Below are 105,871 nucleotides of genomic sequence, written 5' to 3' on the forward strand. Positions count from 1 at the left end.
AAAAGGTTAAAGAAGTTGATCTTGATTTAAACTTCGGGCACTCGTTTGACGTACAGCATATTTTTCAATTTAAGGATACTGATTTTTCCAGTGTAGAGCTCCAGATCGCAAACGGCAGCGTAAATATTGTTCCGTGGGAAGACGAGGATATCAGAGCGGAATGCCAGGCGAAGGTATATCGCACTGACAGCCAAGAAGCAGCAAGGGACGCTTTTCTTCAGCATATTGAATGTGAAATCAAAGGAAACAAGTTTTTTATCCGTACAGAAAAGAAAACGATGAAAACCAATGTCACATTGTATATTCCTCAGAAGGAGTATGATAAGATTCGGGTGAAGCTGTTTAACGGACCGATCAGAGGGGAACATTTACATGTAAAAGAGTTCTCGGCGAAAACGACTAATGGCGTGCTGTCGTTCTCGAATTTGACGGCTGAAAAAGCTTCGGCAGAAACGGCGAACGGCCAAATTAAGCTAGCCAATCACAATTGCGGCACAATAGAAGCGGAAACCATTAACGGGCTGATTGATCTGCGCGGAAAAAGCGAATCCATTGATGTTCAAAGCTTTAACGGAAATATCGCGATTACTGTAACAGAATCAGACTGCCGCTCGATTTACACAAAAACGACGACTGGAAATGTGGAGCTGTCGATTCCGGATGATCTTGCGGTGAAGGCTGAGCTGAAAAGCAATCTCGGCTCGCTGTCCCACGAATTAATAGATGTTGACATGCTGAAAGAAAAAAATGATACCATTCAAAAAGAAATGATGTTCACTTCTAATCAAGCACATGATCAAAACATCGCCGTTTTCTCCGAATCATTAACTGGCGCCATCAAATTAAAGTATACACAGAGGTGATCGAATGAATAGATTATATCGTTCAGAAAAAAACAGGAAAATGGCCGGCGTCATCGGCGGCCTGGCGGAGTATTTCAACTGGGATGCGTCACTCCTCAGAGTGATAACCGTCATTTTAGCCGTTATGACAAGCGTTATTCCTGTTCTGCTCATATATATCATTTGGATTTTTATTGTTCCGTCAGAAAGGGATATGAAGTAACATGGTCAAATGGGCAGTCAGCATTTTAGTAAATGCTTTATTATTAATCGTCATTGACGGTTACATTGATTCCATTCATATCAGCAGCATCGGGGCAGCGATTATTGCCAGCCTCATTTTATCAATCTTAAACGTGCTGATTAAACCGCTCTTGATTATCTTTACGCTGCCTGTCACAGTTGTGACGCTGGGTCTCTTTTTGTTTGTGATTAATGCCATCACCTTGATGATGACAGCGTCCATTATGGGTGACAGTTTTCAAATTGACGGCTTCGGATCAGCCATCTTGGCATCTGTTGTCCTGTCGGTGTTCCATTTGCTGATTCAAAAAGGCATTTTAGAACCGCTTCGAAAAAAATAAAAGCTGCCATGCAAATGGCAGCTTTTTTACATAAGATGTTTTTCTTGTTTGATGTCATGTTTCGCCTGATGCATATACGGCAGAAGGCAAAAGCTCAATATGGCAAATGCGATACCCAAAAGGCCAAATGACATGACAGACGGCATCCGTGTCAACAGATAAGCTGATATCATCGGGCCGGCCGCCATACCTGTATATCTGACAAAGTTAAAGATTCCGATCGCGCTCCCCCTGTTATGTTCAAACTCATTGGTGATCATCGTGGAATACAGGGGAGGAATAACCCCCATCGAGACACCGAACAGCGCCAATGTGAGAGCCATGAGAATGATCGAGACGGAATGGGTAAAAGCAAATGAAATGATGCTGACCGCTGCAATTGCATTGCTGTAGACAAACAATGTACTTAGAGGAACTTTTGCCTGTATGTTTTTAAACAGAAAGGTACCAGCGATTGTGCTTAACGCCAGAGGCAAATATAACAGTGCCGCTATTTGTACATCCATATGATAATGTTCCGTCAGCAATATCGGAAGATAGACAATAACCGCAAAATAAATGAAAAAGAGAAAAAAGCTTAAGGTCAGAATGACATTTCCAGCTCTGTTTGTGAAAATGGATTTATAATGAGTAAGCAAACTGCCTGATTTTGCATCTTGCTTTGGTGCGCTAGGAGAATCCTTAGGGAAGAAAATGCTGTTTGTTGCTAATAAAATACCAGAGATCACCGTCAGCATCCAAAAGATCCCTTCGTGTCCGAAAGCCCCGCCGAGAAATCCCCCGAGGACAGGAGCAATAGCCGGGGCGGCCGAAAGCAGCATTTGATACGTACCCATGGCATTTCCGCGATCACTGCCTGTAAATAGCTGGCCGATTGTGGTGGCTGCAATGAGAGGGAGTGCTGCGGAACCGGCTGCCTGTATGATTCTGAAAATAAGAAACAAAGTAAAATCAGTGGTGACGGCACATCCGAAACTGGCTGCCGCCGTTGCCAGTATTCCAGCAAGCAAGACATAACGCGCGCCTTTAAAATCGATGATGGCGCCCAAAATAATTTGCATAATGGCTGTCACAATCATAAAAACTGAAACTGACAGGTTCACGAGGGTTACAGAGACATGGAATGATTCTTTAATAATCGGGATGATGGGTGAATATATATTTTGGCTTAAAGAAGCAAAAAATGCGCTGAAACAAACAATATACAAGGTCAGCATTGCTTTTGATTTCGTTTGAGCCATAAAGAACACACCGCCTTTTTTACTTTACAGGTTTCTCTGAAGTATCATTTGTTTGCTCAGCTTCAAGTCTGGAGGTAAGCTGTTCTAAAAATTTCAATACAGCATTCTGTTCATCTTGCGAGAATGAATCAAGGAATTGGTAAAATGCCAACTCCTTTTTTTTGTGCAGTTTTTCATGCAAATCAAAAATCTGTCTGCCTTTACGGGTTAATTTGAAATAGACTTCTTTTTTGTTATCAGACAGCTGATAGCTATTGATAAATTCCTCTTTGATCAGTTTTGTGCTGATTTTCGTTACGTTCGCTTTGGATAAGTTCATTTTTTTGGCAATTCCCGTATTATTAATCGGTTCATGTTGGCCAATACAGTCAATGACATGGATGCTAGTCATGTTTTTGGGAACATCAATCACATCTTCTTCTGCGGCCTCCTTAAAGAACTGCTGAAGTGAAGTATTCGCTTTTTGTTCATTAAGATGCAGAAGCCGAACGTATATGTCGTATATCATCTGTTTTGTCAGACCGGACATAGGCTACCTTCTTTCTTTGAATGAATGGTTTACCAGGAAATAATAAAAATTGTTTACTAGTGAACAATTTTTATTTTATCTGTACTTGTTTTTGTTGTCAATTGCTGGTGCTTAAGGAAGCTGAAAAATGACAAGTAAATATAGTGTGGAAACCGTGGCATTTACACTTATTTTCAATTTTTTAGGACTGATGATATTGACACATGGCAGAATAAGGGATGGAATGACCGATGTTTACTGATAAACATTAATTATGATAATCGTCTATGAAACGAAAAAAGGTTATTACTGAAAATGATCCGTTGAAGCTTTAAGTGCTGTCTATCAATAATCCATCTCATTTTAAGAGGTAAATGAGATGGAAGCTGTACTGTGCTTATCTCTTTTTAATGCGAACTCTTGTATCGCTTGAAATCATTCATTATGAATGCTGTTATTCATCAATCTGCCTCTCTGATTTTATCGTTAACCGGTTTAACTTCAAGAGTCCGATGTCTTTTTGTTCTTTTTGCACAAAAATTAATTCATAAGCTTCCCTGTTCAGACGCAAAATACGTAAAAGGGAGGTGTCGTGATGAGAAAATACACAGTCATAGCTTCTTTATTATTGTCTTTTCTGTTTGTTCAGTCTGGCGGCCATCATGAAGCGAAGGCCTTGCCCGTTATAAAGCAGGAACCGTTCCAAACGCCTCATTACATACCCTTGCTTGAAAACCCTCCTCAAATTGAAGTGAAGGCTGAAATGAAGGGCAACCTGATCATTCAGGCGCATGTGCGTGACAGTGAGTATCAATCGTTTTCTGCCTTTTTGTTTTATAAACAAAGCAATGAACTGGGCTATAAAATGGTGCCGATGGACCCAACCCCTGGAGCCATCCGCCAGTTTTTGGCGCAAATTCCGAAGAGGTCAATCTGGAATAGCGAGCTCGAGTATTACATTGTGTTCTCGAATGGAAAGCAGCGGGTGGAGTCAGAAACGAAGACACTGAAGCTGGATGGATTTCAGGCTGATCTCGCCCATATCCCGGAGCTGCTGATCACCGAGCTTGCGGTTGATACAAAAAATACCGGGCGTACAGACGGTTATGAATTTATTGAGGTATATAATACAACCGACAGAACAATTGATTTTAAAGACTATCACATCCGCTATCGCTATCCGAAGGAAGGGCCGGACTCCGACCTGATTTGGAGACCTGATCAGCGGGTCGTCATTCCTTCAGGCGAAACCTGTGTATTTTGGCTCAAGCCTGCCGGACATCCTGAATTGACATCGGATGATTTTAACCGGCACTATCAGACACATTTGAGAGAAGGGGAAAATCTGTTGATACTGGAAGGAACAGAGGGCATGGCGAATACCCGGCCACGTGCGGTTGCGATATCGACGAATACAGGGAAGGATATTTCAGTTGCGCACTACCGAAAGCATGCGATGCGCCGCCTGTCGTCTGTGCTTTATAAATATCCTCTCGATGGAACAGCGGAACTGCTCAGCATTTCAATAGCGGAAAAAAATCCGTCGCCAGGCTCGGTTTTACAGGCGCAGGTTCCAGAGCAAAAACGAAAAATGATGCTTGATAAAGAAAAGCCGGTTATAGAAGATTTAACAGACCGCAAGCCTGTCCGCCCGGCTGAAAGCATTGAACTGCGGGCTGACATACGTGACCGCAGTTTAGTGAAAACGGCAGCCTTTTATTATCGGACAGATGAAAACAAACCGTTCAAACGCATTTTCGCTGAAAAAGACCGCAACGATCATTTGTACCATTATATTGTCTACTCACCTGAGCTGATCGGGAAGGATCAGCTTGAGTATTACGTCGTAGCCGGTGACGGGATCAATGAAGCGAAGACGCCTGTCAAAATGATTGATATTAAGCAAACAAGCAAGTCGCACGGTTTGCGGATGAATATAGAAAACAGAGATACACTTTCGGGGACACAGTTTCTCAAAGCGACTACGGATGGGCGGACTGACAGCATTAAGCTGTGGATTGACGGAAAAAAACAACTGACAGAGCCCGCCATGGAAAAAGAAGTATATTTTGCGTTCGATACCCGAAAAACGAACCTTTACTTTAAAAATGCTGTAACGATGGACGGCAAGGTGCTAAAAGTCTTCGATGATACGACAAATAAATACCGTACCTATTCTGTCCCTTTGCCGGAGACGCTGCTTCAAAAAGGGAAGCAGCTGCAGCGTATCACGATACGATCGGGTTCAAAGGTATCTCCGTTTGATACGGCTGAAAACCGTGATGACTTTTTAGTCAAAAATGCCCGATTGGTATTATCGGATGGAACAGTGATCAGGGATGAGCGTATTTCTCCCGAGAAGGAGCTTTTTATTGGGGATAATCAGCGCTCAAATAAAAGCTGGCCGTTTCAATTTCATTTGCCTGACGGACTGTTTACGTCACAGCTGCTGAAGTGGGATACAAAGAAGCTGACTGAAGGAGCCCATCATATTGCAGTAAGCGACGGGAATGAAAACCTGAGTTTTGTAGTGCGGATTGATAATTCAGGGCCGCACATCGAACCGAATGTGACGGACGGACAGACGTATAAAGGAAGCCTGGTTCTGCAGGCAGATATGTTTGATAAATGGAGCAAAATAGAGGAAACAGAGGCATTTTTAGATGGTGACAGCATTACGCTCCCGTATCATACGTCAACTTCTGAGCTGTCTCCGGGCAAACACACGCTGAAAGTCTCAGCAACAGATTTGGCTGGCAATAAAACGGTTATTGAGCGGACATTTAAGACAGAGCGGGAGCATCCGGACCAGCCGGAAATCGTAAATAGCGATGCCGATACGCACAAAGCCAAGCTTTCGGTGCGGGTGAAAGATCCGACGAATGACGCGATGGATGTGTCTTTTTACAGAGGCTTTCAATATACGGCGCAAAACAGAAATAATGTGAAAATTTTCAAGCATGCGTCACTGACTGAACCTCCGAAGAGCTTTGTCCCGGAAAGTGAGACGCCGTTTACTAATGAAGAAATGAATCGGGTGTCAGGAGCTGACGGAAAAACAGTATCAACTGAAGAAAAGGAACTTTTTCCTTATCACCGTTTTGAAGTGACGGTTGACCCCTCTGTTGATGAGAATGATTTAGCTGAAGCCGTTTGGAGAGGAAGCTCTCTGCCGGGGAGAAAAGTGACAATGTACGCTTGGAATTACCGAACAAGCCAGTGGCAGCCGATTGACAGCTTCGTTGCCAAAGATGACAAACAGTTCACGCTAAAGGCGTCTGTCATCGCTTCCGATTATGTGCGGAAATCTAAGATGAATATTATTGTTCAGGACGAAATTCCTCCTGCGAAGGATATGTATACCTTTGTCTGGATGTCAGACACGCAGTATTATACAAAAAGCTATCCGCATATTTTTGATAAGCAGACTGCATGGATCAAAAATACCCAAAGGAAGCTGAATACGAAATACGTGTTTCATACAGGGGATATTGTAGATGATTCCGCGGATATCAGACAGTGGAGAAACGCTGATCAATCAATGCGTGTCCTGGACAACAGCGGAATTCCTTACGGCGTGCTGGCCGGAAACCACGATGTCGGTCATAAGGACGGCTCCTACAGGGCATTTGGCAAATACTTTGGCAGCCACCGTTTCGATAAGAGACTGTATTATGGCGAATCGTACAAAAATAACCGCGGGCATTATGACCTCATATCAAGCAGCGGCAATGATTATATCATGCTGTACATGGGCTGGGGCATCACGGACGAAGACATCGCATGGATGAATCAAGTGCTGAAGAAGCACCCTGACAGGACAGCTGTCTTAGCTTTTCATGAATATTTACTCGTAAGCGGAAACAGAAGCCCGATCGGCGAGAAAATTTTCAAGAAAGTTGTCAAGCCGAACCCGAATGTCGTGATGGTGTTAAGCGGACATTATCACAGCGCGATGAGAAAAACAGACGAGCTGGATGATGACGGAGACGGAAAACCGGATCGTCTCGTACATCAAATGCTTGCTGATTATCAGGGCGGGCCTGAGGGCGGCCAGGGGTATTTGCGTTTGATGCAGTTTGACCAGGCAAACAATGTGGTGCATGTATCCACATACTCTCCGTATTTGGATGATAAAAACTTTTATGATACAGATAGTTACGGCAACAAGGATGAGTTTACGCTTGAGCTTGATCTGAAGCCAAGAATGAAAAGAGTAGAAACCGATTATTTTGAATGCAATGTCTATACAAACGAACAGCTCGGAAAACGCGAGAAAGTGAAAAGCGGGGAAACCGCCGAATTCCTTTGGGAGAATCTAGAGCCGAATTCTGTTTATTATTGGTACACCATTGTGGAAGACAGCTTTAACGGAAAAACGAAATCACCGATCTGGAAGTTCAAGACGAAAAAAGAAACCTATCGTCCAGCGCCAGACCAGTTTGATTTTCGCCGTGTCTCCAATCCTTAAAAAGGGGTTGGAGATTTTTTTATGACAGCCGATCCATGTAATGAACAAAAGTATAACGGTCGCCCCTGTATACAGATTTTACATGCTCAAAAGCAGTTCCGTTCTGCAAATACGTTGTTCGTTTAATCAACAGGACTGGCGCCCCCTCTTGGATGCCGAGCATGCTTGCTTCATCCTGTGTTGCGGCGCTCGGTTCAAGCTCTTGTTTGGCGCGGGAAATCGGCGTGCTGTTGTACCTTTCGATATGCTCGTAAATCGACGACTTGAAATGAGACGGATTTAATTCACCTGCCAGCTCAAATGGGATGTGTGAGGCTTCGATCGCCATAGGAATATCATTCGCTAGCCGAACCCGTGTGATTTTGTGGATGCGGGACGGATGCCCGCATCCTAGTATGGCGGCCAGCTCCTCAGTCGAATCGATAAGCTGATAATCGATGAGCCTGCTGCTCGGCCTCATGCCGCGGCTTTTCATATCTTCGGTAAAGCTTGTAAGCCCTTGGAGCGCTTGCTCCATTTTTAGCTTGCTGACAAAGGTGCCCCGGCCTTTCTGGCGATAGAGAAAACCTTCATTGACCAAATTAGAAAGCGCTTGGCGCACTGTCATCCGGCTGATCCCGAATTGCTCGGCATATTCCCGCTCGGAAGGAAGCAGCATATCCGGCTTCAGCTCTCCGCTCTTTATTTGGGCTTTTAATTGCTCCATAATCTGATAATAAATCGGGATAGGAGATTGTTTATCGATATTCATAGCGAAAATCCTTTCAATGCCTGAATCCCGCGGCTTCTTGATCAATCAAAACCGAAACGTTAGGATGCAGGTGCAAAGCAGACGCAGGGAATTCCTCGCTGACTTGTCCGTCCAGCAGCCTTTTGGCAGCTTCGGCTTTGCTTGTGCCGGAGATAAGCAGAAGAATCTGCTTGCTTGAGAGAATCGTTTGAATCCCCATTGTAACGGCTTTTTTGGGCACACTGTCAATGGAGGAAAAATATCTGGCATTGGCCTGACGGGTTTGTTCATTTAATGCCACGACATGTGTGCGGGACTGGAATGATGTACCTGGTTCATTAAAGCCGATATGCCCGTTCCGGCCGATGCCGAGAAGCTGAATGTCCGCTCCGCCAAGTGATTCAATCAATTGTTCGTAGCGTTTGCACTCGGCTTCCAGGTCACCTGCGTTTCCATCAGGAATAAAATGCCGGCTCGGTTGACTGTCGATATGCTGAAAGAAACGGTCATTCATATAGCGGTGATAGCTGTTTGGGTCATCACCGGAAAGCCCGGCGTATTCATCTAAATTAATCGTGGTGATGTTTTGAAAAGAAAGATTCTCTGTTTGGTGCAGGCGGATCAGCTCGCGGTACGTGCCTTCCGGTGTCCCGCCTGTCGCTAAACCGAGAACGGCATCAGGCTTTTCCCTGACTGTTTCAGCCACAATGCCGGCAGCTTTTTGGCTTAATGCCTCATACGATTGACATTCGATTACTTTCATATATGATCAGCCTCCTTGGATTTAAATGCAATGTTTCCGCGGCAAACGGTGAGAAGCACCTCACATTCACTGCTGACAATTACAAGATCCGCATCTTTTCCCTCTGTTATACTGCCTTTTCGGTCAAAGATGCCAAGCTGTTTGGCCGCGTTTGCTGAAGTTATATTTGCTATATCCGTCCAAGAGCAATTCGTAAACGCGCGCATATGCCGGGCGCCTTCATTCATTTTTAAAATCGAACCGGCAAGCGTCCCGTCCGGAAGAAGAGCTGTTTTCCCCTTTACTGTCACACTTTGTCCGCCGAACTCGTAGACTCCGTCTTTCAGTCCTTTCGCCCGCATCGAATCGGTGATCAAGATAAGCTTGCTGCTGCCTTTTGCTAAAAAAGCAAGCTTTGCCGCTAACGGATGGGAGTGGATACCGTCAGCAATAAGCTCTGTGACATAACCCTCATGGGCGAGGGCTGTTCCGATCACTCCGGGTTCACGATGATGAAACGGACTCATCGCATTGTATAAGTGAGTCATATGGCTGGCGCCTGCTTCAAAGGCTTCCAAAAGTAATGCGGAGTCTGCGTCCGTGTGTCCCATTGACGCGATAATCGACTCATCCTTTAAATAACGGATCAGCTCAAATTGCTGATCCTCCTCCGGCGCAAGCGTGACGATTTTGATCAGTCCGCCTGCCTCCTGCTGCCACTTCTTGAAAAGTGCAAGATCTGAGGGCCTGATCCATTCCTTTGGCTGCGCTCCGGCCCTTTTAGGCGAAACAAAGGGACCCTCCAAATGAATTCCGATCAATTCCGCACCTAAGGAAGAGGATTTCTCCGCAGACATCCAATCTCTCGCATTTACCAGAGCTTGAGAAATTTGGCCGTGCTCCTGTGTGATGGTTGTCGCTAAAAAACTCGTTGTGCCTTCCTCAGGCAGTCTTGAGGACATGGCATCGAGCGCGGAAAAGCTCGCATCCATTGTATCTGCGCCATAGCCGCCGTGAATATGAATATCAATCATCCCCGGAAGCAATACGGCATCCTTTGGGCCTTGAATTTCCTTTGAGTATTGCTCTTTTGGCCGTTCTGTTGAGACAGCGCTGATTTTTCCGTCCTTGACCCCAACATAGCCGTTTTTGATCACTTCATTTTCTATCACGATACTGATTCCGCTGAGAAGAAGACTATCTGCCATAAATGATCCGCCTTTCTGGAATATATGAATACGTTTATTTTACTCCTTTTCAGACTAGTGATCTAGACCAGCTGACACGTTTGCCAGTCTTTTATAAAATCTGTTTTAGGTTCAAGCCCGAAAGTGATAAAATGAAATTATTGTTGAGCAAGCTCGGGTTATCCCGGAACAGGAGGAACATATCGTGGCAAAGGTTCGGACAAAAGATGTAATGGAACAGTTTCATTTGGAATTGATCAGCGGAGAAGAAGGAATTAACCGCCCGATTACGATGAGTGATTTATCAAGACCAGGCATTGAAATTGCCGGATATTTTACATATTACCCCAGGGAGCGCGTACAGCTTCTGGGGAAAACAGAGCTCTCTTTCTTTGAACAGCTGCCGGAAGAGGATAAAAAGCAGCGAATGGACTCTCTATGCACGGATGTAACACCAGCTATTATTCTGTCTAGAGATATGCCTATCCCGCAGGAGCTCATTGACGCTTCCGAGAAAAATGGCGTGCCTGTCCTCAGATCACCTTTGAAAACGACAAGACTGTCAAGCCGATTGACCAACTTCCTAGAAAGCAGACTTGCGCCAACCACAGCCATTCACGGTGTGCTTGTCGACATATATGGCGTAGGGGTGCTGATCACAGGGAAAAGCGGCGTCGGAAAAAGTGAAACCGCGTTGGAGCTTGTGAAAAGAGGCCACCGCCTTGTTGCTGATGATTGTGTTGAAATTCGGCAGGAGGATCAGGATACCCTTGTCGGAAACGCCCCTGAGCTCATTGAGCATCTGCTTGAAATTAGAGGGCTCGGCATTATTAACGTCATGACGCTGTTTGGTGCCGGTGCGGTCCGAAGCAATAAACGAATTACAATTGTGATGAATCTTGAACTCTGGGAGCAGGGCAAGCAATACGACCGTCTTGGACTCGAAGAAGAGACAATGAAAATCATTGATACAGAAATTACAAAACTCACGATTCCTGTCCGTCCGGGACGAAATCTCGCGGTCATTATTGAAGTGGCTGCTATGAACTTCAGATTGAAGCGGATGGGCTTAAACGCCGCTGAGCAATTTACCAACAAGCTGGCGGATGTCATTGAAGACGGTGAACAAGACGAATAGGAGTTGGCAATAAATGAATGAAGCGATAGAACCACTCAATCCGATAGCGTTTCAGCTGGGGCCGTTAGCCGTCCATTGGTACGGAATCATTATCGGCCTCGGTGCTTTGCTGGGGCTTTGGATTGCCATGAGAGAAAGTGAGAAACGAGGACTGCAGAAAGATATTTTTATCGATCTCGTCCTTTTTGCGATCCCAATTGCGATTATTTGCGCACGGATTTATTACGTTGCATTTGAATGGGATTATTATGCCGAACATCCGGGGGAAATCATAAAAATCTGGAAGGGCGGCATCGCGATTCACGGCGGCTTAATCGGTGCCATTTTGACAGGCTATGTCTTTTCGAGAGTGAAAAACATTTCTTTCTGGAAGCTTGCGGATATCGCGGCGCCAAGCATTTTGCTCGGTCAGGCGATCGGCCGCTGGGGAAACTTTGTCAATCAAGAGGCACACGGGGAGGCGGTCAGCAGAGCCTTTTTAGAAAACCTGCACCTGCCTGAGTTTATCATCAATCAAATGTACATCAACGGCCAATATTATCATCCTACTTTTTTATATGAATCACTATGGAGCTTTGTCGGCGTTATGATGTTGCTGCTTTTGCGCAGAGCGAATTTGCGGAGAGGCGAGCTGTTTTTAACCTATATCATTTGGTATTCAATCGGAAGGCTCTTTATTGAAGGAATGCGGACTGACAGCTTAATGCTGACGAGTTCGCTTCGCATCGCTCAGGTGATCTCAATCGTATTGATTGTTTTGGCTGTAGCAGCCATCATCTTCAGACGCGTCAAGGGGTACTCGGCGAAGCGTTACGCAGAGTAGACGGTAACAAAGGGGGATGAGGGATGAAGAAGATTTTTCTGGCCGGTATTGCGGCAGGTCTTCAAACAACATGGACACTCGGCAAAGTCATTTTTCCGGTAACGCTGGTGGTCACTTTGCTTCAGCATACGCCTGTCATGGATTGGCTGGTACGGCTGATTACACCGGTGATGGGCCTGTTCGGGCTTTCCGGTGAAGCGGCGATCCCGCTTGTTCTTGGGAATATGCTGAATCTGTACGCGGGGATTGCCGGGATATTGACACTGGATTTATCCGTGAAGGAAGTTTTTATCTTAGCGGTGATGCTTTCATTCTGTCATAACTTGATTATCGAATCGACAGTCGCAGCAAAGGTCGGGATCAGGATTGGCATCATATTGGCAGTGCGCATTGGTTTGGCAGCTGTTTCTGCAATCGTCATCAATCTCATCTGGCATGGCGGGCAGGAAACGGCGCAGTACGGTTTTATCGCTGCAAAGGGTGATGCGCCTGACGGCTGGCTGTCGATGCTGGCCGAGGCTTTCATGAAAGCCGGTCTTGGCGTTTTGCAGCTGGCGGCAATTGTGATCCCGCTGATGATCATCATTCAATTTATGCGAGACTTAGGCTGGCTGCACACGTTTTCGAAGTGGCTGTCTCCGTTTACGCAGATGCTCGGCATGAATAAAAATACCTCGATGACAATGGTGGCCGGCTTGACAATCGGTCTGGCCTATGGAGCGGGTGTCATGATTAAAGCAGTCGAAGATGACGGCGTTGGCAGGCGCGACATGACACTGGCCTTTATTTTTCTCGTTGCCTGCCATGCCGTCGTTGAAGATACACTTGTCTTTATTCCGCTTGGCATTCCAGTTTGGCCGCTATTGCTGATCCGGGTCACTACGGCTGTGCTGCTGACAATGGCTATATCGTATACGTGGAAAAAATGGAAACCCTCAGCGGTTGGAAAGGAAGCAGTATGACTGATAAACAAGTTACGACAATTCTGTTTGATTTAGACGGGACCCTTATTAATACGAATGAATTAATTATCGCGTCATTTTTGCATACGCTGGAGCATTATTACCCGAGCCGCTATAAACGTGAAGATGTGCTTGCGTTTATCGGCCCGTCTCTTTTTGAAACGTTTTCTTCAATGGATGCTGAGAAAACTGAAGATATGATCAGCATGTACAGAACATACAATCACCAGATGCATGACACACTTGTCACCGAATATGAAACGGTTTATGAAACGCTGGATGAACTAAAAAAAGCAGGCTTTACATTAGGAATTGTGACAACAAAATTAAGAGATACTGTCAATATGGGCCTTAAGCTGACGGGCATCGGCGAATTTTTCGAAACCGTTGTTACACTTGATGACGTCACGATGGCAAAGCCTGATCCCGAGCCTGTTCTGCTGGCGCTGAAACAGCTGGGAAGCGAGCCTGCGGAAGCCATCATGGTCGGCGACAACTATCATGATATTCTGGCGGGGAAAAACGCCGGCACAAAAACAGCCGGGGTCGCTTGGACGATTAAAGGCCCGGAAGCGCTGGCGAAACATGAGCCTGACTATATGCTTGAGAAAATGAGTGATCTATTACAAATCGTTGGAGTGAAGTAATCTGTGAGAAAAACAGACCGGCATCCGGTATCAGGTGCTAACTCACTGTGGCATGTCTATCAAACGGTGCCTTTTTTGAAGGTAGTGAAGAATTTCATGATCATTCAAATCGCGAGATACACACCGTTTATAGGGATGAAAAACTGGCTGTACCGTACATTTTTGCGGATGAAGGTCGGAAAGCAGACATCCTTTGCCCTCATGGTGATGCCCGATATTATGTTTCCGGAAAAGATCTCAGTCGGAACGAATTCAATCATCGGATACAATACGACCATTTTGGCCCATGAGTATTTAATTCAGGAGTATCGAACCGGTAAAGTCCTGATCGGAGACGAAGTGATGATCGGGGCCAACACGACCATTCTGCCAGGCGTAGAAATAGGGAATGGCGCAGTCGTGTCCGCCGGAACGCTTGTCCATAAGGATGTGCCAGCCGGAGCATTTGTCGGCGGAAATCCGATGAAAATCATATACACAAGGGAAGAAATGCAGGAAAGAATAAAAAGCCCGCTGAATAAATAGCGCGGGCTTTTTCTGTATATTAAAATTGGGTATTGTTTTTTTCCGTTACGTGCTGGACGCCGATCCATTTCTTGCCGACGTTGGAGTATCTTGTGTTCGTCATGGTGACAGTGCTCGTTTTACTGTCCGTACGGAAAATCGCTTCATTCATGTTTGTGATGGTGCATCTGTCGATAATGACATCGGTATGGAAGGTCGACCCGCCCAGCTGTCTAATAAACTTTCCGCCGTTATCCGCAGTGAAGTTTTTCACTGTAAACGTGCTGGCTTTATTGATTTGAAAGATTTTATCAGAAGCTTTTTGAGCAGAACCGCCGTCAATGGTTACTTTTCCTTCCTTCTTCACAGTTAACGCGTCCTCACCGACATCTTCCCACGTCACATTCTGAATGTTAACGTTTCCATAAGTGTGCACGCCATCAGCAGCAGGAGCTCCGAGCACTACATTTTTCAGAGTTGCTCCGTCTTCCACATGAAAAACAGGCTTTTGGTTTTCGGATTGGCTTCCGTCACCCAATTCTTTTCCCGCTACAAACCGCTGTCCCTTCCCGTCATATGTTGTGTTTTTTGGCACGATAATTGTTTCATGAACCACTTTGTCAGCTGCAAAAGCAGTTGATGTCTGAAACTGGCTGAAGCCCATAATCAAACTGAACATAAATAGGATAGACACGATTTTTTTCAATGATAAAATCCTCCCCGGATATCTTTAGTTTTGTAAGAGAAGCGTCAGCATCTTGCACCGGCTTCTCTCACATAGATCGGGGCAAGGCTGAATCTGTTTTAATCATAAAAATAGCCAGCCTGAAAGTAAAGACAAATTTGGATGGAAAATGGAAAATGCATCATTGTTACCTGATTTAAACATCAAGCATGAATATTGGCGTATTTGCTCAGGAGAGAGCATAAGAAAAGCTAGTGAAAGCGGGCAGCTTTACTTTTGAACGACGATGGCTTGGCTGCCCATTTGTACCCACGCTTTTTCGAAGCTGGTCCGGTCTGTTTTTCTGTTTTTATAGCCATAAGGGTCATTCACATACACGTAATTTTCATCATAACCCGTGACGGCGACACTGTGTTCGCTGTACGTGATATCGATCGTTCCGTTTGGCGTTTTCCATGTCTGCATGTTGTCAACCGGCGTAAAGTTGGCTGTCGTGATCACCCAAACCGGGTTGCCTTTCTCAAGTTGCTCATAAACAGCAGAGATGCTTTTTCCTGTCAGATCAGAAACGCTGTCCCCCGCATAGGTTTTAGCGAGCTGATAGATCGGGCCGTGATAGACACCTAGCCCCGGGCCGTTCGCCATATCACCGACAAATCCGTCATTCGGATCACCTTTTAATCCACTGCTGTATGTCAAAGGCACTGTTGCGATCTGGTTTGCCAATGTATTCTTTGTCACGTTGTATCCCGCATAGTTCAGCACCATTGCAAGGCTCGTCACCTCACAGCCATTATAGAGCTTTGGGGCATCCATCTGATTGAAAAGCGTGACGTCCATCGGCTCAGCGCTTCCTTTCAGTTTCTTCTCTTTGTTTGCTGCTTTAGATTCATTCTTCGTTGCACCTAAATCAATTTTGAAAAACGAAATATCTATATCTTTTGCATATATTTTGATGCCGAAGAAAATGACAGCAGAAAGTATGGTCAGTACACATAACGTTCGCAGTGTTTTCATCTTTAACTCCTTGTTCTCTATTTGATTTGTATTATAGCATGCCAAACATCAAGAATTTGAGATATGACCTACCTTTCATCATTTATTCATGACTTTTTCATATTTAGGAGGAGGATTTCTGAACGAAAAAGATTCGTGCGAAAGTTAAGCATTGATTTCCATTCTTTCATCTGCTAACATATTATCATATTAGCGAACTAAAGGATTCGGATTTTTCCTTCAAACAATTACGGAGGTGCTCGGGTTGATGTTTATGTTTGAAAAACCGCACGGCATGAGAGATACACTGCCCGGTTTATATGAAACGAAAAAAAAGGTGAGGCAATCGTTAACCGATATGATAGATAAATGGGGCTATCAATTTATGGAAACACCGACGCTGGAGTTTTACGATACGGTTGGTGTGCAGTCAGCAATTGAAGAGCAGCAGCTGTTTAAGCTTCTGGATCAGGATGGAAAGACACTGGTGCTTCGCCCGGATATGACAGGGCCGATCGCAAGGGTGGCGGCATCAAAGCTGCTGAAACATGATCATCCCCTCAGAGTCGGCTATGCGGCAAATGTGTTCAGAGCCCAGGAACGCGAGGGCGGACGTCCTGCCGAGTTTGAACAGGTTGGAGTGGAATTGATCGGTGATGGCACGACAAGTGCGGACGCAGAGGTCATTGCCTTAGTAGTCGGTGCGTTAAAAAATGCCGGCTTGACTTCATTTAAAATTGCAATCGGCCACGCAGGCATTGCAGATGCCCTGTTTGTCGAGGTGCTCGGGAATGTTGAACGAGCGGACGTGCTGCGGAGGTTTTTATATGAAAAGAATTATGTCGGCTACAGAGAGCACGTCAAATCTCTTCCGCTTTCCTCCATTGATAAAAACAGATTGCTTGAGCTTCTCGAATTGCGAGGGAGCATAGAAGTATGCAGACGTGCTGAAGAAATCGTCGATTCAGCGCAAGGTAAAAGTGTGGTTGATGAACTGAAGGCGCTGTGGGAGATTCTTGAGGACTACGGATGTACGGAAAATGTCCGTCTTGATCTGAATATGGTCAGCCATATGAGCTACTACACTGGGATTTTATTTGAAGTGTACGCGAATAATGTCGGCTTTGTGATTGGCAGCGGCGGCCGTTATAACAAGCTTCTGGGACATTTTAATTCACCGGCGCCGGCGACGGGTTTTGGGCTTCGGATTGACCGGATGATTGAAGCGCTCCATATGAAAGACGAACCTTGTGAAATGGATGCTGTCATTTTCAGCAAAGAACAGCGGGTGCAGGCCATCGCTTTTGCAAATGAAGAGCGTTTGAAAGGTAAAAAAGTTGTTCTTCAGGATTTACTGGGGATTGAAAATATTGATCAAATGACAAAATCATTTGCGAATGTCACCTATTTTATCGGTGCCAGAAAGGAAGAGCAAAATGGGTAAGTTACTCACAATGGCAATGCCGAAGGGGCGAATATTTGAAGAAGCAGCAGGGCTGCTGCGGCAGGCGGGATACAAGCTGCCGGAAGAGTTTGAGGATTCCAGAAAGCTGATCATCGACGTGCCGGAGGAAAATCTCCGCTTCATTTTGGCAAAGCCGATGGATGTCACCACATATGTGGAGCACGGTGTGGCAGACGTCGGAATTGCGGGGAAGGATGTCATGCTGGAGGAGGAACGCGATGTATATGAGGTGCTGGATTTGAAAATCAGCAAATGCCATCTGGCGGTTGCCGGACTTCCAGATACAGACTGGAGCGGCGTCGCGCCGAGAATCGCCACAAAGTATCCGAATGTGGCTTCCGGTTATTTTAGGGAGCAGGGAGAGCAAGTCGAGATTATTAAACTGAACGGCTCTATCGAGTTGGCACCTCTTATCGGGCTTGCGGACAGAATAGTCGACATCGTATCTACGGGACAGACGCTCAAAGAAAACGGACTCGTTGAAACAGAGCATATTTGTGATATCACCTCCCGCTTTATCGTCAACCCAGTAAGCTATCGCATGAAGGACGAAGTCATCGACGAAATGGCATCCCGTCTATCTCTTGTTGTGGAAGGAGAAACGGCAAAATGAAAATCAAAACGATCAGCGGCGCGGACCGCCTTTCTCTCAAGCGGTCAATTGATGCCGGAACGGAAGAACAAAGAAAAGCGGTCCGATCCATTATTGAACATGTAAAAGCAAACGGTGATCAGGCCGTTCGTGACTACACGGCCAAGTTTGACGGCATCAAGCTTGACAGCGCATTGGTCACAACAGAAGAAATTGAAGAAGCATACAGCCTGCTGGATCCCCAGCTGCTGCAGGTGATCAGGCAAGCGATCAAAAACATTACTGAATATCACGAAAGGCAGCTTCAGTCTTCCTGGTTTTATCACAGAAAGGATGGCACAATGCTGGGACAGAAAGTGACAGCACTTGATTCTGCCGGCGTTTATGTGCCGGGCGGAACTGCCGCATATCCGTCATCTGTTTTGATGAATGTCATTCCGGCGCTTACAGCGGGCGTGGAAAGAATTGTTCTTGTCACACCTCCGGGAAAAGACGGACGGCTGTCTCCGGGAGTCTTAGCTGCCGCTGCCGAGCTGGGCATTAAAGATATATACAAAATGGGAGGGGCTCAGGCAATTGCGGCGCTGGCGTACGGAACAGAAACCATTGAGCCGGTGGATAAAATCACAGGCCCGGGAAATATTTATGTCGCGCTTGCCAAACGAGAGGTGTTCGGTGATGTCGATATTGATATGATTGCCGGACCGAGTGAAATCGTCGTGCTGGCTGATGAAACAGCTATCCCGCGGGAAATTGCCGCTGACCTGCTGTCACAGGCGGAACACGACATGCTCAGCTCATGTGTGCTTGTCACAGATTCCATGCCGCTGGCTGAGGCCGTTTCAGCCGAGGTGAACGAGCAGCTTAAAACCTTGCCGCGCAGAGATATTGCGGAAGCTTCAGTGAGAGATTATGGATCTATTTATGTGGCTGAAACGATAGATGAAGCGGTCAATACAGTCAATACGCTCGCCCCGGAGCATTTAGAAATCATCACACAGTCTCCCGAAGCTTTGCTTGGCAATATCAAGCACGCAGGTGCGATTTTCTTAGGCCGATACAGCCCTGAACCGGTCGGAGATTATTTTGCCGGACCGAACCATGTGCTCCCCACAAATGGAACAGCCAGATTTTCAAGCCCATTAAACGTCACGGATTTTCAAAAGAAATCGAGCATTATTTCATACAGCCAATCAGCCTTTGAAGAACATGCGGATAGCATTGCGGCCTTTGCCAGACTGGAAGGATTAGAAGCGCATGCGAGATCAATCGAAGCGAGAGAACGGAGGAATTCAAAATGAGAAAAGCGGAGCGCGCCAGAAAAACAAACGAAACGGATATAGAGCTGTCATTCGCAATAGACGGTGAAGGACAAACAGAAATCAAAACAGATGTGCCGTTCATGACGCATATGCTGGATCTGTTCACAAAACACGGGCAATTTGATCTTTCCATTCATGCAAAAGGCGATGTCGATATTGATGATCACCATACAACTGAAGATATCGGCATTTGCTTAGGGCAGGCTTTGCTTGAAGCACTAGGCGATAAAAAAGGAATTAAACGCTACGGATCAGCGTTTGTTCCGATGGATGAGGCGCTTGCTCAGGTGGTGGTTGATTTAAGCAATCGGCCGCACTTGGAAATGCGTGCTGACTTTCCGGCAGCGAAAGTCGGAACTTTCGATACTGAGCTTGTACATGAATTTTTATGGAAGCTGGCGCTTGAAGCACGAATGAACTTGCACGTGATCGTTCATTACGGCACAAATACGCACCATATGATAGAAGCTGTTTTTAAAGCATTAGGACGCGCGCTTGATGAAGCGACAACGATTGACCCGCGTGTCAAAGGGATTCCGTCAACGAAAGGGATGCTGTAAATGATCGGTGTGATAGATTACGGAATGGGCAATTTATACAGCGTCTCAAAGGCGCTGGAGCGTGTCGGCGTGCCATACTTTGTTTCTGGCATGCCAGAGGAGCTGAGGAAAGCCGATGCTTTCATTTTGCCGGGAGTCGGATCATTTGGGGATGCGATGGACAATTTGCGCAACGCCAAACTCGATCAATTCATTCACGATATGGTATCAGAGGGGAGACTGCTTTTTGGGATCTGCCTTGGCATGCAGCTATTGTTTGATGAGAGCGAAGAGCATGGAACCGCTGCAGGCCTCGGTTTGTTAAAGGGAAAAGCGGTCAGGCTGAAGCCGGAAGATCAGGAGGGAAACAAGCTGAAGGTTCCGCATATGGGATGGAACCGCCTTTCCTTTCATAACGAATCTCCGCTGCTGGCAGGAGTGGAGGAAGGCTACGCTTATTTTGTCCATTCCTTTTATATTGACGGAATGGATGACGGCGCGCTTTTGGCAAGCGCCGAGTACGGTGTGCGGGTGCCTGCGGTTGTCGGAAAAGAGAACATCTTCGGCGCCCAATTTCACCCGGAAAAAAGCAGCACGGTCGGAATGTCTATCTTAATCCAATTCACAAAAATGGCAGCAGAACAGAAGGTGAAAAAATGAGTGTTTTTACATTATACCCGGCCATTGATATGAGAAACGGCAAATGCGTACGCCTCGTTCAAGGTGATTACAGCAAGGAAACTGTATACGGTGATTCACCGTTCGACATGGCCTCTTTATTTGCGAGTGAGGGTGCTGAATGGATTCATCTTGTTGATCTTGACGGCGCGAAGGAAGGAAAAAAAGTAAATGACCGTCATGTCATCGAAATTGTACAAAAGCTCAATCTGAAAGTCGAAATCGGCGGCGGCATTCGTTCGGAAAGCGACGTCTACGATTACTTATCGGCAGGAGTCGATCGCGTGATCCTGGGAAGCTCTGCTGTTTCTGATCCGCCGTTTGTAAAAAAAATGCTGAAAGAGTATGGCGAAAGGATAGCCATCGGGCTGGACGCAAGAAACGGCTTTGTTTCAACAGAAGGGTGGCTGGAAACATCAAGTCTTAAGGCGGCTGAACTCGGCAAAGAGCTCGCCAACGAAGGCGCAGAAGTTTTTATTTTTACTGATATCGCGACAGACGGGATGCTGTCAGGCCCCAATATTGAAAGCACAGTAGAACTCGCAAAGGAAACCGGAAAATCAGTCATCGCCTCTGGCGGAGTCAGCTCCGTTGCGGACCTTGAAGCTCTTGCCCGTTATCATGCGAATGGGGTTTCTGGAGCCATTATCGGAAAAGCACTGTATACCAACCAGTTTACACTTGGCGAGGCGCTTGAAAGGATGAAGGGGAAATGATAACAAAACGGATTATCCCATGTCTTGATGTGAAAGAAGGGCGCGTTGTCAAAGGGATTCAATTTCTTGAGCTGAAGGATGCCGGCGACCCTGTCGAGCTGGCGGAAGTATACGATCAGGAAGGTGCGGATGAACTGGTGTTTCTTGATATTTCTGCCTCGCATGAAGGCCGCAAAACGATGGTTGACGTCGTAGAGCAGGTTGCTGCAAAGCTTGCGATTCCGTTTACAGTCGGAGGCGGCATCAATCAGCTTAGCGATATGAAAACGATTCTGCGTGCCGGCGCGGACAAAGTTTCTGTAAACACGGCAGCTGTTCTCCGTCCCGAGCTGATTACCGAAGGCGCGGAGTTTTTCGGCTCTCAATGTATCGTACTCGCCATAGACGCCAAGTACGACGAAGAGTCTGACACGTATAAGGTTTACACGCATGGCGGCAGAAAGAAAACGGATTGGGAAGTTACAGCATGGGCGAAGGAAGCTGTCAAACGCGGAGCCGGAGAAATCCTCCTGACCAGCATGGACTCAGATGGGGAGAAAAAGGGCTTTGACCACAGGCTGACAAAGCTCGTGTCAGAAGCTGTTCCGGTTCCTGTCATCGCCTCAGGGGGAGCTGGAAACGCGCAGCATATGCTCGAGGCTTTTACAAAAGGGGAAGCGGACGCCGCGCTGGCTGCCTCCATTTTTCATTATAAAGAAACATCAATTAAAGAAGTGAAATCATATTTGAAAGAGCACGGGGTGAATGTGAGATGAAACAGGCAGATGAACTGCGTTTTAACGAAGACGGATTAATCCCTGCCATCGTCCAGGACGCGGCAAGCAAAGAAGTGCTGACACTTGCATATATGAACAGGGAATCGTACGAAAAAACACTGGAAACGAAAGAAACGTGGTTTTACAGCCGCTCGCGGCAAGAGCTATGGCACAAGGGAGAAACATCGGGGAATACGCAAGCCGTCAAGGGCATCCGATATGACTGCGACCAAGATGCACTGGTCGTGCTTGTAGAGCCGTCCGGTCCGGCATGCCACACAGGCAGCTACAGCTGTTTTACAAAGGAACAGACAGAAGAACAAACTTCCGGCCGATTTGACATCTTAAGCGAGCTGGAGCGCGTCATCGCAGAACGCCAATCTGAAATGCCTGAAGGAGCTTACACCACTTACCTTTTCGATGAAGGCGTCGATAAGATTTTGAAAAAAGTCGGTGAAGAAGCATCAGAAGTCATCATCGCCGCCAAAAACCGTGATCACGAGGAACTGAAATGGGAAGCGGCAGACCTGCTGTATCATCTCCTTGTCCTGCTCAGAGAACAAGCATTACCGCTGGATGATGTGCTGGAAGTGCTGAGAAAACGCCATTCTGAATAGTAAATGGAAAGAGCCTATGGATAACGGCTCTTTTTTTATTGTAAGAAAAATGTAATGGGTATTTAGTGATGGGATGAGTGTTTCACATTCCGAATGGATAAAAGAAGGTCAAAACCAAGTCTGATTTCCTATTTATCCAAATTCAGCCATGATGTAACATGGAAAAGGATCATATAATCACCCCGCAACCGGGTCAATAGTATTACTTTTGAAAAATAGAATGATCTCACAAAACCCTTGGAGGTTCGTAATGAAAAAAATTATCTTTATTTGCTTCAGCTTATTACTTGCCCTGACAGGAGGATGCAGTATGAACGACAACGAAAAAAACAGCAAAAACAATGAAAATAAAACAGAAGCCGTAAAACCAAAAGACATGGATCCAAAAGACCTTCCGCAAGTTCCTGCGTTTCAGGATGAGAAAACGAGAGAGTACATGGTGTCAACGAAGGAAGAGGAGCCTGGGTACTATTTGCTGGAGTCTAAGCTGAAAGGATTTAGGATGTTGTTTCCGGAGGATGCGGAGTATTCCGACTCTGAAACTTCAAAGACAAACGAGTCTCTATTTTTTGACAGTGTTAATAAAGAAATGAATGTAGTGATGAATGCCTCAGTAAAGTTTTATCAGAATGAATCATTTATAAATGACCCGGAGACTATGCTGGATATAGTTAGCGGTAAAAATGAATACAAAGGTAACTTTGAAAAAATAGAAACAAAAGAAAACGATATTTATTTTGCTTCAAAACAAGAGAACTTTGAGAAAGAAGATAAACCATCCTATATCTATCTTGGTTATATAAAATCAAAAGAACAAGGTTATTTAGGAATGGAGTATTCTTTCATGTTTAGTTGTTCAGCCAATACTCAGACTTGCAACCAAAAGCCAGAAGACTATGAAAAAAAGGTTAAAAAAATACTAAACTCTGTTACCTTCAATTTAAATAAGAAGGAGAAGGAAGATGGGAAGTAAAAATATTTTTGAAGACGAAAATATAAAACTACGTCTTATCAATTTGGAATACAGTTATAAACAAAAATTTGCTTCTTCAGATCCTAAGGTAATACAAAAAGCTAAGGAAGATTTTGAAGCGGATGTCCGAAGAATTTACAAAGAAGAAACTCACCAAGAATTCACACAAAAAATAGAAATTTATACTTCTAAAGATCTGGTCAGCCAAAATAAAGAATCAGGTTATGATGGTACTGCTATTCACGTTACAGATAAAAAGCATGATGTAAATGAACTTCATATTATATCTGAAGGCAGTGCAGATAATAAAGATTGGACTTATAATTTTTTTGGTTTGTTTCTTGGAATGGATGATAGTCAATATAATGCCGCTAAAGAGTTTACTATTGAAGCAAAAAAGAAAGCCGGCAATGACGAAAGTTTAAGAACATTTGCCTTGGGACATTCACTAGCCAATAATAATCAAGTAATGGTGCAATTAATTGATGGAGAATACGATGAAGTTTATGGTGTAAATGGCGCTCAAGTAAGTGTAGATCATTTATTAAAGGCAGATGATCATTTAAGATACACAATGCTTAAAAAGTTTAAAGTAAATACATTTAAAGAGTTAAATTCAATCCCAAAAGACGACCTCAAAAAAGCGATCACCAAATACTATGAAGACAAAGGCGTAACAGCAAACATCACCCAGCGCATCTCAAAAGATGACCCGCTGTACGGAGTCAGCGGCAAGGCAGACTTCATTACATTCGGCGATGTGAAGATGGCAGATACAAACACAAGTGTAGAAGGCATCCGAAACATTATGGATGGGATTCCTGATGAAGACGTGAGAGCGATTCAAGAATTCCTTCAAAAATATAAGGATGACTATGAAAAAGATGGCTTGAATGGTTTTGTAAAGGCTGCAAGCGGGATAGACATAGAATTGATAGAAAAAGTAAAGCATACAGACGGCGTTTTAGCGAAAGCAAGTGTTGTTTATGAAAATTTTGATGATGTTAAGCAAATGTATGGCCGAATTAAAGAGCAGCTGCCAGCCTTTTTAGGTTTTCTTCATACCCTGTTGGGAAACAGCGGGCCTATTGTAGATCAGCTTGCTGAAAATGGTTATATAGATGATACACAGAAAAAAGTCATCAAAAAAGAGTTATCTAATCTTAATGCGAGTATGAGAGGTATAGAATCACGATACGAACATTTCATTGATCATTTAAAGCATGGTCAATTTACGCAAGCTTTAAAAGACGTTGGTGAAATAGTGGAGTATGTAAAATCAATGATTTCTTCTTTTGAAACACTAAACAAAGAAACAAAAGACGCATTAAAACTCATCGTCGACGGCCACAGCATCGTTCAAATGCTGAACGCGTTATCAAAGGAAAAAGGCTTCAGCTATAAAGGCTCCGATATTTACTTTACAGGGAAGGGCGGCTCGGGAGAAACGATTAAAGTCAATATCTCTTCCGCTGTCAGAATCTATCAAAACGGCATGAAGATCGTTGAAGATATGGAAGATGCGATTTCCGCGTACCAAAAAGTATTCCGTCAGGAAATCGATGAAGAGTTTATAGACAAAAAACAGGCAATCATCACGTCGATTCAACATATGGAAGAAAACCCTTCGCAATATGCCTTCGATCTTCAATTCCGGCTTGCGGCCGGTTTCAGTCACACATTCGATAAATTAGAGAAAATATCAGTTCATGAATCGTTCCATACAGGTGCTCTCCCTGCTAATGACGGAATTGTTGCAGAACTAAAAAAACAGACATTGGAAAAAAAGAATTTTATCAAAAATATCCGCGAGAGCATCGAAAAGCTATTTGAAAAAGAAGAAATGATCTCACAGCTATTCGATTTTCAGCCTTAGGAGGAATAGACAGAGTGACTTCCTTATTTTCAGAAAGTGAAACAGAAGTTGTATCAACCACCTATATGTTTCTAACCCATGACGAAATGAAGGGGAAAGCAGGCAGTCTCAATAAACCCATCAACGACATTCTCAGCCTGACTAAAAAATTTGAGACTGCATTAAAAGAAGAAATCAAAGGGCAAAAAGGAATGATTGTCAAAAAAATAAAAGAAGAGCTTGAATCGAAAAGCGAAAAGCAGAAAACTGCACTTCAAACGATAAAAGAAGAGCATACTGCAAAGGTTGACCGGTTCAAAATGATCATTGAAGACCTGAGGCAGCAAGAGGTTACCTTAACGTATCGAAAAAAGAAGCCTGAAAAGGATCTATAATATGAAACGTCTCCTATTCGAGTCATGAATAGGGGATTTTTATTTTCAGTGTACAAGAAAAATATACTGAAAAAGTCTCTCTCCATTGTTATGATTTAGAAAGAGTAAAAATAATCCTATTATATTCCGTTCAACCTTGCTGACCGCGTAAAGGGATTGAAACAGGAGGAAAAATACTATGTCAACACAGCAACCTAAAAGAAAATTCAAAGCCTTTTTTGCATTAGTGAAACAGACAAACCCATCCTATGGAAAGCTCGCTTTTGCGCTGATTCTCAGTATTGTGACAACACTGGTCAGCCTGCTGATTCCTTTATTAACGAAACAGCTTGTCGACGGTTTTTCCATGTCAGCGCTGTCCGGCACGCAAATCGGGCTGATCGCGCTCGTTTTTCTTATTCAGGCCGCTTTAAGCGCCTACGCTACATACGCGCTAAACTATAGCGGGCAAAAAATCATCTCTGGGTTAAGGGATTTATTATGGAAGAAATTAATTAAGCTTCCTGTATCTTATTTCGATACTAACGCTTCCGGTGAAACTGTCAGCCGGGTCACGAATGATACGATGGTGGTAAAAGAGCTGATCACCAGCCATATCAGCGGATTTATAACAGGCATCATTTCGGTCATTGGATCACTCACCATCTTATTCATTATGAACTGGAAGCTGACGCTGCTTGTTTTAGTAGTTGTTCCATTAGCTGCGCTGATTTTAGTGCCGATCGGCCAGAAGATGTTCTCCATTTCTCGGGAAACTCAAGATGAAACCGCACGTTTTACAGGGTTGCTCAATCAAATACTTCCGGAAATCAGGCTTGTGAAGGCTTCAAATGCAGAGGAAGTCGAATACAAACGCGGAAAGCTGGGGATTTCTTCATTATTCCAGCTGGGGGTTCGTGAAGCGAAGGTGCAATCGCTTGTCGGGCCGCTTATTTCTCTCGTATTAATGGCCGCACTCGTGGCTGTTATTGGATACGGCGGTATGCAGGTGTCATCAGGCGAATTGACGGCCGGAGCACTCGTGGCTTTTATTTTATATTTGTTTCAAATCATTATGCCGATGGGCCAGATTACAACGTTCTTCACACAGCTGCAAAAATCAATCGGTGCAACGGAACGGATGATTGAGATTTTGGCAGAGGAAGAGGAAGATACCGTCACAGGAAACCAAATTGACAACGCACATCTGCCTATCCGGCTTGATCAAGTGTCCTTTGGCTATAAGCCTGGGCAGATGATCTTGAAGGATATCAGCGCCGTGATTGAAGCGGGAAAAGTAACAGCAATTGTTGGGCCGAGCGGCGGCGGGAAAACCACGCTGTTTAAGCTGCTTGAACGTTTCTATTCTCCGACTGAAGGGACCATTCGGCTGGGAGACGAGCCGGTGGATACGTATTCGCTCGAATCGTGGCGTCAGCATATCGGCTACGTGTCACAGGAAAGTCCGTTAATGTCGGGAACGATCAGAGACAATATTTGTTATGGGCTGGAACGTGAGGTAACGGATGCCGAAATCGAAAAAGCAGCGGAGATGGCATACGCTCTTAATTTTATACTGGAGCTGCCGAATCAGCTTGATACTGAAGTGGGCGAACGCGGCATTATGCTGTCGGGCGGACAGAGACAAAGAATTGCGATTGCCAGGGCGCTTCTCCGTGATCCGAGCATCCTGATGCTTGATGAAGCTACATCCAGCCTCGACAGCCAATCTGAAAAATCAGTGCAGCAGGCACTTGAGGTGCTGATGGAAGGCCGGACAACAATTGTCATCGCTCACCGCTTATCGACTGTTGTAGATGCTGATCAGCTATTATTTGTTGAAAAAGGGGAAATTACGGGACGCGGCACGCACCATGAATTAATGGCTTCCCATGACCTTTACAGAGATTTTGCTGAACAGCAGCTTAAAATGAATGCGGATTTAGAAAACAAAGCCGGGTAAATTCTGGTCGATTCAGCCAGTAAAAAAAAGAGGAGGGATTTTCCCAATCCTTCCTTTTGAACTATTGAGGGGATTACGATTTATGGTATACTACTGACGGTAATATTGTATAAAACGGAGGGTAGTTGTGGGAAAACACACTTCTGAACATAAAAATCACGCACAAATTGTCCAGCTGCTTCAAGATGGACATTATTTTTTTCATAAAGGTTTGAAAGCGTATAAAGAACGCAATCTGAAGCGGGCAAGCAAACTGATCCAGCGCGCGGTTCATTTGGAGCCGAAGGATTCAGAGATGCTTTCGCAGCTTGCGGTCATTTATTCTGAGATGGGGCAATACCAGGAATCAAACGATTTGCTTGATTATATTTTGGCGAATCTTGAGACGGAAATGCCGGAATGCCATTATTTTAAAGCAAATAACTTTGCCCATCTGGGACTCTTTCAGGAAGCTTATAAAGAAGCTGCCGCTTATTCAGACGCTGATCCGGACGGTGAATTTTCCGAAGAGAATGATAGTCTGCTTGAACTGCTTGATTTAGGAGACGGAGGGCCTGAGGATTCTTTATATGATCAGGATGAATTGCTTATCAAACAGGACCGGGCGAAGTCCTTGCTTGAAAGCGGTCAGCTTGCTGAAGCCGTTGCGGCCCTTGAGGAAATCACACACGAATATCCTGAGCTTTGGTCCGCTTATAATAATCTCGCCCTTGCCCACTTTTATTCCGGCAATGTTGTGAAAGCGAAACAAACAGCTTATCTAGTGCTGAATAATAATGAAGGAAATCTTCACGCATTATGTAATCTTCTCGTTTTCTACTATTATGAAAGAGAAGATGAAAAGGTGGCAGAGCTGAGTGATCAGCTTTCAAATGTATATCCGATGTTATTTGAACAGCGCTATAAACTGGGTGCCACTCTGTCGCTTGTCGGACGGTATGATATCGGGTACAAATGGCTCAGATTACTATATAAAAGCGGTTTTGAAGGAGACGACACATTCTACTACTGGCTCTCGTGCTCTGCTTACTTTACGGGCCATAAAGAATTTGCCGAAACGGTATGGAGAAAAGTTGAATCGCAATATCCAGGAGCAGACCGTCCGGCTCCGTGGATTGAGCGGCGGGAAGTACTTCCTTCGTCAGTAGAACAGCGATTGGCGGCCTATTATATCAGCAGCACCAAGGGTGAAACGGAGCATCTTGAAGCCGTGATACGCTCGAAGCGCATCACCGCTCCTTTTGAAAACCATTTTGTTAAGCTGCTCTTAAACGGAGATTCCGCAGCAGCAGATGTGTCAGAGGATGCGCTTTTCGCTTATCAAACGGTCAAATTGCTCGAAGAAGCAGAACAAGATGAGATGAAAACAGAAGTCATGAGCTGCTGGGTATTCCATGTGATACAGCAAATCCGCGCAGCGGGGCCGCTGAAAAATGTGAGCGGATGGGCTGCGGCTATCTACTATATTTGGAAAGAAGCCCATGGCAAACATGACACCAAAAAAGATACGGCAGCCCAATTTGGCATCTCTCCGGCTACTTTGACGAAATATATGAAATATATTGATGATATTTTAGAATAGTATATTGATTGAGAGTTGATTCGCAGAATCAACTCTCTTTTTATTCTAAGAAGTATATTAAGAAAGTAATATCGACAGGTTTTTTATCAATTTAAGAAAAATGACAAATGATGTGCAACCTGACATCAGTTTGAAACACAAATGTAATAAAATTTATCGCTAATTTGTCGAAACTTGATGGTATAATGATTCTCGTACATAAGGAATTAGTGTTTTTTACATATGATGTGAAATAAACGCTATACACCCAGATTAAGAGATGCACAGAATAATTAACCATAAACAATCATCATTCCTCGTAGAGTATGAGGAACGAAACTTGATGTTCAAAATACAATTCCAAATGAGAACAGGTTCACAGTAAAAGGGAGGATATAAAAAGTGAGAAAGAGTTTATTGACACTTGGTTTGGCTTCCGTCATCGGGACAAGCAGTTTTTTGATCCCATTTACAAGTAAAACTGCATCGGCGGAAACATTAGATGAAAAGAAACAAAAAATCGAAAGCAAGCAATCTGAGGTTGCTTCCAGCATTGAAGCGAAAGAAAAAGAATTAACTGAGCTTCAGGAAAATCAATCAAAGATTGAAAAAGAACTGAAAGACATTAACGCTAAGGCGCTCGATACAAGCAACAAAATCGATGATAAAAAAGAAGAAAACGATAAAACAAAAGAAGAAATCAAAAAACTGAAAAAAGAGATTAAAGAAACAGAAGCACGCATCGAAAAACGCAACGAAATCCTGAAAAAACGCGTTCGTTCTTTACAGGAAAGCGGCGGATCTCAAGGATACATAGATGTACTTTTAGGATCAACGAGCTTTGGTGATTTTATCTCACGTGCAACTGCGGTTTCATCTATTGTTGATGCAGACAAAGATTTAATCAAACAGCAAGAGCAGGATAAAGCGAAGCTTGAAGACTCTGAAGCAGATCTGAATGATAAGCTGAAAGAAGTACAAGCTGCACTGGCTAAATTAGAAACAATGCAAAAAGATCTTGATAAACAGCTTGATGAAAAAGACAAGCTTTTCGACGAAGCAAAGGACAGCCAGAAGAAAACAGCTGACGCGATTTCTGAATTAAAATCAGAAGCAGCTGACCTTGCAAACCAAAAAGCAGATACTGAAGAAGAACAAGCGCGTATCAAAAAACAACAAGAAGCTGCGGCTGCCCTGATCAAAAAGCAGGAAGAAGCACAAAAAGCATCTGATGAAACACAAACAGATGACAGCCAAACGGCTACAACTGAAACAGCAAAAGCAAGCGCATCTGATGATGATTCTTCAGACAACTCTTCTAAAGGTTCATCTAACAGTTCGTCTAACGGCTCATCTTCTAAGAAGAGCAGCAGCTCAAGCAATAACTCAGGCGGCACTGTCATCAGCAACTCAGGCGGAATTGAAGGCGCGATCAGCGTTGGTTCAAGCATTGTCGGACAATCTCCGTACAAGTTTGGCGGCGGACGCTCTCAGTCTGATATCAACAACCGTATTTTTGACTGCTCATCATTCGTTCGCTGGGCTTACGCTTCTGCAGGTGTCAACCTTGGACCTGTCGGCGGAACAACGACTGATACTTTAGTTGGAAGAGGACAAGCTGTAAGCGCGTCAGACATGAAACGCGGAGACTTAGTTTTCTTTGACACATACAAAACAAATGGTCACGTTGGAATCTACTTAGGAAACGGTACGTTCCTTAACGACAATACATCTCATGGTGTATCTGTTGACTCTATGAACAACGTGTACTGGAAAAAAGCATTTAAAGGCGTTGTAAGACGTGTTGTTCAATAATAAATAAGACAAGGGCCTTCTACGGACAGAAGGCTCTTTCTTTATTAATATACATACCCTTTTGAAATACATTTAATCGCGTTTTGAAAAAAATGAGCAAAAAAATGGCGTATCACCATGAGATTTTATAGGATATGGGTAAGGAATACGTTTGATGGGGATTCTTATCATATAAGGAAGAGCCCAACTCGAAAAGACGTTTTAAGGAGTGAATGAGTGTGTCAGAAGAAAAAATATATGACGTGATTATTATCGGCGCAGGTCCCGCTGGGATGACGGCCGCTGTATACACATCTAGAGCAAACTTATCGACATTAATGATCGAAAGAGGAATTCCGGGCGGCCAAATGGCAAACACGGAAGATGTGGAGAACTATCCAGGTTTCGAAAGCATCCTCGGACCTGAGCTTTCCAACAAAATGTTTGAACACGCGAAGAAATTCGGCGCGGAATACGCTTATGGCGATATTAAAGAAATTGTGGACGGCAAAGAGTACAAAGTTGTGAAAGCCGGTTCAAAAGAATATAAAGCACGTGCTGTTATCATTGCCGCAGGTGCAGAGTATAAAAAAATCGGCGTACCTGGCGAAAAAGAATTGGGCGGCCGCGGTGTTTCGTATTGTGCAGTATGTGACGGCGCTTTCTTTAAAGGCAAAGAGCTTGTTGTTGTCGGCGGAGGAGACTCAGCGGTTGAAGAAGGCGTGTACTTAACACGTTTCGCTTCAAAAGTAACGATTGTTCACAGACGTGACAAACTCCGTGCGCAAAGCATTCTCCAAGCGAGAGCGTTTGATAATGAAAAAGTAGATTTCTTATGGAATAAAACCGTGAAGGAAATTCATGAGGAAAACGGCAAAGTCGGCAAAGTGACGCTTGTGGATACGGTAACTGGTGAAGAAAGTGAATTCACAACAGACGGCGTATTCATTTATATCGGTATGCTTCCTCTGTCTAAACCGTTTGAAAACCTTGGCATCACAAATGAAGAAGGCTACATCGAAACCAATGACCGAATGGAAACAAAGGTTGAAGGGATTTTCGCAGCCGGAGACATCCGAGAAAAATCATTGCGCCAAATCGTAACGGCTACAGGTGACGGAAGTATTGCCGCACAAAGCGTCCAGCATTATGTCGAAGAGCTTCAGGAAACGCTGAAAACCTTAAAATAAAAAGGGCTGTCATACGAGTTTCACATAACGTTACTGGGTTTTAATTCCGCTGTAACAGTTGTGTAAAACTTATCGGTTATGATTAATAAAGTAATTGACCCCCTTTTTATAATGAATACACTTTTGGCACGGATTCTCCAGTTATCCGTGTCCTTTTTTTGTCTAAAAATAAAAGACAATTTCCTTTCACAATAAAATCATCTGAACGCGGGAAAGAATATGCTGTAAAATAAAAGAAAAGATTGTCAATGTCTCTTCATTGTGAGAGGCATCTTGAAACGGTATAATAAAGAGACGATGACAGGACGAGAAGGTTAGGTGACGTACTTGCAAAGAGTGACAAATTGTGTTCTCAAGGCGGATGACAACGTTCTTCTTCTTCAAAAGCCAAGACGCGGCTGGTGGGTCGCGCCGGGAGGCAAGATGGAGAGCGGAGAATCAGTCAGGGATTCCGTCATCAGAGAATTCAGAGAAGAGACTGGTATCTATATCATAAATCCCCAGCTAAAAGGCGTTTTTACCTTTATTATTAAAGACGGTGACCACATTGTGTCTGAGTGGATGATGTTTACGTTTGTTGCTGATTCCTATACGGGAGAAAATGTGTCTGAATCAGAAGAAGGCATTTTGCAGTGGCACAATGTGAAGGATATTCAAAACCTGCCTATGGCCCCGGGAGACGGCCATATCCTCGACTTTATGATGAAGGGACAAGGGCTGCTGCACGGCACATTTACGTATACACCGGAGTTTGAGCTGCTCAGTTATCGTTTAGATCCGCAGCACATCAAATAGAAAGACAAGTCAGGGGGGAGAAAGATGAGTGTTAGTGAATCACATGATATTCAGCTTGTCATTATTACCGGTATGTCGGGAGCGGGAAAAACCGTTGCGATTCAAAGCTTTGAGGATCTCGGCTATTTCTGCGTCGATAATCTGCCGCCTTCATTGCTTCCGAAATTTTTAGAGCTGATGAAGGAATCAAATTCGAAAATGAGCAAGGTCGCGCTTGTTATGGATTTGCGCGGCCGTGAATTTTTTGACCGGCTGATTGAGGCGCTGGATGAAATGGCGGAAAATCCGTGGATTACACCGCGAATTTTATTTTTAGACGCGAAGGATTCGATTCTCGTGACAAGATATAAAGAAACGAGACGTTCGCATCCGCTGGCAGTGACTGGTCTTCCGCTCGAAGGCATCGCGCTGGAACGTGAGCTGCTTGAGGAATTAAAAGGCCGCTCTCAAATGATTTATGATACATCAGACATGAAGCCGCGCGATCTGCGCGAGAAAATCGTAAAGCATTTTGCGACAAACCAAGGAGAGACATTTACGGTAAATGTCATGTCATTTGGTTTTAAATACGGTATTCCGATTGATGCCGATCTCGTCTTTGATGTCAGATTTTTGCCGAATCCATATTATATCGAAAGCATGAGGCCGCTGACCGGAAAAGATGAAGAGGTATCCTCTTACGTCATGAAGTGGAATGAAACACAAAAGTTCAATGAAAAATTAATCGATTTACTCAGCTTCATGCTGCCGTCCTACAAAAGAGAAGGAAAGAGCCAGCTCGTCATTGCGATCGGCTGCACAGGGGGCCAGCACCGTTCTGTGACACTTGCCGAGCATTTAGCTGACTATTTCAAAAAGGATTACTATACTCATGTTACTCACCGGGACATTGAAAAGAGAAGCCGGAAATAAGATGGGACAAAAACCGAAAATCGCAATCTTTGGCGGCGGCACGGGCCTTTCTGTATTGCTTCGGGGCTTAAAACATAAACCCGTTGATATTACGGCGATTGTCACAGTTGCTGATGACGGAGGAAGCTCGGGGCGGCTGCGGAACGAACTGCAAATCCCGCCACCAGGAGACATCAGAAATGTACTTGCCGCTTTATCCGATGTGGAGCCGCTAGTTGAAGACCTCTTTCAGCACCGCTTTAATAAAGGGAACGACTTAACGGGGCATTCACTCGGAAATTTAATTTTGGCAGCGATGACGAATATAACCGGTGATTTTTTTCACGCTGTCACAGAAATGAGCAAGGTGCTGAATGTAAGAGGAAAGGTGTTGCCGGCAGCCAATGCCAGTGTTGTTCTGCATGCCGAAATGGAGGACGGCCGCGTGGTCTCAGGCGAGTCCACTATTCCGGAGTACGGCCAGCGAATTAAGCGCGTTTTTCTGACGCCTGAAAACATTGATCCGCTGCCGGAAACGATAGACGTGATCAGGGAAGCGGATCTGATTATTATCGGACCGGGCAGCCTTTATACCAGTATTCTCCCTAATTTACTCGTCCCGAAAATTGGAGAAGAAGTGATCAAGGCGCCGGCGAAAAAAGTGTATATCTGCAACGTGATGACACAGCCCGGAGAAACGCTGCATTATACCGCTGCCGATCATGTGAAAGCGCTCAATCAGCATATGGGCTGCGGCTTTATCGATACCATACTGGTTAACAGTGAAGACATTCCTGACGAAATAAAACGTAAGTACGCAGTAGAATCGGCGCGTCCTGTTGATTTTGATATCGAAGAGCTCAAAGCGATGGGGCTTGAAGTTATCAGAGATCAAATCGTAACACATAAAAATGACGTAATTCGTCACGATACACATAAAGTGGCTTCTCTTCTTGTCGATTTACTGAAAGAATGAAGCCTTGAAATGAGGTGGCTATATGTCATTTGCATCGGAAACAAAAAAAGAATTAACGAACCTGGAAGTGAAGGACTGCTGCATTAAGGCAGAGCTGTCTGCGCTTATCCGAATGAATGGATCTTTATCATTTGCTAACCGCCATCTCGTACTTGATGTTCAAACTGAAAATGCAGCGATTGCCCGCCGCATCTATACATTGCTGAAAAGACAATATGATGTGTCGGTTGAGCTGCTGGTCAGAAAGAAAATGCGGCTGAAAAAGAATAACGTCTATATTGTGCGTTTTTCAGAGAATGCAAAGTTCATCTTAGAGGATTTAAAAATACTCGGCGAGAATTTTGTGTTTGAGCGAAATATTTCAAAAGAGCTTGTCAAAAAGAGATGCTGCAAGCGTTCTTACATGAGAGGGGCATTTTTGGCGGGAGGTTCAGTCAATAACCCGGAAACCTCCTCGTATCATCTGGAAATTTTTTCTCTTTATAAAGAGCATAACGATTCATTATGCGACCTGTTAAATGAGTTTCATTTAAACAGCAAAACGCTCGAACGGAAAAAAGGCTATATCACTTACTTAAAAGAGGCGGAAAAGATTACTGAATTTCTAAACGTGATCGGCGCACATAATTCGCTGCTGCGTTTTGAGGATGTCAGAATCGTCAGAGACATGAGAAATTCGGTTAATCGCCTTGTCAATTGTGAAACAGCCAACTTAAACAAAACCATCGGGGCTTCGCTCAGACAGGTAGAAAATATTAAATACATCGATGAAAGAATCGGCTTGGAGGCGCTTCCTGAAAAACTTCGGGAAATCGCGCAGCTGCGGATTGATTACCAGGAAGTGACGCTGAAAGAGCTGGGGGAAATGGTAGCGAGCGGAAAAATCAGCAAATCAGGGATCAATCACAGGCTGAGAAAACTTGACGAAATCGCAGAACAGCTGCGGACAGGGCAAACCGTCACTTTAAAATAACCGTAAAGAAAAGGGGAGATCTTATGGTTCAGCAGAAAGTGGAAGTTCGATTAAAGACAGGACTGCAGGCGCGTCCTGCTGCTTTGTTTGTACAAGAAGCAAACCGGTTTACGTCAGATGTGTTTCTTGAGAAGGATGGGAAAAAAGTAAATGCGAAAAGCATCATGGGACTGATGAGCCTTGCAGTAAGCACAGGCACAGAAGTCACATTGATTGCCGAGGGAGAAGATGAACAAGAGGCGCTGGAAAAGCTTTCGGCGTATGTTCAAGAGGAAGTTTAGGTGATACAAAATAAATGATTTTCTGAAAGACTGTTTTAAGAAAATCGGCTGGAAGAAGGATCATGTCAGCTTCGACGATCTTCCCCTTTTTCTAAAAGCAATGGCGTACCGATACCCTTTTGAAAACCGGGCAGTTCTTGCAAAAGAGAATTATAAGGTAACCAAAGAGGAGCTTTGGCGCCGTCTGATCAAAGAGCAGCATGGGGGACTATGCTACGACCTGAATGGTTTTCTTTACTATGTCTTACGCGATGCCGGTTTTCATGTGAAGCTCATTCGCGGAACAGTTTATGCAGGAAAGCAAGAAGAGTGGGCATTAGAGGGAACCCATGCTGCTGTATGGCTGTCAGCAGAAAAGGGAGATTACATCGTTGATATTGGTTTTGGCATCAACCTGGCGCTGGAGCCGATACCGCTTTCCGGAGAAACGGTACAATCTCCTGTGGGAGCATTCCGAATCAAGGAAAAAGCGACGGAAATGGGCACCCATCTTCTGTTGATGGACAAAGGAGAAGGCTGGCAAATCGGTTATGCCTTTACCCTTGAAGAGAGGGATCCCGGTGATTTAGATGACATGAAGGACCTGATTCATTCTCATGAAAAATCGCCCTTTAACAAATCACTGCTCGCCTCAAAGTTGACACCGAATGGGCGGATGGTCATGTCAGACCGCCATTTTACGATTCATGAAAACGGCGGAGAAGGCCAAAAAAGTGACATCGCCCCTTCAGAGTTTGAAGAGAAATTAAACACTTATTTTTTGTAATGTGAAAAGCTTGCAGACATACTGCAAGCTTTTTCTTATGAACAAGTATTGATTACTACATCAAATGCATCTTCCGGGATATACAGTTTCTCTTTTTCATATTGATAAGGAATGTGATTCTCTTTAAAGCACTCTTTTTCGTATTCAGTCAGTGAATCTCCAATTTCTATGTATTCCCCGGTATAGTTCGGCTGGCATGCTGAAAGAGTTGACGTAATGGTTACAAGTAGCATGATTATCTTCATAATGACACCTACTTATTAAGAAATTTTTACCTTTTTTCATTCTACCATAACGAATAGAAAAAGACCGATTTACTATCCCCCACATGCTATAATGAATTTTGGAATCTTCTAGAAAAATCACCGTGCTAGACATATAAGGGGGATAAATGTGTATCGGATCTTACTCGTGGAAGATGATGAACGGATTGCTTCATTGCTGGGCGGCCATCTTCAAAAATACGGATATGAAGTCAAAATAGCTGAACAGCTGAATGATATAAAATTTGAATTTGCAGAAATGAAGGCGGATCTTGTGCTGCTTGATATCAACCTGCCTTTTTTTGACGGGTTTTATTGGTGCAGGCAAATCCGTACCATTTCCAATGCTCCGATTATTTTTATCTCGGCGCGGACTGATGAACTGAATCAGGTGATGGCGATTGAGAACGGGGGCGATGACTATATCACAAAGCCGTTTCACTTAGAAGTCGTCATGGCCAAAATCAAAAGCGTACTGCGCCGGACTTATGGTGAGTATTCTCCTTCTTTGTCTCAGGAATCAAGACTGGTGGAGCTTGGCGGTCTAACCATATATCCAGATCAATATGAAGCGGAGTGGAAGAACAGCCGCATCTCGTTTTCACAAAAAGAATTTCAGCTGCTTTCGATTTTCATAAGAGAGCATAAAAAAATTGTTTCGCGTGATGAATTGCTGGAGGCATTATGGGACGACGTCGATTTTGTTGATGATAATACATTAACGGTTAATGTAAACCGGCTGCGGAGAAAGCTGGAGAATGCCGGATTGAAAGACGCCATTGCAACCATCAGGGGCCAGGGCTATGTATTTGAAGTCAATCGGAAGGATGAACGGGAGTGTTAAAGACTTATATCATCGACCGATTAGCCATTATTCTTTTTTCCTTATTAAGCATAGGTACCGCCATGTTTATTGCCTATTTAAGCATTATAGAGAGCGGTGCCGAGCCTTCTTCAGAAAATATGATGTACATATGGGTTCTGCCTGGTGTCCTTTTGGCGGCCGGTTTTACTGCCGATTACATCCGGCAAGTGTCCTTTCTGGCATTTTTGAAAAAACTGGCCGACCAGGCACCCGCTTCGAATGACATAGGGCGGTCGCTTGAAGCCCGCAAGCCAAGAACAAGAGAGCAAGCCCTCTGGACAAAAATGATTAACGCGCTTGGCGATCAATATGCCGGAAAGCTCTCACAATATATTAATAAACAAAAACAGCATTATACATTTACGAATCAATGGATTCACCATATGAAAACACCCGTATCCGTCATTTCCTTAATGATTCAAGAAGGAAAGAACGGGACCGCTTCTTCCTTTCAGACATTTTTAGAGGAGCTGGAAGATGAAAATGAACGGTTTCGCCACGGGCTGGATATGATGCTGCAAACAGCCCGGCTGGAGGAGTTCGCTTTTGATGTAAAACCAGAAACCTTTGATTTGACAGAGCTTGTTCGCTCATTGATCAATCAGGAAAAACGGCAGTTTATTAAACGGCGGCTTTTTCCGAAATTACATGTGCCGTCAAACGCCGTCCAGGTTTCCAGTGATCAAAAGTGGCTCTCCTTTGTTGTGGAGCAAATCCTTTTCAATGCCCTGAAATATTCAAAGCAAGGCGTTGGGGACCATATTACCATCCGGATTGAAACGCAAGGCCATGAAACGCGTTTATCAGTTGCAGATGACGGTATCGGCATTCCGGAGCAGGATCTTCCCCGGATTTTTGATCCGTTTTTTACTGGTGAAAACGGGCGAAGCATGACGCAGGCGACAGGAATGGGCCTATATTTGGCGAAAGAGGTGTGCAGCCAGCTGGGCCATAAACTGTACGCGCAATCAAAAGAGGGAGCGGGCACCGTGATGACAATCGTCTTTTCAAGTGACACTCTGGCGAATGTGACAGCATTGTAAGGTTCGAAAGCGAGATTGAAAGAAAGTTCGATGGGAGGCTGCTGACTTCCTTTTTATAATAAAGAAAAAAGGAGGATCAGAGGCATGAACGTGCTGCAAACAACGAAGCTGTCAAAAACATATTATTCAAATAAAGGAACGATGTCATATCAGGCGCTTAGCGATTTTGACCTCAGTGTAAATAAAGGAGAATTTGTCGGTATCATGGGGCCGTCAGGAAGCGGAAAAACCACGCTCCTGAATTTGCTGGCCACCATTGATAAGCCGACCCAGGGCGAGATGATGATCAACGGCATTCAGCCGAAAACGTTAAAGGATCAAGAGATGGCTCTGTTTCGCAGAAGAGAGCTGGGCTTTGTCTTCCAGGACTTTAATTTGCTTGATACGCTGACGATTCGGGAAAACATCCTGCTTCCGCTCGCGTTGGACAAGGTAAAGCTGAGTGAAATGGAAAACCGCTTAGATGAACTGGCAGATACATTGCAAATCAAACATATTCTGGACCACCGTACATACGAAGTGTCCGGAGGCCAGCAGCAGCGTGCGGCCTGTGCAAGAGCCATTATTCATAATCCGGCTCTGATATTGGCGGATGAACCGACAGGCAACCTTGATTCAAAATCTGCAAAACAGGTCATGAACACGCTGGCTCAGCTAAATGAAGAAAAGGAAGCAACAATACTATTGGTTACGCATGATGCCACAGCGGCAAGCTTCTGTAAACGGATCGTCTTTATTAAAGACGGAAGATTTTTTTCAGAGATCCGCAGGGGAACGAATCAGCAGGTGTTTTATCAAAGTATCCTAGATACCCTGAGTGTGTTGGGAGGCGATTTTCATGAATTTGAGAACCATCGCCCGTAAGAACATTATTGGGAATCTGCAAAGATATGTTGCTTACTTTTTAAGCTGTGTGTTTGCCGTCTCGGTCTTTTTTGTCTTCACATCTTTTATTTTTCACCCGGATGTGACGGAAGACAATGTGTATGGCGGAAGCCTTGTGAAAACGTGTTTGAGCGCGGCTCTTATCGTCATTATCGTGTTTTGTATATTCTTTATTTCTTATTCAAATTCAGCATTTTTACAAGCGAGAAAGAAAGAATTTGGCTTGTTTACGCTGTTCGGGACATCAAAGCAGCAGCTCCGAAAGATGATTTATTATGAGCAGTCGCTGATTTCTCTTGCGGCGATTGCGGCCGGTATCGGCACGGGGCTGTTATTTTCAAAACTGTTTTTTATGGTCATGACATGGATGCTCAGTGTGAAGGTGCCGATCTCGTTTGCGATTGTACCGAAAGCATTTGTGCTGACGGCGGTCGGTTTTCTTATATTGTTTCAAGTCCTGCTTATTTTATCGCTGGGGCAGATTCGCAAGCTCGAAATCATAGATTTGATTAAATCAGCTCAAAAACCTAAAAATTTACCGGCCTATTCAAAATGGCTCACTGTACTGTCTTTGCTTTGTCTGGCTGGCGGTTATTATCTGTCTGCCACAGCCAATGCGATCGACATGATGTTTCGTGTCTTTCCGATTTTGATTTTAGTGTTAATCGGCACGTATTTCTTTTTTACACAAAGCAGTGTCGCGTTTTTCCGCATGCTGTACAGAAAGAAACACAGCTTTTACAAAGGAACCAATATCATTGTGCGTTCCAACATGATATTCAGGCTGAAAGATCACGCACGCATGCTGTTTTTAACCTCTGTGATTACAGCAGTCATTTTAACCGCTACAGGTGTGATCTATATGTTTTATGCTGATTTAGAAAGGCAGGAGGAGCAAAGCATTCCTCAATCTGTTGCCTGGGTGGAAAAAGACGCTTCCCGCTTTCAGGTTATGAAGCCTGAGACGGCTGAGAATACATTGAAAAGAGCAGATGCTGAAATTAAATATAAGGTGAATGCCACAGGTATTCCTGTTACATTTCAATCAGACTTGCCGTATGGAAACAGGAAAGCGGAAGCAGAGGCCTTGCTGATCTCAGAGAAAATCTATAATCAAGTCGCAAAGGAAAAAGGTTTTCCCGTTATTCATTTACAAGAAAATGAAGCGTTTATCAATGTTCCGTTTCAAATGATGGTGAAAGATACGTTCGGGGAAGGGGAAAAAGCAGCGTTTCATATGAAGTCAGGAAAATCACTTTCCTATGTCATGAAAAAGCAGCAAAACAAAGGGATATTGATGTCAGTCGGAGGAGTCAGCCGTTTATTGGTTGTCAGCGAAAAAAGCTTTGACAGCCTGACACAGGAGGTGCCGCTGAAGGATCAGACGAGAGTGGTAGGCTACGAGCTTGAGCATTGGCAGGAGACGGTGGACGTCTCTGAGAAGCTTGAAAACATGGTGCCGAAAGAACATACATCTGATTTTCAAACGCGTGCTCCGAGTTTTCAAGTTGTGAAGCAGGGAGTCGCATTAATGATGTTTATCGGTCTGTTTGTCAGCGTGCTGTTTTTTATCGTTCAAGGAAGCATGCTGTATTTGCGGATGTTTACTGAAATAGAAGATACGAGAGTGCAAGTGTTAGCATTAAAGAGAATGGGGATTACGGACAAAGAGATTCACTCTATCCTTGGAAGACAAATTGGATTTTTGTTCTTCATCCCGTTTATCGCGGGCACGATTCACGCCGGTTTTGCGTATGTGGCGTTAAGCAACATGCTGAATGCTAACTTATTTCTTGAGGCCGTGATTGTCATCTTCATTTATTTTGTGTTCCAGGCTGTTTATTATATCGTCACTCGTCATATTTATAAGCGTGCTGTTCTCCAGCATATGTAATATGAAATCCGGTCTTCATCAGACCGGATTTTTTAATTTACTGAAATTCTCTTGTCAGATTTTTCGGTGTTTCCCCTTTGATAGCTGCGATCATGTTTTCAGCGGCCTGTTTACACATATTGAAGCGCACTTTCGCTGTTGCTGACCCAATATGCGGCAGTAGGGTGACATTGTCGAGCTGCAAGAGCGGGTTGTCTTTTGCGACAGGTTCTTCTTCGTACACGTCTAAACCGGCACCGCGAATCCAGCCTTCTTGAAGAGCGCGGATGAGGGCTTTTTCATCAACCGTCTTTCCCCGGGAAATATTGACGAAAATTGCGGAATCCTTCATCAGTTTAAATTCACGTTCCCCGATCATGTGATACGTTTCGTCAGTCAGCGGAGTAATCAGCAGAACAAAATCTGATTGCTCCAGCAGTGTGTCAAGCTCAGCGTATTTGACGCCGATGCTTTCTTCAGTTTCTTGTTTGCGATGGCGGTTATGATAAAGCACGTCCATATCGAAACCGAATTTGGCGCGTCTGGCCGCTTGCTCGCCGATTCTGCCCATGCCGATAATGCCTAATGTTTGATGATGGACGTCAATGCCGAAAAGGTCTTCTTCTTCAACCGTACCCCATTTACCGGCCCGGACGAAACGGTCCAGTTCAGCAACACGTCTGGCCGATGATAGAATTAAAGAAAAGGCCAGATCGGCCACTGTGTCATCCAGTGTATAAGGCGTATGAGTGCCGACGACGTTTCTTTCTTTCATCGCTTCTATATCAAAATTATCGTAGCCGACGGATTGATTGCTGACGACCTTCAGCTTAGGAGCATGTTCAAGCAGCTCACTGTTGATGGACGGCCCAGATGTTCCAGTAGTTAAAAGCCCTTCAGCATCTTTCATTTTTTCGAATAGCACCTCTTGCGGAAGTGTATCCTCCTGCCATATCTCATAACGGCAATGCTCACTGATCATGTTTTCAATCTCTTCAGGAATCGGTTTGGTGATAAATACAAATGGTTTCAACAAGGCTCCCCCTTTATGGCTGTTGTCTATTTTATTATATCGGAAAGAAATAGAAGTTAGAAATATTGCTGCGTTTGTTGAAATTTCTGGTTCTTTTGAACTTAAAATGATCGCAGTGATTGAAAAAATAGCAGCCTCTGCTTAAATAAGTTTTTTAATTATCTGAATTCGCCTATATTTTTTGTCAGACAAATCACCAAAATATCAGCAGAACCTGGATTATAGGATTCAATAAATATAAATTTTATTATCTTTGAAAGATATAAATTTTTGAGTTTTTATTTTACAGTCCAATTAGATCGTCTTTTGTTGAAAGCCTTTTCGCGGCCTGTTCCTATGCTATAATTCCTTACTGTAAGCTGGGTAAGAAGGCTTGCAAAAACATATGGATGGGAGATGAATTAGAATGGTTTCTTTAACATCAATTTTGGAACACAATCAGCAGTTTGTCAGAGAGAAGAAGTACGAACCCTACAAAACGACAAAATTTCCTTCAAAAAAGCTCGTTATTGTTACCTGTATGGATACAAGACTCACAGAACTTCTTCCGCAAGCAATGGGGCTTAAAAACGGCGACGCTAAGATTGTAAAAAACGCGGGAGCCATCGTTTCTCACCCATTTGGAAGTGTCATGCGCAGCATATTGGTCGCCATTTATGAATTGCAGGCTGAAGAGGTTTGCATTATCGGCCACCATGAATGTGGGATGTCAGGCCTGAATGCGGCCTCGATTCTTGAAAAAGCAAAGGAACGCGGGGTAGAAGCAAGCTGCCTGAGTTTACTTGATAGCGCCGGATTAGATTTGAAAACCTGGCTGACCGGTTTTCACAGTGTGGAAGAAAGCGTTTCCCACAGTGTCAATCTGATCAAGAATCATCCGCTGCTGCCAAAAAAGCTGCCGGTTCACGGGCTTGTGATACACCCGGAGACAGGCAAACTTGATGTCGTGATTAACGGTTATGAAACTGAGTTCATAAAGACTAATTCATAAGGGAGGTTTTAACAAAATATGCGATTCTCTGGGAGATTCAAGGGATACAATTTGCAGAAATTTCAGAATGACCTAATTGCAGGTATCGTAGTAGGAGTCGTGGCAATTCCTTTAGGGATGGCGTTTGCCATTGCCTCGGGAGTCGAGCCTGAATACGGGCTGTATACTGTTGTCGTGGCGGGGATCTGTATTTCTTTGTTCGGGGGATCTAAATATCAAATTGGCGGTCCGACAGGCGCGTTTGTCCCGATTTTATTCGGTATCGTGATGCAGTACGGTCTGGAAAATCTGCTGATAGCGGGGTTTATGGCAGGCGTCATGCTGGTGCTGTTCGGATTGTTTAAGCTCGGCAAAATTATGAAGTACGTGCCGAAGCCAGTTATCGTCGGGTTTACGGCTGGCATCGCCGTGTTAATCTTCACTGAACAAATCGCTAATTTTCTCGGGTTGAAAAACGTAGAAAAACATGAGAACTTTCATCACAACATGTTTGAAATTGCACAGAAGCTCGGCACCTTTAACGGATATGCCATTTTGACAGCAGTCATCGGACTTGTCATTTTGCTTGTATCCGCCAAAGTGATGCCAAAGATACCCGGAGCTTTATTGGCTCTTCTCATTTCTACGCTTGTTGCGGTTGTGTTTTTCCCTGACCGTATGGCAACGATTGGCTCAACCTATGGAGAAATTCCTCGCCATTTGCCGGAATTTCAGTTTCCGGAGCTGACAATAGATAAAATGGTCATGCTGTTTCCGGCAGCGCTTGTCATCGCGCTTCTTGGCGGCCTCGAGTCAATATTATCCGCGATGGTTGCCGATAATATGAAAGGGTCAAAGCACGACAGCAACAAAGAGCTTGTCGGCCAGGGGATTGCGAATATGGCCGCGCCGCTGTTTGGCGGAATCCCGGCTACCGGAGCGATTGCGCGGACGGCAACCAATATTAAAAACGGAGCGGTTTCACCTGTCTCAGGTGTCGTTCACGGCGTTGTGGTTCTTCTTGTACTGCTTGTATTCGCGCCTTATGCTTCCCACGTTCCGCTTGCAAGTATGGCGCCGATATTAATGGTTGTCGCATGGAATATGAGTGAGCGGAAGGAAGTCGCAAATATGCTGAGACTGAAAAACGCCGATTCCTTCATTTTAGCCGCTACCTTTGCCCTGACGGTTTTGTTTGATTTAATCGTCGGTGTGGCGACCGGATTGCTGCTCGCATTTGTGTTCTTCATCAGAAGAATGAGTGAAGCGACCCGTATTCACAATCAGGAGTCTCATCCAGCTCTTGCGAAAGCGGCTAAGAGGGAGCAGGGGACAGATCCTTCTGTCAGCATGTACTCTATAGAAGGACCGCTGTTTTTCGGATCGATTGATTCGCTTGAATCGTCACTGTTAGAGCATGTACAGAAAAAGCCGAAGACCCTCATTTTACTCATGAATAAAGTGCATTACATGGATACGTCCGCAGAAGCGGTGCTTGTGAACATCATGAACAGAATTAAGCGCCACAACGGAAAGCTGATGATCGTAGGGCTGCAGTCTCAGCCTAAAGAGCTCCTGCATAAAACAGGCCTCTTTCACAAAATAGGAAAGCAGCATTTCTTTGATCATCATGATGAAATCACAGGATGAAAAAAACGGCCGACTGCGGCCGTTTTTTTATGCATGCTCAAATCGCTTTGTCAGTTTTTCTTGGTGGGCTTTCATCACGTCTTCTAAAGAAACACCGTACATATCAGCAAGGATGGCGATATTTCCGATGACGTCTCCCATTTCTTCAATCAATTCTTGTTTTTGCTCAGCTCGAGTCGATTCTTTCTCATCCGGCCGGTCTCTGCCGATTTCATACGCTCTGACAGCCCGTGCCAGCTCTCCGGCTTCCTCCATTAAAAATCCGACTCGAATAAACGGTCCGTATTCCGTCCAGCCCCTTTTTTCGTAAAACTCTTTCATCCATTTTTCAGCATCAGCCAGCTGCAACATCATCACTCCTGCATTCTTTATGTATTTCATATTGATATTATCACATGAAGATGGGACAATATATAGTGTGTTTTTTGAATGTTAACACGATATATAGATGCGGAGATGACGAGATGAAAACAATTTGTGTATTTGCGGGCTCAAACCCGGGGGGAAATGAAGCGTATAAAAGAAAAGCGACAGAGCTTGGCGTGTATATGGCAGAGCAGGGAATCGGCCTGGTATACGGGGGCTCTCGTGTAGGGCTGATGGGCGCGATTGCCGATGCGTTAATGGAAAACGGCGGCACCGCAATTGGCGTGATGCCAAGCGGCCTGTTCAGCGGAGAGGTTGTCCATCAAAATCTGACAGAGCTGATTGAAGTCAACGGCATGCATGAACGGAAGGCAAAAATGAGCGAACTGGCTGACGGCTATATCGCCATGCCGGGCGGTTTCGGTACATATGAAGAATTATTTGAAGTGCTTTGCTGGGCGCAGATCGGCATTCATCAAAAGCCGATCGGACTGTATAATGTCAACGGATATTTTGAACCGATGATGAAAATGGTCAAATACAGCATTCAAGAAGGATTTTCTAACGACTCTCATCTTAAACTGATCCACAGCTCTTCACGGCCCGATGAGTTAGTTGAGCAAATGAAGAACTACTCATATCCGATTTTAGAGAAAAAGTGGACAGAAATTTAAAAAAGAGCCCTCCGAAAGGAAGGCTCTTCTCGTTTTACTTTTGCTCTTCAGTGTTGCGAGTCAGAATTTTGTCAATCAGGCCGTATTCAAGCGCTTCTTCAGCAGACTTGAAGTTATCACGGTCTGTGTCGCGTTCGATCACTTCAAGCGGCTGGCCAGTACGTTCAGCAAGCACTTTGTTTAATTTGTCGCGAAGCAAGAGAATACGTTTCGCGGCAATTTCAATTTCTGTCGCTTGACCTTGAGCTCCGCCAAGAGGCTGGTGAATCATAACTTCACTGTTCGGAAGCGCATAGCGTTTGCCTTTTTCTCCGGCAGCAAGCAAGAACGCGCCCATTGACGCAGCCATACCGATACAAATTGTAGATACCTTCGGCTTAATAAACTGCATGGTATCATAGATCGCCATACCGGCTGTGATAGAGCCGCCCGGGCTGTTGATGTAAATAGAAATATCTTTTTCAGGGTCTTCCGCTTCTAAGAATAAAAGCTGTGACACGATGGAGTTCGCAACGTTGTCATCAATCGCAGATCCAAGCATGATGATACGATCCTTTAATAAACGAGAATAAATGTCATACGCTCTTTCCCCGCGGTTCGTTTGTTCAATGACTGTAGGTATTAAATTCATAATGCTCCTCCTTCACCTTTTAGGTAAGTATGTAGTTACATGATACATTTTTGGTCAATAAAGGTCAAACAAAAAGCTGGCTTGACATGCAAACTCTTCTCTTTTTCCCATTTTCCCCAAAAATACAATGGTTCAAACCATCGTATGTGAGCTTCTGAAAGAAGATGATGTGTCTTCTTAAAAAAATAGCCCTTTAAAATAAAGGTTGTTATTTGGGCTGAAATGCCGTATAATGAGTTATGCTGACGTTATCATCACGCAGTGAAAATATGTCAATATGCGCTCGTAGCTCAGTTGGATAGAGCGGTGGTTTCCGGTACCACGTCTGCCGGGGGTTCGAATCCCTCCGAGCGCGTCCAATAGAACAACAGGAAAGACAAGGGTTTGGCATTTGCCGCTCTTGTCTTTTTTGTATGTTTTTAAGTTCGTAGAAAATTTGTCTAAGAATTTATCCAGATCCTACATATGCTGATATCGGAATCAAATTTTATTGGGAGTGAAATATATGGGATCAACACAGTTAACAGGGCGTGTAATCTTCAAAGGGGACCCCGGCTATACACAGGCAGTTAAGAATTGGAACCCTTATGTTGATGTCTATCCTCTTGTCTTTGTTTTTGCACAAGATTCATACGATGTAAGTAATGCTATTAAATGGGCTCGTGAGAATAATGTGCCCTTACGTGTCAGAAGTGGTCGCCATGCTCTAGATAAGAACCTTTCAGTAGTAAGTGGAGGAATTGTTATTGATGTGAGTGACATGAATAAAGTTTTCTTAGATGAAGAAAACGCGATTGCAACCGTTCAAACTGGCATTCATGTTGGCCCGCTTGTAAAAGGATTAGCTCGAGATGGTTTTATGGCTCCGTTTGGAGACAGCCCAACAGTTGGAATCGGAGGAATTACGATGGGCGGTGGATTTGGAGTAGTCTCACGATCGATTGGCCTTATAAGTGATAACCTTCTCGCACTGAAAACGGTAGATGCAAAAGGCAGGATTATTCACGCAGATCAATCTTGCAATGAGGATTTACTATGGGCTTCTAGAGGTGGCGGCGGAGGAAATTTTGGATATAATACCCAATATACTTTCAAAGTTCATCGTGCCCCTAAAACAGCAACTGTCTTCAATATTATTTGGCCATGGGAACAATTGGAGACGGTTTTTAAAGCCTGGCAGAAATGGGCACCGTTTGTAGATGAACGATTAGGATGCTACCTTGAAATTTACAGCAAAATAAATGGTTTGTGTCATGCAGAAGGAATTTTCCTCGGTCCAAAAAATGAATTGATTAAATTATTAAATCCTTTATTAAATGCTGGAACTCCAACACGAGCAGATATCAAAACATTATCCTATCCAGATGCTATAGATTTCTTAGACCCTGACGAACCCATCCCTGGCAGAAATGATCAGAGTGTTAAATTCTCCTCAGCCTGGGGACATGATCTTTGGTCTGACGAACCCATTTCAATCATGAGAAAATTCTTGGAAGAGGCCCCTGGAGCAGACTCCAATTTCTTTTTTATAAATTGGGGGGGTGCGATAAGAAGAGTACCTAAAGACGAAACAGCCTTTTTTTGGCGTCATCCACTGTTTTATACGGAATGGACGGCTAGTTGGCAAAATAAATCACAAGAAGCTTCAAACCTTGCCTCAGTTGAAAGAGTACGTCAGCTGATGCAACCATATGTAGCAGGTTCATATGTTAATGTTCCAGATCAAAACATTGAAAATTTCGGAAAAGAATATTATGGCGCAAACTTTGCAAGGCTTCGTAAAATAAAAGCGAAATATGATCCCGAAAATTTATTTTGTTTTCCACAAAGCATCCCGCCAGCTCGTTAAAAATTAATTCGTTTCGAAAATAAAACCCTCTGAGTTTATAACTTTAATTAAAAAATAGATGGAATCAATAACTCATACTACAAAAGCATTTGAATGGTTTCCGGCACCACGTCTGCCGGGGGGGCGAATCCCTCCGAGCGCGTCCAATAGAACAACAGGAAAGACGAGGGTTTGGCATTTTGCCGCTTTTGTCTTTTTTGTTTTATAAAAATTTCCCGCTGAAACATAAATATTCCTCCTCTTGGGCACGTTATGAGATGTACGATATGAATTTGCAAGGAGGAAGAACATGGGTATTTTAAGCGGAAACCCGCAGGAAGAACCGATGCATTACGGTGAGGTATTCAGTTTGTGGAGTTATGTGATGGCGGGAAATAAAATGATCGGCAATTACCAGATGTTATTGCATCATGTTGGTGATGGCGATTTAAAGAAGCTGCTTCGTGAGTCCATCGAGAAATGCCAAGATGAAATCAAACAGGTCAGCAATATCCTGAAAGAAAATGGCGTGGGGCTTCCGCCCGCTTCTCCTGAACCGCCGGATGCAGATCTTAACGACATTCCGCCGGGCGCGCGGTTTCTCGATCCGGATGTGGCCGCATCTGCAGCGGCGCAAAATGCAGCCGGTCTTGTGACATGCAGCAAAATTATGGGGCAGTCGATTCGCGAAGACATCGCCATGATGTTTGGGCAATTTCATATGACCAAGGCGGCAACAGGGGCAAAATACTTAAGGCTGCTGAAAAACAAAGGCTGGCTCATCCCGCCGCCGCTTCATCTTCATAAACACCAGGAAGATGAGTAAAAGATAAAAGGCATATACAGCTTTCTGTATATGCCTTTTATGATTAAGACGTAAGACGCAGGCCGATGACGCCGGCAAGTATCAGGCAAAGAGAAATCAGCTGAGAAAGCTGAAACCGTTCCTTAAACCAAATCAGGCTGACTGCTGTTACGCCTATGCTGCCTATACCGGTCCAGACGGCATAAGCAACACCGGAAGGCAGGACTTGCATGGCCTGTGAAAGACAGTAAAAAGATAAAGCAAATCCGGCAGTCATCACAATAATCGGCCATTTTTTCTTTGTGCCGTCTATATATTTCATGGCAATGGCAGCTATAATTTCTTCTATACCCGCAATGAATAATAAAAACCACGCCATTATTTTTCACCTCTCGGCTGAGTTTTATTTTCTTTTGTGAAAAGCTTCATTCCTAAAATACCGGCTAGCAGCAGCATCAAAAAGAAGATTTGCGCTGCTGAGAAGGATTCGCCTAAGAAGATCCCGGTCGTGTAGGTTCCGACCGTTCCAATTCCGACAAATACGGTATACGCCGCGGCCATAGGAATTTTTCGATAAGAGCGGATTAACAGTATAAAGCTTATCGCTATTAATAGAAAAACGATAATCCAATCAAAAAGCGAATCCGCATGTTTGAGGGAGGAGGCCCAAACCACTTCTAGAAGCCCTGCTATCAAAACAAGTACCCAATACAACATTAACACCTCTTTTTATGAATGAACGTCAGTCATTTTTAGGCGTTAAAAAATGAGCGGTGTCACCCAGTCATTTTTTAAGCTTTACCTAAGCTCCGTTTTAAGAAGGTAAAAATTTCTTTTTTAGATACTTCAAGGTTTTCATCTTGTTCAAACCCGATATAAAACCGTTCTGCTGTGTTCTCAACCAAATTGATGATGGTTCTTGCCGTCCACTTTGCATTGATGCCTTCGATCACATCTTGGCTGTCGATCGCCTTGTTGATGATGTTCTCAAGCCAGGAATAATAAGGCTGATAAATGGTCTCCCATTTTTCCATGGAATGGTCGATGGCAAGCCCCGAATAGCAGAGGACAATAATATCTTTATGGCGCTCTGTGATATGAAACGTCTCATCAATTAAGGTTTGTAAGACGTTCCAAAAATCTTCCTCGCCATTCAGTCTTCCTTTGATTTGCTCTAGCGTATGAGTGAGAAGGTTTTCCGCAATGGCCGGAATCAGAGCATTTTTGGATGAAAAATATAAATAAAACGTTCCTTGGGCAGTGCCGGCTTTTTTTACGATCTCTGAGATGGAGGCTTTATCGAGTCCCTTTTCAGAAATGACTTCAATCGCCGCCTGCAGAATCTTTTCATATTTTCCTGATGTTTGTTTTGGCATGAGGAACACCTCCTGTAATGACTGACTATCATTCATTTTATCTCGAGTGACGGCGTTTGTAAAGCGAAAAAAGAAGCAAGAGAAACTCCTGCTTCTTTATTTATCATAATCAATCGCGGCTTTCGGGAGCCCGGTATACTTTGCCCAATAGTAAATCGCAAGCGAGCCGATGGCAACCAATATCAGATCGACGGGATTGCTGATAATGCCTAAGCCATGCCCGAAAGAGCCGATATAGGAAAAAATCAGCATCATGACATAAAATCCGACAAGCCACCAGGCTGATTTCAGCTGCTGGGCCAGACTGACGTCTTCTTTAGGCGCGTATTTGCTGAAGCAGAGATAGATCAAAAACATGACGAGCTGTGAGCCGAGAAGCCAGGAAACAGTTGTCCATCCTGACCAGTACACAATAAAAGCTGTGAAAATAAATGAAAGCGGCCCGATGATGCTCATTCCTTTCAAATAAAACGGCCTGTTTAAGTCCTTCGCATTTACTCTCAGTGCGGCTGAACAAATTGGTGCAATCGCATAAGAAAGGATGAGAGCGACAGAACAGACATTGACGAGCGCGTTCCACGAAGGGAAGGGGAGCGTCCAGAAAATCGACATGGCAAATGAAAGCCAGAGTGAAGCACGGGGTGTTCCCGTTTCTTTATTGACCTTCGAAAATATGCCAAATAATGTGCCGTTCCGCGCCCAGGCGTAAACGAGGCGAGACGTCGTGTTCATAAAAATATTCCCGTTTCCTCCCGGAGACAGAATGGCGTCTAAAATGACAAGCGTTGCAAGCCAGCCTAAACCGAGCATGACCGCAATGTCTTTAAACGGCAATGAAAATTCACGGCCGATTGCCGGCCAGCCGTTTTTCAGCGTTTCTGTCGGAATCGCACCGATAAAGGTGATTTGCAAAATCGTGTAAATAATGGTTGAAACGATAATACAGATAATTAAAGCGATCGGGATATTGCGTTTCGGATTTTGTACCTCACCGGCAACAGACACAATAGGGTGCAGCCCGAGATATGCAAACATGACACCCCCGGTCGAAATGGCGGCCTGTATGCCTGTAAAACCAAAAGGTGCAAACCCTTCAACCGACAAGTTTCCCGGCTGAAAATGAAAAAACAGCACAATAATGATCGTGACCGGTACGATATATTTAAAAATAGAAATAATGAAATTGGCCTTTGCAAAGGTTTTAACGCTCCAGTAATTCAGCAGGAAAAACAAGCAGAGCAAGGCAAACTGCAAAATCCAGCCTGCAATGGTCGGTGAGTCAGAGCCCTCTTTGGTCAGGCCCGGAAACCAATAGGCCACATATTGCCGGACGGCTGTGACTTCAATCGAAATCAGGCTTGTGTAAGCGACAATTGTGACAAATGAAATTAAATAGCCGACCAAATGGCCGTGTGAATAGACCGGATACCTGATGATGCCTCCAGTGCGGGGTAAAGCGGCTCCGAGTTCTGCGTACACCAGTCCGATTAACAGAATAATGGCTCCTCCGATAATCCAGGAAAAAGCGCCGGAGGGTCCTGCTTTTGAAGCGACATTACTGACAGCGAACAGCCATGCTGATCCAAAGATAGCTCCCATCCCGATCAGAATCAGATCAAACAGCGACATCGATTTTTGAAAATTTCCTTGTTTAGACATCCGCTTCCTCCTTAGAAACAAGCCTTATATTTCTTACAATGCCCAATATGAAACAGACAATACGCACAGGCTGACTGCTGTTTCGGCTCTCATAAAAAAACAGATGCAGCAAGCGCTGCATCTGTTTTTATTGATGAATCGTATCAAAATGTTTCACTTTTATATTTTTAAAGGAAGCTGAGCCGCCTTCAGAAAAGAGAGTAATGCCTTTATCCTCGGATTTTGGGAACACTTCATTTGAAAAAACGGTTTTCCCGTCACCGACAAACACTTCTATCGTTGTTTTATCAACGAGAATTTTTAAATGCACGTTTTGTTTGCTGGTGTCATAGGGCGCTTTGCTTTCAACGTACATTTTGCTTTTATCCGGCTGGTCTGTGAAAGCTCTGTTGACATACGCATAGCCGCCTTCAGCGAATATGCCGACATCAATATGGCGTTTTTTGTCTGCCGATTCTCTCAGCCGGACGCCAGCGTTTTTCATATCTGTCCAAGAAAGGTCCATATCCAGCTGATACGTATCGCCTGTTACGGACAGGGTTTTGGAGCCGTTGACATTCAGTTCTTTCACTTCGTCAGTGGAAGCCGAAAGCTGCTGCAATGCTTCGACAGGCTGTGAGATGAGACTGTACGCGCCGTCCTGCTGCTGGAGCCGGATTTCCCGCACGATTGAATCTGTGCCGTTAAAGCCATTTTTTCTGGTCGGCGTGTTATTGGCGTAATCCCAATTGTTCATCCAAGCCAGCGCGTAACGCTTATTCAATTGATCTGTGTTTTTCCCGTCCTCAAATGTTACGCCCCCGTACCAGTCAAATCCGTAATCAAGCCATTGGGGTTCGGTTTGATCCGCAGAAAATTCTTTTCCGTCAAAGCCTCCGGTCCAGTAGGCGTACGTATTGGGTTTGCCCCACGGTTTCCCGTTTGCGCTGGCGCCGAGAATCCATTTCGTCGTCCCGTCACTTGCCCGCATCATGTAAAGGTCGGGGCATTCGATAATGCCTGCCTGCTCCGTAAAGAAACCGCTTGTGTACTGCCAGTCCTTTAAATTATCGGATTCGTAAAAGCCGATTTTTGTTCCTTCAGCCATGACCATTACCCATTTATTATGCTGATCATCCCATATGACTTTTGGGTCTCTGAAATCCTTTGTCCCCGGATTGGGCATAATGGGATCGTCAGTGTAGGGCTTAAATGTTTTCCCTTTGTCTGTGCTGTACCATAAATGCTGCTCCTGCTTTTTGTCTTTGGCTGAAGGCTGAGTCACAATTGCGACAAGTGCATTTTTGCCAAAGCCGGCTGTATTTTCTTTATCGATGACGAATGATCCGGTCCAGATGTCGCCGTTTGGATTTGTGTATTTGGGAATTGCCACGCCTTCATCTGTCCAATGCACCAAATCCTCTGATACGGCATGCCGCCATTCCGTGCCATTGCCGTTTGGATAATCACCGTTATACAGATAGTAGTAATGATACTTTCCATCAAAATAGATGGGTTTTTGGGGATCATTTTTCCATTTGTCAGGAGCCGTAAAATGATATGCCGCCCGGTAGTCCGGCTTTTGGACAGATTTTGATTTTTTGGCCGGCTCCTCGTTTGACCATAAGTCAATAAACAAAAGTATTCCTGTAAAGATGAGGAATACGGCTGACCATTTGCATGTTTTTTTATATTTCATTTCGGATTCTCCGCTTTAGATTTTAATAAAGAAATAAAAGAAAATGCCAATAGGGTATCGGCATTTTCTTTTGCGTTTTATTTGTTAACTGTTAGTTGTCCTTGTTCAAGAATGCTGTTTTTCACAACAGATGTCTTTTTGCCTTTGATGTTCAGTAAGAAGCTTGGTGCAAACGTTGCCTGTTTGTCTGCATAGAAGCCTCTGTTTGTCATGTAGCTTGTAATCACGACATTGTTCCCTTTAGCTTGCGGTACGGCAAAGTGTGAGTAAGTAAAGGTCACATCGTTAGGATCTAGATCCATTTTCAGTACAAGGCCGGTTTTGTTCAGCGGCTTGTACGGGCCTGTTAAGGAGTTAGAGACATAACCCAGCATGTAAATATCGTTAGACGTAATGCCGTCGATTGTCATTTTTGATCCTCTAGAGTCAGTGAACAGATACCATTTGCCGTTCATTTTGAAGACATTCGCACGTTCGATTTCGTCAGTTACTGTGTTAGATGTGATCAGCGGCTTCATGACTTTCTTCAGTGTGTAGTCATCGTTAAGCTCAATCATGCCAAGTGCGCCGTTAGCTAATTCTGCAGTGCGTTTTTTATCGCTTTGCAGAAGTTTTTGACTTTCTTGACGGAAGAATGATGAGCTTTTGCCATAATAAGCTTTGTTAAATAAAGATTCTTCGCCTTGGTAGCCGTCTTCAGTTCCTGTGTTCGCTTCAAATACCAGGTATTTGCGGCCATGATCTTCCACATAGTGAGGGTCTCTCAGCGTATGGTTATCGCCTGAACTATAGTTGCCCTCATCAATGAATTGCTGAACATTTTGATATGTTTTTCCGTCGCCGTCAAAAATGGACTTGTGATCTTCTACACCGTTAATCGTAAGAGAACTGTCTGAAGTTGACACGTTAACCTGTGCAGTTGTCAGTGTTTGTTTGCCGTAATGTTTACCGGAAAAGTCAGTGTAGAATAAACGGATTTTGCCGTCAGATGTAAATGTAGCTGATCCTGACCATTCTTGTGTCTGATCTTTTAAGATGGGATCATTTGCATCAAACTTGTCACTGTCTTTAAAGACACGGCCTGCGTTCTTCCAGCTGTCAATGGAAGTCTCGCCAACTTTTTGATAGAACATGTAAATCGATGTGTCATCCGCGTTTTTAGGGTCTCCTGCTAATGCAAAGACAACATGATAGCCATGATAGTTTGCGACTGTGCCGTCAGCGTTTTGTAATGGCCAGCTGTCCCACACGTCCAAACCTTTTGCGGAAGAGATGTTTTTAATCTTCGATTGGTCAAATTCAGGCACCTGATATTTTTCATTCTTTTGCTGTTCAGGGATTTGCAGCATGTCGTGGCGGGTAATATGGGAAATGCCGTACGTTTCTTTATACGGTTTGTGATCTGCTTCTTTCGCAAACGCTTGAGTCGCGCCTCCTGCCAGCAGTGCGGTTGTAAAGGTTAATACTGTTGCTTGTTTGGCAAACTTTTTGATGTTCATCGTTCATGTCTCCTTTTTTATGTACTGTGTTAGCGGTCTGCTTTCTTCCAGCCCTCCTGTTGATAATGGCAAGTCGGTTACGTGCAATAAAAAAAGACCTAAAATATGTAAAGGGGTGACGTCAAAGAATACACTTTGCCCTTAACACATTTTAGGTCTTGCCTGCTTTATCAGTAACAAACCTGCGTAATTTACTTTTCGACATTATTCTATTAGACACTGATTCTTATTTCAACGGGTCTATTTTCCTCTTTTGTTTGATAGAAAATGAAGAAAAAGAATTTAAGAGTACAGGTCTTATGGACTAATCCGGCTGATTATTTCTTTGCATCTTCTACAGGTTATAAAAAGCTTTCGCATGGGCATAAAGTTCCTTTTTATCAGGCCTATCCGAACAACACAAAAGTGATAAAGAAATGTAAATTCATAAATCATTCACAATATGTGACAGTATAAATAAAGCCATTTTAGCTTCATAAGAGAAGGAATGATAATAAAAAAGATTTTAAACGGAGGTCCTATTTCTTCTAGTATATAAGTATTGACTTATATAATCAGTGAATTATACAATGAACGCGGAAGGGAGCTGATGCTTTCATGAAGCATGACTTGACATCTGCTGAAATCAGTCACTGCCTGAAGCTTCTTCATGATCAAACCAGGCTTTTGATCATGAAGCTGCTGGAGGAAAAAACATACTGTGTCTGCCAGTTTGTCGATATGTTTGACATGAGCCAGCCAGCTATCAGCCAGCATTTACGGAAGCTGAAACAGGCCGGATTTGTGAAAGAAGAGAAAAAGGGACAATGGCGGTTTTATTCAATTAATTCGGCTTGTCCTGAATATGGATTGATTCAATCGATTCTCGGTCACATCAGCTCAGATGATGACGTGTTGCAGTCTATTCAGAAAAAAGAAACTCAAGTTTCTTGTAAGTAGGAGGTTCTCGTTTGAGTTCAGCAGTTTTAGCAGCAAGTATCTTTATCCTTACACTTATTTTTGTTATTTGGCAGCCGAAAAATCTGTCTATTGGCTGGTCAGCCTGCGGGGGAGCGGTTTTGGCTTTGCTTGCGGGGGTTGTGAGCGTAAAGGATGTGGCGGACGTTACCGGCATTGTATGGAATGCGACTCTGGCGTTTGTGGCGATCATTCTCATCTCGCTCATTTTAGACCACATTGGCTTTTTCGAATGGGCTGCTTTGCATATGGCGAAGGCGGCCAAAGGCAGCGGTCTTCGTATGTTTATTTATATTTCCGTTTTAGGCGCCGTCGTGGCGGCGTTTTTTGCCAATGACGGTGCGGCGCTTATTTTAACGCCGATTGTGCTTGCGATGGTGCGGGCTTTGCGTTTTGAAGAAAAGCTGGTGTTCCCGTTTATTATCGCGAGCGGGTTTATCGCTGATACAACATCGCTTCCGCTTGTGGTCAGCAATTTGGTGAATATCGTGTCGGCCGATTTCTTTCACGTTGGGTTCATTGAATATGCGGCACGGATGATTGTCCCGAATCTCTTTTCGCTTGCGGCAAGTATACTCGTCTTATACTTATTTTTCAGAAAAGGGATTCCGAAACATTATGATCTCAGTCAGGTGAAGAAACCGGCTGACGCCATTAAAGATATAAACATGTTTCGTATGTCATGGCTTGTGCTGGCCATGTTATTAATCGGTTATTTTGTAAGCGAAATATGGTCCATCCCCGTATCCTTTATCGCCGGTGCGGTGGCTGTTTTCTTTCTTCTTATGGCGAAGAACAGCCCGGCCGTTCATACGAAGCAGGTGGTCAAAGGAGCACCGTGGGCGATTGTGTTTTTTTCCATTGGGATGTATGTCGTCGTGTACGGGTTAAGAAACGCGGGCTTAACAGACCTTTTGTCCAGCCTTATACAGGCAGCCGCAGACCAGGGGCTGTTGGCGGGAACCATGGGAATGGGCTTTATCGCGGCTGTTTTATCATCGGTAATGAATAACATGCCGACCGTCATGATTGACGCTATTGCGATAGCCGGTACGGATACACATGGAATGATGAAAGAAGCCTTAATTTATGCAAATGTCATCGGTTCTGATCTGGGGCCGAAAATCACGCCGATTGGGTCGCTGGCGACGCTGTTATGGCTTCATGTTCTCGCGCAAAAAGGAGTGAAAATCTCTTGGGGGACATACGTGAAAACAGGGGTGATTCTGACTGTTCCGACCCTGCTGATGACGCTTTTCGGCCTGTATATCTGGTTATTGATCATTCACTAAAACATCTGGGAGATGAACAAACATGTCTAAAAAAACCATCTACTTTTTATGCACGGGCAACTCCTGCCGCAGCCAAATGGCTGAAGGCTGGGCGAAACAATATCTAGAAGATGAATGGAATGTATACAGCGCGGGAATCGAAGCGCACGGGCTCAATCCGAATGCTGTAAAAGCGATGAAGGAAGCGGGGATCGACATCTCCGGCCAAACATCAGATATCATCGATCCGGCTATATTAAACAGTGCTGATCTTGTCGTGACGCTTTGCGGAGACGCGGCTGATAAATGCCCGATGACGCCGCCTCACGTCAAGCGCGAGCACTGGGGCTTTGATGACCCTGCAAAAGCGGAGGGGTCGGAAGCGGAAAAATGGGCGTTCTTTCAGCGAGTTCGTGACGAAATCGGCGAGCGGCTCAAGCGCTTTGCGGAAACAGGTAAATAAGCTGGAAAAGCCGGGAGGATGGTCTCCCGGCTTTTTTGTGGCTCTCATCGCGGTGATGATGCTGGCTGTACCCGCAGATAACAGGGGATACCAAACGATATTGCCATTGGTCATTCTCGTAATCGCAATTAAAAATGTGGATTGATCTTATATCTTTTTTATAGTTCTTGTAGTAGAAGCAGTAATCCGTTTTGGAACTAGCAGCTTTCATTTTTGTTTTTGAGTTTAGTCGGGCAGATACCGTTTCAAAGCCTGTAACGATCAATATAATAATGTATTGCGAAAGCAAACAAATGATAGAAGCGAAAGAAAACGTATAAGGAGGAATAAGTCAATGCCGCCACGGCCAACGAAATGGATTAAGAGAAACGATCGACCGGAACCTCTTTTATCACCAAGTGTCATGCAAGGCAGAAATGGAAATACCCCATCCACTCAACAAAACCAGCTCTTCGCACCAATTACATCAGATACGAACCAGCCTATTTCTGCTTTCAGAGCCACCAGCAATGCGAATCTGTCAGTGGCTGCAAATGCAGCTAGCGGAGTCCGATTTCAAAATGTACAATTTGATTTGGCGAATGAATATAACCCCAACACATCTACATTTTCACCGAGAACAGCAGGCGTATATTCTTTAAATGCATCAGTTGAGTTTCAAACGAATGCGATTGTTGACTTCAACTTAGAAGTCGTATTTCTCGTGAATCAAGATGTGGTAGGCGGAAATAGCCAATTTCAAGCAGGAAATCTTCCGGCAGTCGTAGCCATTACGGAAATTCTTCAGTTAAACGCCGGAGATACGGTGACAGTCGCAATGAGAAGTACTGCCGCCGGATTCATTCAAGCGACTCCGAGAACCCGTTTTGCAGCCGCCAGAGTTCCTTCTCCGACTGCGTAAAAAGGAGATTTTGATTCAATGTAAATCTAAAGTTGATTTTTCCTGCTAGAGGATTGATCAGCTTTTTTTATATTTTTAAAATAATTGAAACATTAACAGCTCAGTATCGTACGAAAAAGGGGAGGTGGAGCAATGAAGCAGAAGAAAAGGAAGGAACTTAAGACTTTATTTGAAACATTAGGTGAAAGAAAACATTTCAACGGGGCGGTTTTAGCCGCAGAGGATGGCGACATATTATATCATCACGCTTTCGGTTATGCGGATTTGCCGGGAAAACGGCTTTTGCAAGAAAACTCTTTGTTTGAGCTGGCATCACTATCAAAGCCTTTTACAGCGATGGCAGTTGTTCTATTGGAGGAGAAAGGGATGCTTGGTTATGAGGATACGGTGGAGCGCTGGATTCCCGGATTTCCTTATGAAGGCGTTACGATTCGGCACTTATTGAACCATACATCCGGACTTCCCGATTATACGGAGTGGTTTCTCGCCAATTGGAATAAAAGCGAGATTGCAGTGAATCAGGATGTTGTGGATATGCTGATGAATGAGCAGCCGCCTTGCTATTTTGCTCCGAATGAAGGCTGGCTGTACAGCAATACGGGGTATGTGCTGCTGGCAGTTTTGATTGAGAAGGCATCGGGCATGAGCTATGCGGACTTTTTGAAACAACATATTTTCACCCCGGTCAGCATGGCGAACACGAGACTATATAACAGAAGGCTGCGTCCTGAGCAGATTGAAGGCTATGCGTATGGTTATGTGTATGATGTGCATTCCGGACAGTACGTTCTTCCTGATGATCTGGAGGAAACCAGCTATGTTGTGTATCTGGATGGAATACAGGGAGACGGTACAGTGAATTCTGTCACAAGCGATTTATTTCGGTTTGATCAGGCTTTATATCAGGACAAATTGATCAGCGAGGTTTCTAAGGAAGCCGCGTTTTCTCCTGTACAACTGAACAATGGGGAAACGGTTGACTACGGATTTGGCTGGGTGCTGCAAAACAGCCCTGAAAAAGGACGGATTGTCAGCCATAGCGGAGGCTGGCCCGGCTATTCGACGATGATGATCCGATATATAGACCATCGTAAAACGCTGATCTATTTGAGCAATATGGAACAGGATGCCGAATATGAACAAGCGATTCTGAAGGCGGCGGAGAATATTTTATTTGACCAGCCATATGAAATCCCGGAACGTCCTGCTGATAAAAAGAAAAAAGACATTGATACAGCGATTTACAGCCGCTATGTTGGCAGCTACTCCATTCATGATGGGACAGCTGCGACGGTGACAGCCGAGAACGAGCGGCTTTATCTGCAAATTACCGGACAGATGAGGTTTGAATTATTTCCTTCCTCGGAAACCCGTTTCTTTATGCAATCATTGCCTGTTGAAGTTGAATTTATGTTAGGGGATGGTGCTGCGAAGAGCTTTATCATTTATCAGGACGGAACAGAGGAAGAAGCGGTCCGGACGGATAGAAAGGAATGAATTTGATGATTGGCATATTAGCTGGAATGGGGCCAAAATCGACCTCTCCGTTTTTAAATAAGGTCATTGATTACTGTCAGAAGCTGTATGGCGCTTCACATGATATCGACTACCCGCAGATGATGATTTATTCCTGTCCGACACCCTTTTATGTCGATCGTCCAATCGATCATGATGAAATGAAAAAAGCGATTATTGATGGGGCCGTCAAGCTGGAGAAGACCGGTGCGGACTTTATTTCTCTTCCTTGTAATACGGCGCATGCCTATTTTGAAGACATCCAGCAGGCATTGTCGATTCCTTTGTTACATATCATTGAGGAAACGATGAAGGAGCTTCCGGATTCAGCACAAAAAGTGGCTGTTTTAGGAACAGATTCAACCATACAATCCTGTATTTATCAAAAAGGGTTGAAGGCGGGCGGACATGAGTTTATTCATGAGAAACATTGGCAGCGGGAAGTCAATCAGCTCATCGCCGCGATCAAACAGCCGAATCATGTTCACAAGACTCAAGACATATGGCGGGAGCTATATTTGGAAATCAGTAAAAGAGCGGATCTCATCATTTCGGCTTGCACAGATTTGAACACGGTGTTAGATCATTTTCACGGTGATATCCCGATTATAGATTCCTCTGATTGTCTCGCAAAAAGCACGGTCAGCACGTATCTTGCTTATCAAAACGAACCATTCAACAAGGGCTGTATGTAATCGGCTCTTGTTTTTTTGTGTTCTTATCGTTTGACAGCCTCATGCAATGTTGTTAAAGTAAACATGTAAATAGTTACATGATCTCTTTTGGAGGTCAGGTGGTGCTTATGAAGAATCCAGTTTTAAAGAAATTCGTCTCTCTAGACATGAAGGTTGATCCTCCGATCACCATTGGTGAGACAGGCTTAGGGCTGAGACGTTGGATTCCGATTCGATCGGGAACAATAACCGGGGAAGTGAAGGACGTATTTTGCCGGGCGGAGCTGATTCGCAAATCATTCGCGCTGACGGCAGAACAGATTTATCTGCCAGATATGTCATAGAAACAGCAGATCATGAACTGATTTACATTGAAAACAATGGAATACGGCAAGTCAGCGAGCCGTTCCGAACCCAAGCAGCACCCGGTGAAATGATTGACACCGAGCATGTTTATTTCCGCACGGTGCCGACTTTTGAGACAGGCAGTGAAACCTATCGATGGCTGCATGACCGCTTGTTTATCGGTTCCGCAGAAAGAACCCCTGATTACGTTCGATTAGACATTTATGAAGTAGAGTAAAAGACTAAGGAGAGTGTGAAATATGGAAAACTTTATCGGAAGCCACATGATTTATACTTATGAAAACGGTTGGGAATACGAGATTTATATTAAAAATGACCATACAATTGATTATAGAATTCATAGCGGAATGGTTGCCGGACGCTGGGTTCGGGATCAGGAAGTGAACATTGTCAAACTGACAGAGGGCGTATATAAAGTGTCTTGGACAGAGCCGACAGGCACAGATGTTTCGTTAAACTTTATGCCGAATGAAAAACGCATGCACGGCATTATTTTCTTCCCGAAATGGGTGCATGAACATCCTGAAATTACGGTCTGCTATCAAAATGACCACATTGACCTGATGAAAGAATCACGCGAAAAATATGAAACCTATCCAAAATACGTAGTGCCTGAATTTGCGGAAATTACATTTCTGAAAAATGAGGGAGCCGATAATGAGGAAGTCATTTCTAAAGCGCCTTATGAAGGAATGACAGACGATATTCGCGCAGGAAAACTGTAAAAAAACAAAAACCCGGTAAAGAGAATGACTTCTCTTTACCGGGTTTTTTTTGCTGAGTATGTGGGCACCATCACAATTCCTGCGAAAAACAGTATGATTCCAATCCAGCGAATGGGCTGGTAATAAGCTGTGTCTCGCAAAAAAACGACTGCTGATAAAATGAAGATACATGCTGCCACAACGATGACGGCACCCATGCAGCCCGATTTCCCCATGTGATTCTCCTTATGAGTGTAATAGTTTTTTCCGCTTCTCACCATCAGGATCATGCTCAATAGAAAGTTCGCAATTCAAAATCAAGGTTTCTCGTTTGTTTTCAGTATAAGCCGGCCATTGTACATCCTCGCAGCTTGGATTTCCTGTTTTTGCGAAGGCAAGCCATGCTGATTGTATCGTGTGTGAGAGCTGTTTGACCTCATCCGTAATGTCTGCTTGTACCATTCGTTTCAGTCCGTTTAGATTGCCGAACACAAACGGCAGTTCCAGTGCGTGAAACGCTTTATTGTATGGCGGCTTGTCCGGATGCCAGTCGAATCGGTACATCCAGACAGGTGCGTAACGGGACTGGGCGGAGGCGCAGGCGACGGCCGGGCGCCAAAACAGCAAATCAGTCATGATATGAATTTGGCTTTCGAGAGAGCGCGGATACAGATCGGCCGCTTTCTTTGCCAGCGGCTGACCCAATAGATACTCAAGCGCTTCATCTATCGTTTCCTGAGAGTGAACTTCTGAATCCGGTGTGAAAAATAAATACCCTTCATCACGATTTGTTCCGACTAACAGCGGAATGCCGTCAGCAGCCCCTTGAGCAATGGCTTTCTCAGGCTCAGCAGGCAGTGTTTTCGGATCAAGTGCAGGCTGGAAGAACAGCTGAAAGATATTTTCATTTTCGGTTTTTCGCAGCTGATCGGCGGCTTTAAGCAAATCTTCCGCAGACACAGTATGCAGCCTGTCCAATTGGTGGCGGTCAATTCCAAGGATTCGTAAAAAAGCATGCGCGGTGCTGGCCGCTTTTTCTTCCGTCATGGTTCGGGAAGATCCGCTTTCCAGGATTGCTTTCTGGAACAGGCCTTTTGCAGCAGGCATGGCAAGCAGTGCGGCAATGCTCATACCGCCTGCTGATTCTCCAAACACCGTTACATTTCCCGGATCGCCGCCAAACGCAGAGATATTGTCCCTGACCCATTTCAGAGCCGCGGTTTGGTCAAGCAGTCCAAGGTTGTCGGAATACGCTTCATCAATGGAAGACAAATGTAAAAAGCCGAATGGCCCCAGCCGATAGTTCAGTGTGACGACAATGACATCCCCCTGAGCCGCCAGGTTTGAGCCGTCGTATAAAGGCTCACTGCCTGCGCCGAGATAAAATGCGCCGCCGTGAATCCACACCATGACAGGACGATTTTTGCCCGGAGTGTCAGGTGCAAATACATTTACATACAGGCAATCCTCAGACTGGCGGGGCAGTTCAGGGTATGAATATGACAGTAAATCAGGCGGCTGCGGGCAAACCGGGCCGTACGCAGTTGCGTCCAGTACGCCTTCCCAGGCTGCCGGCGGCTCAGGTGCTTTAAAGCGTAATTGTCCGACGGGCGGCTTTGCGTAGGGGATGCCTTTCCATATGTGGACACCGTTTTTTGAAATGCCTTTCACTGTGCCGTATTGCGTTTTGACCATTGATTCAGACATAGCGTTCTCTCCCTTTTTCCCCCATTATAAACAGATTTGTCCTGATGATGCGAACCTCAGCCCTTATCTGATATTCATTTTCCCATCGTTTTTAAAAAGGTTTTGACTTCTTGAACTGTCAGGCCGATTTCTCTCGCTTCCGCCATCAGCGCTTTCCACTCTTCTATATTCGATTCTGTCAGCTTTCGGTTTCGGTAGGAGGCGGTTTCAGGCTCCTCTTTCTTCAGCTTGTTCGTAAAAGTGAACAATTCTTCCTTTTCCATTCCAGCTTGAACAGCTTGCACAAGATGCACACGCCATTCATCCTCTCCGCCGCTGATTTTTTGATACATCATCGTTTCAGCGTCGAATAATTCTGTTAATTCAACATCCAGGGTTGCTGATACTTTTTTTAAAAATTGAACGGACGGATTCGTATGAACGCCTCTTTCAATCTTACTTAAATAGGATTTTGAAACGCCTGACTCGATAGCCAGCTGATTAATAGAATAGCCTTTTCTTTTGCGGTACAAACGGATAATTCTTCCAATCATAATATGAAATTCTCCTCTATTCCTGTCGTTATTTCGTTCATTATAAGGAATTATCCGTTCTTTATAAAATTTAAAATAATAAGGGAAGCGCAGTAAATAAGAGGAAAATCATGATATTGTTCTCTAAAGAGAACTTATTGGCTTATTTTGCAATTTTTAAATAATAAAGTTTTCTTTTATAATCCAATCATTAACAGAAAGGGGCTTGGGAAGCCAGCCGTGAGAAGGCTGAAGGCTATGAATATATGAATGAGAATATGAGTTTTAAAGAATTATACGCGATTGTCAGACATAGATTCGTGCTGATTCTGCTCATCACAATAGGCGTCACCTTTATTACAGGTGTTGTGCAATTTAAGGTTATTTCACCGACTTATCAGGCGTCGACTCAAGTGCTGATTCATGAATCAGACGGTGAAGAAAACTCGAATCTCAGTGACATCCAGCGAAATCTTCAGTACAGCAGCACGTTCCAATCCATTATAAAAAGCACGGCCTTGATGGAAGAGGTCAAGGCGGAATTGCATCTTTCTGAATCGGCTTCCTCGCTGAAAGGAAAAGTGATGACCAGCAGTGAAAATGAATCAGAAATTATCACCGTTGCTGTTCAGGATCACAATCCGGAGCGAGCGGCTAAGATTGCGAACACGTTAGTCAGCAAGTTTGAAAAAGAAGTAGATGAAAGAATGAATGTTCAAGGCGTACATATTCTATCAGAGGCGAAGGCTTCTGAAAGCTCGATGATCAAGCCGTCCCGAATGAGAAATATGGTCATGGCTTTTGGAGCGGCCGTGATGGGCGGCATTACACTGGCATTTTTTCTGCATTTTCTCGATGATACGTGCAAAAGCGCACGGCAGCTCAGCGAGAAAACCGGATTGCCCTGCTTAGGCTCCGTCCCTGATGTCAAAAAGAAACGGAATCGCAGGGTTGGATAATACATTTCGAGGAGTGAAGTGAGTGGTCTTTAGAAAAAAGAAAGCAAGGCGAGGTTTGGCTCAAATATCCGTTTTACATCATAAATCAATTGTTGCGGAACAATATCGCACCATTCGGACAAACATTGAGTTTTCATCCGTACAGACCAACTTGCGCTCCATTCTCGTCACCTCCTCTGTGCCTGGTGAAGGAAAATCGTTCAGTGCAGCGAATCTTGCGGCAGTCTTTGCGCAGCAGCAGGAAAAGAAAGTGCTGCTGGTGGACGCCGATTTAAGAAAACCGACAATTAACCAGACGTTTCAGGTTGAAAATCTGACCGGGCTGACAAATGTGCTGGTCGGCAATGCTTCTCTAAATGAAACGGTGCAAAAGACACCGATCGATAACTTATATGTGCTGACAAGCGGACCGACGCCGCCGAATCCGGCAGAACTGTTATCCTCGAAAGCAATGGGAGATTTGATATCAGATATCTATGACCAATTCAGTCTGGTGATCTTTGATTCTCCTCCGCTTTTAGCTGTCGCGGACGCTCAAATTTTAGCGAACCAGACAGATGGAAGCGTGCTCGTTGTCTTAAGCGGAAAAACAAAAACCGATACCGTCCTGAAAGCGAAGGACGCACTGGAGCAATCCAATGCAAAGCTGTTAGGCGCTCTCTTAAATAAAAAGAAAATGAAAAAATCTGAACACTATTCCTATTAATTTGTGCTTTTAGGTGATGTCTCCTTACCTGTATCAATGGAGGCACTCGGCTCCGCTGTGGGCAAGCTTGAACAGGCTGCCTTAGATGCTGGTCGTCGCTGGCGGGGCGTGAGGACGGGTTAAATGCCCACTTATTTGATATACATAGGAAATGTTATCGGTTTAGCTGCTGTCGTTTTTTAGATGACGAAAACCGCCGCAGCTAAACCGATAAAAGTATTAGGGGGGAAAAGGTTGAGTTACCGGAGAAGACTGTCAATGATTATCGCGCTGGATACTTATCTCGTTTTGAATTCAGTTATTGCAGGATATCAATTTTTAAAAGATTCTTATCAATTTTATGACTCCGGAGCATTATTGCTTACCGCTGTCAGCTTGCTCCTCAGCTATCATGTATGTGCTATCCTGTTCCGTCAGTATAAACAGGTCTGGACATACACCGGGCTCGGCGAACTGATCGCTCTGCTTAAGGTCATTACGATTTCAGCCGCTGTAACCGGCATCATTCAGTACGCTGTGTATCATACGATGTTTTTCCGGCTGTTAACGGCGTGCTGGGTGCTTCAGCTTCTGTTCATCGGGGGGACCCGCGTTTTATCGAGAATATTAAAAGAAAGCATCAGAAAAAAACGCAGCACGTCGGCCCGCGCACTGATTATCGGAGCGGGATCAGGCGGAACCCTGATGGTCAGGCAGCTGCTGCAGAAAGACGATCCTGACATTACACCTGTCGCTTTTATTGATGACGATCAAACGAAACATAAGCTGGAAATGATGGGGCTGCCCGTCATCGGCGGAAAAGAAAGTATCATGCCTGCGGTGCAAAAGCTCAAAATTAACTATATTATTATTGCGATTCCTTCTCTTCGTACCCATGAACTGCAGGTGCTATATAAAGAATGCGTGCGGACCGGGGTGAACATCAAAATCATGCCTCATTTTGATGAAATGCTGCTTGGAACGCGCACTGCCGGGCAAATCAGAGATGTAAAGGCTGAGGATTTACTCGGCAGAAAGCCGATAACCCTCGACACAAGCGAAATTTCAAACCGCATCAAAGAAAAAACAGTTCTCGTCACAGGAGCGGGCGGTTCAATCGGCTCGGAAATCTGCCGGCAAATCAGCGCGTTCCAGCCTAAGGAAATCGTTCTTCTCGGCCATGGGGAAAACAGCATTCATTCTATTTATTCTGAACTGAATGGACGATTCGGCAAACACATCGTGTTCCACACAGAAATTGCGGATGTGCAGGACCGCGACAAAATGTTTACCTTAATGAAAAAATACGAACCGCACGTCGTCTATCATGCGGCTGCCCATAAGCATGTGCCTTTAATGGAGCACAACCCCGAAGAGGCAGTCAAAAACAACATTATCGGAACAAAAAATGTGGCGGAAGCGGCAGATATGTGCGGGACAGAGACATTTGTGCTCATTTCATCTGATAAAGCGGTGAACCCGGCCAATGTAATGGGGGCAACAAAACGCTTTGCTGAAATGATAATCATGAATCTGGGGAAATTCAGCAGAACAAAATTTGTCGCTGTCCGCTTTGGCAATGTGCTCGGCAGCCGAGGCAGCGTCATTCCGGTTTTTACGAAACAGATTGAAAAAGGCGGTCCCGTTACGGTGACACATCCGGCGATGACCCGTTATTTTATGACCATTCCCGAAGCGTCACGGCTTGTCATCCAAGCTGGAGCGCTGGCGAAAGGACGCCAAATTTTTGTTCTTGATATGGGCGAGCCCGTGAAGATTGTCGATCTCGCCAAAAACCTCATTCATTTATCTGGCTACACGACGGAGCAGATTCCGATTGAGTTCACAGGCATTCGCCCGGGTGAAAAAATGTATGAGGAGCTGCTGAACAAAAATGAAGTTCACGCCGAACAAGTTTTTCCGAAAATCCATATCGGCAAAGCGGTGGACGGCGACTGGCCATTGCTGATGCGCTTTATAGAAGATTTCAATCAGCTGCCGGAAGCCGAGCTCAGAGAGCGGCTGTTTGCGGCAATAGACACATCAAACGAAATGACGGCTGCCGGCGTTCGTTAGGGGGAGTGGAGATGACGAAAAAAATACTATTTTGTGCCACTGTCGATTATCACTTTAAAGCCTTTCATCTTCCTTACTTTAAATGGTTTAAACAATTGGGCTGGGAGGTTCATGTCGCTGCGAGCGGGCAGACGCGGCTGCCGTATGTCGATGAGAAATTCTCCATTCCGATTCGAAGGTCACCCTTTCATCCTCAGAACATTGCCGTTTACAGACAGCTGAAGAAAGTGATCGAAACCAACGAGTACGACATCGTCCATTGCCATACGCCGGTCGGCGGCGTTCTCGCCCGGCTTGCGTCACGGCATGCGAGACGAAACGGAACAAAGGTGCTCTACACCGCTCACGGATTTCATTTTTGCAGCGGAGCGCCGATGAAAAACTGGGTCCTTTATTATCCGGTTGAAAAATGGCTTTCTGCCTATACAGACTGCCTGATCACCATAAATGAAGAAGATTACACACGAGCGAAAGGGCTTCAAAGACCGGGCGGAATGACAGAAAAAATTCACGGCATCGGCGTTAATACAGACAGGTTCCGGCCAGTCAGCCTTGAAGAGCAGCATAGGTTGAGAGAAAAGCACGGCTTCCAAAAAGACGCCTTTATATTGATCTATCCGGCTGAACTGAACCTCAACAAAAATCAGAAGCTGTTAATTGAAGCTGCCGCACTGCTGAAAGATAAGATTCCTGAGCTTCGTCTTGTTTTTGCCGGAGAAGGAGCGATGGAACAAACGTATCGGGCCTTAGCTGAAAAGCTTGGAGCTTCCCGCAATGTTTGCTTTTACGGCTTTTGCCGCGATATTCACGAGCTGATTCAGCTTGCGGATGTATCTGTCGCCTCCAGCATCAGAGAAGGCCTCGGCATGAATGTGCTTGAGGGCATGGCGGCGGATAAGCCGGCGATTGCCACTGATAACCGCGGACACCGGGAAATCATCCGGGACGGAAAAAACGGGTTTCTCATCAAAATTGGCGACAGCGCTGCTTTTGCCGATCGGATTGAACAGCTCTACCTTGAGCCGGAACTGCGGAGAACACTCGGACAGGAAGGACGCCAAACGGCCTTGCGATTCTCGGAAGCGCGAACGGTAGAAGAAATGGCAGAAATTTATTCCGTGTACATGGATATGGATAAAAAGGAGAAAAGCGTATGAATTCAGGACCGAAAGTTTCTGTCATTATGGGCATTTATAATTGTGAACGCACTTTGGCGGAAAGCATTGAATCCATTCTCAGCCAATCCTATAAAAATTGGGAGCTGATTATGTGCGATGATGCGTCAACAGACGGCACGCTCCGTATTGCGAAGCAGTATGCCGCTCATTACAGCGACCGCATCAAGCTGATTCACAATCAAACAAACAAGCGGCTGGCCGCTTCGTTAAATCACTGTCTTTCTTATGCGACAGGCGAGTATATCGCCCGTCAGGACGGAGATGATCTGTCCTTTCCGCGCCGTCTGGAGAAGCAGGTTGCCTTTTTAGAAAAGCATCGGCACTACCAGGTGGTCGGCACCGGCATGCTAGTGTTTGATGAATTTGGCGTAAGGGGCACACGGATGCTGCCTTCTGTTCCTGAGCCGGCCATCATGGCGAAAGGGACGCCGTTTTGCCATGGGACAATCATGATGAGAGCCAGCGCTTACCGTACGCTGAAAGGCTATCGTTCGGTGCGGCGGACAAGACGAATGGAGGATATCGATTTGTGGCTCCGCTTTTTTGGAGAGGGCTTCCGAGGCTATAACCTCCAAGAAGCGCTGTATAAAGTAAGGGAAGACAGCGACGCATTCAAGAGGCGGTCTTTTACCTATTCAATCGACAACGCCATTCTTGTGTACCAGGCATGCAGACGCCTGAAGCTTCCTTTTTCCGCTTACATCTATATCGCAAAACCGCTCATTCGCGCGTTTATGCCTCCTGCTGTGATGAATCGTTACCATAAAAAAAGAGTGATGAATCAGAAGGAAGGGCTTGTGAAGCATGAATAACAGCCAGCAGCGCGTGCTCCATGTTCTCAGCGGCATGAACAGGGGCGGCGCGGAAACCATGGTCATGAATTTATATCGGAAAATGGATAGAAGTAAGGTGCAATTTGATTTTTTAACCTATCGAAATGATCCGTGCGCTTATGATGAAGAAATTTTATCGCTAGGCGGGCGGCTTTTTTATGTCCCGAGTATCGGACAAAGCAATCCCCTCACATTTTTGAAGAATGTAAGAAACACAATAAAAGAAAACGGGCCGTTCAGCGCGGTTCATGCGCACACAGATTTTCAAACCGGCTTTATCGCGCTTGCGGCAAGGCTAGCCGGGGTGCAGGTCAGAGTATGCCATTCCCATAACACCTCGTGGAAGACCGGCTTCAATTGGAAGGACCGCCTGCAGCTGATGGTGTTCAGACGTCTCATTTTGGCTTATGCGACTGAATTGTGCGCTTGCGGAGAGGATGCGGGCCGGTTTTTGTTCGGGCGATCAAATATGGAGCGGAAGCGTGTTCATCTGCTGCCGAACGGAATCGACCTTGATTTGTTCTCTCCCGCCGGGCAGGCGGCCGATGACGAAAAAAAAGCACGCGGCATAGCGTCTGACCGTCTGATCATTGGTCATGTGGCCCGGTTTCATGAAGTGAAAAATCACGCGTTTTTGCTGAAGCTTGCCGTTCACCTGAAAAAACGGGGAGTTCGCTTTCAGATGGTTCTCGCAGGAGACGGACCGCTGCGGGAGCAGATGGAGGAGGAAGCGCGGACGCTGAATCTGCTTTCAGATGTTCTCTTTTTAGGAACTGAAGAACACATTCATGAGCTCATGCGCACCTTTGATGTATTTGTCATGCCGTCGCTGTACGAAGGCTTGCCTGTTGTGCTTGTGGAAGCGCAGGCTTCAGGCCTTCCGTGCATTATTTCCGACACGATCACAGAAAAAGTCGACACGGGCCTCGGACTTGTGAAAAGGGTGAGTCTCTCTAAGTCGATGGACATTTGGGCTGAAACGATTGTAAGAGCGGCCGCCGCAGGCAGGCCGAAGCGGGAGCTCGTGAAAGATACCCTTTCGAAACTTGGCTACGATGCGCGGCGAAATGTGGGTGCATTGATGAATTTATATCAGATTAGCACTGAAAAAGGACAATAAAAATGATTGTGTATGTCGTCAATATGGGAATTGTATATATTTGGTCTTGGTTTGCTAAAATGTGCGGCGGCCGGGATGAGTCACTTGCGACCGGCTATCGTCCGAACAAGCTTCTCATTTGGATTCCGCTTGCTTCACTTGTGCTTGTTTCGGGCCTGCGTTACAGGGTCGGTACAGATTTTCAGACGTATACGCTGCTGTATCAAATGGCAGGAGACTATCAAAATATTTGGCAGATATTCGGTTTCGGCACGGCGAAAACGGCAACAGATCCGGGCTTTACCGCACTGCTATGGCTGATGAATTTTATCACGAAGGACCCGCAAATCATGTATGTGACCGTTGCGGCCGTGACCTATATCTTTATTATCAAGACGCTGGCAGACTACGGAAGACCGTTCGAGCTGAGTGTCTTTTTATTTTTAGGAACCTTTCATTATTACGCATCCTTTAACGGAATCAGACAATACATGGTGGCAGCCGCTTTGTTTTGGGCGATTCGCTATATCATCAATGGAAACTGGAAGCGTTATTTTCTGATTGTGCTGGTCAGTTCGCTCTTTCACTCCTCGGCGCTGGTGATGATTCCGGTCTATTTTATTGTCAGAAGAAAAGCCTGGTCACCGGCAATATTCGGTCTCTCAGCTTTATTTCTCGGCATGACCTTTTTATATCAGAAATTTATTTCGGTATTTGTCGTTGTCCTTGAAAACAGCTCATACAGCCATTATGAAAAGTGGCTGATGACAAATACAAACGGAATGAATGTGGTCAAAATCGCTGTTTTGGTCCTGCCGCTGTTTTTGGCCTTTTGTTACAGGGAGCGCCTCCGAAAGCTGTGGCCGCAAATCGATATTGTCGTCAATTTGTGCCTTCTCGGGTTTTTATTCGGGCTCTTGGCCACAAAGGACGTGATCTTTGCCAGGTTTAATATTTACTTCGGACTGTATCAAATGATCCTAGTCCCTTATTTTGTCAGGATATTTGATGAGAAATCGAATGCGTTGATCTATATCGCCATTGTGGTTTGTTATTTTTTATACAGTTATTTGCTTATGCCGGTTGATTCTTCCGTTCTGCCGTACAGAACGATTTTTTCCCGGTAATTTATGCAAGAGGAGCCGGTCATTATGGAAACACCTGCGGTTAGTCTGTTAGTCGCTGTTTATAATACAGAAACCTATATCAGAAACTGCCTTGAATCTTTAAAGAACCAGACATTGGACAATATTGAAATCATCATCGTCAATGACGGTTCGGCAGACGCCAGCCCGGACATCGCTGAGGAATATGCAGAAAAGGATAAACGATTCAGAGTCATTCACCAGGAAAACCAAGGGCTCGGTGCGGTCCGGAACAAAGGGATCGAAGCGGCCCGCGGCGAATTTGTGGCTTTTATTGATTCAGACGATTGGATCGAGCCTGATTATTGCTTGCAAATGGTTCAGGCAGCTTCGGAGGGAACCGATCTGGTCATTTGCAACTATGCCGCGGAGTTTGAGGATACTGAAAAAACAGTTGTCTCAGACATTGCGGAAACCTATCAGGATCAGCCGAAGGAGTCCTATATCAAGGCGTTATTCGAAGGGAAGGTCAGGGGATTTTCATGGAATAAACTGTACCGAAGAAGCATGATTGACGCACACCGGCTTTCGTTCCCGCTCAGAGGTGAGCTGGAGCATGTCGAGGATCAGTTTTTCAGCTTCAGGGCACATTTTTTCGCCCGCTCGGTTTCCTATGTAAAAGCGCCTCTCTACCATTATCGAATTCACCTTTCCTCCATCGTGCAGGGTTATCAGAAAAAACTGTTTGAATCAGGACTAGCGCTGTATCAGGCGAACGCAGGGTTCTTACAGGAGAACAACAAGCTGGAGGAGTACCGAAAGGAGCTTGATTTCTTTATCGTTCTCCATGGGACCATCTGTCTCTTGAACGAATGGAAAACAAGCGCCAGCCGGCGTCTTTTGGAAAGGCTCAAAACGGTCGGCGTGATTTGCGCTGATCCGGTGTTTCAAGTCAGTCTGTCGAAAACGGGGACAGCGCCTTTTGACGCAAAACGGTCATGCCTGCTGCTGATGGCGAAATACAGAATGATTCCGCTCGTTGCCATGGCGTCCGCCGCGTATCAGCGAGTGATCGAGTACAAAATGAAAATCAGAGGGTGAAGACATGTCGTTACATTCATTGAAAATCAATCTTGCAGAATGGCTGCTGCTAAAGGTCAAGTACCCGTCCCAATTTTGGCTGGGTGCGGCCGATCAGCCGGTAAAAGCTGCCGCACATAAGAAGAAAATCATACTGACCCTGCTGCCTTCCCATGACAATTTGGGGGATCATGCTATTGCTTATGCCAGCAAAGTGTTTCTTGAGCAGGAATACTCCGATTTTGAAATCATTGAGGTCGATATGAAGGACATATACAAATCAGCAAAAGCGCTGATTCGCTCCCGCCACCCGGAAGATATGGTCTTTATCATCGGCGGCGGAAACATGGGGGATTTATACCGGTATGAAGAGTGGACGCGCCGCTTTATCATTAAAACGTTTCATGATTATCAAATCGTCCAGCTACCGGCAACCGTTCATTTTTCTGATACGAAAAAGGGACGAAAAGAGCTGAAACGGGCGCAGAAAATTTATAACGCGCACCCCGGTTTATTGCTGATGGCGCGTGATGAAACTACGTATCAATTTATGAAGCGGCATTTTAAAGAAAAAAAGATCCTGAAGCAGCCTGATATGGTGCTGTATTTAGATAGAAGCAGCACCCCTGCGGAACGCGAAGGGGTGTATATGTGTTTGCGCGAGGATCAGGAAAGCGTGCTTCAGGAGGATCAGAGAAACCGCGTGAAGACCGCTCTTTTTAATGAATTTGGCGAGATCAAAGCTTTTACGACAACGATCGGGCGCCGGGTCAGCCGCGGTACACGGGAACAGGAGCTGGAAGCGCTTTGGTCTAAGCTGCAAAGTGCTGAAGCCGTTGTCACAGACAGGCTGCACGGCATGATTTTTTGTGCGCTGACAGGAACGCCGTGTGTAGTGATCCGGTCTTTTGATCACAAAGTAATGGAAGGCTACCAATGGCTGAAAGATATTCCATCCATGAAGCTGATTGAACAGCCGGAGCCGGAAATTGTGACAGCCGCAGTGAAAGAGCTGCTGACAAAAGAAACAAACCGTGCCGGCTTTCCGCGGGAGATGTATTTTAAAGGGCTGCGGGATAAAATCAGCGGTGAAGCACAATGACACCGCTCGTCAGCATTATTGTCCCGATGTATAACGTTGAACCATTCATTGAAGAATGCATCAATTCACTGCTTGCCCAAACGCTGTCCGATATAGAAATCATCCTTGTTAATGATGGAACACCCGATCGATCTGGTGAGATGGCAGCGGCATACGCGAAACGGGATGCAAGAGTTCAAGTCATTCATAAAAAAAATGGCGGCTTGAGTTCGGCTCGAAACGCGGGAATCAAAGCGGCGCGCGGCACGTATATCGGGTTTGTAGACGGAGACGATTATGTCTCTCCCGCCATGTTTCAAAGGCTTGCAGAAGAAGCGGAGCAGCACCGGCTCGATATCGCTGGCTGCGGATTTTATAAACAGTCCGAAGACAGGCGGGTATACGTGCCGCCGCAGCTCGAAACAGGCCGTATGCTGACAAAAGCGGATATAGCTGAACAGCTCCAACGTGCCCACGAAACGAGATTTATCTGGTATGTATGGCGATATGTGTATCGCCGTGAGCTTTTGGAGAGGGCGAACCTGTGGTTTGATGAAGACATCCGTTTTGCTGAAGATTCACCCTTTAATTTATCTGCTTTTTATGAAGCCGAGCGGGTAAAAATGCTGGATGAAGGCTTGTACATATACCGTGAAAATCCGAACAGCCTGACGGAACTCCCTTATAAGCCTGCGATGGATGAAAATATCCAAAAACAATATCAAGCCAAACTCGCATTCTACAATCAGTGCGGCTTAGCGGATGTGTGCAAAGAGGATTTAGATGTGTACATTTGCAAGCACCAGCTTCCGATGCTTCTGGCAAACGCCTGTGCCTCATCGCAGCCGCCGAAAGACATCAAAAAACAGATCAGACAGATTTTATCCTATGACATGGTTCGGCAGGCTGTCAGACACACACCGTTCCAGCATGAGAAATTAGGCAGAGGCGAGCGATTGGTCTTAGGACTGTGCAAATGGCGGCTGATCTTTCTCATCAAGCTGTTTTTTGAGACACGCGGAACCATGAAAGGCAGTGCGAAGCAGGCATGAAATTCACCATTAACTTCAGCGCCAATCTCACAGCTTTTCTTCTGTCCGTATTCCTGTCTGTCTGGATGACGCCTTTTATTGTCAAAACGCTCGGTGTCGAGGCTTTTGGCTTTGTGAATTTAACGCAAAATGTGATTAATTATTTTTCCATTATCACGGTGGCGCTCAGCTCCGTGGTTGTGCGTTTTTTTTCTGTCGCAGCCCACAGGGGAGAGCAGGAAAAAGCAAATGCGTATATCAGCAATTATTTGGCTGCATCTGTTTTGATTTCATTGCTGCTTCTGCTGCCTCTTGTGAGTGCGGCTTTTTTTATTGACCGCGTTATGAATGTCCCTCAGGATCTATTGGCTGATGTTCGGCTGTCGATTTTAATTGGGAGTCTGCTGTTTCTTTTAACATTTTTGATGGCGGGGTTTGGGGCGGCGCCGTTTTATGCCAACCGGCTGTATATCACCAGTTCGATTCAGGCGGTGCAAATGCTCATCCGCGTGCTGTGTGTGCTGGCGCTGTTTGCCTGCTTTACGCCAAAAATCTGGCAGATTCAGCTTGCCGCTTTAGCCGGTGCCGTCATAGCGTCTATTCTGTCTTTCTGCTTTTTCAGAAAACTGATTCCATGGTTTTCATTTAGGCTGAAAGACTTGTCATTCCGCATAAGCAAGGAACTGTTTCAGGCAGGAACCTGGAACTCAGTCAATCAGATCGGCGTGCTGCTTTTTTTGCAGATCGACCTATTAACCGCCAACTTGGTGCTGGGTGCATCTGAAGCGGGAAAATACGCGGCGATTATCCAGTTTCCGCTGCTGCTGCGCAGTTTGGCAGGAACAGTCGCATCTCTATTTGCGCCTGTCATTACTTCTTATTATTCAAAAGGCGATATGGACGGCTTGGTCAAGTACGCCAATCAGGCAGTGAGACTGAACGGGCTTTTGCTTGCGCTTCCGGCTGCATTATTGGGAGGTTTGGCCGGGCCTTTTCTGACGATCTGGCTTGGACCGTCCTTTTCCTCTGTAGCGCCGCTTTTATATATTCACGCCGGATATTTGGCGGTCAGTCTTGCCTTTATGCCGCTGTTTTATATATGGACCGCCTTTAATCAACAAAAAACACCGGCGCTCGTCACCCTGCTGTTAGGCGCAGTGAATGTTGTGCTGGCGGTCACATTAAGCGGGCCGGCGCATCTGGGGCTTTACGGCATTACGCTGGCCGGGGCGATTTCGCTTGTGCTGAAAAATGTCATCTTTACGCCGCTTTATGTATCACGCATTACCGGCTACAAAAAGCATGTGTTCTTTACAGGCATGTTCGGTCCGGTCCTTGCCGCTTTATTTGCCTGGGCGGTTTGTGAGGCCATCCAGTTATGTATCACCATTGAAAGCTGGACATCACTGATTGCCGCAGGTGCAGCCGTCAGCTGCTGCTACGCGGTTTTCGCTTTTATGTTTGTTTGTACGAAAGAGGAACGACAGCTGGTGCTGAGACGGTTTAGAAAAACGAAAGGAGCTGTAAATATTTGATCCTGAAACGTCTTTTTGATCTGACGGCCGCTATTTTTTTATTGTGCTGCACGGGTGTCATTATTCTATTCACTATCGCCGTAGTCAGGCTGAAAATAGGATCGCCTGTCTTTTTTAAACAAGTACGGCCCGGCCTGCATGGGAAGCCGTTCACCCTTTATAAATTCAGAACGATGACGGACGAACGGGACAGTGAGGGAAACCTGCTGCCGGATGCAGTCAGGCTTACGAAAACAGGCAGGCTGATCAGAAAGCTGAGCATTGATGAGCTGCCGCAGCTTCTGAATGTTTTGAAGGGGGACCTCAGCCTCGTCGGTCCCCGGCCGCTGCTGATGGACTATCTGCCGCTTTATACGAAACAGCAGGCACGGCGCCATGAGGTAAAACCCGGGATTACAGGCTGGGCGCAGGTCAACGGCAGAAACACGATTTCCTGGGAAAAGAAATTTGAACTGGATGTTTGGTACGTTGACAACCGTTCATTCTTGCTCGATTTGAAAATTTTATGTCTGACGGTACGCAAAGTTCTTGTTTCAGAAGGTATTCAGCAAACCAATCATGTGACCGCAGAACGCTTCACAGGAAGCGGAGATGTGTCCTCATGAGAAACGTGGCCATTGTGGGAGACGGCGGTCACGGAAAGGTGATCAGAGAACTCATAAGCGCCCGTTCAGACACGCGCTTAGCTGCGGTGCTGGACGATAAATTCAGCACATTTGCTGCCAGGAAAGAGCTGTACACAGGCCCCCCGGCAGCAATTCCTGAATTGCGCAGGCTGATCCCTGACGTCATGTTTGTGATTGCAATTGGAAACAACAGCGTCAGAAAACAGCTGGCGGAGCGGCTGGGGTTATACAAAGAAGATCTCATCACATTAATCCACCCGTCAGCCATCATCAGCAAATCGGCTGTCATCGGGGAAGGAACGGTTATTATGGCCGGTGCGATTATTCAGGCGGATGTTCAGATCGGCGCCCATTGTATCATCAATACGGGCGCGATTGCAGAGCACGACAATCAGATCGGCGATTTCGTACATCTTTCTCCGCGCGCCACGCTTTCTGGTGGTATTGCGGTTCAAGAAGGGGCTCATGTGGGCACCGGGGCCTCCGTCATTCCGCAGGTTACTATCGGCTCTTGGAGCATTGTCGGCGCAGGTTCCGCGGTGATCCGCTCCATCCCTGACGGGGTAACGGCAGCCGGCACCCCGGCGCGCGTGATTTCCTCTATTCAAACCTAAAGCAAAGGATGGTTACATGCATAAAAAAATCTACTTATCCGCCCCTCATATGAGCGGCAGGGAGCAGCACTATATTTCAGAAGCCTTTCGCTCAAACTGGATTGCGCCGCTTGGGCCGCTTGTGAATACATTTGAAGAAAAATTGGCTGAACGAGTCGGCGCCAAAGGGGCGGCTGCTGTCAGCTCAGGCACCGCCGCGATTCATTTGGCGCTACGTTTGCTGGATGTAAAAGAGGGAGACATCGTGTTTTGTCCGTCCTTTACATTTGTGGCAACGGCAAACCCGATTTTATATGAAAAAGCGGTGCCTGTTTTTATAGATTCTGAGCCGGATACGTGGAATATGTCTCCGAAAGCACTTGAAAGAGCACTGGAGGAAGCAAAACGAAATGGAAATCCGCCCAAAGCGGTCATTGCCGTCAACCTGTACGGACAAAGCGCGAAAATGGATGAGATTGTAAGCCTGTGCGGCTTATACGGAGTGCCGGTCATTGAGGATGCGGCTGAATCCCTCGGTTCGGTCTATAAAGGGAAGCAGAGCGGGACATTCGGCCGTTTCGGCATTTATTCATTTAATGGAAACAAAATCATTACCACTTCAGGAGGCGGGATGCTTGTGTCAGACGATGAAGCCGCCATTGAAAAAGCAAGATTTCTCGCTTCACAGGCCCGCGATCCTGCTGTTCATTATCAGCACAGTGAAATCGGGCACAACTACAGATTGAGCAATATCCTTGCCGGAGTCGGGATTGCCCAGCTTGAGGTGCTGGATGAGCGGGTGGAGAAAAGACGGGAGATTTTTACGAGGTATGAAAATGCGCTTGGCAGCCTAGATGGCGTTTGCTTTATGCCGGAATACTCAGAAGGCGTGTCCAACCGCTGGCTTACTGCACTCACGCTCGATAACGGGCTGATACCATATGACGTGGTTCAGCATCTTGCTGAAGAACAGATTGAAGCGAGACCGCTTTGGAAGCCGTTGCATACCCAGCCTCTGTTTACATCATCTGCATTTTATTCCCATACAGATTCTGAAAGTGTGTGCGAAAACTTATTCAGGCGAGGGATCTGCCTCCCATCCGGAACAAATATGACCGAAGAAGATCAAGACCGAGTAATCGATGTGTTGTTACACTTATTCCAAACAACAGAGGTGAAGAGATGGACAGCAAGCATTCAATGATCAGCCTGAAGAAAAAACTGGCCGGGCTGCTCGAAATGATTCCGAAGCAATCCGAAATCATTTACGCCGACTATCCTCTATACGGAAATGTAGGGGATCTATTTATTATGAAAGGAACGGAAGCCTTTTTTGACGAAAATGACATTCGGGTCAGAAACCGCTGGAATCCAGACAATTTCCCAATCGGGCGTAAGCTTGATCCGAATCTGATCATCGTCTGTCAGGGAGGCGGCAACTTCGGGGATTTATATCCGTACTATCAAGGATTTAGAGAGAAAATCGTTCAAACCTATCCAAACCACAAAATCGTCATTCTGCCGCAATCCATCTATTTTCAACATGAAGACAACTTAAAACGGACGGCTGACATTTTCTCTGCCCATTCAAATCTGCATATCATCACAAGGGAAAAAGCCTCCTATGCAACGGCACAGGCGTACTTTCAAAACAATCATATCAAGCTATTGCCTGATATGGCCCACCAGCTGTTTCCCATCATTCCGACACAGCAGCCGACCGGCCAAAAGCTGAGATTTATCAGAACAGATCATGAAGCAAATGATGAGCTTCAAAGACATGCGCAAGCGGAAAGCTATGACTGGCGTACAGTGCTGTCAGCTTCAGACCGCCGGACAATCGCTTTTCTCCAAACGCTGAACGTCCTGAACAAAAAAGCGGGCAATCCTCTGCCCATCGCATTTATATGGAGAAAATACTCGGATTACATCGTCACCAAAGCCATTCGCTTTTTCAGCCGTTACCAATCGGTGGAAACGTCAAGACTGCACGGCCATATTTTGTCCTCTCTTCTTCAAAAAGAAAACACGGTCATTGATAACTCCTACGGAAAAAACGCCAATTACTATCATACTTGGACGGAGGGAGTGCCAAACACTCAAATCATTCGGGACGCCTCAAAGAAAGAAAACCTTCCTGCTCACATGTGAGCAGGAAGGTTTATTTTGATTCTCCGCGTTTTACTTTGTTGTAGGCTTCATCTAAATGCTGAATCCGCTTCAGGACAACGGCGTTTTTTGTCAGCTGATCCTGCACAAGTGTTGAAACGACAGAACGGTAGTAGCTGTTCATTGCGTGGATCTTATCCTCAGACGGGTTCATTTCAATATGCTGCTTTAAGTTTTCAATAAAATACGGTACAGAAAAAAGTTCAGACATTTCTTTGGCAGCTCCTTTTTCATAAATGTATACGGTGTCATCCCAATCATGTACAATGAAGAAAGGGGAGTGAGCAAGATGGATATGAAACTTCAGCAAGTACAAGTACTAAAGCCTCAACTGACACAGGAGCTCAGGCAGGCCATTACGCTGCTTGGCTATCATTCGGCGGAACTGGCCGAATACATTGATGAGCTCTCACTGGAAAACCCTCTTATTGAACGAAAGGAAACAGACACACCGCCACTATCTTACCATAAAACAAACAAAAACAGGATCAGCAGGCAGGAGGCGGGCCTTCAATTAAGCAATCCGCAAAAAACACTGCAGGATGTCCTCAAACAGCAGTCGCTGGATATGAATCTGTCAAACACTGAAAAAAAGATTTTTAATTATCTGATACATTCGCTTGATTCAAACGGATATCTGGAGGAAGATGTGGAGGAGGCAGCCCGGCGCCTGTCTGTTTCGGCAGAGGAAGCGGAAGCGGTTCTGAGAAAACTACAGTCGCTTGAACCAGCGGGAATCGGAGCAAGATCTCTTCAAGAGTGTATTCTGCTGCAATTACAGCGTCTCCCGAACAGAAATGAACAGGCAGAACTGCTTGTTTCAGAACACTTTGATGTATTTGCACAAAAAAACTGGAAAGCGCTTTCAAAAGAAACTGGAATCCCGCTTCACGCGATTCAGGATATTTCTGATAAAATTGCTGCGCTTCACCCAAGACCCGGCCTTCTGTTTGCCAGTCCGGAGCAGGATATGTATATTGAACCTGACATTTTCATCATCGTTAAAAACGGCCAGATCACAGCGGAACTGAACAGCCGCTCGTTCCCGGAGATTGAGCTGCATCCGCAGTACAGGCCGCTTCTATCGTCGGGCGCCTGTCAGGATACGGTTTCCTATTTATCTGCGAAATATCAGGAGTGGCGCTGGCTGAGCCGCGCGCTGAGGCAGCGGAAGCAGACGATCACCAGAATTGTAAATGAGCTGACCGCACGTCAAAAAGATTTTTTCCTAAAAGGGCGGAGCGCTATGAAGCCGCTGACACTGAGAGAGGTGGCGGATTGTCTGGGCCTGCATGAATCAACCATCAGCCGGGCCATTAAAGGGAAAACGATACAAACGCCTTACGGATTGGTTGAGATGAAGATGTTCTTCTCAGGAAAAGCAGAGGCCTCTGGAGATGGCGATACATCCAACTATGCGGTCAAAACGCATCTTCAAGCATTGATTCAGCAAGAGGATAAAACAAAACCCCTCTCAGATCAAAAGCTTGCCGACCTGTTATATGAACAGCACCGCATTCAAATCTCCAGACGCACAGTGGCGAAATACCGCGATCAATTGAACATTCCGTCATCGGCGGCCAGAAAACGGTACAAATAAAATCCTCCCTGTAAGGGAGGATTTTTTTACGGAATCATCCAGCTGAAAAACTGGTGCTGCAAAAAGGTGATGATACAGACGAGCAGCAGCAAAAACAAGCTGTGCTTGATCGTAAAGCGGAAAAGATCCGACTCCTTCCCGGCGAGTCCGACTGCCGCACACGCGACCGCGATTGACTGCGGGGAAATCATTTTGCCGGTGACGCCGCCTGATGAATTGGCCGCGACCGATAGGACAGGGTCCATTCCGACCGATAAGGCCGTTACTTTCTGCAGGTTTCCAAACAGCAGGTTAGCCGACGTATCCGAGCCGGTAATAAAGACGCCGAGCCAGCCGAGAACCGGCGAAAAGAAGGTAAACATCGAGCCTGTCAGCGCCAGCGTCATGCCGAGCGTCGTGCTCATTCCCGAGGAGTTGGTGACATATGCAAAACCAACGACCGAGGCGATCGTCAAAATCGGAAACTTCAATTCCTGCAGTGTTTCGCTAAAAACAGCCCCCCATTCTTTCCACGCAATGGACGTGATGAATTTTGACAGCACTGCGGCAATTAAAATCGCGGTGCCTGCCGAACCGAGCACCTCAAGCTTATAAACCGCTTCAATCGGAGTGCCGTCAGCATTGACGATCTGATTGTTCAAAAAAGGCACCCCAGGAGCAAAAGTCAGCTTTTCTCCAATCACATTCAGCCATTTTAAGACAATGGCTGTGCCTTCGTAATGCCCTGTCAGCGCGGATTTGACCGAAGGAATGCCCCAAACAGAAATCATCACCGTCAGCAGCAGAAACGGCGACCAGGCCTTAAAAATCTGCCCGCCGGTGTAAGCCGGTGCATCAGGGTGCAGTTTTGCCGTTTCAATTGCGGCGGCCGATTCCTGCTCCCCCGCAAACCGGAATGTCTTCTTCGGCTTCCACCATTTCAAAAACACAGCTAGCGCAGCCATCGACACTAGCGCCGACAAAACATCCGGCAGCTCCGGCCCTAAAAAGTTGGAGCTGAGATACTGAACAGCGGCAAAGGAAACACCGGAAACAAGAATCGCCGGCCATACCTCAAAGGCTTTCCTGAATCCGCTCATAATGATAATTAAATAAAGAGGAATAAATACAGATAAAAACGGCAGCTGCCGCCCGACCATTTGAGAAATCTCCATCGCCGGAATCCCTGTCGGCCCTTCTACAGCTGTAATCGGAATCCCAATCGCCCCGAAGGCTACTGGCGCCGTATTGGCAATCAAACAGATCCCCGCCGCATAAAGAGGGTTAAAACCGAGGCCGACAAGCAGTGCGGCCGAAATCGCGACCGGCGCCCCAAATCCCGCCGCCCCTTCTAAAAAAGCCCCGAATGAGAAAGCGATCAGCAGCGCCTGAAGCCGGCGATCATCGGTAATGGAGAGAACAGAGCTGCGAATAATATCAAACTGTCCCGTTTTTACAGTGATTTTATACAAAAAAACAGACGTCACAATTATCCAGCCGATTGGCAGAATGCCGTATACGGCTCCTTGTGTAGCGGACATCAGCGCTTTTTCCGCCGGCATCCCGTAAATCAATACAGCAATCAGCAGCGCGATTCCCAAGGTGGACAATCCCGCTGTATACCCCTTCATTCGTTTAATGGCGAGTGCCCAGAAAAAGAAAATAATCGGTACAAGTGCGGCAAGCGCAGATAAAAGCAAATTTCCCCCTATAGGCGTATATGCCTGTGTCCATTGCATCCCAAACCCCTCCTTCAAACATAACTGGCTATGTGTAAGCGGTTTCCAAAGATGATATGATCATCTGATGACTAGATAATAAGACCAGTTACCTAGCATTATATTTTGAAAAAAATCAAAGTACAAGACTTTTTGACGAAATTGTCTAAATCTTTTGGCGGCGCCCAAAAGGGAGTATAATAGATCGTAAACAGCCAGACCTACAAGTTGCGGGGTGAATTGCATTGAAATATAAACAGATTAAAACAAAAAAGATATATGAAGAAGTCGCGGATGCATTATTAGATATGATCAAAACCGGCCAACTGAAGCCGGGGGATAAACTTGACTCCGTTCAGGCGCTTTCCGAAAGCTTTCAAGTCAGCCGTTCAGCGGTGCGCGAAGCGCTTTCCGCATTAAAAGCGATGGGGCTTGTCGAAATGAAACAGGGAGAAGGCACCTACCTGAAGGAGTTTGAACCTGATCAAATTTCTCAGCCTCTGTCAGCCGCACTTTTAATGAAAAAAGAAGATGTCAAACAGCTGCTCGAGGTCAGAAAGCTGCTTGAAATCGGCGTGGCTTCATTAGCTGCCGAAAAACGGACAGAAGAGAATCTCCAAAGCATTCATGCGGCGTTAAAGGAAATGGGGGAGATTGAAGCAGACGGGGAGCTAGGCGAAAAAGCAGACTTCGCCTTTCATTTGGCACTCGCTGACGCTTCACAAAACGATCTGCTTAAACATCTGATGAATCACGTATCATCATTGCTGCTGGAAACGATGAGAGAAACGCGGAAAATCTGGCTGTTTTCCAAGAAGACCTCGGTACAGCGGCTTTATGAGGAGCATGAACGGATTTATAATGCCGTGGCTGCCCAAGACGGAGCACAGGCGGAAGAAGCGATGCTGGCACACTTGACGAATGTGGAAGATGTCCTTTCGGGATATTTTGAGGAAAACGTGCAATAACCGACTCATTTCCCGGGCAATTCTGCTGGTGCGTACAAACAACCAAGACTGAGCTTTAATGGTTCAGTCTTATTTACATTGTGCGGCTGACACAGCTTGACATTTACGAAAAAGGAAGTAAAATATTTTACTAAAACGACCACTGGCATGTTTGGGAATGGAGGCAGATATAATGGCGACAATAAAAGATATCGCACAAGCCGCGGGATTTTCGATTTCAACCGTTTCCCGTGTTTTAAATAACGATGAGAGCCTTTCTGTACCGGACGAGACGCGTGAAAAGATATATGAAGCCGCAGAGAAACTTAATTATCGCAAGAAAACTGTAAGGCCGCTGGTGAAACACATTGCTTTTTTATATTGGCTGACAGATCAAGAGGAGCTGGAAGATGTCTATTTCAAAACAATGAGATTAGAAGTAGAGAAATTGGCGAAAACCTTCAATGTCGACATGACGACCTATAAAATAACGGACGGTATTGAATGCATTCCGGCTCATACAGAAGGTTTTATTGCCGTGGGCACCTTTTCTGATAAAGAATTAACATTTCTCAGAAATCTGACGGAGAACGGTGTTTTTATTGACTCTTCACCTGATCCCGACCATTTTGATTCAGTAAGGCCGGACTTAGCGCAAATGACGAAGAGAACGGTAAACATCCTAGTTGAAAAAGGGCATAAGAATATCGGATTTATTGGCGGCACGTACAAAAATCCGAACACGAATCAAGATGAAATGGATATTCGTGAAAAAACGTTCCGATCCTATATGCAGGAAAAAGGGATGCTGGACGAGCGCTATATATTATGCCGCCGCGGCTTCTCCGTCGAAAATGGCTACCGCCTGATGACTAAAGCGATTGAAGCATTGGGTGATCAGCTTCCGACCGCCTTTTTTATCGCGGCAGACCCGATTGCGGTCGGCTGTCTGCAAGCCCTGAATGAAAAAGGAATCGCGATACCAAACAGAGTGAGCGTCGTGAGCATCAATAACATCAGCTTTGCCAAGTACGTCTCTCCGCCGCTGACGACCTTTCATATTGATATCAAGGAACTATGTAAAAACGCTGTGGAATTATTGCTTGAGCAAGTGCTGGAAAAGCGGAAAACGGTTAAAACGTTATATATGGGAGCTGAATTAATCGTCAGAAAGAGCATGAATTAAATCGTATTTCAAAATGGCTTAGTATTCTAAGTCATTTTTTGTTTGGTAAAAAAATTTACTTTTAAGAGTAAATAGTTTGTTTGCACATTTTCTCAGTCATGCTATATTGTTTTTTGAAGCGCTTTCATCTAATACGGAAGGGTGACAATTGATGAAAATGGTAAAAAAGTACGCCGGTGTCATGCTCTGCGCGGCTGTCAGTTTATCTTTAGCCGCCTGCGGACCGCAGGAAAGCAGCAGCGAAAAAACAAGCTCAAAGGGCTCGGAGCTTGTCGTGTGGGAGGATAAAGAAAAAAGCATCGGCATTAAAGACGCTGTTGCCGAATTTGAAAAAGAGCATGATGTGAAGGTCAAAGTTGTTGAAAAACCTTATGCCCAGCAGATTGAAGATTTGCGTATGGACGGCCCGGCCGGCACAGGGCCTGACGTGTTAACCATGCCCGGTGACCAGATCGGAACGGCTGTCACAGAGGGATTAATCAAAGAATTAAACGTTGAAAAGGATGTTCAATCGCTCTACACAGACGCATCCATTCAGTCTCAAAAGGTGGACCAGAAGCTTTATGGCCTGCCTAAAGCCGTCGAAACAACAGTGCTTTTTTATAACAAAGATCTCATCTCAGAGGACGAATTGCCGCAAACGCTGGAAGAGTGGTACGACTACTCTAAAAAAACGGCTGATGGCAGCAAGTTTGGATTTTTAGCCTTATTTGATCAAATCTATTACGCGCAAAGTGTTATGGGCGGGTACGGCGGATATATCTTTGGAAAGGATAAGGATGGAAACGATGATCCGTCTGATCTTGGAATCAATAATGAAGGCGCTGTCAAAGGTGCTGAGCTGATTCAGAGGTTTTATCAAGACGGCTTATTCCCGGCTGGCATTGTCGGAGAGCAGGGAATCAATGTACTCGAATCACTGTTTACAGAAGGAAAGGCTGCTGCGATTATCTCAGGCCCGTGGAATGTAGAAGCCTTTTCGAAAGCGGGAATTGATTATGGCATCACCAAGCTTCCGAAGCTGGAAAACGGCAAAAACATGAGCTCCTTTATCGGCGTCAAAAGCTACAATGTCAGCGCATTTTCAAAACATGCAGAGCTGGCGCAAGAGTTAGCTGTTTTTCTGGCAAATGAAAAGAATTCCAAAAAACGATATGAACAAACGAAAGAAGTTCCGGCCGTTCAATCATTAGCGAGTGACACGGCTATTATGAAAAGCGAAGCGGCACGGGCGGTTACCGAACAATCCCGCTTCTCAGAGCAGACGCCGAATATACCGGAAATGAACGAAATATGGACCCCGGCTGATTCGGCATTACAAACGATTGCAACAGGAAAAGCGGACCCGAAAAAAGCCTTAGATCAGGCTGCCGAAATGGCCAAAGGGCAGATGAAGGCAAAGCATAGCGGAACATAAAGAGAAAAGTAGATTTGTATTGTAAGAGAGGTGAAGACGGTGCAGCATCGTAAAGTCGCTTTGTTATTGTCAATCATTCCGGGCCTTGGTCAATTCTACAACAAACAATGGATCAAAGGCCTCCTGTTTCTCCTCTTGGGCGCATCGTTTTTTGCGGTATTTGGAGATTTGCTGAATATGGGGCTTTGGGGAATCTTCACGCTGGGAACAGAGGTGCCGCGGGATAACTCGGTGTTTCTGCTGGCGGAAGGCATTATCGCTGTCATTGTGACATGCTTTGGACTTGCGGTATATTATGTGAATTTGCGAGACGCTTATCAAAGCGGAAAACGCCGTGATGAAAAGAGGCCCTTGAGCTCTCTCAAGGAACAATATCAAAATATCATCGCACAGGGCTATCCATATGTGGTCAGCGGACCATCTCTGTTTATTTTAATTTTCGCGGTGATCTTTCCCATCTTATTCAGCTTTGCCTTAGCTTTTACAAACTATGATTTATATCATTCTCCTCCTGCTAAATTAGTAGATTGGGTTGGTTTTCAAACCTTCACTGATATTTTTACTGTCGATATTTGGCGCTCGACCTTTTTTGATGTGCTGGCTTGGACGGTGGTGTGGACGCTTTGTGCTTCCACTCTGCAAGTCAGTCTGGGGATATGGCTGGCGATCATTGTGAATCAGAAAGACATCCGGTTTAAACGGTTTTTCCGGACTATTTTGATTTTGCCATGGGCTGTTCCCGGATTTGTCACGATTTTAATTTTTGCAGGTTTGTTTAACGATAGTTTCGGCGCAATGAATCATGACATCTTGGCTTTCTTTGGCATTGATCCGCTTCCGTGGATGACAGATGCGAATTGGTCGAGGCTGGCGCTGATCCTCATGCAAGGCTGGCTTGGTTTTCCGTATATCTTCCTTGTTTCAACGGGTGTTTTGCAATCGATTCCTGAGGATCTTTATGAAGCGGCGACAATCGATGGTGCTTCCATCTTCTCAAAACTGAGGTACATCACGCTCCCGATGGTGTTCATTGCGATGGCTCCGATTATCATTACGCAGTTCACATTTAATTTTAATAACTTCAATATTATTTATCTTTTCAATGGAGGCGGTCCGGCTGTTTCCGGATCAACAGCCGGCGGAACAGATATTCTCGTATCGTGGATTTATAAATTGACGATGCAGTCCAGCCAATATTCCCTTGCGGCTGCTTTAACCATTTTATTGTCTGTGTTTGTGATTGCCATTGCATTGTGGCAATTCAGACAGACGAAGTCTTTTAAAGAGGAGGGCTGAGACATGCTGGCAGATATGAAGGTCAGAAAATTTATGCGGCTCCTTTTCTCTTACTTGTTTTTAGCCTGCATGGCGGTCATCATTGTGTATCCTCTCCTTTGGACGGCAGGCGCCAGCTTTAATCCCGGCAACAGTTTAATCAGTACATCCCTCATTCCGAAGAATCCGACGTTCGACCACTACAAAGAATTATTTGCGGGCAAAGAAAGCCTTCAATATGTGCAGTGGTATATTAACTCGATAAAAATCAGCCTGTTTACGATGGCTGGCTCACTGATCTGTGTGACGTTTACGGCCTATGCGTTTGCCCGCTTTCGGTTTAAAGGGAGGAAATACGCATTAACGCTCTTTTTATTGCTGCAAATGATACCTCAGTTTTCTGCATTGATCGCCTTGTTTGTGCTGGCTCAAATGTTAGGAATGATCAACAGCCATTGGCTGCTGATCCTGCTTTATATCGGCGGCCTGATCCCGATGAATACGTACTTGATGAAAGGATATATGGATTCTATCCCGATTGATTTAGACGAAAGCGCAAAGATTGACGGGGCAAGCAGCACGAGGATCTTTTTGCAGATCATCCTGCCTTTATCAAAACCGATGGCGGCAGTGGTTGCGATGAATGGATTTACCGGCCCGCTCGGAGATTTTGTTTTGTCATCAACGATATTGAGAACGCCTGAATCATATACATTGCCCGTAGGCTTATTCAATTTAGTCAATGATGTCATGGGAGCAAGCTATACGACATTTGCGGCGGGTGCCTTGCTCATCAGCATACCTGTTGCCGTCATCTTTATCATGCTGCAAAAGAATTTTGTGTCCGGATTAACCGCAGGCGGAACGAAAGGATAAGAGAATAAGGGGGAGAACATCATGTCAAAGCTTGAAAAAAAGCACGTTACAAAAGCGAAGTTTATGCTCCACGGAGGAGACTACAACCCTGACCAATGGCTGGATCGGCCGGATATTTTAGCCGACGATATAAAGCTGATGAAGCTTTCTCATACCAATACATTTTCTGTCGGCATTTTTGCATGGAGTGCGCTTGAGCCGGAGGAAGGTGTATATCAATTTGAATGGCTTGATGATGTTTTTGACCGTATCCACAGTATCGGCGGCCGTGTCATTTTAGCAACGCCGAGCGGAGCGCGTCCTGCCTGGCTGTCGCAAACCTACCCTGAAGTGCTGCGGGTCAATGCCTACAGAGTGAAACAGCTGCACGGCGGACGGCATAACCACTGCCTGACGTCCAAGGTCTATCGTGAAAAAACGCGGCACATCAACCGTTTATTAGCAGAAAGATACCGCGGACATCCGGCGCTTTTCATGTGGCATATTTCCAACGAATATGGAGGAGAATGCCACTGTGACCAATGTCAGCAAGCTTTCAGAGAGTGGCTGAAAACGAAATATGACAATAGTCTCAAGGTATTGAATAACGCGTGGTGGACGCCGTTTTGGAGTCATACATTTAATGACTGGTCACAAATTGAAAGCCCTTCCCCGATTGGAGAAAATGGCTTGCACGGCCTGAACTTAGACTGGCGCCGGTTTGTCACGGATCAAACCATTTCCTTTTATGAAAGTGAAATCGTACCGCTGAAAGAGCTGACGCCGGACATTCCGATAACAACGAATTTTATGGGTGATACACCAGATTTAATTCCTTATCAGGGTCTCGACTACAGCAAATTTGCAAAGCATGTGGATGTCATCAGCTGGGACGCTTATCCTGTGTGGCACAATGATTGGGAAAGCACAGCAGATTTGGCGATGAAGGTCGGCTTTATCAATGATCTGTACAGAAGCCTCAAACAGCAGCCCTTTCTATTAATGGAGTGTACGCCTAGCGCTGTCAATTGGCATAACGTCAATAAAGCAAAGCGCCCGGGCATGAATCTGCTTTCATCTATGCAAATGATTGCCCACGGATCAGACAGCGTCCTCTATTTCCAATTTCGAAAATCACGAGGATCATCGGAAAAACTGCATGGGGCGATTGTGGATCATGACAACAGCACAAAGAACCGCGTCTTTCAAGAAGTGGCAAAAGTCGGGGAGACATTGGAACAGCTGTCTGAAGTCGTTGGAACGAAGAGACCGTCTGAAGCTGCTATTTTGTATGATTGGGAAAATAATTGGGCGCTTGAGGACGCTCAGGGATTTGCAAAAGCGACAAAGCGTTATCCGCAAACACTGCAGCAGCATTACCGCACATTCTGGGAACAGGATATCCCGGTCGACGTCATTACAAAAGAACAAGATTTTTCAGCGTATAAGCTGCTGATCGTCCCCATGCTGTATGTAATCAATGAAGAAACCATTTCGCGATTAAAGAAGTTTACGGCTAACGGCGGAACCTTGGTGATGACGTATATCAGCGGAATCGTCAACGAACATGACTTAACGTACACAGGCGGCTGGCACCCAGACTTGCAAACGATATTTGGAATTGAGCCGCTCGAAACAGATACGCTGTATCCGAAAGATCGAAATGCCGTCAGCTACCGCAATCAAACGTATGAAATGAAAGATTATGCAACGGTGATCGAATTGAAAGCCGCAACGGCAGAGGGTGTGTATCAGGATGACTTTTATGCGCATACCCCTGCGGTTACAAGCCATCAATATGAACAAGGAAAAGCGTATTTTATCGGCGCGCGTTTAGAGGATCAATTTCACCGGGATTTTTATCAAAGTTTGATAAAAGAACTGTCTTTGTCTCCGGTTTTTCCGGTTAAGCATGGTAAAGGCGTCTCCGTACAGGCGAGACAGGATCAGCACAATGACTATATCTTCATCATGAATTTTACGGAACAACAGCAGCTGGTTTCGTTTGATAAGCGTGTGAAGGATATCGTTACTGGTGAAATGCTTTCAGGAGACCTGATCTTGGAAAAATATGAAGTGAGAATTGTCGTGAACTCACATTAAGGTGTGCCTCCGCTCTATATGGGCGGGGTGTTTTTTGAAATCGCTTACGTGAGAGGGTGGAAATATGAAAAGCAGTATCATCATGCTGTTAGTCGCTGTTATCGTCTGGAGCGGGATCGGAAGTTCATCGGGATATGCCGCCACAGAGGGGGAGAAATATGTGTCAGAGCTTCAGGCAAATGACCTTTTTGTTAAAAAGGTAGCGGGCATGAACAAGGACTTTATCAAAGGAGTTGACGTGTCGAGCATTATTGCTTTAGAAAACAGCGGTGTAACCTTTTTCAATGCAAGCGGGAAACGTCAGGACATCTTTACAACCTTAAAGCAAGCAGGTGTCAACTATGTCCGCGTCCGCATTTGGAATGACCCGTATAACGCTTATGGCAATGGTTATGGGGGAGGCAATAATGATGTTCAAAAAGCCATCCAAATCGGAAAAAGAGCAACCGCGAACGGGATGAAGCTGCTGGCAGATTTTCATTATTCCGATTTCTGGGCAGATCCTGCAAAACAAAAGGTGCCAAAGGCTTGGGCGAACTTAAGCTTCGAAGCTAAGAAAGCGAAGCTCTATGAATTTACAAAACAAAGTCTGCAAGCCATGGTCAAGGAAGGCATTGATATCGGTATGGTACAGGTCGGAAACGAAACAACAGGAGCATTTGCCGGTGAAACGGATTGGAAGAAGATGAGTCAATTATTCAATGAAGGAAGCCGGGCAGTCAGGGAAACAAATCGTGACATATTGGTCGCGCTGCATTTCACCAACCCAGAAACGTCAGGACGATATTCATATATTGCTGAAACCCTCAACAAAAACAAAGTCGATTATGATGTATTTGCCAGCTCATATTATCCATTCTGGCACGGTACGTTACACAATTTGTCCTCCGTGCTGAAAGCTGTTGCGGATACGTACGGCAAAAAAGTCATGGTGGCGGAAACGTCATACACCTATACGGCTGAAGACGGAGACGGACATGAAAACACAGCGCCTAAAAGCGGTCAGACGCTGCCATACCCGATTTCAGTGCAAGGCCAGGCAAATGCCCTAAGAGATGTGATGGACGCAGTGGCAAAGACAGGAACAGCCGGATTGGGCGTTTTTTATTGGGAGCCTGCGTGGATTCCGGTCGGCCCGAAGACGCAATTGGAGAAAAATAAAACGATATGGGAAACATATGGTTCCGGATGGGCCGCCAGCTATGCAGCCGAATACGATCCTAAAGACGCAGGTAAGTGGTATGGAGGAAGTGCAGTGGATAATCAAGCTTTGTTTGATTTCAACGGACATCCGCTGCCATCCTTACAGGTATTCAAATACGCGGAAACAGGCCATATCCCGAAAAAATAATGAAAATCCATGAGGTGTAACAACGCATTGTTATCTCTCATGGATTCTTTTATTTTACATCTACTAAAATAAAACACTCATCATCGTTTTTGGGCTCAGCTTGAAGAGATGAGAGGATTTTGTTTTTCAGCTCAGCTATAGGCAAATCAGGATGGTCCTTTATTAAACGGTGTAAATAACATGATGCCGTCGGATCCGTCACACCGTCTGTATACAGAAGCAGCCTTCCGCCGCATGTATAGTCAAGGGTGCTTGACTGAAACACCGCTTCTTCAAACATCCCAATCGGCGGTGCGGTTGCGTCCAGCGTTGATTGGGTTCCCTCGGCATCCTGCCATAATGCGGGCGGATGGCCCGCGTTGACATAATCAATTCTTTGCCGGTCTGTATCAATGATGAGGCAAATAGCGGTACAGTAATGCCTTGCTTCCTCGTCGTTTTGAAACAAACTGTGAAGATGGTAGTCTAGTTCCTTCATGACTTTGTCGGGACTGATCCCTTGTGTCATTAATCGCTGAAATAAAGGATGGAGGGACATTGTAACTAATGCAGATGAAATGCCGTGTCCCATCACATCAAGGAGGATCAAGCCGTAGCGGTGCTCATCGATTTGATAAAATCCATATAAGTCGCCTGATAAGTCACTGGATGCTTTATAATACGAATCAATCTGAATGTGATCATTCAAGATCGGCTCGGTCAATGAATTTTCTTGAATCTTTCTGGCGAGTTCAAGCTCTCTTTTTGTATTCAATCTGAATTGCTGATTTTGCTTATTGATCGCAAGAAGCTCTTCTTGTTTCACCTTCAGCGTCTGCAAAGCAATTTCCAACTCTGCATTTGCTTTCTGTTTGGCGAGCAGTGCTTCCTCGGCCGCGTTTCTGGCAATCAGCAGCTCATTTTCATATTCGTTTCGCTTCCGCATCGGAATGACAACGCATTCTGTTACAGCAGCCTCCTGATCCGTCCTCTGAACAGCGTTTACAAGGACAGGGATTTCTTCCCCATTGTTTGTTTCCAGGGAGATGTACATTTCCTCAATGTGTTGCTCCAGCTGCAAAAGCGGAACAAAATAAAGCTGATAAAAAAGCTTTGCGGGAACGGTTAAAAGAGCATTGATATGCTGACCGATCACCTGTTCCGATTCATAATCAAGAATCTTAAGCAAGGTGTGATTGACAGCTAAAATGGTACCCTCTTCTGATAAAGTAAGGAAACCGCATGGTGCATGATTCAATTGTTGATCCATTCAGAGGGTCACCTCTATCCCTTTCGTTCCTAAATCACGTATGCGTTCAAATAATCGCTGATCAGCTGTATCGTCTCTTCGGGATGGCTCATATGCGGGCAGTGCCCTTGAGCCTTCATCTGTTTCAGTGTGCTGTAAGGGAGATGCCTATGCATATACTCACCTACTGCCGACGGTGCAATGACATCATTCGAACATTGCAGAATAAGTGAAGGCACGGTCACCTTTGGAAGATCCCTTCGATGATCTGAAAAAAACGCTGCCTTCGCGAATTGCCGTGCAATGATAGGATCAGTAGAACAAAAACGGCTTTCCAGCTCTTCCTTAATTTCTGGCCGATCCGGCTGATTCAATACGGTTGCCGCAAAAACGGTTGCCCAGCCTATGTAGTTTTTCTCCATCATCTCTATTAACCCAAGGAGCTGCTCTTCCTCAAAACCCCCGTAATACTCAGGCGGATCATTTAAATAGCAAGGAGAAGGCCCCACCATAATCAGTTGTGAAAAAAGCTCGGGACGTCGTAATGATGCAAGCATGCCAATCACAGCCCCGACAGAATGCCCCATAAAAACGGCTTTTGACAGATCTAACGCTTCACAAACATCCAGAACATCCTGGGCATAGCCGTCAAGTGTGCGGTAACGATCCATATCATATGCGTGCAAATCAGAATTTCCCGCACCTACGTAATCAAATAGAATCAGCTGGTATTCGTCTTCAAAGGCAGGAGCCACGGCATTCCACACGCTCTGATCACACCCGAAGCCAGGTGCAAATACGATGGATGCTGCACCGTTCCCCCTCACCTTCACATGATTCCTAGTCAAAATAGCTTGATCCATAGTCGGCTCCTTTCAGCTAAAACGACATGAAGATTAATATGTATATCATACCACTTCAAGGCGTGAATTGCGGGCTTTCTATGAAAGTAAATAGGCGTCTTGCAGAAAGAGGACATGCGGCATGGAGAGCTGGATTGATTGGAAGATGTAGCGGAAGGATTGCCTAGGTGCCGGATATAATATAAAGCGGTAATATCATCTGAATGACACAAATGACATTTGTCATCTCAAATCATGACACCCCTTACTAAAATCATCTGATCCGGTATTTTACAATCAATGTAAGCAATCAGGAGGTGCTCATAAAATGAATGAGGTTGTGTCAGTAAGAAATGTCACAAAACATTTTCAGCAAAAAACAGCAGTGAAGAACATTCATTTCAGCATAGGAAAAGGAGAGATCGTGGCCATCCTTGGCCCGAATGGCGCAGGGAAGACAACAGCGATCTCTATGATGCTGGGATTGCTGAAGCCAAGTGAGGGTGAAATCAAATTATTTAACCGTCAGCCTGATGAAAAACAGGTGCGTGAAAAAATCGGTACCATGCTGCAGGAAGTAAGTGTCATGCCGGGATTAAAGGTCTGCGAAACCCTCGAGCTTATCCGCAGTTATTATCCCCATCCATTATCCATGAAAGAGCTTGTCTCGCTGACAGCACTCACAAAAGAAGATTTGAAAACACCGGCAGAGAAATTATCCGGCGGACAAAAACGCCGTCTGAGCTTTGCTTTGGCACTTGCCGGCAATCCGGAGTTACTTGTATTTGATGAACCGACTGTCGGAATGGACACGACATCAAGACACCAGTTTTGGAAGACAGTGAACAGCCTGGCGGATCAAGGCAAGACCATTATTTTTTCAACTCATTATTTACAGGAAGCAGATGATGCCGCGCAGCGCATTTTGTTTTTTGCTGAAGGACGGCTTGCCGCAGACGAAACGCCGAAGCAAATCAGAGCAAGGATTCAGAAGCAGTCTGTTTCCTTTAAGGTTTCATCGGATGAATCATTGGAAAAGCTTTATCGGCATCCGGAAGTAGAACGAGTGACTCAAAAGCATCAGCGAATCAGCATTCAAACGTCAAATACTGATAAAGTGTTAGCGCTCATCTTTCAAGAAAACATCAATGCACATGATATTCGAATCGATCAAGGAACGCTTGATGAGGCATTTCGACAGCTTGCTGACGGGAACAGGGAGGCGATGTGAGATGAACATGCTGCGGAAACAGTGCATAGCTGAAATGAAAAGGGTGCTCAGGAATAAATACTTTGTGTTTTGGTCGCTTGTTATGCCGATTGCCTTTTACTATCTCTTTACAAACGTAGTAAATACCAATGTCGCTGACAAGGGCGCCTGGAATGCCCATTATTTAATGTCTATGACAACCTTCAGCGTAATGGGTTCGTCTATGATGACGCTTGGAATCCGTTTGGTACAAGAACGGGCACAAGGCTGGTCAGTTTTTATCCGCATCACGCCTCTGCCGGATCATATTTATTTGGCGGCTCAGATGATCGGGCAAAGTGTCATTCATCTTTTATCTATTACTGTCATCTTTCTTGCCGGCGCCATCATAAACGGCATTGACTTGTCACCGTTTGAATGGGTCATGAGCGGGCTTTGGATTTTAATTGGGGCATTTCCGTTTTTAGCGTTAGGGACTTTAATCGGTCTCATGAGAAAAGTAGAAACGGCAGCCGGGGTCAGTAATGTGCTTTACATGCTGCTGGCGATAAGCGGGGGCATGTGGATGCCGATCGAGGTCATGCCGGACATATTGAAAAACATAGGTCAATGGCTCCCGTCTTATCATTTTGGGAGCGGAGCGTGGGCTCTTGTTCAAGGCGAGCTTCCAACCTGGAAAAATATTCTGATGTTAATCGCTTATTTAGTGATCTTCATGCTACTATTTAAGTATATAAGAAGAAAACAAGAAGCGGTGTAATACATGAAACTCATAAATTCCATATTTCCAAAGCAATTCGGTTTTTTCCCTTATATCTTTTTGGTGTATACCATTATGCCGTTTCTTTCTTTATTGAGAGAATCAGGCAGCAAACAAGTGCTGGGATATGGCATGCTGCTCCTATTTGTTGTGACATATCGTCAATTGTTCGTCAGTGCGGACAGACCTTCATTTACGTATTGGTTATGCGCGCAAATGGCCATTATTTTTATTTATAGTTTGTTTTATCATATCAGCTATATTTATTTAGGCTTTTTCCCGGCAAACTTTGTGGGCTATTACCGTGAGAAAACGAAGTTCAACCGTGCTTTCTTTGGTCTTGTCTTCATGCTGATATTTCCTTGCGTGTATCATTTTCTGGCGGATTCGGCCTCGATCAGGGAGCTGTTTTCTGTTCTTCCGTTTCTGGTCATTATGCTGATTTCTCCCTTCGGAATTCGTTCCATGTTTCGAAGAATAGAGCTTGAAAAGAAGCTTGACCAAGCCAACGAACATATAAAGGAACTCACCAAAAGGGAGGAACGTGTTCGGATAGCCCGCGATCTTCATGATACACTCGGCCATACCCTCTCGCTCCTCACGTTAAAAAGCCAGCTGATTCAGCGGCTGGCGGCAGCCGATGCAGAACGGACCAAGCTTGAAGCGAAAGAAATGGAAACAAGCTCGCGTGCGGCACTCAAACAAGTTCGTGAGCTTGTAGCGGATATGAGAACGGTCACCATGACGGAGGAGCTAGCCAACATTCGGCACATTTTAAGGGCGGGTAATATTACCTTTCAATACGAAGGGACCGAAGATTTTTCAGACATATCCCCCGTCACTCAAAATATTGTCAGTATGTGTATGCGGGAGGCAGTGACAAATATCATCAAGCACAGCAAAGCGACCCATTGTGCAGTCACCATTTCTCAATATGCCGACAAAATGACCGTTCTTATACGGGATGACGGAACAGGAGCGGTGAAGGAGAAGATGTTTGGGAATGGATTGCGGGGAATGGAAGAGCGGCTGATGTTTATTGACGGAGAGATGACTCTTTCAGACCATAACGGAACGGTGTTGACACTGACGATTCCGCTCATTAGAAAAGCAGAATGATAGGAGGACGAAATAGATGATTCGTCTGTTTATTGCTGAGGATCAGCGAATGCTTTTAGGCGCTCTGGGATCCTTGCTTGACCTGGAAGAGGATATGAAGGTCATCGGACAAGCGTTAAATGGAGAAGAGGCGCTGAAAGCCATTCTCAGGCTGGAGCCGGATGTCTGCATCATGGACATTGAAATGCCGGTTCACAGCGGGCTGGAGGTTGCAGAGGAGCTAATGAAAAAAGGCTGTAAAAGCAAGGTCATTATTCTGACAACCTTTGCCCGTCCAGGATATTTTGAACGCGCCGTCAAAGCGGGCGTACACGGATATCTCTTGAAGGATGGGGAAATTGACGATCTGGCAGATGCCATACGAAAGTGTGTAAAGGGAAAACGGATGTTCAGCCCGGAATTAACCTTTAACATGATTCGTGATGAAAATCCGCTGACTGTAAGAGAACAAGAAATACTGCGGCTGGCTGCTTTAGGCAAGACAACAAAAGACATCACACTTGAACTCTATTTATCTCAAGGCACAGTCCGAAACTATATTTCAGAAATCATCCAAAAACTGAATGCGAAAAACCGGACAGAAGCCGCTAGTATTGCTGAGGAGAAAGGATGGATTTAATGAGGAACCTGGTTAATCATACATAACCAGGTTCCTTTTATTTACATGGTTATTTTTCGGTTATCTATTTGTCCGTCCGCAAAGCTTGTACTATACACCAAGGTTACGGGATATGTCAGGTTCAGCCTTCATCGGTGCTTTTTTGTTTGAAACCCTTTTGCGCTAATGAGGGGAGGCGCGGGTTGGATCGTCCTTCTCAGTGCTCTTTCGTTCCTTTATCTCTTTGTGAAAACATATAAGACATACGCAGGAACATTAAAAAGCAATATCAGCCCTTTTGAACGCTCTGTCCTATGTACAGGCATTTTTTTATTGCTGAAATCATTAGAAAATGCTTTCAATTTTGTGTCCAAATAGTGTACGATATTGGTAAAAGCTTTAACTTCAGGTCATCAGATGACCAGATCATATATTGGGGATGAGAGAGGGGTTCATCATGAAAGTCTCACTTTTTGTCACTTGTCTTGTTGATATGTTTCAAACAAACGTAGGAAAAGCAACGGTAGAGCTGCTTGAGCGGCTCGGATGTGAGGTTGATTTTCCGGAGGGGCAGATCTGCTGCGGCCAGCCGGCTTACAACAGCGGTTACGTCAATGACGCCAAAAAAGCAATGAAACGAATGATTGAAACGTTTCAGGAGTCAGATTATGTCGTCAGTCCATCCGGTTCCTGCACCACAATGTTCAGGGAGTATCCGCACCTGTTTAAAGATGATCCGAAATGGGCGGATAAAGCGCAGAAGCTGGCGGATAAAACGTATGAATTAACAGATTTTATCGTCAACGTCCTTGGGGTAGAGGATGTCGGCGCGACCCTTCATAAAAAAGCGACCTTACATACGTCATGCCATATGACGAGGCTGCTCGGCGTATCTGAGGAGCCGATGAAACTGCTGAGCCATGTGAAGGGGCTTGAATTCACGTCACTTCCGGGGAAACACAACTGCTGCGGATTCGGAGGAACGTTCTCTGTTAAAATGGCGCAGATTTCTGAGCAGATGGTTGATGAGAAAGTCGCATGTGTGGAGGAAACGGGAGCAGAGGTGCTCATCGGCGCTGACTGCGGCTGTTTGATGAATATCGGGGGACGGCTCGGCCGAAAAGACAAGAATGTCAAAGTGATGCACATCGCCGAAGTGCTCAACAGCAGATAACACTGGATACAGAGGGGGAAAAGGATCATGGCGATGAAAATCGGTACTGACGCTTTTAAAGAGCGGGTATCACAGGGGATCGATAATGAATTTATGAGAGGCGCTGTTTCGGGTGCGCAGGAGCGTCTGCGGACGAGACGGCTGGAAGCAGCCGAAGAGCTGGGAAACTGGGAAGAATGGCGTTCGTTATCTGAGGAGATCAGACAGCATGTCCTTGAAAATCTTGATTTTTATTTGGAGCAGCTTGCATCCAATGTATCAAGCAGAGGGGGACACGTTTATTTTGCTGAGACAGCTGAAGAAGCATCCTCTTATATCCGCAGCGTGATTCAAAAGAAAAACGGCAAAAAAATCGTAAAGTCTAAATCTATGGTGACAGAAGAAATCAATCTGAATGAAGTGCTGGAGGAGGAAGGCTGTGAAGTCGTCGAAACCGACCTCGGCGAATATATTTTGCAGATTGATGATCATGACCCGCCGTCACATATTGTGGCACCGGCTCTTCATAAAAATAAAGAGCAGATTCGCGATGTGTTTAAGGAAAGACTGGACTATAAACACACAGAAAAACCGGAAGAGCTCGTTATGCATGCGCGCGGCATCCTCCGGAAAAAATTTCTGGAAGCCGATATCGGCATTACCGGCTGCAACTTTGCCATTGCCGACACGGGTTCAGTCAGCCTTGTAACCAATGAAGGAAACGGTCGGCTTGTCACGACATTGCCGAAAACACAAATCACTGTCATGGGAATGGAGCGCATTGTCCCGTCATTTTCCGAATTTGAAGTGCTTGTCGGCATGCTGACAAGAAGCGCTGTCGGACAGCGGCTGACGAGTTATATCACGGCCTTAACCGGCCCCAAACTGGAAGACGAAATCGACGGCCCGGAGGAATTCCATCTTGTCATTGTTGACAATGGCCGGTCCAATATTCTCGGCACCGAATTTCAGTCTGTGCTGCAATGTATCCGCTGTGCTGCCTGTATCAATGTCTGCCCTGTGTACCGCCATGTCGGCGGACACTCATACGGCTCGATTTACTCGGGGCCGATCGGGGCCGTTTTATCGCCGCTGCTCGGCGGTTATGACGATTATAAGGAGCTGCCGTACGCGTCTACACTGTGCGCGGCTTGTTCAGAAGCCTGCCCGGTCAAAATCCCGCTTCATGAGCTGCTTCTCAAGCATCGTCAGAACATCGTCGAAAAAGAAGGCAGAGCGCCGATCAGTGAAAAGCTTGCGATGAAAGCATTCGGTCTTGGGTCTTCCTCTTTGTCGCTTTATAAAATGGGCTCAAAATGGGCCCCGGCCGCCATGACGCCTTTTACAGAGGACGACAAAATTTCGAAAGGACCCGGCCCGCTTAAAGGCTGGACGCAAATCCGCGACTTCCCGGCACCGCATAAATCAAGATTCAGAGACTGGTTTACAGATAGAGAAACAAGTGAACGCACGAAGGAGGAGCAGTGATGACGAAGGGAACCATTCAGAATCAAGAGAGCTTTTTAAACCGGATCGCGTCACGCCTTGGCCGAGACAGAAGAACGGGTGGCGTGGCCGTCCCTGAGTGGGCGCATCAGCCGCAATATAAAACATTTGAAGGGTATTCGGCCGATGACTTAGTCACGGTGCTCAAAAACCATTGTGTCAAAATCCATACTGAGCTGATTGAGACGGATTCAATCGGTCTGTACGATGCCTTGCGCGAACAAGTCAGCCGATTTTCCGGAGGGCCTGTCATCATTCCGAAGGACCCCCGGTTTGAGGCTTACGGTTTAAAAAGCCTGCTCACCAAAGACTGGCCTGGTGAAGGAACGCAAGTCTGGGAATGGGATGCTGACCAAGGTGAAGAAAATATCAAAAAAGCGGAGCAAGCCAATGTGGGGATTACATTCAGTGAAATCACACTGGCCGAGTCGGGTACGGTTGTCCTTTATTCTTCAAAAGACACCGGCCGCTCTGTCAGTCTTCTGCCGACAACCTATATTGCCATTGTGCCGAAATCAAGCATAGTGCCGAGAATGACACAAGCCAGTGATATCATCCGGCAAAATATAGCTGACGGCATCACGGTTCCCTCATGCATTAACTACATTACAGGACCGAGCAACTCCGCCGACATCGAAATGGATTTGGTGGTCGGTGTTCACGGTCCGGTTAAAGCGGCTTATATTCTCGTATCTGACCGCTGATCTGAAAAAGCCCGGCAACTTATGCCGGGCTTTCTGCTTGAAAAAACTTCATTTTCCAAAAATTTGGCCGATGAGAAGAATATGACGTGAAAAAGGAGGGAACGAAATGAAAAAATGGCTGATCATAGCTGTTTCACTAGCGATTGCGATCGTTCTGTTTATGTATACAAAAACAGAAGCAAAGGCGGCCGGTATGACATTAGGCTATACTACCGGGGATACGGCATCATACCATTCTCTTACGAAGTACCATAAATATATCAGCTCCATTGCCACTGATACGTTTGCGTTTGATAAAAACGGACGTGTGATTGGCGATGTCCCGGGCAAGCAGCTTACATACGCGAAAAAAAATAAAATCAAAACGTGGGCCGTCATTTCCAATTATAATGACGCTATTTATGATTTTGACGGAAACTTAGCGAATCAGGTCATGACTGACAAAACAGCGAGAAAACGATTCACAGACCAGCTCATTTCTTTGGCAAAAAAGCACCACTATTACGGAGTCAATATTGATTTTGAGGCAGTTAATCCGAAAGACCGTTCTGCATACTCAAGCTTCATTCAATATGTCTCACAAGCTCTGAAAAAGAAACATATCAAAACAATGGTCTCCGTTCCGGCCAAAAGCGCCGATGATAAAAACGATGACTGGAGCTGGCCGTATGATTATGCGAAAATCGGGAAATATGCCGACTATGTGCAAGTCATGACTTACGACGAACACGGCATTTGGGGCGAACCGGGCTCAGTGGCAAGCACAAGCTGGATCAAGCGATCGCTGCAGTTTTCTGTCAAAAAAATCAAAGCAAACAAAGTGATCATGGGGGTCCCTGCGTACGGCTATGATTGGGATCTGAAAGACGGAAGCAGCAGCTCTGCGAAGGAATGGAATGACATCAAGTCCCTCATTAAGAAGCAGAAAGCAAAGCCGGCATTTAATAAAAAAACAGGTTCTATGACGTTTTCTTACACTGACAAAAAGAAACATAAACATGTCGTTTGGTATGAAAATGAAAAAACAATCGAAACAAAAAGCCGTCTGGCGAAACAATATAAAATAGCCGGTGTCTCTGTCTATGCTTTAGGACACGAATCGGAATCCTTCTGGAAGGCCATTCAGAAAGGGACAAAATAACAATTTCTTTTTTCTCGCAAGTTATTGACAGAGAAAACAGAAGCACGTATATTATGTTAATATATTCAGATCATAAAATTTAAGTTTTTCAGAAAACTAAAACACATAGATTGGGAGCAGTAAAAGAAAGGTATCAGTACAGAGAGCTGCGGGATGGTGCGACGCAGCCTGATTCTTCTTTGAACTCGCCCGGGAGTGGTAGGACGAAACGGAATAGATTGAATATTCCCTATGTTTTAACGGCTAACCTTCGTTACAGGGTCAAAAAGCTGGATTCTTCTAGGAAGGATCAACAAGAGTGGTACCGCGGTCAGCCGAAGGCTCGTCGTCTCTTTATCTATTCGTATAGATAAGAGACGGCGGGCTTTTTTTGTTTTTGAAGACGAGAAGGAGAGGAAAAAGAGGATGAAAAAGGACAATCAGACGTTAAAACGCACGATGACGTCCCGCCATATTATGATGATGGCGCTGGGCGGTGCAATCGGAGCAGGTTTATTTAAAGGAAGCAGTTCGGCAATCGATGTGGCAGGGCCATCGGTCATTATCGCATACCTGCTCGGCGGCATTATTTTGCTGTTTATAATGCAGGGGCTCGCAGAAATGGCTGTGCGCAACCGAAACGCGAGAACTTTCCGTGATCTTGTGCAGCAGGTGTTAGGAAATTACGCTGCATATTTCTTGGACTGGATCTACTGGAAAATGTGGGTGCTTAACATTGCGGCTGAGGCTGTTGTAGCTGCGATCTTTATTCAATATTGGCTGCCGGGCTGCCCGATCTGGGTGCTGGCATTAGCAATTTCTCTTGTTGTTACGATTGTGAACTTGCTTTCTGTAAAAATCTTCGCCGAAACTGAGTATTGGCTGGCTATGATCAAGATTACCGTTATTGTTATCTTTATTTTATTAGGATTGCTGCTCTTATTTGTATCATTCGGTGATCATACAGCGGCCGGGTTTTCGAATCTGACAGAGCACGGCGGATTTTTCCCGCACGGAGGCACCGGGCTGATCACAGCCATGCTTGTCGTCATCTATTCCTATGGCGGAACAGAAATTATCGGTGTGACGCTGGCTGAGACAAAAAATCCGGAACAGGTTGTCCCGAAAGCAGTCCGCAGCACATTAACACGGATTGTCGCATTCTACCTGCTTCCGTTTTTCATCATTGTCAGTCTGATCCCGTGGAATCAAGTGAATTCAGTTCCTGAAAGTCCTTTTGTGATGGTCTTTAAAATGGTAGGCATTCCGGGGGCGGACCATATCATGAATGCAGTCATCCTGCTTGCCATCATTTCCTCTATGAATTCAGGTTTATACGGATCGTCCCGCATTTTGTATACACAGGCAACTGACGGAAGACTGCCGCGGATCTTTTCTAAGCTTTCATCGAAAAACGTCCCGATGTTTGCGATACTGATGTGCACTTCTTCTTTATATATTGGCGTATTGATTTCTCTGTTCGCCGGAAGCCAGACATTTAATTACTTAATGGGGTCACTGGGATATACAGTCTTATTTATTTGGCTGATCATCGGATTGGCCCATTTGAAATCAAGAAAACATCAAACAGAAACACCGGCTTATTATGTCAAATGGTTCCCGTACACCACATGGTTTGCGATTCTGGCATTACTCGCCATTTTGATCGGGGTCATCATGACAACGTCAATTGTCATTACCATCATTACTGCGTCGATCTACCTTTTGATTACGATTGCGTATTTGGTCAAAGGACGCAAGCACCAGTAAATAAAAAACTCTTGTCATTAGGGACTGACCCCATAAGATGAGACAAATAAAAAACACCTTCAAGTTTGAAAACGGATGATTGTTAGCCGAAATTAG

General features: G+C 45.2%; 104 protein-coding genes, 1 tRNA gene, 2 pseudogenes and 1 other annotated feature (1 of these 108 running past the window's edge). Of the genes and pseudogenes, 82 read left to right on the forward strand and 25 right to left on the reverse strand.

From position 1 onward, the window contains the following. The 3 genes in view from MTN95_RS13695 to MTN95_RS13705 are tightly spaced (at most 4 nt apart) and all read left to right on the forward strand, a layout consistent with a single transcriptional unit that may run on beyond the window. Positions 1-863: the 3' portion of a DUF4097 family beta strand repeat-containing protein gene (locus MTN95_RS13695; protein WP_248338558.1), read on the forward strand. The gene continues 235 nt to the left of window position 1, outside the view; the window shows 863 of its 1,098 coding nt (coding positions 236-1,098); its start codon lies off the left edge, out of view; it ends in the stop codon at positions 861-863. A 4-nt stretch (positions 864-867) separates the two neighbouring features. Continuing rightward, positions 868-1,065: a PspC domain-containing protein gene (locus MTN95_RS13700; protein WP_024122997.1), complete on the forward strand. Its 198-nt coding sequence runs from the start codon at positions 868-870 to the stop codon at positions 1,063-1,065. A 1-nt stretch (position 1,066) separates the two neighbouring features. Continuing rightward, positions 1,067-1,426: a phage holin family protein gene (locus tag MTN95_RS13705; protein WP_010332033.1), complete on the forward strand. Its 360-nt coding sequence runs from the start codon at positions 1,067-1,069 to the stop codon at positions 1,424-1,426. 26 nt (positions 1,427-1,452) lie between these two features. On the opposite strand, the gene MTN95_RS13710 is transcribed toward MTN95_RS13705, so the two are convergent. Next, a complete protein-coding gene (locus MTN95_RS13710) occupies positions 1,453-2,667 on the reverse strand; it encodes an MFS transporter (protein ID WP_248338560.1) in 1,215 nt (404 codons plus the stop codon). A gap of 19 nt (positions 2,668-2,686) precedes the next feature. Beyond that, positions 2,687-3,196 carry a MarR family transcriptional regulator gene (locus MTN95_RS13715; protein ID WP_248338562.1) on the reverse strand — a complete coding sequence of 170 codons (510 nt, stop codon included), beginning with the start codon at positions 3,194-3,196 and terminating at the stop codon, positions 2,687-2,689. Positions 3,197-3,770: 574 nt separating this feature from the next. Here MTN95_RS13715 and MTN95_RS13720 point away from each other — a divergent pair. Beyond that, on the forward strand, positions 3,771-7,646 hold the full coding sequence (locus MTN95_RS13720) for a lamin tail domain-containing metallophosphoesterase family protein (protein ID WP_248338564.1): 3,876 nt from the start codon (positions 3,771-3,773) through the stop codon (positions 7,644-7,646). Positions 7,647-7,665: 19 nt separating this feature from the next. On the opposite strand, the gene MTN95_RS13725 is transcribed toward MTN95_RS13720, so the two are convergent. Genes MTN95_RS13725 through nagA form a run of 3 tightly spaced genes read right to left on the reverse strand, consistent with a single transcriptional unit; the run spans position 7,666 to position 10,326 of the window. Further along, entirely contained in the window at positions 7,666-8,397 is a 732-nt protein-coding gene (locus MTN95_RS13725) for a GntR family transcriptional regulator (protein WP_105953998.1), read from the reverse strand. A 13-nt stretch (positions 8,398-8,410) separates the two neighbouring features. Beyond that, on the reverse strand, positions 8,411-9,139 hold the full coding sequence (gene nagB / locus MTN95_RS13730; RefSeq protein WP_105953997.1) for a glucosamine-6-phosphate deaminase: 729 nt from the start codon (positions 9,137-9,139) through the stop codon (positions 8,411-8,413). Then, entirely contained in the window at positions 9,136-10,326 is a 1,191-nt protein-coding gene (gene nagA / locus MTN95_RS13735; protein ID WP_248338566.1) for an N-acetylglucosamine-6-phosphate deacetylase, read from the reverse strand. Before nagA ends, nagB begins: the two co-directional genes overlap by 4 nt. A gap of 184 nt (positions 10,327-10,510) precedes the next feature. On the opposite strand from nagA, the gene hprK reads away from it, so the two are divergent. Genes hprK through MTN95_RS13760 form a run of 5 tightly spaced genes read left to right on the forward strand, consistent with a single transcriptional unit; the run spans position 10,511 to position 14,400 of the window. Continuing rightward, complete coding sequence (gene hprK / locus MTN95_RS13740; RefSeq protein ID WP_010332023.1) at positions 10,511-11,443, forward strand: HPr(Ser) kinase/phosphatase; 933 nt, start codon at positions 10,511-10,513, stop codon at positions 11,441-11,443. A gap of 13 nt (positions 11,444-11,456) precedes the next feature. After that, complete coding sequence (lgt, locus tag MTN95_RS13745) at positions 11,457-12,266, forward strand: prolipoprotein diacylglyceryl transferase (RefSeq protein WP_105953995.1); 810 nt, start codon at positions 11,457-11,459, stop codon at positions 12,264-12,266. Positions 12,267-12,289: 23 nt separating this feature from the next. Next, complete coding sequence (locus tag MTN95_RS13750; RefSeq protein ID WP_105953994.1) at positions 12,290-13,228, forward strand: nucleoside recognition domain-containing protein; 939 nt, start codon at positions 12,290-12,292, stop codon at positions 13,226-13,228. After that, positions 13,225-13,875 carry a pyrophosphatase PpaX gene (ppaX, locus tag MTN95_RS13755; protein WP_024122986.1) on the forward strand — a complete coding sequence of 217 codons (651 nt, stop codon included), beginning with the start codon at positions 13,225-13,227 and terminating at the stop codon, positions 13,873-13,875. The genes MTN95_RS13750 and ppaX overlap by 4 nt, the downstream gene beginning before the upstream one ends. Before the next feature lie 3 nt (positions 13,876-13,878). Beyond that, positions 13,879-14,400, forward strand: a complete 522-nt coding sequence (locus MTN95_RS13760; RefSeq protein WP_069486864.1) for an acyltransferase — start codon at positions 13,879-13,881, stop codon at positions 14,398-14,400. 19 nt (positions 14,401-14,419) lie between these two features. Here MTN95_RS13760 and MTN95_RS13765 read toward each other — a convergent pair whose 3' ends face one another. Beyond that, on the reverse strand, positions 14,420-15,085 hold the full coding sequence (locus tag MTN95_RS13765; RefSeq protein WP_248338568.1) for a pectate lyase: 666 nt from the start codon (positions 15,083-15,085) through the stop codon (positions 14,420-14,422). A gap of 249 nt (positions 15,086-15,334) precedes the next feature. Then, a complete protein-coding gene (locus MTN95_RS13770; protein WP_248338570.1) occupies positions 15,335-16,081 on the reverse strand; it encodes a C39 family peptidase in 747 nt (248 codons plus the stop codon). Positions 16,082-16,328: 247 nt separating this feature from the next. Here MTN95_RS13770 and MTN95_RS13775 point away from each other — a divergent pair, with 247 nt between their 5' ends. The 21 genes from MTN95_RS13775 (at position 16,329) to MTN95_RS13875 (ending at position 37,136) form a co-directional block, all read left to right on the forward strand. After that, positions 16,329-17,504: an ATP phosphoribosyltransferase regulatory subunit gene (locus MTN95_RS13775; protein WP_024122984.1), complete on the forward strand. Its 1,176-nt coding sequence runs from the start codon at positions 16,329-16,331 to the stop codon at positions 17,502-17,504. After that, positions 17,497-18,138 carry an ATP phosphoribosyltransferase gene (hisG, locus tag MTN95_RS13780; protein ID WP_227598876.1) on the forward strand — a complete coding sequence of 214 codons (642 nt, stop codon included), beginning with the start codon at positions 17,497-17,499 and terminating at the stop codon, positions 18,136-18,138. Before MTN95_RS13775 ends, hisG begins: the two co-directional genes overlap by 8 nt. After that, positions 18,135-19,418, forward strand: a complete 1,284-nt coding sequence (hisD, locus tag MTN95_RS13785) for a histidinol dehydrogenase (protein WP_202852903.1) — start codon at positions 18,135-18,137, stop codon at positions 19,416-19,418. The genes hisG and hisD overlap by 4 nt, the downstream gene beginning before the upstream one ends. Beyond that, positions 19,415-19,999, forward strand: coding sequence for an imidazoleglycerol-phosphate dehydratase HisB (gene hisB / locus MTN95_RS13790; RefSeq protein WP_227598872.1), 585 nt, complete (start codon positions 19,415-19,417; stop codon positions 19,997-19,999). The genes hisD and hisB overlap by 4 nt, the downstream gene beginning before the upstream one ends. Next, the gene (hisH, locus tag MTN95_RS13795; RefSeq protein WP_202852905.1) at positions 20,000-20,638 is read left to right on the forward strand and encodes an imidazole glycerol phosphate synthase subunit HisH; all 639 of its coding nucleotides are present in this window, start codon (positions 20,000-20,002) and stop codon (positions 20,636-20,638) included. Further along, positions 20,635-21,372, forward strand: coding sequence for a 1-(5-phosphoribosyl)-5-[(5-phosphoribosylamino)methylideneamino]imidazole-4-carboxamide isomerase (gene hisA, locus MTN95_RS13800; RefSeq protein ID WP_024122979.1), 738 nt, complete (start codon positions 20,635-20,637; stop codon positions 21,370-21,372). Before hisH ends, hisA begins: the two co-directional genes overlap by 4 nt. Then, positions 21,369-22,127: an imidazole glycerol phosphate synthase subunit HisF gene (gene hisF, locus MTN95_RS13805; protein WP_044159350.1), complete on the forward strand. Its 759-nt coding sequence runs from the start codon at positions 21,369-21,371 to the stop codon at positions 22,125-22,127. Before hisA ends, hisF begins: the two co-directional genes overlap by 4 nt. Then, entirely contained in the window at positions 22,124-22,744 is a 621-nt protein-coding gene (gene hisIE / locus MTN95_RS13810; RefSeq protein ID WP_248338572.1) for a bifunctional phosphoribosyl-AMP cyclohydrolase/phosphoribosyl-ATP diphosphatase HisIE, read from the forward strand. Before hisF ends, hisIE begins: the two co-directional genes overlap by 4 nt. Before the next feature lie 250 nt (positions 22,745-22,994). Next, on the forward strand, positions 22,995-23,717 hold the full coding sequence (locus MTN95_RS13815; protein ID WP_105953986.1) for a lipoprotein YvcA: 723 nt from the start codon (positions 22,995-22,997) through the stop codon (positions 23,715-23,717). Continuing rightward, on the forward strand, positions 23,707-25,593 hold the full coding sequence (locus MTN95_RS13820) for a DUF6792 domain-containing protein (protein WP_248338574.1): 1,887 nt from the start codon (positions 23,707-23,709) through the stop codon (positions 25,591-25,593). Before MTN95_RS13815 ends, MTN95_RS13820 begins: the two co-directional genes overlap by 11 nt. A 14-nt stretch (positions 25,594-25,607) precedes the next feature. Beyond that, entirely contained in the window at positions 25,608-25,967 is a 360-nt protein-coding gene (locus tag MTN95_RS13825) for a hypothetical protein (RefSeq protein WP_105990921.1), read from the forward strand. Between the two features lie 178 nt (positions 25,968-26,145). Beyond that, positions 26,146-27,909 (forward strand): ABC transporter ATP-binding protein, encoded by a 1,764-nt coding sequence (locus MTN95_RS13830; protein WP_101859894.1) that lies wholly within the window; start codon positions 26,146-26,148, stop codon positions 27,907-27,909. Positions 27,910-28,036: 127 nt separating this feature from the next. Further along, entirely contained in the window at positions 28,037-29,491 is a 1,455-nt protein-coding gene (locus tag MTN95_RS13835) for a tetratricopeptide repeat protein (protein WP_248338577.1), read from the forward strand. A gap of 381 nt (positions 29,492-29,872) precedes the next feature. Further along, a complete protein-coding gene (gene cwlO, locus MTN95_RS13840; RefSeq protein WP_248338579.1) occupies positions 29,873-31,285 on the forward strand; it encodes a peptidoglycan DL-endopeptidase CwlO in 1,413 nt (470 codons plus the stop codon). A gap of 218 nt (positions 31,286-31,503) precedes the next feature. Beyond that, the gene (trxB, locus tag MTN95_RS13845; protein ID WP_044159317.1) at positions 31,504-32,454 is read left to right on the forward strand and encodes a thioredoxin-disulfide reductase; all 951 of its coding nucleotides are present in this window, start codon (positions 31,504-31,506) and stop codon (positions 32,452-32,454) included. 318 nt (positions 32,455-32,772) lie between these two features. Further along, complete coding sequence (locus MTN95_RS13850) at positions 32,773-33,249, forward strand: 8-oxo-dGTP diphosphatase (RefSeq protein WP_105953983.1); 477 nt, start codon at positions 32,773-32,775, stop codon at positions 33,247-33,249. A gap of 24 nt (positions 33,250-33,273) precedes the next feature. Further along, positions 33,274-34,161, forward strand: a complete 888-nt coding sequence (gene rapZ, locus MTN95_RS13855; RefSeq protein WP_105953982.1) for an RNase adapter RapZ — start codon at positions 33,274-33,276, stop codon at positions 34,159-34,161. Position 34,162: 1 nt separating this feature from the next. Beyond that, positions 34,163-35,116, forward strand: coding sequence for a gluconeogenesis morphogenetic factor (gene mgfK / locus MTN95_RS13860; RefSeq protein ID WP_105954130.1), 954 nt, complete (start codon positions 34,163-34,165; stop codon positions 35,114-35,116). A gap of 22 nt (positions 35,117-35,138) precedes the next feature. After that, a complete protein-coding gene (whiA, locus tag MTN95_RS13865) occupies positions 35,139-36,089 on the forward strand; it encodes a DNA-binding protein WhiA (protein WP_024122966.1) in 951 nt (316 codons plus the stop codon). A gap of 23 nt (positions 36,090-36,112) precedes the next feature. Further along, positions 36,113-36,370, forward strand: a complete 258-nt coding sequence (locus MTN95_RS13870; RefSeq protein ID WP_024122965.1) for an HPr family phosphocarrier protein — start codon at positions 36,113-36,115, stop codon at positions 36,368-36,370. Between the two features lie 10 nt (positions 36,371-36,380). Further along, positions 36,381-37,136 carry an arylamine N-acetyltransferase family protein gene (locus tag MTN95_RS13875; protein WP_024122964.1) on the forward strand — a complete coding sequence of 252 codons (756 nt, stop codon included), beginning with the start codon at positions 36,381-36,383 and terminating at the stop codon, positions 37,134-37,136. Positions 37,137-37,171: 35 nt separating this feature from the next. Here the strand turns inward: MTN95_RS13875 and MTN95_RS13880 are convergent, their stop codons facing one another. After that, the gene (locus tag MTN95_RS13880) at positions 37,172-37,381 is read right to left on the reverse strand and encodes a hypothetical protein (RefSeq protein ID WP_105953981.1); all 210 of its coding nucleotides are present in this window, start codon (positions 37,379-37,381) and stop codon (positions 37,172-37,174) included. Between the two features lie 148 nt (positions 37,382-37,529). On the opposite strand from MTN95_RS13880, the gene MTN95_RS13885 reads away from it, so the two are divergent. The 4 genes from MTN95_RS13885 (at position 37,530) to MTN95_RS13900 (ending at position 42,086) form a co-directional block, all read left to right on the forward strand. Next, on the forward strand, positions 37,530-38,243 hold the full coding sequence (locus tag MTN95_RS13885) for a response regulator transcription factor (RefSeq protein WP_105990924.1): 714 nt from the start codon (positions 37,530-37,532) through the stop codon (positions 38,241-38,243). Then, positions 38,237-39,307 (forward strand): HAMP domain-containing histidine kinase, encoded by a 1,071-nt coding sequence (locus MTN95_RS13890; RefSeq protein ID WP_248338581.1) that lies wholly within the window; start codon positions 38,237-38,239, stop codon positions 39,305-39,307. The genes MTN95_RS13885 and MTN95_RS13890 overlap by 7 nt, the downstream gene beginning before the upstream one ends. Before the next feature lie 84 nt (positions 39,308-39,391). Further along, complete coding sequence (gene psdA, locus MTN95_RS13895; protein ID WP_024122961.1) at positions 39,392-40,171, forward strand: lantibiotic ABC transporter ATP-binding protein PsdA; 780 nt, start codon at positions 39,392-39,394, stop codon at positions 40,169-40,171. Next, a complete protein-coding gene (locus tag MTN95_RS13900) occupies positions 40,146-42,086 on the forward strand; it encodes an FtsX-like permease family protein (protein WP_248338583.1) in 1,941 nt (646 codons plus the stop codon). Before psdA ends, MTN95_RS13900 begins: the two co-directional genes overlap by 26 nt. Positions 42,087-42,123: 37 nt before the next feature. Here MTN95_RS13900 and MTN95_RS13905 read toward each other — a convergent pair whose 3' ends face one another. Then, positions 42,124-43,101, reverse strand: coding sequence for a 2-hydroxyacid dehydrogenase (locus MTN95_RS13905; protein WP_248338584.1), 978 nt, complete (start codon positions 43,099-43,101; stop codon positions 42,124-42,126). Here MTN95_RS13905 and MTN95_RS13910 point away from each other — a divergent pair. The 3 genes from MTN95_RS13910 to MTN95_RS13920 all read left to right on the forward strand — a co-directional run bounded on the left by MTN95_RS13910 (position 43,076) and on the right by MTN95_RS13920 (position 45,718). Then, positions 43,076-43,243, forward strand: coding sequence for a hypothetical protein (locus MTN95_RS13910; RefSeq protein WP_181185720.1), 168 nt, complete (start codon positions 43,076-43,078; stop codon positions 43,241-43,243). The two genes, MTN95_RS13905 and MTN95_RS13910, sit on opposite strands and share 26 nt — an antisense overlap. A gap of 261 nt (positions 43,244-43,504) precedes the next feature. Beyond that, positions 43,505-44,089 (forward strand): beta-class carbonic anhydrase, encoded by a 585-nt coding sequence (locus tag MTN95_RS13915; protein ID WP_095712951.1) that lies wholly within the window; start codon positions 43,505-43,507, stop codon positions 44,087-44,089. 18 nt (positions 44,090-44,107) lie between these two features. Continuing rightward, positions 44,108-45,718 (forward strand): SulP family inorganic anion transporter, encoded by a 1,611-nt coding sequence (locus MTN95_RS13920; RefSeq protein ID WP_248338586.1) that lies wholly within the window; start codon positions 44,108-44,110, stop codon positions 45,716-45,718. Between the two features lie 27 nt (positions 45,719-45,745). Here the strand turns inward: MTN95_RS13920 and MTN95_RS13925 are convergent, their stop codons facing one another. Continuing rightward, positions 45,746-46,066: a MazG nucleotide pyrophosphohydrolase domain-containing protein gene (locus MTN95_RS13925; protein ID WP_003219846.1), complete on the reverse strand. Its 321-nt coding sequence runs from the start codon at positions 46,064-46,066 to the stop codon at positions 45,746-45,748. Positions 46,067-46,182: 116 nt separating this feature from the next. Between MTN95_RS13925 and MTN95_RS13930 the strand changes: the two genes are divergently transcribed. Beyond that, positions 46,183-46,758 carry an LOG family protein gene (locus tag MTN95_RS13930; protein WP_024122955.1) on the forward strand — a complete coding sequence of 192 codons (576 nt, stop codon included), beginning with the start codon at positions 46,183-46,185 and terminating at the stop codon, positions 46,756-46,758. A gap of 34 nt (positions 46,759-46,792) precedes the next feature. On the opposite strand, the gene clpP is transcribed toward MTN95_RS13930, so the two are convergent. Next, entirely contained in the window at positions 46,793-47,389 is a 597-nt protein-coding gene (clpP, locus tag MTN95_RS13935) for an ATP-dependent Clp endopeptidase proteolytic subunit ClpP (RefSeq protein ID WP_003219849.1), read from the reverse strand. Between the two features lie 279 nt (positions 47,390-47,668). On the opposite strand from clpP, the gene MTN95_RS13940 reads away from it, so the two are divergent. Further along, positions 47,669-47,744, forward strand: a tRNA-Arg gene (locus MTN95_RS13940). 150 nt (positions 47,745-47,894) lie between these two features. After that, entirely contained in the window at positions 47,895-49,238 is a 1,344-nt protein-coding gene (locus MTN95_RS13945; RefSeq protein WP_227598859.1) for an FAD-binding oxidoreductase, read from the forward strand. Positions 49,239-49,315: 77 nt separating this feature from the next. On the opposite strand, the gene MTN95_RS13950 is transcribed toward MTN95_RS13945, so the two are convergent. Continuing rightward, the gene (locus MTN95_RS13950) at positions 49,316-49,465 is read right to left on the reverse strand and encodes a hypothetical protein (protein WP_181185662.1); all 150 of its coding nucleotides are present in this window, start codon (positions 49,463-49,465) and stop codon (positions 49,316-49,318) included. Positions 49,466-49,527: 62 nt separating this feature from the next. Between MTN95_RS13950 and MTN95_RS13955 the strand changes: the two genes are divergently transcribed. Continuing rightward, positions 49,528-50,043, forward strand: a complete 516-nt coding sequence (locus tag MTN95_RS13955) for a DUF3231 family protein (protein WP_105990929.1) — start codon at positions 49,528-49,530, stop codon at positions 50,041-50,043. Positions 50,044-50,086: 43 nt separating this feature from the next. Here the strand turns inward: MTN95_RS13955 and MTN95_RS13960 are convergent, their stop codons facing one another. From MTN95_RS13960 to sacB, 6 genes are all read right to left on the reverse strand, one after another. Beyond that, the gene (locus MTN95_RS13960) at positions 50,087-50,401 is read right to left on the reverse strand and encodes a DMT family transporter (protein ID WP_024122952.1); all 315 of its coding nucleotides are present in this window, start codon (positions 50,399-50,401) and stop codon (positions 50,087-50,089) included. Continuing rightward, positions 50,401-50,736 (reverse strand): DMT family transporter, encoded by a 336-nt coding sequence (locus tag MTN95_RS13965; protein ID WP_044160350.1) that lies wholly within the window; start codon positions 50,734-50,736, stop codon positions 50,401-50,403. The genes MTN95_RS13960 and MTN95_RS13965 overlap by 1 nt, the downstream gene beginning before the upstream one ends. 77 nt (positions 50,737-50,813) lie before the next feature. Then, positions 50,814-51,398 carry a TetR/AcrR family transcriptional regulator gene (locus MTN95_RS13970; protein WP_248338588.1) on the reverse strand — a complete coding sequence of 195 codons (585 nt, stop codon included), beginning with the start codon at positions 51,396-51,398 and terminating at the stop codon, positions 50,814-50,816. Positions 51,399-51,494: 96 nt separating this feature from the next. Further along, a complete protein-coding gene (aspP, locus tag MTN95_RS13975) occupies positions 51,495-53,057 on the reverse strand; it encodes an aspartate/proton symporter AspP (RefSeq protein ID WP_024122949.1) in 1,563 nt (520 codons plus the stop codon). Positions 53,058-53,184: 127 nt separating this feature from the next. Then, positions 53,185-54,735, reverse strand: a complete 1,551-nt coding sequence (locus tag MTN95_RS13980) for a glycoside hydrolase family 32 protein (RefSeq protein ID WP_227598858.1) — start codon at positions 54,733-54,735, stop codon at positions 53,185-53,187. Positions 54,736-54,812: 77 nt separating this feature from the next. After that, positions 54,813-56,234, reverse strand: a complete 1,422-nt coding sequence (gene sacB, locus MTN95_RS13985) for a levansucrase (protein ID WP_024122947.1) — start codon at positions 56,232-56,234, stop codon at positions 54,813-54,815. 597 nt (positions 56,235-56,831) lie between these two features. Here sacB and MTN95_RS13990 point away from each other — a divergent pair. The 9 genes and pseudogenes from MTN95_RS13990 (at position 56,832) to padC (ending at position 63,106) form a co-directional block, all read left to right on the forward strand. Continuing rightward, positions 56,832-57,173 carry an ArsR/SmtB family transcription factor gene (locus tag MTN95_RS13990; protein ID WP_227598856.1) on the forward strand — a complete coding sequence of 114 codons (342 nt, stop codon included), beginning with the start codon at positions 56,832-56,834 and terminating at the stop codon, positions 57,171-57,173. Between the two features lie 11 nt (positions 57,174-57,184). Next, positions 57,185-58,483, forward strand: coding sequence for an arsenic transporter (locus MTN95_RS13995; protein ID WP_248338590.1), 1,299 nt, complete (start codon positions 57,185-57,187; stop codon positions 58,481-58,483). A 22-nt stretch (positions 58,484-58,505) separates the two neighbouring features. After that, a complete protein-coding gene (gene arsC, locus MTN95_RS14000) occupies positions 58,506-58,925 on the forward strand; it encodes an arsenate reductase (thioredoxin) (RefSeq protein WP_105953968.1) in 420 nt (139 codons plus the stop codon). Then, on the forward strand, positions 58,906-59,070 hold the full coding sequence (locus MTN95_RS14005) for a hypothetical protein (RefSeq protein WP_202852948.1): 165 nt from the start codon (positions 58,906-58,908) through the stop codon (positions 59,068-59,070). Before arsC ends, MTN95_RS14005 begins: the two co-directional genes overlap by 20 nt. Positions 59,071-59,259: 189 nt before the next feature. Further along, positions 59,260-59,826, forward strand: coding sequence for a C1q-like domain-containing protein (locus MTN95_RS14010; protein ID WP_105953967.1), 567 nt, complete (start codon positions 59,260-59,262; stop codon positions 59,824-59,826). 132 nt (positions 59,827-59,958) lie between these two features. Further along, entirely contained in the window at positions 59,959-61,323 is a 1,365-nt protein-coding gene (locus MTN95_RS14015; protein WP_248338592.1) for a serine hydrolase, read from the forward strand. 5 nt (positions 61,324-61,328) lie between these two features. Beyond that, entirely contained in the window at positions 61,329-62,036 is a 708-nt protein-coding gene (locus MTN95_RS14020; RefSeq protein ID WP_248338595.1) for an aspartate/glutamate racemase family protein, read from the forward strand. Positions 62,037-62,143: 107 nt separating this feature from the next. Beyond that, a pseudogene (locus MTN95_RS14025) lies at positions 62,144-62,598 on the forward strand (DUF3237 domain-containing protein). Between the two features lie 22 nt (positions 62,599-62,620). Continuing rightward, complete coding sequence (padC, locus tag MTN95_RS14030; RefSeq protein ID WP_003235304.1) at positions 62,621-63,106, forward strand: phenolic acid decarboxylase; 486 nt, start codon at positions 62,621-62,623, stop codon at positions 63,104-63,106. 28 nt (positions 63,107-63,134) lie between these two features. Here padC and MTN95_RS14035 read toward each other — a convergent pair. The 3 genes and pseudogenes from MTN95_RS14035 to slrR all read right to left on the reverse strand — a co-directional run. Then, positions 63,135-63,321 (reverse strand): annotated as a pseudogene (locus MTN95_RS14035) (hypothetical protein); the annotation flags it as partial. A gap of 10 nt (positions 63,322-63,331) precedes the next feature. Beyond that, positions 63,332-64,792, reverse strand: coding sequence for a para-nitrobenzyl esterase (gene pnbA, locus MTN95_RS14040; protein ID WP_248338597.1), 1,461 nt, complete (start codon positions 64,790-64,792; stop codon positions 63,332-63,334). Between the two features lie 74 nt (positions 64,793-64,866). Further along, positions 64,867-65,325 carry an HTH-type transcriptional regulator SlrR gene (slrR, locus tag MTN95_RS14045; RefSeq protein ID WP_105953962.1) on the reverse strand — a complete coding sequence of 153 codons (459 nt, stop codon included), beginning with the start codon at positions 65,323-65,325 and terminating at the stop codon, positions 64,867-64,869. Between the two features lie 245 nt (positions 65,326-65,570). Here slrR and MTN95_RS14050 point away from each other — a divergent pair, with 245 nt between their 5' ends. The 15 genes from MTN95_RS14050 to MTN95_RS14120 all read left to right on the forward strand — a co-directional run bounded on the left by MTN95_RS14050 (position 65,571) and on the right by MTN95_RS14120 (position 81,316). Beyond that, entirely contained in the window at positions 65,571-66,263 is a 693-nt protein-coding gene (locus tag MTN95_RS14050) for a YveK family protein (RefSeq protein WP_105953961.1), read from the forward strand. Positions 66,264-66,285: 22 nt separating this feature from the next. Continuing rightward, on the forward strand, positions 66,286-66,969 hold the full coding sequence (gene epsB, locus MTN95_RS14055) for a protein tyrosine kinase EpsB (RefSeq protein ID WP_024122936.1): 684 nt from the start codon (positions 66,286-66,288) through the stop codon (positions 66,967-66,969). 234 nt (positions 66,970-67,203) lie between these two features. Next, a complete protein-coding gene (locus MTN95_RS14060; RefSeq protein ID WP_248338599.1) occupies positions 67,204-69,024 on the forward strand; it encodes a polysaccharide biosynthesis protein in 1,821 nt (606 codons plus the stop codon). Between the two features lie 11 nt (positions 69,025-69,035). Then, entirely contained in the window at positions 69,036-70,181 is a 1,146-nt protein-coding gene (locus MTN95_RS14065; protein WP_248338601.1) for a glycosyltransferase family 4 protein, read from the forward strand. Further along, a complete protein-coding gene (epsE, locus tag MTN95_RS14070) occupies positions 70,178-71,014 on the forward strand; it encodes a glycosyltransferase EpsE (RefSeq protein ID WP_024122933.1) in 837 nt (278 codons plus the stop codon). The genes MTN95_RS14065 and epsE overlap by 4 nt, the downstream gene beginning before the upstream one ends. Then, the gene (locus MTN95_RS14075) at positions 71,007-72,155 is read left to right on the forward strand and encodes a glycosyltransferase family 1 protein (RefSeq protein WP_248338603.1); all 1,149 of its coding nucleotides are present in this window, start codon (positions 71,007-71,009) and stop codon (positions 72,153-72,155) included. The genes epsE and MTN95_RS14075 overlap by 8 nt, the downstream gene beginning before the upstream one ends. A gap of 2 nt (positions 72,156-72,157) precedes the next feature. Beyond that, positions 72,158-73,261 (forward strand): biofilm exopolysaccharide biosynthesis protein EpsG, encoded by a 1,104-nt coding sequence (epsG, locus tag MTN95_RS14080; protein ID WP_024122931.1) that lies wholly within the window; start codon positions 72,158-72,160, stop codon positions 73,259-73,261. A gap of 24 nt (positions 73,262-73,285) precedes the next feature. Continuing rightward, positions 73,286-74,320, forward strand: coding sequence for a glycosyltransferase family 2 protein (locus MTN95_RS14085; protein WP_248338605.1), 1,035 nt, complete (start codon positions 73,286-73,288; stop codon positions 74,318-74,320). Between the two features lie 4 nt (positions 74,321-74,324). Beyond that, positions 74,325-75,401 carry a polysaccharide pyruvyl transferase family protein gene (locus MTN95_RS14090; RefSeq protein ID WP_105953955.1) on the forward strand — a complete coding sequence of 359 codons (1,077 nt, stop codon included), beginning with the start codon at positions 74,325-74,327 and terminating at the stop codon, positions 75,399-75,401. Then, complete coding sequence (locus MTN95_RS14095; protein WP_105953954.1) at positions 75,398-76,432, forward strand: glycosyltransferase; 1,035 nt, start codon at positions 75,398-75,400, stop codon at positions 76,430-76,432. Before MTN95_RS14090 ends, MTN95_RS14095 begins: the two co-directional genes overlap by 4 nt. After that, positions 76,429-77,946 (forward strand): MATE family efflux transporter, encoded by a 1,518-nt coding sequence (locus tag MTN95_RS14100; protein WP_229044006.1) that lies wholly within the window; start codon positions 76,429-76,431, stop codon positions 77,944-77,946. Before MTN95_RS14095 ends, MTN95_RS14100 begins: the two co-directional genes overlap by 4 nt. Further along, positions 77,943-78,551 carry a sugar transferase gene (locus tag MTN95_RS14105; protein WP_105953952.1) on the forward strand — a complete coding sequence of 203 codons (609 nt, stop codon included), beginning with the start codon at positions 77,943-77,945 and terminating at the stop codon, positions 78,549-78,551. Before MTN95_RS14100 ends, MTN95_RS14105 begins: the two co-directional genes overlap by 4 nt. Next, the gene (locus tag MTN95_RS14110; RefSeq protein WP_248338607.1) at positions 78,548-79,186 is read left to right on the forward strand and encodes an acetyltransferase; all 639 of its coding nucleotides are present in this window, start codon (positions 78,548-78,550) and stop codon (positions 79,184-79,186) included. Before MTN95_RS14105 ends, MTN95_RS14110 begins: the two co-directional genes overlap by 4 nt. Before the next feature lie 16 nt (positions 79,187-79,202). After that, a complete protein-coding gene (locus tag MTN95_RS14115; protein ID WP_248338609.1) occupies positions 79,203-80,369 on the forward strand; it encodes a DegT/DnrJ/EryC1/StrS family aminotransferase in 1,167 nt (388 codons plus the stop codon). Beyond that, entirely contained in the window at positions 80,348-81,316 is a 969-nt protein-coding gene (locus MTN95_RS14120; RefSeq protein ID WP_248338611.1) for a polysaccharide pyruvyl transferase family protein, read from the forward strand. The genes MTN95_RS14115 and MTN95_RS14120 overlap by 22 nt, the downstream gene beginning before the upstream one ends. Positions 81,317-81,326: 10 nt before the next feature. On the opposite strand, the gene yvfG is transcribed toward MTN95_RS14120, so the two are convergent. Next, positions 81,327-81,545, reverse strand: a complete 219-nt coding sequence (gene yvfG / locus MTN95_RS14125; RefSeq protein WP_105953948.1) for a protein YvfG — start codon at positions 81,543-81,545, stop codon at positions 81,327-81,329. A gap of 78 nt (positions 81,546-81,623) precedes the next feature. On the opposite strand from yvfG, the gene rpoN reads away from it, so the two are divergent. Further along, positions 81,624-82,934: an RNA polymerase factor sigma-54 gene (rpoN, locus tag MTN95_RS14130; RefSeq protein WP_248338613.1), complete on the forward strand. Its 1,311-nt coding sequence runs from the start codon at positions 81,624-81,626 to the stop codon at positions 82,932-82,934. A 26-nt stretch (positions 82,935-82,960) separates the two neighbouring features. Here the strand turns inward: rpoN and lutP are convergent, their stop codons facing one another. Continuing rightward, a complete protein-coding gene (gene lutP, locus MTN95_RS14135) occupies positions 82,961-84,652 on the reverse strand; it encodes an L-lactate permease (protein ID WP_248338615.1) in 1,692 nt (563 codons plus the stop codon). 224 nt (positions 84,653-84,876) lie between these two features. On the opposite strand from lutP, the gene lutR reads away from it, so the two are divergent. From lutR to ganB, 7 genes are all read left to right on the forward strand, one after another. Continuing rightward, on the forward strand, positions 84,877-85,599 hold the full coding sequence (gene lutR, locus MTN95_RS14140; protein ID WP_024122919.1) for an L-lactate utilization/bacilysin biosynthesis transcriptional regulator LutR: 723 nt from the start codon (positions 84,877-84,879) through the stop codon (positions 85,597-85,599). Positions 85,600-85,771: 172 nt separating this feature from the next. Further along, entirely contained in the window at positions 85,772-86,764 is a 993-nt protein-coding gene (locus tag MTN95_RS14145) for a galactan degradation operon transcriptional regulator GanR (RefSeq protein WP_105953945.1), read from the forward strand. A 151-nt stretch (positions 86,765-86,915) separates the two neighbouring features. Then, positions 86,916-88,181, forward strand: coding sequence for an arabinogalactan oligomer ABC transporter substrate-binding protein GanS (ganS, locus tag MTN95_RS14150; protein WP_248338617.1), 1,266 nt, complete (start codon positions 86,916-86,918; stop codon positions 88,179-88,181). A 39-nt stretch (positions 88,182-88,220) separates the two neighbouring features. Further along, a complete protein-coding gene (gene ganP, locus MTN95_RS14155; protein ID WP_105953943.1) occupies positions 88,221-89,477 on the forward strand; it encodes a galactooligosaccharide ABC transporter permease GanP in 1,257 nt (418 codons plus the stop codon). Between the two features lie 3 nt (positions 89,478-89,480). Then, entirely contained in the window at positions 89,481-90,332 is an 852-nt protein-coding gene (ganQ, locus tag MTN95_RS14160) for a galactooligosaccharide ABC transporter permease GanQ (protein ID WP_105953942.1), read from the forward strand. A gap of 18 nt (positions 90,333-90,350) precedes the next feature. After that, positions 90,351-92,414, forward strand: a complete 2,064-nt coding sequence (locus tag MTN95_RS14165) for a beta-galactosidase GanA (RefSeq protein WP_248338634.1) — start codon at positions 90,351-90,353, stop codon at positions 92,412-92,414. 64 nt (positions 92,415-92,478) lie between these two features. Continuing rightward, positions 92,479-93,765, forward strand: coding sequence for an arabinogalactan endo-beta-1,4-galactanase (ganB, locus tag MTN95_RS14170; protein ID WP_105953940.1), 1,287 nt, complete (start codon positions 92,479-92,481; stop codon positions 93,763-93,765). A 49-nt stretch (positions 93,766-93,814) separates the two neighbouring features. On the opposite strand, the gene rsbP is transcribed toward ganB, so the two are convergent. Next, entirely contained in the window at positions 93,815-95,014 is a 1,200-nt protein-coding gene (gene rsbP, locus MTN95_RS14175) for a phosphoserine phosphatase RsbP (RefSeq protein WP_248338619.1), read from the reverse strand. A gap of 29 nt (positions 95,015-95,043) precedes the next feature. After that, positions 95,044-95,856, reverse strand: a complete 813-nt coding sequence (locus MTN95_RS14180) for an alpha/beta fold hydrolase (protein ID WP_248338621.1) — start codon at positions 95,854-95,856, stop codon at positions 95,044-95,046. Between the two features lie 307 nt (positions 95,857-96,163). On the opposite strand from MTN95_RS14180, the gene MTN95_RS14185 reads away from it, so the two are divergent. The 9 genes from MTN95_RS14185 (at position 96,164) to MTN95_RS14225 (ending at position 105,775) form a co-directional block, all read left to right on the forward strand. Next, the gene (locus MTN95_RS14185) at positions 96,164-97,066 is read left to right on the forward strand and encodes an ABC transporter ATP-binding protein (RefSeq protein ID WP_105990955.1); all 903 of its coding nucleotides are present in this window, start codon (positions 96,164-96,166) and stop codon (positions 97,064-97,066) included. A 1-nt stretch (position 97,067) separates the two neighbouring features. Then, positions 97,068-97,805 carry an ABC transporter permease gene (locus MTN95_RS14190; protein WP_248338623.1) on the forward strand — a complete coding sequence of 246 codons (738 nt, stop codon included), beginning with the start codon at positions 97,068-97,070 and terminating at the stop codon, positions 97,803-97,805. A gap of 3 nt (positions 97,806-97,808) precedes the next feature. After that, complete coding sequence (locus MTN95_RS14195) at positions 97,809-98,924, forward strand: sensor histidine kinase (RefSeq protein ID WP_248338625.1); 1,116 nt, start codon at positions 97,809-97,811, stop codon at positions 98,922-98,924. Positions 98,925-98,940: 16 nt separating this feature from the next. After that, positions 98,941-99,543, forward strand: a complete 603-nt coding sequence (gene yvfU / locus MTN95_RS14200; protein ID WP_024122907.1) for a two-component system response regulator YvfU — start codon at positions 98,941-98,943, stop codon at positions 99,541-99,543. Between the two features lie 436 nt (positions 99,544-99,979). Then, a complete protein-coding gene (gene lutA / locus MTN95_RS14205; protein ID WP_024122905.1) occupies positions 99,980-100,696 on the forward strand; it encodes a lactate utilization iron-sulfur protein LutA in 717 nt (238 codons plus the stop codon). 27 nt (positions 100,697-100,723) lie between these two features. Beyond that, positions 100,724-102,163, forward strand: coding sequence for a lactate utilization iron-sulfur protein LutB (gene lutB / locus MTN95_RS14210; RefSeq protein ID WP_202852969.1), 1,440 nt, complete (start codon positions 100,724-100,726; stop codon positions 102,161-102,163). Beyond that, the gene (lutC, locus tag MTN95_RS14215) at positions 102,163-102,885 is read left to right on the forward strand and encodes a LutC/YkgG family protein (protein ID WP_248338627.1); all 723 of its coding nucleotides are present in this window, start codon (positions 102,163-102,165) and stop codon (positions 102,883-102,885) included. The genes lutB and lutC overlap by 1 nt, the downstream gene beginning before the upstream one ends. Before the next feature lie 106 nt (positions 102,886-102,991). Beyond that, positions 102,992-104,026: a glycosyl hydrolase family 18 protein gene (locus tag MTN95_RS14220; RefSeq protein ID WP_248338630.1), complete on the forward strand. Its 1,035-nt coding sequence runs from the start codon at positions 102,992-102,994 to the stop codon at positions 104,024-104,026. A gap of 97 nt (positions 104,027-104,123) precedes the next feature. Then, positions 104,124-104,362: a binding site (T-box leader), on the forward strand. A 69-nt stretch (positions 104,363-104,431) separates the two neighbouring features. After that, positions 104,432-105,775 carry an amino acid permease gene (locus tag MTN95_RS14225; RefSeq protein ID WP_248338632.1) on the forward strand — a complete coding sequence of 448 codons (1,344 nt, stop codon included), beginning with the start codon at positions 104,432-104,434 and terminating at the stop codon, positions 105,773-105,775. The last annotated feature ends 96 nt before the right edge of the window (positions 105,776-105,871 follow it).

Origin of the sequence: Bacillus sp. 2CMS4F (assembly GCF_023161785.1) — a bacterium.
Taxonomy (GTDB): domain Bacteria; phylum Bacillota; class Bacilli; order Bacillales; family Bacillaceae; genus Bacillus; species Bacillus halotolerans.

Coding starts and splice junctions, on each gene's coding strand:
- clpP (WP_003219849.1), bottom strand. CDS start 47,389: ATGAATTTAATACCTACAGTCATTGAACAAACGAACCGCGGGGAAAGA.
- MTN95_RS14095 (WP_105953954.1), top strand. CDS start 75,398: ATGACACCGCTCGTCAGCATTATTGTCCCGATGTATAACGTTGAACCA.
- hisA (WP_024122979.1), top strand. CDS start 20,635: ATGAGTGTTTTTACATTATACCCGGCCATTGATATGAGAAACGGCAAA.
- MTN95_RS14115 (WP_248338609.1), top strand. CDS start 79,203: ATGCATAAAAAAATCTACTTATCCGCCCCTCATATGAGCGGCAGGGAG.
- epsE (WP_024122933.1), top strand. CDS start 70,178: ATGAATTCAGGACCGAAAGTTTCTGTCATTATGGGCATTTATAATTGT.
- ganQ (WP_105953942.1), top strand. CDS start 89,481: ATGCTGGCAGATATGAAGGTCAGAAAATTTATGCGGCTCCTTTTCTCT.
- MTN95_RS13820 (WP_248338574.1), top strand. CDS start 23,707: ATGGGAAGTAAAAATATTTTTGAAGACGAAAATATAAAACTACGTCTT.
- MTN95_RS13920 (WP_248338586.1), top strand. CDS start 44,108: ATGCGATTCTCTGGGAGATTCAAGGGATACAATTTGCAGAAATTTCAG.
- nagA (WP_248338566.1), bottom strand. CDS start 10,326: ATGGCAGATAGTCTTCTTCTCAGCGGAATCAGTATCGTGATAGAAAAT.
- MTN95_RS13775 (WP_024122984.1), top strand. CDS start 16,329: ATGTTTATGTTTGAAAAACCGCACGGCATGAGAGATACACTGCCCGGT.
- MTN95_RS14015 (WP_248338592.1), top strand. CDS start 59,959: ATGAAGCAGAAGAAAAGGAAGGAACTTAAGACTTTATTTGAAACATTA.
- MTN95_RS14190 (WP_248338623.1), top strand. CDS start 97,068: ATGAACATGCTGCGGAAACAGTGCATAGCTGAAATGAAAAGGGTGCTC.
- MTN95_RS14195 (WP_248338625.1), top strand. CDS start 97,809: ATGAAACTCATAAATTCCATATTTCCAAAGCAATTCGGTTTTTTCCCT.
- nagB (WP_105953997.1), bottom strand. CDS start 9,139: ATGAAAGTAATCGAATGTCAATCGTATGAGGCATTAAGCCAAAAAGCT.
- ppaX (WP_024122986.1), top strand. CDS start 13,225: ATGACTGATAAACAAGTTACGACAATTCTGTTTGATTTAGACGGGACC.
- lutA (WP_024122905.1), top strand. CDS start 99,980: ATGAAAGTCTCACTTTTTGTCACTTGTCTTGTTGATATGTTTCAAACA.
- MTN95_RS14075 (WP_248338603.1), top strand. CDS start 71,007: ATGAATAACAGCCAGCAGCGCGTGCTCCATGTTCTCAGCGGCATGAAC.
- MTN95_RS14220 (WP_248338630.1), top strand. CDS start 102,992: ATGAAAAAATGGCTGATCATAGCTGTTTCACTAGCGATTGCGATCGTT.
- MTN95_RS14225 (WP_248338632.1), top strand. CDS start 104,432: ATGAAAAAGGACAATCAGACGTTAAAACGCACGATGACGTCCCGCCAT.
- MTN95_RS13945 (WP_227598859.1), top strand. CDS start 47,895: ATGGGATCAACACAGTTAACAGGGCGTGTAATCTTCAAAGGGGACCCC.
- MTN95_RS13870 (WP_024122965.1), top strand. CDS start 36,113: ATGGTTCAGCAGAAAGTGGAAGTTCGATTAAAGACAGGACTGCAGGCG.
- whiA (WP_024122966.1), top strand. CDS start 35,139: ATGTCATTTGCATCGGAAACAAAAAAAGAATTAACGAACCTGGAAGTG.
- MTN95_RS14065 (WP_248338601.1), top strand. CDS start 69,036: ATGACGAAAAAAATACTATTTTGTGCCACTGTCGATTATCACTTTAAA.
- MTN95_RS14180 (WP_248338621.1), bottom strand. CDS start 95,856: ATGGATCAAGCTATTTTGACTAGGAATCATGTGAAGGTGAGGGGGAAC.
- rapZ (WP_105953982.1), top strand. CDS start 33,274: ATGAGTGTTAGTGAATCACATGATATTCAGCTTGTCATTATTACCGGT.
- padC (WP_003235304.1), top strand. CDS start 62,621: ATGGAAAACTTTATCGGAAGCCACATGATTTATACTTATGAAAACGGT.
- hisD (WP_202852903.1), top strand. CDS start 18,135: ATGAAAATCAAAACGATCAGCGGCGCGGACCGCCTTTCTCTCAAGCGG.
- MTN95_RS13915 (WP_095712951.1), top strand. CDS start 43,505: ATGGTTTCTTTAACATCAATTTTGGAACACAATCAGCAGTTTGTCAGA.
- MTN95_RS13830 (WP_101859894.1), top strand. CDS start 26,146: ATGTCAACACAGCAACCTAAAAGAAAATTCAAAGCCTTTTTTGCATTA.
- MTN95_RS13770 (WP_248338570.1), bottom strand. CDS start 16,081: ATGAAAACACTGCGAACGTTATGTGTACTGACCATACTTTCTGCTGTC.
- MTN95_RS14085 (WP_248338605.1), top strand. CDS start 73,286: ATGGAAACACCTGCGGTTAGTCTGTTAGTCGCTGTTTATAATACAGAA.
- lutC (WP_248338627.1), top strand. CDS start 102,163: ATGACGAAGGGAACCATTCAGAATCAAGAGAGCTTTTTAAACCGGATC.
- MTN95_RS13720 (WP_248338564.1), top strand. CDS start 3,771: ATGAGAAAATACACAGTCATAGCTTCTTTATTATTGTCTTTTCTGTTT.
- MTN95_RS14185 (WP_105990955.1), top strand. CDS start 96,164: ATGAATGAGGTTGTGTCAGTAAGAAATGTCACAAAACATTTTCAGCAA.
- psdA (WP_024122961.1), top strand. CDS start 39,392: ATGAACGTGCTGCAAACAACGAAGCTGTCAAAAACATATTATTCAAAT.
- MTN95_RS14120 (WP_248338611.1), top strand. CDS start 80,348: ATGGACAGCAAGCATTCAATGATCAGCCTGAAGAAAAAACTGGCCGGG.
- ganS (WP_248338617.1), top strand. CDS start 86,916: ATGAAAATGGTAAAAAAGTACGCCGGTGTCATGCTCTGCGCGGCTGTC.
- MTN95_RS13700 (WP_024122997.1), top strand. CDS start 868: ATGAATAGATTATATCGTTCAGAAAAAAACAGGAAAATGGCCGGCGTC.
- aspP (WP_024122949.1), bottom strand. CDS start 53,057: ATGTCTAAACAAGGAAATTTTCAAAAATCGATGTCGCTGTTTGATCTG.
- MTN95_RS13710 (WP_248338560.1), bottom strand. CDS start 2,667: ATGGCTCAAACGAAATCAAAAGCAATGCTGACCTTGTATATTGTTTGT.
- MTN95_RS14050 (WP_105953961.1), top strand. CDS start 65,571: ATGAATGAGAATATGAGTTTTAAAGAATTATACGCGATTGTCAGACAT.
- pnbA (WP_248338597.1), bottom strand. CDS start 64,792: ATGTCTGAATCAATGGTCAAAACGCAATACGGCACAGTGAAAGGCATT.
- lutP (WP_248338615.1), bottom strand. CDS start 84,652: ATGCAATGGACACAGGCATATACGCCTATAGGGGGAAATTTGCTTTTA.
- mgfK (WP_105954130.1), top strand. CDS start 34,163: ATGGGACAAAAACCGAAAATCGCAATCTTTGGCGGCGGCACGGGCCTT.
- MTN95_RS13980 (WP_227598858.1), bottom strand. CDS start 54,735: ATGAAATATAAAAAAACATGCAAATGGTCAGCCGTATTCCTCATCTTT.
- MTN95_RS13990 (WP_227598856.1), top strand. CDS start 56,832: ATGAAGCATGACTTGACATCTGCTGAAATCAGTCACTGCCTGAAGCTT.
- MTN95_RS14110 (WP_248338607.1), top strand. CDS start 78,548: ATGAGAAACGTGGCCATTGTGGGAGACGGCGGTCACGGAAAGGTGATC.
- ganB (WP_105953940.1), top strand. CDS start 92,479: ATGAAAAGCAGTATCATCATGCTGTTAGTCGCTGTTATCGTCTGGAGC.
- MTN95_RS13815 (WP_105953986.1), top strand. CDS start 22,995: ATGAAAAAAATTATCTTTATTTGCTTCAGCTTATTACTTGCCCTGACA.
- lutB (WP_202852969.1), top strand. CDS start 100,724: ATGGCGATGAAAATCGGTACTGACGCTTTTAAAGAGCGGGTATCACAG.
- lgt (WP_105953995.1), top strand. CDS start 11,457: ATGAATGAAGCGATAGAACCACTCAATCCGATAGCGTTTCAGCTGGGG.
- MTN95_RS13960 (WP_024122952.1), bottom strand. CDS start 50,401: ATGGCGTGGTTTTTATTATTCATTGCGGGTATAGAAGAAATTATAGCT.
- MTN95_RS14100 (WP_229044006.1), top strand. CDS start 76,429: ATGAAATTCACCATTAACTTCAGCGCCAATCTCACAGCTTTTCTTCTG.
- slrR (WP_105953962.1), bottom strand. CDS start 65,325: ATGATTGGAAGAATTATCCGTTTGTACCGCAAAAGAAAAGGCTATTCT.
- rpoN (WP_248338613.1), top strand. CDS start 81,624: ATGGATATGAAACTTCAGCAAGTACAAGTACTAAAGCCTCAACTGACA.
- hisF (WP_044159350.1), top strand. CDS start 21,369: ATGATAACAAAACGGATTATCCCATGTCTTGATGTGAAAGAAGGGCGC.
- MTN95_RS14090 (WP_105953955.1), top strand. CDS start 74,325: ATGTCGTTACATTCATTGAAAATCAATCTTGCAGAATGGCTGCTGCTA.
- MTN95_RS13900 (WP_248338583.1), top strand. CDS start 40,146: ATGAATTTGAGAACCATCGCCCGTAAGAACATTATTGGGAATCTGCAA.
- hisB (WP_227598872.1), top strand. CDS start 19,415: ATGAGAAAAGCGGAGCGCGCCAGAAAAACAAACGAAACGGATATAGAG.
- MTN95_RS14010 (WP_105953967.1), top strand. CDS start 59,260: ATGCCGCCACGGCCAACGAAATGGATTAAGAGAAACGATCGACCGGAA.
- MTN95_RS14145 (WP_105953945.1), top strand. CDS start 85,772: ATGGCGACAATAAAAGATATCGCACAAGCCGCGGGATTTTCGATTTCA.
- arsC (WP_105953968.1), top strand. CDS start 58,506: ATGTCTAAAAAAACCATCTACTTTTTATGCACGGGCAACTCCTGCCGC.
- MTN95_RS13955 (WP_105990929.1), top strand. CDS start 49,528: ATGGGTATTTTAAGCGGAAACCCGCAGGAAGAACCGATGCATTACGGT.
- hisH (WP_202852905.1), top strand. CDS start 20,000: ATGATCGGTGTGATAGATTACGGAATGGGCAATTTATACAGCGTCTCA.
- hisIE (WP_248338572.1), top strand. CDS start 22,124: ATGAAACAGGCAGATGAACTGCGTTTTAACGAAGACGGATTAATCCCT.
- hisG (WP_227598876.1), top strand. CDS start 17,497: ATGGGTAAGTTACTCACAATGGCAATGCCGAAGGGGCGAATATTTGAA.
- rsbP (WP_248338619.1), bottom strand. CDS start 95,014: ATGGATCAACAATTGAATCATGCACCATGCGGTTTCCTTACTTTATCA.
- MTN95_RS13930 (WP_024122955.1), top strand. CDS start 46,183: ATGAAAACAATTTGTGTATTTGCGGGCTCAAACCCGGGGGGAAATGAA.
- MTN95_RS13750 (WP_105953994.1), top strand. CDS start 12,290: ATGAAGAAGATTTTTCTGGCCGGTATTGCGGCAGGTCTTCAAACAACA.
- MTN95_RS13705 (WP_010332033.1), top strand. CDS start 1,067: ATGGTCAAATGGGCAGTCAGCATTTTAGTAAATGCTTTATTATTAATC.
- MTN95_RS13725 (WP_105953998.1), bottom strand. CDS start 8,397: ATGAATATCGATAAACAATCTCCTATCCCGATTTATTATCAGATTATG.
- MTN95_RS13970 (WP_248338588.1), bottom strand. CDS start 51,398: ATGCCAAAACAAACATCAGGAAAATATGAAAAGATTCTGCAGGCGGCG.
- MTN95_RS13950 (WP_181185662.1), bottom strand. CDS start 49,465: ATGTTTCAGCGGGAAATTTTTATAAAACAAAAAAGACAAAAGCGGCAA.
- MTN95_RS13715 (WP_248338562.1), bottom strand. CDS start 3,196: ATGTCCGGTCTGACAAAACAGATGATATACGACATATACGTTCGGCTT.
- yvfG (WP_105953948.1), bottom strand. CDS start 81,545: ATGTCTGAACTTTTTTCTGTACCGTATTTTATTGAAAACTTAAAGCAG.
- yvfU (WP_024122907.1), top strand. CDS start 98,941: ATGATTCGTCTGTTTATTGCTGAGGATCAGCGAATGCTTTTAGGCGCT.
- sacB (WP_024122947.1), bottom strand. CDS start 56,234: ATGAACATCAAAAAGTTTGCCAAACAAGCAACAGTATTAACCTTTACA.
- MTN95_RS13880 (WP_105953981.1), bottom strand. CDS start 37,381: ATGAAGATAATCATGCTACTTGTAACCATTACGTCAACTCTTTCAGCA.
- MTN95_RS14020 (WP_248338595.1), top strand. CDS start 61,329: ATGATTGGCATATTAGCTGGAATGGGGCCAAAATCGACCTCTCCGTTT.
- epsG (WP_024122931.1), top strand. CDS start 72,158: ATGATTGTGTATGTCGTCAATATGGGAATTGTATATATTTGGTCTTGG.